The sequence below is a fragment of the Halorarum salinum genome (assembly GCF_013402875.1).
Taxonomy (GTDB): Archaea; Halobacteriota; Halobacteria; order Halobacteriales; family Haloferacaceae; genus Halorarum; species Halorarum salinum.
In genome coordinates, this window is sequence record NZ_CP058579.1 from 2685860 (window position 1) to 2793423 (window position 107564).

117 protein-coding genes, 1 tRNA gene, 1 other RNA gene and 1 pseudogene (2 of these 120 running past the window's edge) are annotated in these 107564 nt (G+C 70.9%); 62 read left to right on the plus strand and 58 right to left on the minus strand.

Annotated elements, in window-relative coordinates; translation table 11 throughout:
* Positions 1-46 carry the beginning of a hypothetical protein gene (locus HUG12_RS13290; protein ID WP_179269230.1) on the minus strand. Its footprint begins 1415 nt before the window's first position, so only the first 46 of its 1461 coding nucleotides appear in the window; its start codon is at positions 44-46; its stop codon lies off the left edge, out of view.
* A gap of 223 nt (positions 47-269) precedes the next feature.
* Here HUG12_RS13290 and HUG12_RS21735 point away from each other — a divergent pair, with 223 nt between their 5' ends.
* From HUG12_RS21735 to HUG12_RS13310, 4 genes are all read left to right on the plus strand, one after another.
* Positions 270-593 carry a tripartite tricarboxylate transporter permease gene (locus HUG12_RS21735; protein WP_246308052.1) on the plus strand — a complete coding sequence of 108 codons (324 nt, stop codon included), beginning with the start codon at positions 270-272 and terminating at the stop codon, positions 591-593.
* A 55-nt stretch (positions 594-648) separates the two neighbouring features.
* The gene (locus HUG12_RS13300) at positions 649-834 is read left to right on the plus strand and encodes an HVO_2753 family zinc finger protein (RefSeq protein WP_179269232.1); all 186 of its coding nucleotides are present in this window, start codon (positions 649-651) and stop codon (positions 832-834) included.
* A 1-nt stretch (position 835) separates the two neighbouring features.
* Positions 836-1102 carry an elongation factor 1-beta gene (locus HUG12_RS13305; protein ID WP_179269233.1) on the plus strand — a complete coding sequence of 89 codons (267 nt, stop codon included), beginning with the start codon at positions 836-838 and terminating at the stop codon, positions 1100-1102.
* A gap of 173 nt (positions 1103-1275) precedes the next feature.
* Positions 1276-1716, plus strand: coding sequence for a universal stress protein (locus HUG12_RS13310; protein WP_179269234.1), 441 nt, complete (start codon positions 1276-1278; stop codon positions 1714-1716).
* On the opposite strand, the gene HUG12_RS13315 is transcribed toward HUG12_RS13310, so the two are convergent.
* The 3 genes from HUG12_RS13315 to HUG12_RS13325 are packed head-to-tail and all read right to left on the minus strand — an operon-like array spanning position 1713 to position 4625.
* Positions 1713-2696, minus strand: coding sequence for a biotin--[acetyl-CoA-carboxylase] ligase (locus tag HUG12_RS13315; protein ID WP_179269235.1), 984 nt, complete (start codon positions 2694-2696; stop codon positions 1713-1715). The genes HUG12_RS13310 and HUG12_RS13315 overlap by 4 nt on opposite strands.
* A complete protein-coding gene (locus HUG12_RS13320) occupies positions 2693-3118 on the minus strand; it encodes a universal stress protein (protein ID WP_179269236.1) in 426 nt (141 codons plus the stop codon). Before HUG12_RS13320 ends, HUG12_RS13315 begins: the two co-directional genes overlap by 4 nt.
* A gap of 31 nt (positions 3119-3149) precedes the next feature.
* The gene (locus HUG12_RS13325) at positions 3150-4625 is read right to left on the minus strand and encodes a bifunctional metallophosphatase/5'-nucleotidase (protein ID WP_179269237.1); all 1476 of its coding nucleotides are present in this window, start codon (positions 4623-4625) and stop codon (positions 3150-3152) included.
* Between the two features lie 153 nt (positions 4626-4778).
* On the opposite strand from HUG12_RS13325, the gene HUG12_RS13330 reads away from it, so the two are divergent.
* The gene (locus tag HUG12_RS13330; protein WP_179269238.1) at positions 4779-5012 is read left to right on the plus strand and encodes a hypothetical protein; all 234 of its coding nucleotides are present in this window, start codon (positions 4779-4781) and stop codon (positions 5010-5012) included.
* Positions 5013-5101: 89 nt separating this feature from the next.
* On the opposite strand, the gene HUG12_RS13335 is transcribed toward HUG12_RS13330, so the two are convergent.
* The gene (locus HUG12_RS13335; RefSeq protein ID WP_179269239.1) at positions 5102-6793 is read right to left on the minus strand and encodes a YcaO-like family protein; all 1692 of its coding nucleotides are present in this window, start codon (positions 6791-6793) and stop codon (positions 5102-5104) included.
* Between the two features lie 144 nt (positions 6794-6937).
* Positions 6938-7756 carry a transcriptional regulator TbsP gene (gene tbsP, locus HUG12_RS13340; RefSeq protein ID WP_179269240.1) on the minus strand — a complete coding sequence of 273 codons (819 nt, stop codon included), beginning with the start codon at positions 7754-7756 and terminating at the stop codon, positions 6938-6940.
* A gap of 153 nt (positions 7757-7909) precedes the next feature.
* On the opposite strand from tbsP, the gene HUG12_RS13345 reads away from it, so the two are divergent.
* Positions 7910-8092, plus strand: coding sequence for a hypothetical protein (locus HUG12_RS13345; RefSeq protein WP_179269241.1), 183 nt, complete (start codon positions 7910-7912; stop codon positions 8090-8092).
* Here HUG12_RS13345 and HUG12_RS13350 read toward each other — a convergent pair.
* Positions 8089-10164, minus strand: a complete 2076-nt coding sequence (locus HUG12_RS13350) for a hypothetical protein (protein ID WP_179269242.1) — start codon at positions 10162-10164, stop codon at positions 8089-8091. The two genes, HUG12_RS13345 and HUG12_RS13350, sit on opposite strands and share 4 nt — an antisense overlap.
* A gap of 100 nt (positions 10165-10264) precedes the next feature.
* Between HUG12_RS13350 and glyA the strand changes: the two genes are divergently transcribed.
* Entirely contained in the window at positions 10265-11512 is a 1248-nt protein-coding gene (glyA, locus tag HUG12_RS13355; RefSeq protein WP_179269243.1) for a serine hydroxymethyltransferase, read from the plus strand.
* A gap of 115 nt (positions 11513-11627) precedes the next feature.
* Positions 11628-12515: a tetrahydrofolate dehydrogenase/cyclohydrolase catalytic domain-containing protein gene (locus HUG12_RS13360; protein WP_179269244.1), complete on the plus strand. Its 888-nt coding sequence runs from the start codon at positions 11628-11630 to the stop codon at positions 12513-12515.
* Positions 12516-12578: 63 nt separating this feature from the next.
* On the opposite strand, the gene HUG12_RS13365 is transcribed toward HUG12_RS13360, so the two are convergent.
* Positions 12579-13289, minus strand: a complete 711-nt coding sequence (locus tag HUG12_RS13365; protein WP_179269245.1) for a DUF7117 family protein — start codon at positions 13287-13289, stop codon at positions 12579-12581.
* An 85-nt stretch (positions 13290-13374) separates the two neighbouring features.
* Between HUG12_RS13365 and HUG12_RS13370 the strand changes: the two genes are divergently transcribed.
* Positions 13375-13818, plus strand: coding sequence for a VOC family protein (locus tag HUG12_RS13370; protein WP_179269246.1), 444 nt, complete (start codon positions 13375-13377; stop codon positions 13816-13818).
* 207 nt (positions 13819-14025) lie between these two features.
* Positions 14026-14403 carry a DUF7528 family protein gene (locus tag HUG12_RS13375; protein ID WP_179269247.1) on the plus strand — a complete coding sequence of 126 codons (378 nt, stop codon included), beginning with the start codon at positions 14026-14028 and terminating at the stop codon, positions 14401-14403.
* Between the two features lie 35 nt (positions 14404-14438).
* On the opposite strand, the gene HUG12_RS13380 is transcribed toward HUG12_RS13375, so the two are convergent.
* Positions 14439-14879: an adenylyltransferase/cytidyltransferase family protein gene (locus tag HUG12_RS13380; RefSeq protein ID WP_179269248.1), complete on the minus strand. Its 441-nt coding sequence runs from the start codon at positions 14877-14879 to the stop codon at positions 14439-14441.
* A complete protein-coding gene (locus tag HUG12_RS13385) occupies positions 14876-15361 on the minus strand; it encodes a Mov34/MPN/PAD-1 family protein (RefSeq protein WP_179269249.1) in 486 nt (161 codons plus the stop codon). The genes HUG12_RS13380 and HUG12_RS13385 overlap by 4 nt, the downstream gene beginning before the upstream one ends.
* A 123-nt stretch (positions 15362-15484) precedes the next feature.
* On the opposite strand from HUG12_RS13385, the gene HUG12_RS13390 reads away from it, so the two are divergent.
* Complete coding sequence (locus tag HUG12_RS13390; RefSeq protein WP_179269250.1) at positions 15485-17392, plus strand: DHH family phosphoesterase; 1908 nt, start codon at positions 15485-15487, stop codon at positions 17390-17392.
* Positions 17393-17422: 30 nt separating this feature from the next.
* Here HUG12_RS13390 and HUG12_RS13395 read toward each other — a convergent pair whose 3' ends face one another.
* Positions 17423-19030, minus strand: a complete 1608-nt coding sequence (locus HUG12_RS13395) for a phospholipase D-like domain-containing protein (protein ID WP_179269251.1) — start codon at positions 19028-19030, stop codon at positions 17423-17425.
* A gap of 70 nt (positions 19031-19100) precedes the next feature.
* Between HUG12_RS13395 and HUG12_RS13400 the strand changes: the two genes are divergently transcribed.
* Positions 19101-19340: a hypothetical protein gene (locus HUG12_RS13400; protein WP_179269252.1), complete on the plus strand. Its 240-nt coding sequence runs from the start codon at positions 19101-19103 to the stop codon at positions 19338-19340.
* A 62-nt stretch (positions 19341-19402) separates the two neighbouring features.
* Here the strand turns inward: HUG12_RS13400 and HUG12_RS13405 are convergent, their stop codons facing one another.
* Both HUG12_RS13405 and HUG12_RS13410 read right to left on the minus strand, forming a co-directional pair.
* Positions 19403-20719 carry a HEAT repeat domain-containing protein gene (locus HUG12_RS13405; RefSeq protein ID WP_179269253.1) on the minus strand — a complete coding sequence of 439 codons (1317 nt, stop codon included), beginning with the start codon at positions 20717-20719 and terminating at the stop codon, positions 19403-19405.
* 101 nt (positions 20720-20820) lie between these two features.
* Positions 20821-22539 (minus strand): histidine kinase N-terminal 7TM domain-containing protein, encoded by a 1719-nt coding sequence (locus tag HUG12_RS13410; RefSeq protein ID WP_179269254.1) that lies wholly within the window; start codon positions 22537-22539, stop codon positions 20821-20823.
* Between the two features lie 243 nt (positions 22540-22782).
* Between HUG12_RS13410 and dpsA the strand changes: the two genes are divergently transcribed.
* The gene (gene dpsA, locus HUG12_RS13415; RefSeq protein WP_179269255.1) at positions 22783-23331 is read left to right on the plus strand and encodes a DNA starvation/stationary phase protection protein DpsA; all 549 of its coding nucleotides are present in this window, start codon (positions 22783-22785) and stop codon (positions 23329-23331) included.
* Between the two features lie 323 nt (positions 23332-23654).
* Here the strand turns inward: dpsA and HUG12_RS13420 are convergent, their stop codons facing one another.
* Entirely contained in the window at positions 23655-23807 is a 153-nt protein-coding gene (locus tag HUG12_RS13420) for a hypothetical protein (RefSeq protein WP_179269256.1), read from the minus strand.
* A gap of 164 nt (positions 23808-23971) precedes the next feature.
* On the opposite strand from HUG12_RS13420, the gene HUG12_RS13425 reads away from it, so the two are divergent.
* Entirely contained in the window at positions 23972-25078 is a 1107-nt protein-coding gene (locus tag HUG12_RS13425) for an NADH:flavin oxidoreductase/NADH oxidase (protein ID WP_179269257.1), read from the plus strand.
* A gap of 78 nt (positions 25079-25156) precedes the next feature.
* A complete protein-coding gene (locus HUG12_RS13430) occupies positions 25157-25990 on the plus strand; it encodes a DUF7547 family protein (protein ID WP_179269258.1) in 834 nt (277 codons plus the stop codon).
* A 105-nt stretch (positions 25991-26095) separates the two neighbouring features.
* Here the strand turns inward: HUG12_RS13430 and HUG12_RS13435 are convergent, their stop codons facing one another.
* Both HUG12_RS13435 and HUG12_RS13440 read right to left on the minus strand, forming a co-directional pair.
* Positions 26096-26500, minus strand: coding sequence for a nucleic acid-binding protein (locus HUG12_RS13435; protein ID WP_179269259.1), 405 nt, complete (start codon positions 26498-26500; stop codon positions 26096-26098).
* Positions 26497-27651 carry a thiolase family protein gene (locus HUG12_RS13440; protein WP_179269260.1) on the minus strand — a complete coding sequence of 385 codons (1155 nt, stop codon included), beginning with the start codon at positions 27649-27651 and terminating at the stop codon, positions 26497-26499. The genes HUG12_RS13435 and HUG12_RS13440 overlap by 4 nt, the downstream gene beginning before the upstream one ends.
* Before the next feature lie 106 nt (positions 27652-27757).
* Between HUG12_RS13440 and HUG12_RS13445 the strand changes: the two genes are divergently transcribed.
* On the plus strand, positions 27758-28177 hold the full coding sequence (locus HUG12_RS13445; protein WP_179269261.1) for a DUF7548 family protein: 420 nt from the start codon (positions 27758-27760) through the stop codon (positions 28175-28177).
* A gap of 44 nt (positions 28178-28221) precedes the next feature.
* Here the strand turns inward: HUG12_RS13445 and HUG12_RS13450 are convergent, their stop codons facing one another.
* Complete coding sequence (locus tag HUG12_RS13450) at positions 28222-28830, minus strand: hypothetical protein (RefSeq protein WP_179269262.1); 609 nt, start codon at positions 28828-28830, stop codon at positions 28222-28224.
* Between the two features lie 156 nt (positions 28831-28986).
* On the opposite strand from HUG12_RS13450, the gene ffs reads away from it, so the two are divergent.
* Positions 28987-29301, plus strand: an RNA gene (gene ffs, locus HUG12_RS13455) — signal recognition particle sRNA.
* 87 nt (positions 29302-29388) lie between these two features.
* Positions 29389-29658, plus strand: coding sequence for a DUF7111 family protein (locus HUG12_RS13460; RefSeq protein WP_179269263.1), 270 nt, complete (start codon positions 29389-29391; stop codon positions 29656-29658).
* Positions 29659-29723: 65 nt separating this feature from the next.
* Here the strand turns inward: HUG12_RS13460 and HUG12_RS13465 are convergent, their stop codons facing one another.
* The 3 genes from HUG12_RS13465 to HUG12_RS13475 form a co-directional block, all read right to left on the minus strand.
* Positions 29724-31394 carry a right-handed parallel beta-helix repeat-containing protein gene (locus tag HUG12_RS13465; protein WP_179269264.1) on the minus strand — a complete coding sequence of 557 codons (1671 nt, stop codon included), beginning with the start codon at positions 31392-31394 and terminating at the stop codon, positions 29724-29726.
* 207 nt (positions 31395-31601) lie between these two features.
* Positions 31602-31886, minus strand: a complete 285-nt coding sequence (locus tag HUG12_RS13470; protein ID WP_179269265.1) for a hypothetical protein — start codon at positions 31884-31886, stop codon at positions 31602-31604.
* Positions 31883-32734, minus strand: coding sequence for a succinylglutamate desuccinylase/aspartoacylase family protein (locus HUG12_RS13475; protein WP_179269266.1), 852 nt, complete (start codon positions 32732-32734; stop codon positions 31883-31885). The genes HUG12_RS13470 and HUG12_RS13475 overlap by 4 nt, the downstream gene beginning before the upstream one ends.
* Before the next feature lie 459 nt (positions 32735-33193).
* Here HUG12_RS13475 and HUG12_RS13480 point away from each other — a divergent pair, with 459 nt between their 5' ends.
* The gene (locus HUG12_RS13480) at positions 33194-34141 is read left to right on the plus strand and encodes a succinylglutamate desuccinylase/aspartoacylase family protein (protein WP_179269267.1); all 948 of its coding nucleotides are present in this window, start codon (positions 33194-33196) and stop codon (positions 34139-34141) included.
* 392 nt (positions 34142-34533) lie between these two features.
* Here the strand turns inward: HUG12_RS13480 and HUG12_RS13485 are convergent, their stop codons facing one another.
* Positions 34534-35028, minus strand: a complete 495-nt coding sequence (locus HUG12_RS13485) for a GNAT family N-acetyltransferase (protein WP_179269268.1) — start codon at positions 35026-35028, stop codon at positions 34534-34536.
* Positions 35029-35141: 113 nt separating this feature from the next.
* Here HUG12_RS13485 and HUG12_RS13490 point away from each other — a divergent pair, with 113 nt between their 5' ends.
* From HUG12_RS13490 to HUG12_RS13515, 6 genes are all read left to right on the plus strand, one after another.
* On the plus strand, positions 35142-36395 hold the full coding sequence (locus HUG12_RS13490) for a DUF502 domain-containing protein (protein ID WP_179269269.1): 1254 nt from the start codon (positions 35142-35144) through the stop codon (positions 36393-36395).
* Positions 36392-36823 carry an archease gene (locus HUG12_RS13495; RefSeq protein ID WP_179269270.1) on the plus strand — a complete coding sequence of 144 codons (432 nt, stop codon included), beginning with the start codon at positions 36392-36394 and terminating at the stop codon, positions 36821-36823. Before HUG12_RS13490 ends, HUG12_RS13495 begins: the two co-directional genes overlap by 4 nt.
* A 94-nt stretch (positions 36824-36917) precedes the next feature.
* Complete coding sequence (locus HUG12_RS13500) at positions 36918-37997, plus strand: DoxX family protein (protein ID WP_179269271.1); 1080 nt, start codon at positions 36918-36920, stop codon at positions 37995-37997.
* Positions 37998-38042: 45 nt separating this feature from the next.
* A complete protein-coding gene (locus HUG12_RS13505) occupies positions 38043-39551 on the plus strand; it encodes an RtcB family protein (protein ID WP_179269272.1) in 1509 nt (502 codons plus the stop codon).
* A gap of 289 nt (positions 39552-39840) precedes the next feature.
* A complete protein-coding gene (locus HUG12_RS13510) occupies positions 39841-40218 on the plus strand; it encodes a YybH family protein (RefSeq protein ID WP_179269273.1) in 378 nt (125 codons plus the stop codon).
* On the plus strand, positions 40218-40460 hold the full coding sequence (locus HUG12_RS13515) for a hypothetical protein (RefSeq protein ID WP_179269274.1): 243 nt from the start codon (positions 40218-40220) through the stop codon (positions 40458-40460). The genes HUG12_RS13510 and HUG12_RS13515 overlap by 1 nt, the downstream gene beginning before the upstream one ends.
* On the opposite strand, the gene HUG12_RS13520 is transcribed toward HUG12_RS13515, so the two are convergent.
* The gene (locus HUG12_RS13520; RefSeq protein WP_179269275.1) at positions 40457-41470 is read right to left on the minus strand and encodes a zinc-dependent metalloprotease; all 1014 of its coding nucleotides are present in this window, start codon (positions 41468-41470) and stop codon (positions 40457-40459) included. The two genes, HUG12_RS13515 and HUG12_RS13520, sit on opposite strands and share 4 nt — an antisense overlap.
* Positions 41471-41634: 164 nt before the next feature.
* Here HUG12_RS13520 and HUG12_RS13525 point away from each other — a divergent pair, with 164 nt between their 5' ends.
* Positions 41635-43014, plus strand: a complete 1380-nt coding sequence (locus HUG12_RS13525) for an NAD(P)/FAD-dependent oxidoreductase (protein ID WP_179269276.1) — start codon at positions 41635-41637, stop codon at positions 43012-43014.
* A gap of 86 nt (positions 43015-43100) precedes the next feature.
* Here the strand turns inward: HUG12_RS13525 and HUG12_RS13530 are convergent, their stop codons facing one another.
* The 4 genes from HUG12_RS13530 to HUG12_RS13545 all read right to left on the minus strand — a co-directional run bounded on the left by HUG12_RS13530 (position 43101) and on the right by HUG12_RS13545 (position 46851).
* Positions 43101-44045: a D-2-hydroxyacid dehydrogenase gene (locus HUG12_RS13530; RefSeq protein ID WP_179269277.1), complete on the minus strand. Its 945-nt coding sequence runs from the start codon at positions 44043-44045 to the stop codon at positions 43101-43103.
* A gap of 75 nt (positions 44046-44120) precedes the next feature.
* Positions 44121-44846, minus strand: coding sequence for a fumarylacetoacetate hydrolase family protein (locus tag HUG12_RS13535; RefSeq protein ID WP_179269278.1), 726 nt, complete (start codon positions 44844-44846; stop codon positions 44121-44123).
* A gap of 145 nt (positions 44847-44991) precedes the next feature.
* On the minus strand, positions 44992-46299 hold the full coding sequence (aceB, locus tag HUG12_RS13540) for a malate synthase AceB (RefSeq protein WP_179269279.1): 1308 nt from the start codon (positions 46297-46299) through the stop codon (positions 44992-44994).
* Positions 46300-46485: 186 nt separating this feature from the next.
* Positions 46486-46851: a VOC family protein gene (locus HUG12_RS13545; protein WP_179270647.1), complete on the minus strand. Its 366-nt coding sequence runs from the start codon at positions 46849-46851 to the stop codon at positions 46486-46488.
* A 136-nt stretch (positions 46852-46987) separates the two neighbouring features.
* Between HUG12_RS13545 and HUG12_RS13550 the strand changes: the two genes are divergently transcribed.
* A complete protein-coding gene (locus HUG12_RS13550; protein WP_179269280.1) occupies positions 46988-50080 on the plus strand; it encodes an FAD-binding and (Fe-S)-binding domain-containing protein in 3093 nt (1030 codons plus the stop codon).
* Here the strand turns inward: HUG12_RS13550 and asd are convergent.
* Together asd and HUG12_RS13560 are read right to left on the minus strand one after the other, a co-directional pair.
* Positions 50077-51117 (minus strand): aspartate-semialdehyde dehydrogenase, encoded by a 1041-nt coding sequence (asd, locus tag HUG12_RS13555; protein WP_179269281.1) that lies wholly within the window; start codon positions 51115-51117, stop codon positions 50077-50079. The two genes, HUG12_RS13550 and asd, sit on opposite strands and share 4 nt — an antisense overlap.
* 198 nt (positions 51118-51315) lie before the next feature.
* Positions 51316-52482, minus strand: coding sequence for a cystathionine gamma-synthase (locus tag HUG12_RS13560; protein WP_179269282.1), 1167 nt, complete (start codon positions 52480-52482; stop codon positions 51316-51318).
* 113 nt (positions 52483-52595) lie between these two features.
* On the opposite strand from HUG12_RS13560, the gene HUG12_RS13565 reads away from it, so the two are divergent.
* Positions 52596-53120, plus strand: coding sequence for a helix-turn-helix domain-containing protein (locus tag HUG12_RS13565; RefSeq protein ID WP_179269283.1), 525 nt, complete (start codon positions 52596-52598; stop codon positions 53118-53120).
* An 87-nt stretch (positions 53121-53207) separates the two neighbouring features.
* Positions 53208-54407, plus strand: coding sequence for an alanine--tRNA ligase-related protein (locus tag HUG12_RS13570; protein ID WP_179269284.1), 1200 nt, complete (start codon positions 53208-53210; stop codon positions 54405-54407).
* Here HUG12_RS13570 and HUG12_RS13575 read toward each other — a convergent pair.
* Complete coding sequence (locus HUG12_RS13575) at positions 54395-54640, minus strand: hypothetical protein (protein WP_179269285.1); 246 nt, start codon at positions 54638-54640, stop codon at positions 54395-54397. The genes HUG12_RS13570 and HUG12_RS13575 overlap by 13 nt on opposite strands.
* 120 nt (positions 54641-54760) lie before the next feature.
* On the opposite strand from HUG12_RS13575, the gene HUG12_RS13580 reads away from it, so the two are divergent.
* Positions 54761-55915, plus strand: a complete 1155-nt coding sequence (locus tag HUG12_RS13580) for an acyl-CoA dehydrogenase family protein (protein WP_179269286.1) — start codon at positions 54761-54763, stop codon at positions 55913-55915.
* A 112-nt stretch (positions 55916-56027) separates the two neighbouring features.
* Positions 56028-56558, plus strand: a complete 531-nt coding sequence (locus HUG12_RS13585) for an HAD family hydrolase (RefSeq protein ID WP_179269287.1) — start codon at positions 56028-56030, stop codon at positions 56556-56558.
* 39 nt (positions 56559-56597) lie between these two features.
* Here the strand turns inward: HUG12_RS13585 and HUG12_RS13590 are convergent, their stop codons facing one another.
* Positions 56598-56828, minus strand: coding sequence for a DUF5822 domain-containing protein (locus HUG12_RS13590; protein WP_179269288.1), 231 nt, complete (start codon positions 56826-56828; stop codon positions 56598-56600).
* Positions 56829-56970: 142 nt separating this feature from the next.
* Here HUG12_RS13590 and panB point away from each other — a divergent pair, with 142 nt between their 5' ends.
* Positions 56971-57783 carry a 3-methyl-2-oxobutanoate hydroxymethyltransferase gene (panB, locus tag HUG12_RS13595; protein ID WP_179269289.1) on the plus strand — a complete coding sequence of 271 codons (813 nt, stop codon included), beginning with the start codon at positions 56971-56973 and terminating at the stop codon, positions 57781-57783.
* Between the two features lie 169 nt (positions 57784-57952).
* Here panB and HUG12_RS13600 read toward each other — a convergent pair whose 3' ends face one another.
* Positions 57953-58723 (minus strand): alpha/beta fold hydrolase, encoded by a 771-nt coding sequence (locus HUG12_RS13600; RefSeq protein WP_179269290.1) that lies wholly within the window; start codon positions 58721-58723, stop codon positions 57953-57955.
* A 153-nt stretch (positions 58724-58876) separates the two neighbouring features.
* Between HUG12_RS13600 and HUG12_RS13605 the strand changes: the two genes are divergently transcribed.
* Together HUG12_RS13605 and HUG12_RS13610 are read left to right on the plus strand one after the other, a co-directional pair.
* Positions 58877-59125, plus strand: coding sequence for a DUF7127 family protein (locus HUG12_RS13605; protein WP_179269291.1), 249 nt, complete (start codon positions 58877-58879; stop codon positions 59123-59125).
* Positions 59122-61383: a CDC48 family AAA ATPase gene (locus HUG12_RS13610; RefSeq protein ID WP_179269292.1), complete on the plus strand. Its 2262-nt coding sequence runs from the start codon at positions 59122-59124 to the stop codon at positions 61381-61383. The genes HUG12_RS13605 and HUG12_RS13610 overlap by 4 nt, the downstream gene beginning before the upstream one ends.
* A gap of 366 nt (positions 61384-61749) precedes the next feature.
* Here the strand turns inward: HUG12_RS13610 and tuf are convergent, their stop codons facing one another.
* The 3 genes from tuf to HUG12_RS13625 form a co-directional block, all read right to left on the minus strand.
* Positions 61750-63021 (minus strand): translation elongation factor EF-1 subunit alpha, encoded by a 1272-nt coding sequence (gene tuf / locus HUG12_RS13615; protein ID WP_179269293.1) that lies wholly within the window; start codon positions 63019-63021, stop codon positions 61750-61752.
* Positions 63022-63163: 142 nt separating this feature from the next.
* On the minus strand, positions 63164-63478 hold the full coding sequence (locus HUG12_RS13620) for a hypothetical protein (protein ID WP_179269294.1): 315 nt from the start codon (positions 63476-63478) through the stop codon (positions 63164-63166).
* Between the two features lie 73 nt (positions 63479-63551).
* Positions 63552-64622, minus strand: a complete 1071-nt coding sequence (locus HUG12_RS13625; RefSeq protein WP_179269295.1) for an Mrp/NBP35 family ATP-binding protein — start codon at positions 64620-64622, stop codon at positions 63552-63554.
* Between the two features lie 148 nt (positions 64623-64770).
* Here HUG12_RS13625 and moaA point away from each other — a divergent pair, with 148 nt between their 5' ends.
* On the plus strand, positions 64771-65739 hold the full coding sequence (moaA, locus tag HUG12_RS13630; RefSeq protein ID WP_179269296.1) for a GTP 3',8-cyclase MoaA: 969 nt from the start codon (positions 64771-64773) through the stop codon (positions 65737-65739).
* 72 nt (positions 65740-65811) lie between these two features.
* On the plus strand, positions 65812-66201 hold the full coding sequence (locus HUG12_RS13635) for a hotdog domain-containing protein (protein WP_179269297.1): 390 nt from the start codon (positions 65812-65814) through the stop codon (positions 66199-66201).
* A gap of 185 nt (positions 66202-66386) precedes the next feature.
* On the opposite strand, the gene HUG12_RS13640 is transcribed toward HUG12_RS13635, so the two are convergent.
* Both HUG12_RS13640 and tmcA read right to left on the minus strand, forming a co-directional pair.
* Positions 66387-66884 carry a DUF456 family protein gene (locus HUG12_RS13640; protein ID WP_179269298.1) on the minus strand — a complete coding sequence of 166 codons (498 nt, stop codon included), beginning with the start codon at positions 66882-66884 and terminating at the stop codon, positions 66387-66389.
* A gap of 71 nt (positions 66885-66955) precedes the next feature.
* The gene (gene tmcA / locus HUG12_RS13645) at positions 66956-69199 is read right to left on the minus strand and encodes a tRNA(Met) cytidine acetyltransferase TmcA (protein ID WP_179269299.1); all 2244 of its coding nucleotides are present in this window, start codon (positions 69197-69199) and stop codon (positions 66956-66958) included.
* A gap of 142 nt (positions 69200-69341) precedes the next feature.
* Here tmcA and HUG12_RS13650 point away from each other — a divergent pair, with 142 nt between their 5' ends.
* The 6 genes from HUG12_RS13650 to HUG12_RS13675 all read left to right on the plus strand — a co-directional run bounded on the left by HUG12_RS13650 (position 69342) and on the right by HUG12_RS13675 (position 75354).
* Positions 69342-69671 carry a 4Fe-4S dicluster domain-containing protein gene (locus tag HUG12_RS13650; RefSeq protein ID WP_179269300.1) on the plus strand — a complete coding sequence of 110 codons (330 nt, stop codon included), beginning with the start codon at positions 69342-69344 and terminating at the stop codon, positions 69669-69671.
* A gap of 190 nt (positions 69672-69861) precedes the next feature.
* Positions 69862-70713: an electron transfer flavoprotein subunit beta/FixA family protein gene (locus HUG12_RS13655; protein ID WP_179269301.1), complete on the plus strand. Its 852-nt coding sequence runs from the start codon at positions 69862-69864 to the stop codon at positions 70711-70713.
* 2 nt (positions 70714-70715) lie between these two features.
* Positions 70716-72443, plus strand: coding sequence for an electron transfer flavoprotein subunit alpha/FixB family protein (locus tag HUG12_RS13660; RefSeq protein WP_179269302.1), 1728 nt, complete (start codon positions 70716-70718; stop codon positions 72441-72443).
* Positions 72436-74151, plus strand: coding sequence for an FAD-dependent monooxygenase (locus tag HUG12_RS13665; RefSeq protein WP_179269303.1), 1716 nt, complete (start codon positions 72436-72438; stop codon positions 74149-74151). The genes HUG12_RS13660 and HUG12_RS13665 overlap by 8 nt, the downstream gene beginning before the upstream one ends.
* The gene (locus HUG12_RS13670) at positions 74148-74570 is read left to right on the plus strand and encodes a hypothetical protein (RefSeq protein ID WP_218836320.1); all 423 of its coding nucleotides are present in this window, start codon (positions 74148-74150) and stop codon (positions 74568-74570) included. The genes HUG12_RS13665 and HUG12_RS13670 overlap by 4 nt, the downstream gene beginning before the upstream one ends.
* Positions 74571-74619: 49 nt before the next feature.
* Positions 74620-75354 carry a bifunctional helix-turn-helix transcriptional regulator/GNAT family N-acetyltransferase gene (locus HUG12_RS13675; RefSeq protein WP_179269304.1) on the plus strand — a complete coding sequence of 245 codons (735 nt, stop codon included), beginning with the start codon at positions 74620-74622 and terminating at the stop codon, positions 75352-75354.
* 28 nt (positions 75355-75382) lie between these two features.
* Here the strand turns inward: HUG12_RS13675 and HUG12_RS13680 are convergent, their stop codons facing one another.
* Positions 75383-75547, minus strand: coding sequence for a hypothetical protein (locus tag HUG12_RS13680; protein WP_179269305.1), 165 nt, complete (start codon positions 75545-75547; stop codon positions 75383-75385).
* An 83-nt stretch (positions 75548-75630) separates the two neighbouring features.
* On the opposite strand from HUG12_RS13680, the gene HUG12_RS13685 reads away from it, so the two are divergent.
* The 11 genes and pseudogenes from HUG12_RS13685 to HUG12_RS13735 all read left to right on the plus strand — a co-directional run bounded on the left by HUG12_RS13685 (position 75631) and on the right by HUG12_RS13735 (position 83180).
* Positions 75631-76275, plus strand: coding sequence for a cyclase family protein (locus HUG12_RS13685; protein WP_179269306.1), 645 nt, complete (start codon positions 75631-75633; stop codon positions 76273-76275).
* A gap of 274 nt (positions 76276-76549) precedes the next feature.
* Entirely contained in the window at positions 76550-76912 is a 363-nt protein-coding gene (rpl7ae, locus tag HUG12_RS13690; protein WP_179269307.1) for a 50S ribosomal protein L7Ae, read from the plus strand.
* 6 nt (positions 76913-76918) lie between these two features.
* Complete coding sequence (locus HUG12_RS13695) at positions 76919-77143, plus strand: 30S ribosomal protein S28e (protein WP_179269308.1); 225 nt, start codon at positions 76919-76921, stop codon at positions 77141-77143.
* Between the two features lie 4 nt (positions 77144-77147).
* Positions 77148-77318: pseudogene (locus HUG12_RS13700) on the plus strand (50S ribosomal protein L24e); the annotation flags it as partial.
* A gap of 2 nt (positions 77319-77320) precedes the next feature.
* Positions 77321-77803 carry a nucleoside-diphosphate kinase gene (gene ndk / locus HUG12_RS13705; protein ID WP_179269310.1) on the plus strand — a complete coding sequence of 161 codons (483 nt, stop codon included), beginning with the start codon at positions 77321-77323 and terminating at the stop codon, positions 77801-77803.
* A 623-nt stretch (positions 77804-78426) separates the two neighbouring features.
* On the plus strand, positions 78427-79419 hold the full coding sequence (gene cofD, locus HUG12_RS13710; protein ID WP_179269311.1) for a 2-phospho-L-lactate transferase: 993 nt from the start codon (positions 78427-78429) through the stop codon (positions 79417-79419).
* A complete protein-coding gene (locus HUG12_RS13715) occupies positions 79416-80264 on the plus strand; it encodes a tRNA-dihydrouridine synthase (RefSeq protein ID WP_179269312.1) in 849 nt (282 codons plus the stop codon). The genes cofD and HUG12_RS13715 overlap by 4 nt, the downstream gene beginning before the upstream one ends.
* Positions 80261-81088 (plus strand): triphosphoribosyl-dephospho-CoA synthase, encoded by an 828-nt coding sequence (locus tag HUG12_RS13720; RefSeq protein WP_179269313.1) that lies wholly within the window; start codon positions 80261-80263, stop codon positions 81086-81088. Before HUG12_RS13715 ends, HUG12_RS13720 begins: the two co-directional genes overlap by 4 nt.
* The gene (locus tag HUG12_RS13725) at positions 81085-81726 is read left to right on the plus strand and encodes a DUF447 domain-containing protein (protein WP_179269314.1); all 642 of its coding nucleotides are present in this window, start codon (positions 81085-81087) and stop codon (positions 81724-81726) included. The genes HUG12_RS13720 and HUG12_RS13725 overlap by 4 nt, the downstream gene beginning before the upstream one ends.
* A 43-nt stretch (positions 81727-81769) precedes the next feature.
* A complete protein-coding gene (locus tag HUG12_RS13730) occupies positions 81770-81967 on the plus strand; it encodes a 30S ribosomal protein S17e (protein WP_179269315.1) in 198 nt (65 codons plus the stop codon).
* Positions 81968-82082: 115 nt separating this feature from the next.
* Positions 82083-83180 (plus strand): DUF63 family protein, encoded by a 1098-nt coding sequence (locus tag HUG12_RS13735; protein WP_179269316.1) that lies wholly within the window; start codon positions 82083-82085, stop codon positions 83178-83180.
* A gap of 55 nt (positions 83181-83235) precedes the next feature.
* Here the strand turns inward: HUG12_RS13735 and HUG12_RS13740 are convergent, their stop codons facing one another.
* Both HUG12_RS13740 and HUG12_RS13745 read right to left on the minus strand, forming a co-directional pair.
* Positions 83236-85074, minus strand: coding sequence for an acetyl-CoA carboxylase biotin carboxylase subunit (locus tag HUG12_RS13740; RefSeq protein WP_179269317.1), 1839 nt, complete (start codon positions 85072-85074; stop codon positions 83236-83238).
* A 74-nt stretch (positions 85075-85148) separates the two neighbouring features.
* Positions 85149-85811, minus strand: coding sequence for a helix-turn-helix domain-containing protein (locus HUG12_RS13745; protein WP_218836321.1), 663 nt, complete (start codon positions 85809-85811; stop codon positions 85149-85151).
* A gap of 81 nt (positions 85812-85892) precedes the next feature.
* Between HUG12_RS13745 and HUG12_RS13750 the strand changes: the two genes are divergently transcribed.
* Positions 85893-87278 carry a cytochrome P450 gene (locus HUG12_RS13750; protein WP_179269318.1) on the plus strand — a complete coding sequence of 462 codons (1386 nt, stop codon included), beginning with the start codon at positions 85893-85895 and terminating at the stop codon, positions 87276-87278.
* Between the two features lie 34 nt (positions 87279-87312).
* On the opposite strand, the gene HUG12_RS13755 is transcribed toward HUG12_RS13750, so the two are convergent.
* The 4 genes from HUG12_RS13755 to HUG12_RS13770 all read right to left on the minus strand — a co-directional run bounded on the left by HUG12_RS13755 (position 87313) and on the right by HUG12_RS13770 (position 91135).
* Positions 87313-87576 (minus strand): acc operon protein, encoded by a 264-nt coding sequence (locus tag HUG12_RS13755; protein ID WP_179269319.1) that lies wholly within the window; start codon positions 87574-87576, stop codon positions 87313-87315.
* On the minus strand, positions 87576-89120 hold the full coding sequence (locus HUG12_RS13760) for an acyl-CoA carboxylase subunit beta (RefSeq protein ID WP_179269320.1): 1545 nt from the start codon (positions 89118-89120) through the stop codon (positions 87576-87578). The genes HUG12_RS13755 and HUG12_RS13760 overlap by 1 nt, the downstream gene beginning before the upstream one ends.
* A 110-nt stretch (positions 89121-89230) precedes the next feature.
* Complete coding sequence (locus HUG12_RS13765; protein ID WP_179269321.1) at positions 89231-90103, minus strand: carbohydrate kinase family protein; 873 nt, start codon at positions 90101-90103, stop codon at positions 89231-89233.
* Positions 90104-91135, minus strand: coding sequence for a ribose 1,5-bisphosphate isomerase (locus HUG12_RS13770; RefSeq protein WP_179269322.1), 1032 nt, complete (start codon positions 91133-91135; stop codon positions 90104-90106). It abuts the gene before it with no gap.
* A gap of 152 nt (positions 91136-91287) precedes the next feature.
* On the opposite strand from HUG12_RS13770, the gene HUG12_RS13775 reads away from it, so the two are divergent.
* Together HUG12_RS13775 and HUG12_RS13780 are read left to right on the plus strand one after the other, a co-directional pair.
* Positions 91288-91764: an Lrp/AsnC family transcriptional regulator gene (locus HUG12_RS13775; protein WP_179269323.1), complete on the plus strand. Its 477-nt coding sequence runs from the start codon at positions 91288-91290 to the stop codon at positions 91762-91764.
* Between the two features lie 132 nt (positions 91765-91896).
* A complete protein-coding gene (locus HUG12_RS13780; protein WP_246308054.1) occupies positions 91897-92214 on the plus strand; it encodes a HalOD1 output domain-containing protein in 318 nt (105 codons plus the stop codon).
* Between the two features lie 138 nt (positions 92215-92352).
* On the opposite strand, the gene HUG12_RS13785 is transcribed toward HUG12_RS13780, so the two are convergent.
* The 10 genes from HUG12_RS13785 to HUG12_RS13830 form a co-directional block, all read right to left on the minus strand.
* A complete protein-coding gene (locus HUG12_RS13785; protein WP_179269325.1) occupies positions 92353-93435 on the minus strand; it encodes a methionine synthase in 1083 nt (360 codons plus the stop codon).
* Complete coding sequence (locus HUG12_RS13790; RefSeq protein WP_179269326.1) at positions 93432-94454, minus strand: 5-methyltetrahydropteroyltriglutamate--homocysteine methyltransferase; 1023 nt, start codon at positions 94452-94454, stop codon at positions 93432-93434. The genes HUG12_RS13785 and HUG12_RS13790 overlap by 4 nt, the downstream gene beginning before the upstream one ends.
* 55 nt (positions 94455-94509) lie before the next feature.
* The gene (locus HUG12_RS13795; RefSeq protein ID WP_394354266.1) at positions 94510-95151 is read right to left on the minus strand and encodes a HemK2/MTQ2 family protein methyltransferase; all 642 of its coding nucleotides are present in this window, start codon (positions 95149-95151) and stop codon (positions 94510-94512) included.
* Positions 95141-96382, minus strand: coding sequence for a mechanosensitive ion channel family protein (locus tag HUG12_RS13800; RefSeq protein WP_218836322.1), 1242 nt, complete (start codon positions 96380-96382; stop codon positions 95141-95143). The genes HUG12_RS13795 and HUG12_RS13800 overlap by 11 nt, the downstream gene beginning before the upstream one ends.
* Complete coding sequence (locus tag HUG12_RS13805) at positions 96382-97248, minus strand: 16S ribosomal RNA methyltransferase A (protein ID WP_179269327.1); 867 nt, start codon at positions 97246-97248, stop codon at positions 96382-96384. Before HUG12_RS13805 ends, HUG12_RS13800 begins: the two co-directional genes overlap by 1 nt.
* Before the next feature lie 49 nt (positions 97249-97297).
* The gene (locus tag HUG12_RS13810) at positions 97298-97945 is read right to left on the minus strand and encodes a DUF655 domain-containing protein (protein WP_179269328.1); all 648 of its coding nucleotides are present in this window, start codon (positions 97943-97945) and stop codon (positions 97298-97300) included.
* A 55-nt stretch (positions 97946-98000) separates the two neighbouring features.
* Positions 98001-98357, minus strand: coding sequence for an RNA polymerase Rpb4 family protein (locus HUG12_RS13815; RefSeq protein ID WP_179269329.1), 357 nt, complete (start codon positions 98355-98357; stop codon positions 98001-98003).
* Entirely contained in the window at positions 98354-98653 is a 300-nt protein-coding gene (locus HUG12_RS13820) for a 50S ribosomal protein L21e (RefSeq protein ID WP_179269330.1), read from the minus strand. The genes HUG12_RS13815 and HUG12_RS13820 overlap by 4 nt, the downstream gene beginning before the upstream one ends.
* A gap of 114 nt (positions 98654-98767) precedes the next feature.
* Positions 98768-99799: an amidohydrolase family protein gene (locus HUG12_RS13825; RefSeq protein WP_179269331.1), complete on the minus strand. Its 1032-nt coding sequence runs from the start codon at positions 99797-99799 to the stop codon at positions 98768-98770.
* On the minus strand, positions 99796-101031 hold the full coding sequence (locus HUG12_RS13830; RefSeq protein ID WP_179269332.1) for an HD domain-containing protein: 1236 nt from the start codon (positions 101029-101031) through the stop codon (positions 99796-99798). Before HUG12_RS13830 ends, HUG12_RS13825 begins: the two co-directional genes overlap by 4 nt.
* A 244-nt stretch (positions 101032-101275) precedes the next feature.
* Between HUG12_RS13830 and HUG12_RS13835 the strand changes: the two genes are divergently transcribed.
* Positions 101276-101767, plus strand: a complete 492-nt coding sequence (locus HUG12_RS13835; protein ID WP_179269333.1) for a GNAT family N-acetyltransferase — start codon at positions 101276-101278, stop codon at positions 101765-101767.
* A gap of 72 nt (positions 101768-101839) precedes the next feature.
* Here the strand turns inward: HUG12_RS13835 and HUG12_RS13840 are convergent, their stop codons facing one another.
* The 3 genes from HUG12_RS13840 to HUG12_RS13850 all read right to left on the minus strand — a co-directional run bounded on the left by HUG12_RS13840 (position 101840) and on the right by HUG12_RS13850 (position 104496).
* Complete coding sequence (locus HUG12_RS13840; RefSeq protein WP_179269334.1) at positions 101840-103003, minus strand: HD domain-containing protein; 1164 nt, start codon at positions 103001-103003, stop codon at positions 101840-101842.
* Between the two features lie 82 nt (positions 103004-103085).
* Positions 103086-103535, minus strand: coding sequence for an Lrp/AsnC family transcriptional regulator (locus tag HUG12_RS13845; RefSeq protein WP_179269335.1), 450 nt, complete (start codon positions 103533-103535; stop codon positions 103086-103088).
* Positions 103536-103656: 121 nt separating this feature from the next.
* Complete coding sequence (locus HUG12_RS13850) at positions 103657-104496, minus strand: inositol monophosphatase family protein (protein ID WP_179269336.1); 840 nt, start codon at positions 104494-104496, stop codon at positions 103657-103659.
* Between the two features lie 91 nt (positions 104497-104587).
* On the opposite strand from HUG12_RS13850, the gene HUG12_RS13855 reads away from it, so the two are divergent.
* The 3 genes from HUG12_RS13855 to HUG12_RS13865 all read left to right on the plus strand — a co-directional run bounded on the left by HUG12_RS13855 (position 104588) and on the right by HUG12_RS13865 (position 105612).
* Positions 104588-104863: a hypothetical protein gene (locus HUG12_RS13855; protein WP_179269337.1), complete on the plus strand. Its 276-nt coding sequence runs from the start codon at positions 104588-104590 to the stop codon at positions 104861-104863.
* Positions 104864-104915: 52 nt separating this feature from the next.
* On the plus strand, positions 104916-105167 hold the full coding sequence (locus HUG12_RS13860) for a hypothetical protein (RefSeq protein WP_179269338.1): 252 nt from the start codon (positions 104916-104918) through the stop codon (positions 105165-105167).
* 130 nt (positions 105168-105297) lie between these two features.
* A complete protein-coding gene (locus HUG12_RS13865; RefSeq protein WP_179269339.1) occupies positions 105298-105612 on the plus strand; it encodes a hypothetical protein in 315 nt (104 codons plus the stop codon).
* Positions 105613-105855: 243 nt separating this feature from the next.
* On the opposite strand, the gene HUG12_RS13870 is transcribed toward HUG12_RS13865, so the two are convergent.
* Together HUG12_RS13870 and HUG12_RS13875 are read right to left on the minus strand one after the other, a co-directional pair.
* Positions 105856-105939, minus strand: a tRNA-Leu gene (locus HUG12_RS13870).
* Positions 105940-106002: 63 nt separating this feature from the next.
* Positions 106003-106287, minus strand: a complete 285-nt coding sequence (locus tag HUG12_RS13875) for a hypothetical protein (protein WP_179269340.1) — start codon at positions 106285-106287, stop codon at positions 106003-106005.
* 134 nt (positions 106288-106421) lie between these two features.
* Between HUG12_RS13875 and HUG12_RS13880 the strand changes: the two genes are divergently transcribed.
* Together HUG12_RS13880 and HUG12_RS13885 are read left to right on the plus strand one after the other, a co-directional pair.
* Positions 106422-106907 (plus strand): DUF309 domain-containing protein, encoded by a 486-nt coding sequence (locus HUG12_RS13880; protein WP_179269341.1) that lies wholly within the window; start codon positions 106422-106424, stop codon positions 106905-106907.
* Between the two features lie 120 nt (positions 106908-107027).
* A protein-coding gene (locus HUG12_RS13885; RefSeq protein ID WP_179269342.1) for a M14 family metallopeptidase crosses the window boundary here: on the plus strand, positions 107028-107564 show its 5' portion. Its footprint extends 273 nt past the window's final position; 537 of the gene's 810 nt are visible here — the first part of the coding sequence; its start codon is at positions 107028-107030; its stop codon lies off the right edge, out of view.

Genomic DNA, 107564 nt, shown 5'->3' on the forward strand with positions numbered 1-107564 from the left:
CGCCCGCCCAGCGGTCGTCCCGGACGGGCGTGTCTCGCGACGACACGGGAGTCCCCTGAGCGGGGGGACTTCCAGACGCGCTCATGCGCCCACCTCCGGGGCGGGATGGGCGGCATGGCTTTGGGGGTGCGGTTCGTGGTGCCGGGTACCCGGTAGGGGGGGACGCGGTTGATCAGCACGTTGTCCGCTCAGTTCGCAGTGGCCCCGCGAGTCAGAAGGCCGTCTTCGCCCTGTTCGCGTTCACGGCGCTCGGCACGCCGCGGTCGGGCGTGCTCGTTGCGATGGCGGACGTCGGCGTCCCGGCGGCGCTCCCGACGCTGCTCGTCGTCGTCCTCCTCGCGAGCGCGGCCGGCGTGCTCGGGGTGCTGGTGCTCGGCGACGCCGCGTTGCGGGCGGTCGGCCGGACGAATCAGGACGCGCTCGTCGTCGGCGTCCTCCTGGGACTGGTACTGCTCTCCTGGGGCTTCGCGGGGGTCGTCGGCCTGCTCTCGTTCGCCGCCGCGACGGCCGTCGGGTTCGTCCCGACCCGGCTCGGCTGCAAGCGGGTCCACCTGATGGGGGTGCTCGTGGGGCCGCTCGCGCTGGGGCTGTGACCGCCGGAGGGGACGAAAGACAACCGTTAAAAGCCGCGCCCCGGTCCGTGTACGTATGAGCGAGGCAGAGCAAGAGCAGGCGTCCGACCGGCGCTGCGTCTCCTGTGGCATCAACGTCGCGGGCATGAGCGCCGCGGCGTTCAAGTGCCCCGACTGCGGCACCCGTATCTTCCGGTGCGCGAAGTGCCGAAAGCAGAGCAACCTGTACGAGTGTCCCGACTGCGGCTTCCGGGGGCCCTGAGATGGGGAAGGTCGCGGCGAAGATGAAGGTGATGCCCGAGAGCCCCGAGATCGACCTCGACGACCTCCGGGACAAACTGGAGTCGTCGCTCCCCGAGGGCGCGGAGATCCGGAACGTCGAGCGCGAGGACGTCGCGTTCGGCCTCGTCGCGCTGCTCCCGCTGGTCGTCGTCCCCGACGACTCCGGCGGGACCGAGGCGGTCGAGGAGGCGTTCTCGAACGTTGAGGGCATCGAGAGCGTGAAGGTCGAGGAAGTCGGCCGGCTGTAAGCGGAAACGCACCTTTTCGGATTCGTCGCCGCGGCGAGCGACGGCGACGGGTCCGGGCTCCCGGCGGCCGAACGCGGGTTCGTTACGATTCGAAACGGAAAACCGAACGACTGCGGTCCGGTTCCGGGCGAACGCTTAAGAGGTGGGGGCGTCAGGCTACGACAGACGTTATCATGGGGCTGTACGAGCGCATCCTCGTCCCGACGGACGGGTCCGACGGCGTGGAACGGGCGGTGCGACACGCCGTCGACCTCGCGGTGGAACACGGCGCGACCGTTCACGCGCTGTACGTCGTCAACTCGGCATCGTACGCGGGGATGCCGATGGAGTCCTCCTGGGAGGGGATCGACGAGATGCTCCGCGCGGACGCGGAAGACGCGGTCGCGCTGGTGGAGGCGCTCGGCGACGACTACGAGGTGCCGGTCGAGACCGCCATCCTCGACGGGAGTCCGAGCAAGGAGATCGTCCGGTACGCGGAGACGGAGGGCTGTGATCTGATCGTCATGGGCACGCACGGGCGCGGCGGAATCGACAGGCTCCTGCTGGGAAGCGTCGCGGAGAAGGTCGTCAGGGGATCGTCGGTTCCCGTGCTGACCGTCCGGGTGACCGGCTAGTTCCCGGCCCTCCCCTCGCCCGCCGGCCGCAGGTGCTCGCAGTCGCCGGTCGTGACGCGGACCTCCCCGTCGTCCGTGTCGACCAGCAACGCCCCCGGAAACGCGACGTCCTCCGCGATCCCCTCCACGACGTCGCCCGGCGTCTCGACCCGAACGCGGCGGCCGAGCGTGTCCGCGTGCTCGCGCCACGCCGGGAGGACGGAGTCCGGGTCGGCCGTCAGGTCGTCGAACTCCTCCAGGACGCGCTGGGTGAGGACCCGACGGTCCACGTCCCGCCCCAGTTCGCGGGCGAGGCTCGTCGCGTCGGTCCCCCCGGGGAGGTCGTCGGGATCGACGTTCGCGTTCAGCCCGATCCCGACCACGAGCCACGAGACGCGGTCGGCCTCCCCCTCCATCTCGGTGAGGATCCCGCAGAGCTTCCGCCCGCCGCGCGCGCCCCTCCCGCCGACCACAACGTCGTTCGGCCACTTGATCCGCGCGTCGACGCCGGCCTCGCGGCAGGCGCGCGCGACGGCGACCGCCGCCGCGAGCGTGAACGCGGGCGCGTGGGCGGGCGGCACGTCGGGCCGGACGAGGATGGAGAGCCAGACGCCGCCCCGGGGGGAGCGCCACTCGCGGTCGAGCCGGCCCCGGGAGTCGGTCTGTTCGTCGGCGACGACGGCGACGTCGGTCGCCCCCTCGGCGGCGAGCTCCCGGGCGCGATCGTTCGTCGACCCGACGCTGTCGTGGAACTCGACCGCGACGGGGGCCTCGAGGCCGTACGCGATCGCGGGGCCGTCGTAGCCCGGAACCCCCGCGACCTCGTAGCCGCGGTCCGTGCTCTCGATGTCGAACCCCGACCCGCGGAGCGCCTCGACGTGTTTCCAGACCGCCGCGCGAGTGAGCCCGGCCCGCTCGGCGAACGCCGGTCCCTCGACGGGTCCCTCGGCGAGCGCCTCGAGGAGGGCGCGCCGCGTCGGCGGAAGGCCGTCGGCCGTCACGCGTCGCCCCGGGCGGTCCGCTCGGCGTCCACCGTGATGATCGTGGCGTCGAGCTTCTCGCGGAGGTACGACTCCACGTCCGGGTCCGAGAACAGGCGCTGGAGCGTCCGGCGCCACCGGCTGGCCTGCTTCGCGCCGATGACCACCACGTCGGCCTCCTCGGCGGCGACCTCGTCGAGGATGGTCTCCTCGACGAGGAACCCCCGTCGGACCACGTACCTGGCCGTCGGCAGGACGCCAAACTCCCGCTGTACGGCGCGTTTGAGGTCGGTTCGCGTCACCTCGTGGCTGTCGTGGTACAGGTCCACGTGGAGGACGGTGAGCTCCGCGTCGCGCTCGTCGGCGATCCGAATCGCCTCCGAGAGCGTGGCCATCGAGTGTCTCGAGAGGGGGTAGCGCACCGGAACGACCACCAGCGTCATTGTCCCTACTGCGCGACGGACCGACTAAACCCTACTCCTCCGTCGGCTCGACTGGGGGGTCCGACCGGGAGTCGCCGCCGGCGTCGGCGGTCCCCCGCGCCGCCTTTTCCTCCCCGAGTCCGGCGGTTGGCTCGTCCGCCCCCTCAACCCGTCGGATGCGCCCCTCCACCCGGGTGGCGAGCCCCGCGCTCTCGACGTACTCGGCGAGCACGTCGTGCTGGATGCCGTGCTCGCCCGCGCGGTGTCGCTCCTCGATGACCGGGAACTCGTGGTCGGAGTGGAGGATGTACTCGGCGGTGGCCACTCGGTAGATCCGGTCGGCGTCGACCGGTTCGCCGCCGACGCGGGCCTCCAGGAGCCGCCGCTCCGCGTCGTCCCAGACGATTTCGGCGCCGCTGACGTGGCCGTGCCACCAGCCGGGTTCGCCGAAGTCGACGACCGCGGCAGACATCTGCCGGAACGCGTCGAGCAACTCCCCGCCCGTCAGCTCCGCGGTCACGACCGGCTCCTCGAACGGGAGCGTGCTGACGAGGTCGGCCAGCGTCACCTCGCCCTCGAGGGGGTCGCCGAGGCGGATGCCGCCCGCGTTCTGGAGGCCGACGTCGGCGTCGGCGGCGTGGCGGTAGGCGTCCGCGACGAGGTTCCCGACGCGGGACTCGCCCCCGTGGATCGTCGCCTCGGTGCGCTCGATGGGCTCGTCGGCGTGGCCGACCACCTCGTCGAGGCCCGACGCGTGCATCCGTTCGCGGAGCGCGTCGGCGAGGCGGTCGTTCACCGGCCACTCGCCCGGGTCGTGACGGCTCACCGACGCCCCGTCGTCTGTCAGTTCGACCTCCAGCACGGATTCGCCGTTGACGCCCGGACGGGTACAGAGGACGCCGTCCACGCGTTCGGCGCGCTCGGTGTGGACGTGCCCGCCGAGCACGAGGTCGACGTCGACTCGGCCGGCCAGTTCGTCGTCGCCGCCGCCCAGGTGCGAGACGGCGACGACGCGGTCGGCGCCCGCCTCGCGGAGTTCGGCGGACGCCCGCTCGGCCGCCTCGTACGGGTCGGTGAACGCGAGGTCCGCCGCGGAGGGGTTCAGCGAGTCGGTCGCGGGGTCGGTGACGCCGAACAGGCCCACCGTCTCGTCGCCGACGCGTTCGAGGGTCCACGGGACGACGCCCTCGGCGGCGCCGAACGGCCCCTCGTCGTCGGCGGAGTCGAGGACGTTCGCGCTGACCCACGTCTGGGGCGAATCGGCGACGAGTTCCCGGGTCGCGTCCGGGCCGAAGTCGAAGTCGTGGTTGCCGAACGTCTCGACGGCCGTGCCGACCGCGGCGAAGAAGTCGAGCGCCTGTCTGCCGCGTGCGACGAGCGCGAGCACGCCGGGCGCGGTGTCGTCGCCGGCCCCGACGACGAGGGCGTCCGGGCCGTCGAGGTCGCCGATGCAGGCGGCCAGGCGGCCGGCCCTCTCGGGGTCGTCGTAGACGTTCTCGACGTCCGAGTAGTGGAGAAAGCGAACCATTTGGCGTCGTCTTGGGCTCCCGCTCCCGCGACAAAACGCCATCGGGATCGGAAAGGGGGCCGCATCCGCACGTTTATCGGTAACCGTACCCGAATATGCCGTACGAAGCGAAGACGCTTCCTCGCCGCGTCTTCGGTCGTCGCGACGGTCGCCGTGGCCGGATGCGGCAATCCGGACGACGAGGACGGTGACGGTGGAGACGACGGCGGAGGTGACGACGCGTACGACCGCGACGAACCGAAGCAGTTGGGGCCCCGGGAGGGATTCGGCTCTCGGGACGGCGTCCGCGACGGAGTTCACGTACCCGACCTCGTCGACGGGTGGGCCCACGACAGCCACTTCTTCGTCCGGTCGCTCCGCTCGTCCAGTCAGTTCCGCTTCGCGTAATCCGGTAGACGAACGGTCGCACTTCGCGAAACGACCCGGCTGTACCGCAGCGGTACGACCGGATCGAGGGGTCGAACTCCCGACCGCCGCTAGGGGAACGGGTGGTACGCGCGGTCGGGTCGCGGTTCGAACCCCATCGACTCCGCCACCCGGCCGAGCCGCTCGCCGAAGAACGGCTCGCCGGTGAACAGGGGCTGGGCCGCCGGGACGAGCACCCGGACCGCCTCGAAGCCGAGCGCGGCGACGTCCCTGGTCGTGAGCTGCGCGGCGTGGGCGTCGAGCCCCGTCGCGTCGAGTCGGCCGAGCAGGGCGTCCAGTTCCGCCTCGCCCGAGACCCGTTCGCCGACGTCCGCCGCCGGGATGGTGGCGTCGGGTTCGACGAACGGGCGGACGTCGTCGGGGAAGCCGGCGTACGTTCCGATGGCGCCCTCCTCCTCGTCGGCCCGTTCGGGACCCATCGCGCGCAGTTCCATCCAGTTCTGGAGCGCCTCGGCGGCGGCGTCCGCGGCCGCCGCGCCCGCGTCGAGGTCCGCGGCCGACCCCATCGCGAACCGGGGCCAGTCGCCCTCGCGGTGGACCGCGGCGGCGACGACCGGCACGTCGACGTCCTGGGTGCAGAGGAGGGGCGTGACGGACAGGTCCTCCGCCCGTGCGCGGGCGACCAGTTCCCGGAACCCCTCGTCGTCGACGTCCAGGCCCAGCGGCTCGAACGTCGAGTACCAGGCGAGCATCGTCGCGTCCCGCTCGACGGCCTCGTACAGCCCCGAGAGGGTCGCCTCGACGGTCGAGTTCCCGAGGCCCAGCCCGGTCGTGATGGGCGGCTTGTGGCGCCGTTCGGGCGGGGGGAAGTGGACGAACTCCGCCGGGAGCGAGACGCGCTCGCCCGTCCCCAGCGTGACGCCGGGGACCCAGGCGAGGTGGTCGTCCGGGTCCGGCGTAGATGCGTCCTCAGGCCGGACGAACCGGTCGACCGGCACCGCGTCCACGACGCCCTCGGTCGGCCCAGTCCGGAGGTCAGACGCGCGATACACCCCCGCGCAGTAGCGCTCGAGCGCCTCGCCGATCGCCTTCGCGTACGCCGCGTCCCAGTCGGGGGAGACGCCCGCGGCGAACTCCGCGCACCTGGCGTCCGCGAACGCCGTCGTGTCCGTGGTCCGCGCGATGTAGTACGGGAGCGGGAACGACTCCCGCTCGCCGACCTCCGTGACGAGCCCGAGACGGCCGTCGACCGCCCGGTCCATCCGGTCGACCGCGTCGTCCAGGTCGACCTCCCGGTGGGCGAGCTCGAACCCCTCGGGGGCGTCGCCGCAGTCACAGCCGGGGACGGGGAGGAACGACCGCTCGACGCCGGGAACCTCGACGAGCGTCCCGCCGAGGTCCGCGCCGCCGAACTGCTGGATCGCCCGCCGTCCCGCGAGCGCGCCGGCGAAGCGCACGGCGCTTCTCGTCCCCTGCGGGGTCGCCCCCTCGTCGGGCACGTTCGCGCGCACGCGGTCGACGAGACAGTCGTAACAGCCGGAGTCCTCGGAGAACAGCGTGACCGTGGCGTCGACCTCCTCGATCGGGCGACCGCCCGCGCCGCCGATCTCGATTGCGATCCACTCCGCGATCAGTTCGTTCGCGGTCCGGAAACGTTCCTCGCCCGCGGTCCCCACGACGACGGCGAAGTCGAACCCGTCCAGCAGCCCCACCTCCACCTCCATCACGTTCGCGTCGATGTCGGTGAACGCCTCCCGCAGCGCTGTCGCGGCTGGGTCCGGCCCGACGATGGCGACGTCCATGCGCGTCCCGTCGGGGGAGGCGTTCAAAAAGGTGGGCGTCCGCGGACGGGCGGAACGTTCGGCGACCGTTCGGCCGCCGGCGGTCGGTCGTCCGGGCGTGCGCGGTCGGTCGACGCGCGGTCGGTCGACGTGTCGAAGCCGGGGTTAGTTCAGCATGCTGCGCGCGACGCCCGCCAGCCCCTCGCTGTCGGCCTGGCGGAGTTTGTCGTCCCCGAGCTTCAGGCGCAGGCGCGGCCGGCCGACGTCGATGGGAACCTTCTCGGTGTCGATGAGCCCCATGTCCTCGAGCCGGGTCTTGGTGCGCGAGAACGTCGCCTTCGAGGCGATGCCGACGTCCTCGCCCCACTTGCTGATGTCGTACAGCAGCACGTCGTTCTTGGCGGCCACGAGCAGGCTGATGGTCACCTCGTCGAGGCCGTCGCCGTCGCCCCGCGCCGTCTCGAGGGACGCGAGCACGCCGTCGAAGTCGGCCTGGACGTTCTCGCCGATCTCCTCGCCGAGCGTCGAGCGGACCCGGCCGAGCGCCGGGGTCCGGAGGTTGAACGGCGTCGCCTCCTCCCACAGCCCGTGGTACGTCTCGTAGGCGTCCGCGATGAACGACTCGTCGTCGGCCGCGAGCGCCGCGACGTGCTCGCCGGCCGAGACGAGCGCGTACAGCGACTCCTCGCCGACGAGGAGCGTGTTGTCCGCCCCGTCCGGGAGGTTGCGGAGGGTCATCTCCCCGGCGTCGACGAGGTCGGCGGCCGCGGACGCGACGATGAAGTCGTCCATCACGTCCTTCAGGAGCCGCTCGTCGGCGACGACGTTCAGCGTCGGCAGGTCGCCCTCGTACTCGAGGCCGATGTCGACGAGCGACTCGACGACGTCGGCCGACGGATCGACCACGACGAGCTCGCCGTCGACGTCCTCGATGACCGCCCGGAGGATATCATCGGTCGTCTCTTCCAGTAAATTCGAGGTCATGCGTATGCCTACAGAAGGACACGAGGGATATTTAATACTAACGGGAATCTCGAGGAATCAAGCGTTCTCCCCGCCGTTCTATCGTGCCCGAGGACGCCGTTATATTGCAACTCGGTCACAAGTTATTTAACCAGGTGTGTGGTTGTTACTGGCATGGATCCGACCACGTTCGGACGGAGACTACTACAGACGCGAACGGCCCGCGCCGTGGCGAACCACCCCCGAGCGGCGACAGCGCTGGTGCTGTCCGTCCTGCTGCTGGCGACGAGCGGGTCCGCGGCGGCCGACTCGCTCGTCTCGACGACCGGCGAGGGTTGGACGAAGACGGGCCCCTAGTCGAACAGCAGGTCGGCGACCTCACCGCGCCACCTGAGGTCGCCGTCGTACACGATCGGGTTCTCGGAGTACGCCAGGAACTCGCGCAGCTCCGCCTCGGAGAGCGTGTACCGTTCCGTCGTCCGGAGCAGGCTGTACCCCTGGTCGTCCCTGAGGTGACAGTGGTGGGTGGCGCCGGGCAGTCTGGGCCCGTCGACCGTGTACGTGACGAGGAACTCCTCGTCGCCCCGGTCGCCGCGTAGCTCGGCGGTGGGGGGAACGAGCGTGTCCGACTGGGTGAGCACGTGGGTGCCGTCGCCGACGACGGCGTAGTCCTTCCCGGTCATGATGCGCCGGCGTGCGACGTCGAGCGCGCGTTCGATGCAGTAGCCGAGCGTCATCAGCCGCGCGAACGTCGTTCCGACGGTCGCCGCCTGGCTGTCCAGCACCTCGTTGAACGTGACGCCGCCGGCGACGCTCCCCTTCCGGACGAGCTCCTCCCCCTCGTAGTAGGACCCGCACGCGTTGAGGAAGAACGTCTGGGCGTTCGACTCCCGGATCGAGGAGACCGAGAGGTTGCCGTCCGCACACCGGAGGCCGTCCGTCTCGCAGTGGCCGATGTAGTGGAGGAGGTCGGTGCGCTCCTCGAAGGCGGCCGCGAGTTCGTCGACGGTCAGCCGTTCGCGGATCTCGATGTCGATGTTCAGGTCGGCGGCGCGCTCGCGGTAGCGCTCGGCGGCGTCGTCGTACTCATCGCGCATCGCGCCGTCGTTCAGGATGGCGACGACCGAGATGGGTTCGCCGGCCGCGTCGAGGTACTTCGTGCGGTTCTCGTACGCCTCCGGCAGCGTCTTGAACACGTCGATGGGGACGCCGTCCGCGAGCCAGCCGTGGGTGTCGCCCGGCCCGAGGTTCGGCTGGACGAGGTCGATGGAGGCCACCTCGCGGGAACCGCTCCGGTAGAAGTCGCGCAACGACCGGTCGAGCCACTCCGTGTCGGCCAGTTCCTCGGCGTCGGGGAGGAAGACGAACGGGAGCCCCTCGAGCACCCGCGGGAGCGTCCGGACGTGCTCGTAGGTCGGCTCGACGTACATCGACAGGTGCCACTCGGGGAGCGCCGACGAGACGGCCTCGAAGGGGGCGTTCACGTACCGCTCGACGCGGTCCGGGAGCGGCAACTCGTAGACCGTCCCGGCGTCGATGCCGAGCGCGTCGAGGCGTTCGGCCCCGTCGATCCGCTCGCCGTGGGGTCCCGCACCCCGGACGAGACAGTCACAGAGGAACACCCTGCGGAGCAGCGCGGCCGCGTCCCGCTGGAACAGCGGGAGTTCGGGGAACTCGTGGCGGAGGCCAGGCGTCCTGAGCGCCGGCATGGCTCCGGGTTCGACGACGACCTCCGCGCCGAGATACGAGACGAGCGGCGCCGCCGTGACGAGGTACGGGAGCTCCCTCGGGAGCAGCACCTCGATCTCGGTCGGCTGGCGGCGGTCGCGGATCGACGCGGGCACCGACACCGACTCGTCGAAGCTCACGCCCGGTCCCGGGCCCCGCATCGTGGGAAACGACCTGTCCGGCGTGGTCGTCCGGTAGCCGGCGGAGAGGAACGAGAGCGCGGTGGCGACGCCCTCGGGCGTCTCGGGGACGGTGATCGTTCCGGGACCGCCGCCGACGCGGGCGTCGAAGCCGACGGTGACGGCAGTGGGCACCGGGAACTCGACGGTCAGCCGCTCGTAGTCGGCCTGCGAGACCACCGCCGATCCGTCGAAGCGGACCAGCGCGCGGATGCCGCCGTCGACGCTGAGCACGTGCCGCCCGTCCGCGACGTCGAGCGCGTCGGGCTGGCTTCCGATCGTCGCGGACTCGTCGCCGTCCAGCGTGCGGACCGTCGCGTGGTACGGCGGGAACGTCAGCGAGCGCGTCCGGCCCGAGACGACCGCGTCCGGGATGCGGGAGTCGTCGACCCCCAGCGCCGTCAGCCCGGACTGGAGCGACGGCCCGTCGGAGTCCGGAATCCAGCCGTCCGTTCGGACCGTCAGCGAGGTCTTCGCCGCGTCCACGGCGCGGATGCCGTCGTCGGTCGTCTCGACCTGCATGGACTACCAGCCATCGGAACCGACTTCATAAAGTCGTGTCGTCGTCGCCGCATCGTCCGGGAGGGGCGGGCTTTTTGTGTTCACCGACCGGAGCGCGGACATGGAGTATCCGGAGGTACGCGAGGTCGATCCCGCCGTCGCAGACGCGCTCGTCGGCGAGGTCGACCGCCAGCGGGAGACGCTGTCGATGATCGCATCCGAGAACCACGTCTCGAAGGCGGTGCTCGAGGCGCAGGGGAGCGCCCTGACGAACAAGTACGCGGAGGGGTACCCCGGCGCCCGGTACTACGCAGGCTGTGAGTTCGCCGACGACGTGGAGGAACTCGCCGTGGAGCGCGCGAAGGAGCTCTGGGGCGCCGAGCACGTCAACGTCCAGCCCCACTCCGGGACGCAGGCCAACATGGCGGTGTACCTCGCCATGCTGGACCCCGGCGACCGGATCCTCTCGCTGGAACTGAACCACGGGGGCCACCTCAGCCACGGCCACCCCGCGAACTTCACCGGACAGCTCTACGACGTCGAGCAGTACCGCGTCGACGAGGAGACCGGCTACATCGACTACGACGCGCTCGCCGAGCAGGCGGAGGCGTTCGAACCCGACGTGATCGTCTCGGGCTACTCCGCGTACCCGCGCGAGGTCGAGTGGGAGCGGATCCAGGACGTCGCCGACTCGGTCGGCGCCTACCACCTCGCGGACATCGCCCACATCACGGGCCTCGTCGCCGCGGGCGTCCACGACTCGCCGGTCGGCGTCGCGGACTTCGTCACCGGGTCGACCCACAAGACCATCCGCGCGGGACGGGGCGGCATCGTGATGACGGGCGAGGAGCACGCCGACGACGTCGACGCGGCCGTGTTCCCCGGCGGGCAGGGCGGCCCGCTGATGCACAACATCGCCGGGAAGGCGGTCGGGTTCGGCGAGGCGCTCGAACCGGAGTTCGAGGCGTACGCCGAGCAGGTCGTCGCCAACGCGGAGGCGCTCGCCGAGTCATTCGCGGACGACGGCCTCGAGGTCGTCTCGGGCGGCACCGACACACACCTCGTGCTCGTGGACCTCCGGGAGTCGCACCCCGACGTCTCGGGCGGCGACGCCGAGGACGCGCTCGCGGACGCGAACGTCGTCCTCAACGCGAACACGGTGCCCGGCGAGACGCGCTCGCCGTTCGACCCCTCGGGAATCCGCGCCGGCACGCCCGGACTCACGACCCGCGGCTTCGAGGAGGACGACCTGCGCGAGGTCGGGGACCTCATCCACCGCGTCGTGGACGCGGACGGCGACGAGGCGGTCGTGGCCGACGTGCGCGACCGCGTCGCCGAACTGACCGACGCCCACCCGCTGTACGAGTAGTCCCGGCCGCCGCTCGCGGCTATTATGTGCATATCCTTGCATATATACGGAGAATAGGTCCGGACAGTATGCACGTTCCAGAGGATACTTACGGCTCGCGCCCGGTGGATGGGACATGACGGAGGTCATCGACGGGAACGCGGTCGCGGCCGGGATCCGGGAGGGCGTGGCCGACTGCGTCGACGCGTTGACGGGCGCGGACGTGAAGCCGGGGCTCGCGACGGTGCTGATGAGCGCGGACCCCGCCTCGGAGACGTACGTCTCGATGAAACAGCGGGACTGCGAGGAGGTGGGGATCGAGGGCATCCACGTCGAGGTCGACCCCGACGCCCCCGCCGAGGAGCTGTACGCGACCGTCGACGAACTCAACGACGACCCGTCCGTCCACGGCGTCCTCGTCCAGTTGCCCCTCCCGGAACACGTCGACAAGCGGGAGGTCGTCCGCCGGATCGACCCCGCGAAGGACGTGGACGCGTTCCACCCCGAGAACGTCGGCCGCCTCGTCGCCGGGGACCCCCGATTCAAGCCCTGCACCCCCCACGGCGTACAGCGACTCCTCGAGGCGACGGGCGTCGACCCCGAGGGGAAGGAGGCGGTCGTCGTCGGCCGCTCCGACATCGTCGGCAAGCCGATGGCGAACCTGCTGTTCGGACGGGACGAGGGCGGCAACGCGACGACGACGGTCTGTCACTCCCGGACCGACGACCTCGCCGAGCACACCCGTCGGGCCGACGTCGTCGTCGCCGCGGCCGGCGTGCCGGAGTTCATCACGGGCGACATGCTCTCGGAGGGCGCGGTCGTCGTTGACGTGGGGGTCAACCGCGTCGAGCGCGACGGCGACTCGACGCTCGTCGGCGACGTGGAGTTCGAGTCGGCCGAGCGGAAGGCGAGCGCCATCACGCCCGTCCCCGGCGGCGTCGGACCGATGACCCGCGCGATGCTGCTGTACAACACCGTGAAGGCGGCCGCCCTCGACGCCGACGTCGACGTGCCGCTCCCGTAGGGCCGACGGGTCCGACCGGCGTGGCTCCCCTCGTCGGGCCGTCCGACCCGTCGGTCCCGACCGCTACTCGAACCGTTCCAGCCGGTCGCGTGCGTCCGCCAGCGCGTCGGCCTCTCCCGTGATGAGGTACCGGCCGACATCGCGGGCGGCGGCCACGAGAGCGTCCGACTCGTCCGGGCTCACGTCGCCGCCCAGCGCCTCGACCCGCTTCGCGCGCTCGCGGAGCGACCCGAGCGTCGTCCGCGCGTCGGGGTCGGGGTGGTCCTCGAGGTGCGCGGAGACGTCCCGCCTGTACTCCAGCACCGCCGAGGCGGCCGCGAGTCCGCGCGCCTCGCGCATTCCCGCCGGCACGTCGACGGCGGCCGGGCGCTCGCCGGTGTCGGCCGCGCGCAGCAGCGCCGTCACGTACCACTCCTCGTCGTCGGTCGGGTCCCGAAGCCGCCCGTACACGTCGGCGGCCTGCAGCAGCTCCCGCGCCGCGAGGTAGGCGTCGTCGAGGGGTTTCAGCTCCCCGCCGCGGATGAACCCGCGCTTGCGGAGGTACGACCGACAGGTCCGTTTCACCTCGTCGGTCAGCCCCTCCAGCGGCTCCTCGTCCAGTCGCGCGAGCACGGGGTCGAGGTCGAGTTCCGCGGGCGCGTCGGTGTGCCGCCGGCGCTCGCCCGTGCCGACGCTCCGCATGCTGCCGCACTCGGGGCAGGTGACGCTCCCGGTCTCGAAGTAGGACCACCTGGTCCCGCAGTCCCTGCACTCGCGCTCGCCGCGGACCTCCATGGGCGAGGGTAGTCCCGCCCGCGTGAAAAGTCACGCGTCCCGCCGGGCGCGAAGGTTCATTGCCCCTTCGATTCGAGGTGTGGCCATGACGCCGACGGAGTTCTACCACGTGGCGATGAAGGTCGAGGACGTCGACGAGACGGTCGAGTTCTACCGGCAGCAGTTCGACGCCGAGGTGATCGACCGGAACCGTCCCGAGGAGGGGGCGGACGGTTCCGGCGGGGGCACGGGCGCCCCCGGCGGGAGCGACGACGCGACCGCGGTCGAGTACGCCGCGATGGAGGTCGCCGACAAGCGACTGTACGCGTTCGACAGGGCGCCCTACGAGGCGACGGGGCTGGTCGAGGACCTCCCGACCGGCCTCCTCCACTTCGGGTTCGTCGTCGACGACGCTGACGCCGCCCACAGGGCGATGGCGGCGACGGGGGTCGAGTTCGTGATGGAGCCGACCGACTTCGGCGACCTCCGCATCGCGTTCCTCGCGGACCCGTCGGGGGCGTGGGTCGAACTCGTCGAGCACCGGTCGTGACCGTCGAACGTCGGCGAATATGCCGTGCGACCGGTCGTTTTATGCTCGGGGCGCGACCTCCTCCGAGTACAATGCAGACGGACCCCACACCGTCGGCGGAGGATAGAGGAAGCCGTTCCCACGCGGCTGGTCGAGAAATCGGCCCCGACTGGTTCTGAGACGCACGACGCTCCCGATGCCGACGTCTCCGCCGCCGCGGACGGCGAGGTGACGCTCACGCTCGACGGCGCGGAGCGACGGCTCTCGCGCGAGGCGGCCCGCACGCTCCGCGACGAACTCGCCGAGGCGCTCACGCGGCGCAGGGAGTTCCTGTACACGGCGGGCGAACACCGGGAGGACGGGAGCTACGTCGTCGAACGGCGGGGAGCGGACTCCGCCGGCCACAGCAAGGTGTTCGAGCGGTTCACCGCGCTCGAACGGCTGTACAGCCGATTGCCGCGCGAGTTCACGGCCGAGGACGTCGGGCGGAGCGGGCTGACCGGCGGTCGGCGACACATACTCGTCAGGCACCTCGCCGAACACCCGGCGTTCGACTGCGAACTGGTCTCCCGACAGCCGCTCACGGCCCGCAAGAGGGGGGCCTGACGGGCTCGCGGGCGGCGGATCGGACGCAGCGGACCCTACCCGCGCTCCTCGAGGAGTTTACGGATGATCTCGTTGGTCGAGAGCATCTCGCCGTCGTAGCGCGGCTCCCGGCCGGTGGCGCGGACGACGTCCGCGACGAGTCCCCGTTCGCCGAGGGCGGCGCGGATCCCCTCCTCGTCGTGGTGCTGGTCGAAGCCGAGCACGATCACGTCGGGGTCGATCTCGCGGACGGGGACGAAGTAGTCCTCAGGGTCGCCGAGGTGTGCCTCGTCGACGACCGAGAGCGCCGCGACGACGTCCCGCCGCTGGCGGTCCGGACAGACGGGCGCCGGCTTGTGCGTGACGTTCGCGCTCCGGGAGACGATGACGTGGAGTTCGTCGCCGTGCCCGGCGGCTTCCTCGAGGTAGTGGAGGTGTCCGGGGTGGAGCAGGTCGAACGTCCCCTGGGCGAGCGCGCGGGTCGGCTCCCCGGTCATTCGTACAGCTCCGCGTCGATGTCGGACTGATCGAAGTCGAAGAACTCCTCGTCCGAGGGCAACGCGACGTCGAGCACGTCGAGTTCGCGTGGCTCCCCCTCGGAGTCGAACGCCCGCCAGCAGTCGCGGTCGTACGGCGCGCCCATGATGACGTGGACGTCGCCGGAGTGGAACGTCGAGAGGTCCTGGTTCGATGGCCGCAACACGCCGTTCGGGTGCGAGTGGATGGAGCCGACGGCGTTCGAACCGTTCGGGACGAGGTTCTCGCGGACCGTCGCGCTCTCCGGCGAGGAGGTCGTGCCGGGGATGACGAGCACGTCCGTGATGACCGTTCCCTCCCGCGCGAGGTTCAGTTCGGCGGCGTCGGTTCCCCGGAGGAACCCCATGTACTCGTTCGGATGGGTCTCGCCGGCCGCCTCCAGCGCGAACTCGAGCGTCTCGGCGGCGATGCCGAGCACCTCGCCCGACCGGAACAGTCGCATGTCGAAGCGTCGGAGCGGTCGCCTTCTAAGGGTGTCGATGGGGGTGGGGACGTCGCGGGCGGTCGGATCCGTCCCCGGACTCCATATTACAAGCCTTATACACGGCCTCGCCGTACGCCCCCCATGAACGATTCACCCGCCGGGGGTTCCGGCGATGACCGGGACGATTCGAGTCCCGTCGTCCACGACCTCTCGTCCGGCTGTACGCTCTCGGACGTCGAGGTCGGCGAACGCTACCACGCGACCGTGAACGGGGTCGTCGACTACGGCGTCTTCGTCGACGTCTCCGAGGCGCTCTCGGGGCTGGTCCACGAGTCGAACATGAACGGCGAATCCTTCTCGGTCGGCGACGAACTGATCGTCGTCCTCGAGGAGGTGAAGGAGAACGGCGACGTCTCCTTCGCGCTGGCCGACCCCGACGACTACGAGACGGTGGCCGTCGACCACGAGCCCGAGATCACCGCGGTCGCCGCCCTGCAGGTGGGTCGCGACGTGACCGTCGAGGGCGAGGTCGTCCAGATCAAACAGACCGGCGGCCCGACGATCTTCCACGTCGGCGACCGGACCGGCATCGTCGCCGCCGCCGCGTTCGAGGAGGCCGGCGTCCGCGCGCACCCCGGGATCGGGATCGGCGACCTCGTCCGCGTCTCGGGCGGCGTCGAGGAGCACGAGGGGTCGCTCCAGCTCGAGGCCGAGCGTCTCGCACCCCTCGAGGGCGAGGCGGCCGACGCGGCCCGCGAGCGGCTGGACGAGGCGTTCGCGGAGCGGGCCGAGCCGGCGTCGGTCGAACCGCTCGTCGAGTGGGACGCCTTCGAGAAGCTCCGCGGCGACCTCGAGGAGGTCGCGCGACTCCTCCGGCGGACCGTCCTCGAGGGGCGGCCGATCCGGATCCGCCACCACGCCGACGGCGACGGGATGTGTGCCGCGATCCCCGTCCAGGTCGCGCTCGAGAACTTCATCCGCTCGGTGCACGCGGACTCGGACGCGGCGCTCCACCACCTGAAGCGCCTGCCGAGCAAGGCGCCGTTCTACGAGATGGAGGACGTCACGCGCGACCTGAACTTCGCGCTCGAGGGTCGCTCGCGCCACGGGCAGAAGCTCCCGTTCCTGCTCATGCTCGACAACGGGTCGACCGAGGAGGACGTCCCCGCCTACAAGAACCTGGCCCACTACGACATGCCCATCGCGGTCGTCGACCACCACCACCCGGACCCGGAGGCGGTCGAGGACCTGCTCGACGCCCACGTGAACCCGTACCTCCACGACGAGGACTACCGCATCACGACCGGGATGATGTGCGTCGAACTCGCCCGGATGATCGACCCGGACGTGACGGACGACCTCCGTCACGTGCCCGCCGTCGCCGGGCTCTCGGACCGCTCCAAGGCCGAGGTCATGACGGATTACGTCGATCTCGCCGAGTCCGTCGGCTACGACCGCGAGGAGCTGGAGGACGTGGGCGAGGCGCTCGACTACGCCGCCCACTGGCTCCGCTACAGCGAGGGGAAGACCCTGGTGAACGACGTGCTGAACGTCGGCTGCGAGGACGAGCGGCGACACGAGGAGCTGGTCGCGTTCCTCGCCGACCGGGCCGCCCGCGACGTGGACCGACAGCTCGAGGCCGTCGAACCCCACGTCGAACACGAGACGCTCGACTCCGGCGCCCACCTCTACCGGGTCGACCTCGAACGGTTCGCCCACCGCTTCACCTACCCCGCGCCGGGCAAGACGACGGGTGAACTCCACGACCGGAAGGTCCGCGAACACGGCGAGCCGGTCATCACCATCGGCTACGGCCCCGACTTCGCGGTCCTTCGCTCGGACGGCGTCCGACTCGACATCCCGCAGATGGTCACGGAACTGAACGAGGAGGTCGTCGGCGGGGGCGTCTCCGGCGGCGGTCACCTCGTCGTCGGCTCCATCAAGTTCGTGAAGGGGCGCCGCGGGGACGTCCTCGACTCGCTCGTCGGGAAGATGGGCGAGGCCGACATCGACGAGGAGCTCTCGACGACGGTCACCATCGGCGAGTAGCGCCCGTTCCGGGCGCTCGCCGGCCGCCCCTCACGCGAACTCGATCCGCCGGCGGGCGTACAGCACCGTTCCGGCGGCCGCTCCGACGCCCGCGAGCAACAACCCCCGCGGCGGTCCGCCCGTCCCCGCCCGCCAGTCCGCTTCGAACACCCGCCGATAGTACGCTGCGGGTTCCGGGCCGTGCAACACGACCGCCACCTCCCTGTTCTCCCGCGCGCTCGTCGGGTTCCAGTTCAGCGAGCCGACGACGACCGCGTCGTCGGCGACGACGCCCTTCGCGTGGACCTTCCCGTAGCGGCCGGCGGGGTCGGCGAGTCGGACCTCGAGGGGAACCGCCGTCCGGTCCGCCCAGTCGTTGAGCCGCTCCGCCAGCGCGGCGTTCCCCTCGTTGACGTACCACGCCCCCGAGAGGAGCAGTCGGACCTCGACGCCGCGCTCCGCGGCCCGGCGCGTCGCCGCGAGCATCGGTCCGTCCTCGACGGTCGGCTGGACGACGTCGACCCGGTCGTCGGCGGCGTCGATCACCTCGACGACTCCCCCCTCGGCGTTCCCGGGCGCGGTCAGCACCGTCACGTTCCGAGCGTCGACCCGCTCCGGGTCGAACTCCGCCGGATACGACCCGTCCTCCGCCTCGGCGGGCGTGAAGCTCTCGCCGTCGCTGTACTCCCGCCAGGGGCGTGCGTCGCGCCAGCCGGCGTCGTGGTCGAACACGGACGCGAGCTCGTCGGCTGCCGGCCGCGAGTCGAGTCGCACGCCCCACCCGCGGCTGTCGGCGCCGCCGGTCCCGGCCGGCTTCCAGTTCTCGGTCGTCACGAGAGCCGCGTCGTCCACGACCGCGTACTTGGGGTGGTGATAGCGAAACCGCGCGTGCTCGCCGCCGAGGACGCGGACGTCGACGCCCGAGCGGACGAGCCGGTCGAACAGCTCCGCCTGTCGTGTCGTGATGCCGCCGACCGGGGCGTCGTCGACGAGCACCCGGACGCGAACGCCCCGTTCCGCGGCCGCGACCAGCGCCGACGTGGCTCGCTCGGAGCCGAACGTGTACCCCGCGAGCAGGAGCCGTCGCTCGGCGCCCCGGATCGTCTCGACGGGCAGTTCCGGCGCGTCAGGGAGGACGAACGCCGTCGCTTCCGCCGCCCCGACGGCCTTTGCCTCCCGCGGTTCGTAGCCGAGCGGTCGCCAGTTCGGGTCCGCGCTTCGGAGCCAACGCTCCCCCTCGGGGGCGGTTTCGTACTCCACCGAGTCCACCGCGGGCCCGCTCACGTTCCCCCGGACGAGCACGAGCCGTTCCCCGGCGTTCGACAGTTCGAGCCTCGACTCCCGAACCCTGCCGTCCGTCCCGTTCGGGAGCGCGTCCGGTTCGCCGGTGACGACGACGCGCCCGCCGTCGCCCCCGAACGTGACCGACGACTCCCCGTCGGAGAGCGTCCAGTTCCCCGGCGGGACGTGGACCTGGACGTACTCGCCGCGGTCGCCGGGAGTCGGGGGGTTCGGGTACACGGAGACGATACGCGGCCCCGTTGCCGGGTCGCCGTCGTGGGGGGTTTCCCCGGAGACGACGGCGGTAGCGGCGGCCCCCGGCGGCGCCGTCGCTGCGAGCAGCAGGGCGAGTAGCACCGCGAGGCTCCGGCGACGCACGCGGGGTCTGGTCCCGTCCCCCTACAAGAAGCTTCGGAGCGCTTTTGGGCCGAGACGCCCCGGGCGGCGTATGGTCACGTTCGCCGAAGGACTACGACTCGCCGGCGCGGCGCTCGGCGCCGTCGGGGGCGTGCTCGTGTTCGTCGAGTTCATGCAGCACCCCTCGTACGTGGAGTATCGCGCGGAGTTCGACAGCTACGACATCGACATCACGCCGGACGAACTGCGCGAACACACGAGGATCGGGCGCGTCGGGGGCCTGCTCGTCGGTGCGGGGTTCACGCTCCTGTTCCTCGGGGAACTGCTGTAGAACGGTCGGGCCGCCTTCGGGGTGAAGGATCGCTTTCGAAGCCAACGGACCGGATGGTCGACTTACGCCGTCGTTCGTGCCGCCTCTCCCCCCTCGCTCCCCGTGGAGTCGAGGGCGTCGCGGGCCTTCTCGGCCTCGGTCTGGACGATGAACGAGCGGTCGCCGCCGTGTTCGGCGGCGGCCTCCAGTGCGGCCTCGGTGCCGATCTGGCGGAGCGCCCACAGCGCGGCGGCGCGGACGGCGTCGCTGTCGTCGTCGGCCGCGACGTCGGCGAGCGGTTCGATCGCGCGCGTGTCGCCGAGGAGACCGAGCGCACGGGCCGCGTATGGGCGCACCTCGTCGTTCTCCGCGACCAGTTTGTTCGCCAGCGGCTGGACGGCGTCCTCGTGGCCGATCTCGCCGAGCGCCTTGAACGTCACCTTCTGGAGGGCCGGATTCGAGTCGGAGTCGACGTACTCGACGAGCGTCTCGACGGCGTCCTCGGCCGCCATCTTCCCGAGCGCGCGGATCGCCGGCTGGTCGCGCTTGCCGGCGCGCTGGTGCATCGCCTCGAACGCGTCCCCGTCGTTCATGCGGGTGATCGCCTCCAGCGCGTGTCGCTCCATGAAGTCGGACTGGAGCGAGTCGAGCGCGAGCAGCACCATCTCCACGTTCCCGCGCTTCTCCCACTCCTTCAGGGCCGCCCACTCGGGCGGGAAGTCCTTGTAGTGGCCCAGCACGTCGTAGAACCCCTGCGCTCGGAGCTGCTCGTGGGTCTCCAGGTCGCCCCACTCCTCCACGTCCTCGAGGTCGCTCTCGAGCGCGTCGGTCGCCTCCAGCAGCGCCGCGATGGTCCCGGCGTCGTCGTCGGCGTCGAGGTCCGCCCCCTCCACGGTCTCTGCTGCCCCTTCGAGGTCGTCGGCGAGCGCGTCCGGTTCGGCCGCGTCGGTCGAGAGGTCGCTCCCCAGCGTCTCGTTCACGTCCGCCAGGAACGAGGACACGACGCCGGGGAGGTCGGACTCGCCCCCCTCGGTCCAGCGGGTGTCCCGGACCGTCGTCGCGGCCTCCTCCACGTCGGCGACCACGTCAGACGCGTACGGGCCGCGCTGGTCCTCGAGGTCGCTCCGCACGTCCGAGAGGCGGGACTCGAGTTCCTCCCGGGGGTCCTCCGCGTCCTCGTCGTCCTCGTCCGGTTCGGGGAGGTCGGCGGCCTCGAGGTCGGCCTCGATCCCGTCGAGGGTCGCCTCCACCCCGTCGAGGTCCGCTTCGGTATCCGCGGCGTCGAGCGATTCGGCGGCCTCCTCGAGGCGCGCGTCGAGGTCCTCGGCCGAGACGTCGGGGACCGGCGCGTCCTCGCCCGCCTCGTCCGACTGTTCCTCGGCGGGTTCGTCGTCACTCATACTCGTGCGTCCGCGTGACGGCTACAAGGGCGTTTCCCTTCCGAACAGCGACGGGGGCGTCCGGGACTCCGCAGTCGGTCCGTGAGCGCGGTGCCCGACGCTCACGCCGATCCGAAGGTCCGTCGACTGCCCGCGAGGGGGACGCCCTCGACGACGACCCGCGCACCCCCGGCGTCGGACGACTCGAACCGCACGCCCCACCCGTGCGCCTCGGCGACGTCACGGACGATCGCCAGTCCGAGGCCGGTCCCGCCGGTTTCGCCGGACGTCCCGTACTCGAAGGCGTCCTCGCGGATCCCCTCGGGGATTCCGGGCCCGTCGTCCTCGACGTAGAAGCCGGCCGAATCGTCGCCGGCTTCGAACCCGCCGACGCGAACGGAGACGCCCTCTCCGCCGTGTTCGACCGCGTTCCGCAGGAGGTTCTCGAGCGCCCGGAGCGTCAGGGCCCGGTCCACGAGGACGACGACGTCGACGTCGGCCTCGAACGGCGCGTCCGACTCGACGTTCGCCCACGCCTCGCGTGCGAGCGACCGGAGTTCGACGGGTACGGGGTCCGGGTCGTCCCCGGAACGCGCGAGCGCGAGCGTGTCGTCCACGATCGTCTCGATGCGATCGTGTGCGCGTTCGACCCGTGACAGTGCCTCGTCGTCGACGTCCCCGTCGGCGATGACGTCCGTCCACCCGCGTGCGACCGCGAGCGGGTTCCGGATGTCGTGGCCGAGGACCGACGCGAAGCGGTCGAGGCGCTCATTCTGTCGCTCGAGTTCCCGGGTCCGTTCGGCCAGCCGTTTCCGGCTGCGCTCCTCGTCGGTCACGTCGTGGAAGATGACGACCCGGTCGCCCCCGCCGGTCGAGAGCGGCGAGATGTGGACGTCGAAGTGGCGTCTCCTCCCGTCACGTTCGACGCCGATCCTGCCGCCCCCGTCAACGACGTCCCCGAACCGCTCGACGCTCTCCTCGGCGAACACCTCCCCGATCGGCCGTCCCACGATCGAGTCCGGTTCGATGAGCCGCCGACCGGACGGGTTCACGTCCACCACCCGGTCGCGCTCGTTCAGGACCACGACCCCCTCGCGCATCTCCTCGACGACGCGGTTGCGCGCGACCGGAACCACGTCGAGGAAGCCGTACCTGAACAGGCCGACCCACAGGAGCACACAGGCGGCCGTGAACGACGCCGGCGTGGCGTCGACCGGAAGCGCGACGACGCCGGTCACGTACAGGACGTTCGTCGCCCACGGGAGCGCTACGGCGCCGAGCACCGCGGCCGACTGGGGTCGGCGGACGTCCTCCCCCCGGAGGCTCCAGCGGACGAAGACGCCGGCTCCGACGACGAGGAGCGCGTACGAGTACAGCGTGTGGACCCAGAACCACGGTCCCGACGACGCCGAGAGCGTCGTCATCCCCGACAGTTCCGAGAGTCCGTGGACCTCCCAGAGCATGCCGTGGTGGCCGTTTGTGAGGCTGACGAGCAGGGTCAGTGCTGGGACGACACAGAGCAGGCCCACCCGCCGTCGGGTGACCAGGTCGGAGCGGCCGACGTACCTGAGCGCGAGGACCACCCAGGCGACGGGGACGACGCTGATGGCGAGGTACGTGAGTCGGTGGGCCAGCATCGCCCGGGGGAGGGTGGAACTGAGGTAGCCGAGGAGGTCCGCGAGCACCCACACCGAGACGGCAGTCGTGAGCACCACGTACGCGCCGCCGCCCGTCCGGTTCCGATATCGCCACGAACCGACGGCGGTCGCGACGCTCGTCGTCGCCGCGAGGCCGAGCAGCGGGAGGTACGACCCGCTCGCGAACGGTTCGGGGAAACTCATCCCGGTTCCCCTCCTACGGATCGGACGTGTCCGTTCGATCCTCCAACACGTGGTACGGTAATCGATCGAAGTTCAGGCGACCGCCACTTAACGGTGCGCCCCGGATTCGCAGTTCCGAGAACGCCCGCACGTTCCGGAACGATCCGGAAATTTGGGTGATTTAGGAATTATACTTTCCGAAATGGAAAGAGGAGTTCGCGGCAGCATAGATTTAAGGGGATTCGGACCGAAGGTGGAACCGCTATGAGCACCCAGAAGAACGTCCGCGCAAGCGCCGGCTCCGTCGAGGGAAGCGAGGCGCTCCGGATGGACGCGGACAGGGCCGAACAGATCGTCGACGCGCTCAACACGGACGTCGCGGCGACGTACGTCCTCTACCACCAGCTGAAGAAGCACCACTGGAACGTCGAAGGCGCGGAGTTCCGCGACCTCCACCTGTTCCTCGACGAGGCGGCCGAACACGCCGAACTGTTCGCCGACGAGCTCGCCGAGCGGGTGCAGGCGCTCGGCGGCGTCCCCCACGCGAACATGGCGACCCTGTCGGAGGAGTCCCCCGTCGAGGCCGAGGACGAGGACGTCTACGACATCCGCACGTCGCTCTCGAACGACATGGAGATGTACGGCGACATCATCGAGACGCTCCGCGAACACGTCGAACTCGCCGAGAACCTCGGCGACCACGCCACCTCGGAACTGCTCCGCGAGAACCTAGTGCAGGTCGAGGAGGACGCCCACCACGTCGAGCACTACCTCGAGGACGACACGCTCGTCTTCCCGGACGCGATGGAGTGAGATCGGGCCGGCGGGTCCCGGCCGGGGCACGCCGTCCGACAATCCGATCTCTCCCACGACCAAACTTTCCCGATTTTCCGTCCAGACCGCTCCGGACGACGCCGTCCTCGCCATAGTCCCCGAGCGGACGGGCTCTCGTTCGCGAGAGGCTCGGGGTCGACCGGTGATCGATTCGGGGCGAAGCCCCCACGGTGAACGCGTGGAGAACCGTGGGGGCCCGTCGGGTCTGTATCGTCGGTGCTAACAGGAACGACGGAACGCCCGTAGAAACGGGTGGCCGTTCGCGGCGGGGCGGGAGCGAGATTCGACGCCGCCTCGCCCGGTTATCGCTCGAGGTCGACGGTTACGTCGGTGGAGATCCAGCCGTCGACGTTGCCGGCCTCCGTGAACACGGTCCTGTCCGGGGAACTCCCGAGCGCCGCGACGGAGACTCGCGAGGCGGTTTCCTCGACGTCCTGCGCGTCGGTGACTGCCATCACGTGGATTAGGTCGACCTAATCGTATATAGGTTTTGGTCCGCCGAAACGGCGGCCGCCGTCCCCGGACGAGCGAACCGCGCGCCGATGCGGACGTCGTCCGGGGTTCGGGCAAACGCGTCGCCGGACAACGGCCCTAAACGACGCCCCCACCTACGCCGGGCATGGTCGAGACGCTGTTCTCCCCGCTCCCGCTCCGCGGGACGGAGCTCCCCAACCGCGTGATGGTGTCGCCCATGTGTCAGTACTCCTCGCCCGACGGGCTGGCGACCGACTGGCACCTCGTCCACCTCGGCTCCCGTGCGGTGGGCGGCGCGGGGCTGGTGATGGCCGAGGCGACCGCCGTAACCCCCGGGGGACGCATCACGCCCCACGATCTGGGCATCTGGTCCGACGAGCACGCGGACGCGCTCGCCCCCGTCGCGGACTTCGTGCGCTCGCAGGGCTCGGTTCCCGCGATCCAACTCGCCCACGCCGGCCGGAAGGCCTCCACCCGGCGGCCGTGGGACGGCGGCGACCCGATCCCGCCAGGGGAGGGCGGCTGGGAGGTGCTCGCCCCGAGCGCGAAGCCGTACCCGCGCGACGGGGACGAGCAGCCGACCCGGAAGCTCGACCGGGGAGCGATCGAGGATCTGGTCGCGGAGTTCGCCGACGCGGCCGAGCGCGCCCGCGACGCGGGCTTCGAGGTGGCGGAGGTCCACGCCGCCCACGGCTACCTCCTCCACGAGTTCCTCTCGCCGGTCGCGAACGACCGGACCGACGAGTACGGCGGCTCCTTCGGGAACCGGACGCGGCTCCTGCGGGAGGTCACGGGCGCCGTTCGGTCGGTCTGGCCCGACGACAAGCCCGTATTCGTGCGGATCTCCGCCACGGACTGGATCGACGAGGAGCCGTCGTGGGACGTCGAGCAGTCCGCCCGGCTCGCCCCGCTCCTCGCCGAGGCCGGGGCGGACCTGATCGACGTGAGCTCCGGCGGCGTCTCGCCGGCACAGCGGGTCCCCTACGCCGGGCCGAACTACCAGCTCCCGTACGCCGAGACGATCCGCGAGCACGCCCGCGAGATGGGGTCCGACGTCGCCGTCGGCACCGTCGGAGGCGTCACCGACCCGCAGCAGGCCCAGGCCGTCGTGGCGAACGACCGGGCCGACGCCGTCCTGATGGCTCGGGAGTTCCTCCGCTCGCCGTACTGGCCGCTCCACGCGGCGGAGGAACTGGGCGAGACCGACCGCGTCGAGTGGCCGGTGCAGTACCGCCGCGCCGTCTCGAACTGAGAACCGGGCCCCGAGTTCCCGCGCCGGCCGCCGCGTTCGCGGGGTAGGTTTTTCGCGCGAGGGCCACAACGCCCGGGTATGAGCGACAGGGACGCCCGCGACGACGAGGACCTCGCCGCGCTCCTCGCGGAGCTCGAATCGACCCTCTCGGAGCTCCGGGCCGAACTCGACGACGGCCGCGGCCGCGAGCCCCGCCGGGGCGGCGACCGCGGGCGATGGACGCCGCCGCGACCGCCGACGCCCGGCGAACTCCTGCGGTTCACGACCGACTACACCATCCCGACGGTCGTGGCCACCCTCCGGGCGACCATCGAGGCGCTGGAACTGCTCCGCCGACTGCTCGAACTCGGCGGCGGGGTCGACCGCGGCCGCGCGGGCGACCCCGGCCGCTCGCGGCTCTCCCCGGTCCTGTCCGGAGCGCGCGACCGCGCGGCCTCGGACGTCACCGACGCGCTCTCCCGGCTCCGGACGGAACTCGCCGAGGCCGATCTCCCGGAGGACGAGGCGTCCCGGAGCGTCCTCGAGGACGCGCGCGACCTGACGGCCGAGATCGAGGAGCGCATCGCGGCGTCCCGCGACGCCGTCGACCGGGAACGCGACCGGGAGCGGCGAGCCGACGCGGGGGACGCCGACGACGCGGTCGTCATCGACGTCTCGGACGGCGGGGACGACGAGGACGGGGCGGACGTGGACTCCTCGCCGAGCGACGGGGTCGAGGACGGCGGCGAACCGAGGGGGAACCAACAGGTGGACGTTGACGCCGAACTCCGCTCCATCAAGGAGCGGATGGGGAAAGCCGGGCCTCCGGACGCCCCCGTCGAGGGTGACGATCCCGACGGATCGGTCGCGGAGGACGGTGAGGGCACCGACGAAGACCACCGGGGTCACGACGACGAGCAGTCGGACGAATAGTTCGTATCGACCGGGACCGCGTCCGCAGGCACTGCATTCGCACACGAACGCGACCGGGTCGTGCGACTCGACGGGTCGGCCGTGCTACTCGACGGGTCGGCCGTGCTACTCGACGGGCCTGAACCGGTAGCCGTCCCACTCCTGGCTGTCGGGTTCCCGGATGCCCGCGTCGGGGTCCCGCAGTTCCTCGCAGTACACGGGCTCCACCTCGTCGCCGATCCCGATCTCCCCCGTCGTGGCCTGTCCGACGGCGCGGACCGGTTCGCCGTCCACGTCGAACTCGACGATCGCGAGGTGGTTCGGCTCGCGGACGCCCGGCGGCGTCGCCGTCGACGTGGTCCAGGTGACGACCGTCGCAACGTACTCGCTCAGGTCGACCGTCTCGACCGGCGCCTCCCCGCCCGGACCGACCGGGTGCGACGGGTAGGTGAGGCTGCCGTCGGGGTAGCGGGCCGCCTCCAGCGCCGGAGCGTCGTTCCGTTCGTGCCCTCCGTCCGTTCGGTCGCTCATGCGCCCGCCTCCAGGATGGTGGTGGTCACGCAGTTGCCGAACCCGCCGACGTTGCAGGCGAGGCCGACGTCGGCGTCGACCTGCCGTTCCCCGGCGTCGCCCAGCACCTGCCGGTATATCTCGTACACCTGTGCGACGCCCGATGCGCCGAGCGGGTGGCCCTTCGACTTCAGGCCGCCGGAGGTGTTCACCGGGAGGTCGCCGTCCCGCTCCGTGCGACCCTCGTCGACCGCCTTCCACCCCTCGCCCTTGGGGGCGAACCCGAGGTCCTCGAACTGGAGGAACTCGAGGATGGTGAACATGTCGTGGAGTTCCGCGACGTCCACGTCCGACGGTTCCAGGTCGGCCATCTCGTAGGCGAGTTCGCCGGACTCGACGACGCCGCGCATCGTCGTCGGGTCCGCGCGCTCGTGGACGACGTGGGTGTCGGTCGCGCCCGCGACGCCCGAGACGACGGCGTACTCGTCCGCGTACTCGCGCGCCACCGACTCCGGACAGAACAGCAATGCGGCGGAGCCGTCCGTGATGGGACAGAAGTCGTAGAGGCGGAGCGGGTCGGCGACGACCGGCGAGTCGAGCACCGTCTCCAGGTCGACCTCCTTCCGGAACTGCGCGTGGGGGTTGTCGACCCCGTTCCGGTGGTTCTTCACCGCGACCTTCCCGAGGCTCTCCCGGGGCGCGTCGTACGTGTCGAGGTACAGGCGGGCGGTCAGCCCCGCGAACGAGGGGAGCGTCACGCCGTGTTTGTACTCGCAGGGGTGGGTGAGCGATGCGATGACGTCGGTCGCCTCCGCGGTCGACCGGTGGGTCATCCGCTCGCCGCCCACGAGCAGCGTCATCTCGGAGGCGCCGGAGGCGACCGACTGCCAGGCGGCGTACGTGCCGGCGCCGCCCGACGAGGAGGTCTGGTCGATCCGCGCGGTGTACGCCGGCATCGCCGCGAGGTCGTGTGCCAGCGCGTTCGGGACGCCCGTCTGACCCTCGAACTCGCCGCTCGCCATGTTCGAGACGTAGAGGTGTTCGACCGCGTCCGGCGGCACTCCCGCGTCGTCCAGGCAGGCCTCCCCCGCCTCCGCGAGCAGTTCCCGTATCCACGCGTCGCGTCGCCCGAACTGGGTCATCGACGCGCCGATGACTGCGACTCGGTCCATACTGGCCGGGCGAACCGGGGCCACTTCGCAGTTTCCCTCCGTCGGCCGGGCGCCGACGGGCGGGCGAACGGACACCGATTAAGTGGCCGCCCCCCGGACGGCCGGTATGGACCTCGCCGACGCCGCCCCGACCGCCGGAATCGCCGGCTGTCTCGCCACGCTGCTCGCGCTCGCCGCGCCGTACGCGCTCATCAGCGACCCCGGAACCGGGCTCTCCGTCTACTACGCCAGCGGCCCCGTGGGGGCGGGGGGCGTCGGCTTCCTCGCGGTCCTTTTGGTCGTCGTGTTCCTCTCCGGGAAGCGGGGCAGGACGGCGCCCGACACGGTCGCCGGCGTCGCGCTCGTCGCCTCGCTCGGGCTCGTCGCGCTCGCGCTGCTGTGGGCGCTCGCGGTCGACCCCGAGAACGTGTTCTCGTTTCCCGCCGACGCGGAGTGGATGACCTCCCACCGGTGGGTCGTCCTCGCGTGCGCGGCGGTCGTGCCGCTGAGTGCCGCCGCCTACGCGAGGGCGGTGTTGCGGTCCTAGCCCGCTCCCGACCCGGTCGGCCGCGTCCTCGGCCGGCTTCGGACTCAATCCGCGGCGGATCCGGCACGGCCGGGCCAGGTTCGGTCCGAGGCCCCGAGCGCGGAGGCGAGCCGGGAGTCCGGCGGGACCAACCCGGCGAACTCCTCGCTCCCGACGTCGACCTCGCCGTTCACGCTGAGGAACCCCAGCCCGCCCTCGGCCGCGGCGTCGAGGTTCGTCAGGAACGCGACCTTGCGGGCGGCGGAGGCGCCCCCGACCGTCCCTCGCTGGTCGACCGAACCGTACAGGCGTCGGTGCTCCCAGACGTGTTCGACGCAACGACTCGTCGGCGCGAACAGGAGCATGACGTGGACGCCGGGGCCGTCCCGGGCGATCGACGTGCGGAGCGAGTGTTCCTCGTCCTTGTAGAAGTAGCGCTCCATGCGCCGGTACTGGCGGAGCACCTCGTTGGCGCCGGTGACGTGTCCGAGCGCGGCGTCGGACTTGAGTTCGACGAGGTAGTCGACGGGTGCGGCCCCGCGGACGCGGACGTGGGCGTCCACGACGCCGCGGTTGCCGTAGTGGTCGTACGGCTCCTCGAGCCGGACCGTCGCGTCGTCGAAGGCGACCCCGAAGTGCTCGACGACCGCCGTCGCCAGTTCGTCCTCCCGCATCGCTCGTCGGCGTCCACGTCGGGGGCGGGGAAAGCTCCCCCGGTTTCCCCGGTCGCGTCCCCGTCTTTCGCGGCCGCGGCGGGCGAGGACCGGCCGGCGGTCGATCGCCGACCCGGGCGCGACCGCAAGGCCCATAAGTCGGACCGGCCAACCTCGAAGTGGACTAGGTCGGGCAGTTAGGCCCTGCCCGTCACCCGCGAGAGAGTCTTCAGCGGGGACCGAACGCCGGCGGCGTCCGGGGCGCCCGTCGCGGGCCCCGGAAGCCGACGTCGAAGCCTCGTCCGCCGGGGACAGCGGTCCGTCGGGCCGCACCCGCAGGGGTGCTCGCCCGCGGCTCGTCGGCGGCACCGGGTCAGGCGCGGAAGCGAGCAGCCCACCGCCGAACGCCCGTCGCTCGTCGGGTCGCGGGGCCGAGGAGGCACCCGGGATTCCCCGCGGCGGAACCCCCGGGCAACGCCGGCCCGTCCACCACTCATATCCCGTTTTCAACCGTCCCGCACCGACGGGCACGTCGGTCGGCATCCGAAGGTTCGTTACCCGCCGCCCCGACGTCCGACCATGAGCGAAGCCGACGCGGACGGCGTGACTGCGGACTACCGCGAGACCGACACGGAACGCGTGCTGACGTTCGAGCGGGACGGTCGGACCGCGACCGTCGCACAGAACCTGGAGGGGTACGCGATGTTGAAGGTCCGGACGGGTCCCGGGGGCGACGAGCTCGAGCGGTACTACGGGTTCGACGTGGCGCTCGACCACGCCGCCGAACTGCTCGGCGTCGACGTCCGTGATCTCCCCGTCCCCGACGACGCCGCGGACATGGGGATGTGACCTCGGCCGTGTGGACGTGACGCCCGGTCGTACGGACGCGACGCGCTCCCGGTGGGCGCGACGCCTCAGGCCGGGTCGACGAAGACGTCCATCGGCGCGTCCGCGTTCCGGGCCGTGAGTCGGACGCCGACGTAGTTGCCGTCGTCGTCGGTCTCGAACGCCCGCTCCCGCACGCCGCCGGCGACTCGCCCGAACGAGAGGCGTGGGGGACGGGCGTACGGCTGGTCGAACTCGAGACGGACGACGGGCCGGTCGGCGTCGGTCGTCACGTTCCGGTGGACGTCGACCGGGGGTGCGTGGTTGCGGATCCGGGAGGTGGGGTTCGCGATCCGCCACGGGCGCCGCCCGTCGGCCCAGTTCCCCTCGTAGAAGTTGTCGCCCGCGTCGTCGCCCTCGACGATGGCGGCACCACCCCCCTGTCTGACGGCGTTGCCCCGCACCCTGGCGCCGTAGTCGCGGACGACGATGGCGGGGGCGTCTCCGCTCGAACTACCGCCGCTCGAGTCGGCCCCGCCCGCGACGACGTGGTTCGCGGTGACGACGTCGCCCACGCCCGACCGCGACCCGACCGTGAGGATCCCGGGCCCGCCCGGCTTCCGCACGTCGTTCCCCCTGACGGTGACGCCGGAGGTCCCCTCGAGCCGGATTCCGGTTTCGGACGGCTTCGCGACGTGGTTGCCGTCGACCACGCCCTCGACGTCCCCGACGAGCCTGATCCCCGCGAGCCCGGGCGAGGAGATCGTGTTGTTCCGGACGCCGATCCCCTCGACCGTGCTGACGACGTTGACGCCGTGTCCGCTGTAGTCGTACAGTTCGTTGTTCTCGACGAGCAGGTTCTCGCCCGCGGCGCCGTCGATGGTGACCCCGGCGAACTTCGTCGTCTCCTCCGTGTCGAGCCCGTCGGTCGACTGGCGGCTGACGTTGTTCCTGACGGTGACGTTCCGGACGGTGTTTGGACCTCTGACGTGGCAGAACGACTTGTGGTGGCCGAAGCCGACGTTCCCGAAGACGCTGACGTAGCCGTGGTCCGGGCCGGTCGGGTCGTTCCGCGCGACGCCGATGAGGCTCCCCTCGACCGAGTTCCCGAGCATGTTGCCGAACACGGAGACGCTCTCGGCGGTGTAGCTGCGCCGGTCGGGGTACCAGAGGTCGCACGCGATCGGCCTGTCGAGCCCGCCCGAGACCTCGTTCCCGGAGACGACGATGCGCTCGCCGGCGAGCTGGACGCCGCGGTCGCCGAACGTGTGGATCCGGTTGTCGAGGATCCGGACGTCAGAGCACCGCCGGGTGACGCTGATCCCGCTCCCGCCGTCCCCGTGTGCGCGCGGGTAGGTCTCCCGGATCTCGTTCCGTTCGAGGGTGACGTCGGTCGCGTTCCTGACGGCGATGCCGTGGAGACGCTCGGCCGACCCGCGGGGAACCGTCGGCGTCCCACGGAAGCCGACCCCGCGGATCAGCGTCCCCCGGCAGCGCTCGTTGTGTCCGATCCGGAACCCCCCGACGTTCGCGCCCGACATCGGTCTGATGAGCGTCCGCACGCCCGGTCCGACGACCGTCACGTCGTCGACGTCGACGTCGAGCCACTCCGTCGTTCGGTACGGGGCGTTCTCGTCGCTGATGCGGACGGTGTCGCCGGGCGAGAGGTCGGCGAAGGCGTCCTCGAGTTCCTCCCGCGTGGTGACGATCGTTCCCCCCTCGCTCGACTCTGGCGCGTCGGCGGTCGTTTCCCGTGTCATGGAGTTACACCCGGCGATGGCTCCGGTCGAGGCGGCCATCAGTGCACAGAACGCGCGGCGGCGAACCTCGCGCATGTACGGGCCGATACGTTCCTCACGGTGGTAGTCGTAACGGCTCGGTGTCGGCTGGTGACCGAACGCGTGGCGAGCGCTCCGTCCCACTCCGCCTCCACGACCGCGTCGCCGGCGACGCTCGGCCCGGCGTCCTCAGGCGAGCGAGCGGAGCCGGCGGTACGCGGCGGCCACGACGACCGAGACGCCGTAGGACCCCCCGACGAACGGGACCCAGAACACCCAGAGCGCGTAGTTGGGGAAGAGGTGGCTCCCGATGGCGCTGCCGAGCGTGAGGAGCAGGTACCCGGGAAGCGCAAGCGGCGTCATGAGCCTCGTGTCGGCGGCGCCGACGGCCACGGGGACGACGAGCAGCGCGAAGACGACCACGACGTCCCTGCCGAGAACCGTCCGCCGGAGGGTCCGCCGGTCCGGCGTCACGCCGGTCCCCCCGTCGTCGACGCGCCGTCGTCGGGTGCGAGTTCCACGCCGTGCCGTTCCAGTAGCGCGGTCGCCGCGAGCGCCAGCCACTCCGCCTGCGTCGACGTGTCCACGAGGAACTGCGTCGTCTCCACGAGGTATCCCGGCCGCTCCAGATCGCCGGCGACCTTGTGGACGAGCATCGGCCGGTCGCCCGAGAGGCTCCGCCCTCGCTCGAACTCGTGGAGCGGCATGTACCACGGAACCGCGTCATCGTTGAGCACGTCCACGACGTCCGCCGCGACGGTCGGCGCCTCGCCCACGTCGGCGGGAAAGACCGCCTGGCCGACGCTGGCGTGGTGCCGTCCGTATATCCCCAGCGACCGATGCAGGTCGACGACGACGTCCGGATCGCGCCGTTCGACGAGGTCCCAGATCTCGTCGGCCAGCCCCGTCTCGGGGGAGCTACCCGCCGGGAACTGGCGGTTGAGGTCGCCCCCCTCGCCGGCACGGGTCCCCCGCTCGATGGCGACCCGGTTCGCGCGGGGGAGGACGACGAGCGTTCCGGCCGCGGGCACCCGCGACCGTAGCCGTTCGGCGGCGAGGTAGCCCGGTCGTTCGTCGCCGTGCATCCCCCCGACGACCAGCGCCGTCGGGCCGTCGGCCTCCGCGTCGTTCACGTACACCGGCGTGGCGTGTTCCGTCCCGGACGCGAGCGTGGTCGTCGACGAGGGATCGCCGCTTCGCGGGTCGCCGCCCGCGAGGGGTGATCCCTGACCGGACCCCCGGACCAGCCGCGTGACGGTCGATGCGAGCGACGGGAGCACCGCCGCGGTACCCGCGCGCTGGAGGAGCGTTCGCCGGTTCATCGACGGTGGCGGTCACCTCCGTTCGGGAACGCTCCGGACGCGCGGCCGGCCCGACCCCGCGAACGCCGCATCTAGCGACCTCCCGAGGCGGCGACCGCCCCCCGTGGACCAACCGACGCCCCGGGATCGGGTGGGTCGCTCACTCCGCACCGGCCACCCGTCGACGGGGCGCGAGCTACCGGTGCGGCACGAGCGCGTCCCGACCGGTTCGTGTAGTCGTCGAACGGCGTCGCCCCCGATCCGCTGTCCCGGAACGGTGGCCGTCCTGACGTCCGAACGGACTCCGTCATCGGTACCGTCTCGGCGGAGCGGGACTTTCCTTATATTGGTGTTAAGCCGTCGGACGGCGTCCCGGACCGTGCGCGGGGCGACGGGAGGGACGAATCCGTCCCGGCCCGTCTCCGATTTAGCCTGCGAGTAGTTAGGTCGGTCACTCCCCTGGGTGGAACCGGAAGCCGGATGACCGAGGAGTTGCCCCCCCGCCGTACGCTGGCCGGACTCGTCGCTGCCTGTCTCGTCTGCGTCGGCGCGGCGGCGTTCCTCGCTCCCGGCGCAGTCGGTGCCCTCCTGACCGACGCGGCGCCGCCGGACGACGCCTCGAACTCCCCCGGACTCGCGACCGGGACCGAACCGGCGGTCGGCACCGAAGGCGCGGCCGGGACGGCCAGCCCCGCGACCCGGCGAACCAGCGGCGAGGCGGTGACGTCCGGCGCGAACGCGTCGACGAGGTACACCTACACGGTCGGCGAGGGCGTGAACGAGACCGCAGTCACCGTCGTGGAGAGCGGGCACCCCGGTCCGACGGTCGTCGTGGTGGGCGGACAGCACGGCAACGAACCGGCCGGATACCGGGCCGCGGGCCGCGTCGAGAACTGGGAGATCGAACGGGGGACCCTGGTGGTCGTCCCCGAGGCGAACCCCGCGGCGGTCGAGAACGGGATGCGGGAGGTCCGGGGGCGCGATCTCAACGGCCAGTTCCCGGTCGGCGAACGTCCGCGGACCGCGCAGGCGCGGACCGTCTGGGGCGTCCTCGAACGACACGACGCCAACGTGGTCGTCGACCTTCACAGTTCGCGGGGCATCTACGGCGTCGACGGCGGCGTCGGCCAGGCCGTCTTCCCGACGGTCACCGGTCCCGCGGTCGAACACGCCGACGCGGCGGTCGGCCGGACCAACCGCGAGTTCGAACTGCGGGGGAACCGTTCGTTCCGGCGCGGGAACGTGATGGGCCGCTCCGGCGTGTCGCTCACCCGGAAGGTCGCCGGCGACATGGGGAAGCCGGCCTATCTCGTGGAGACGACCAAACGGGACACCGACCTCGAAACCCGCGTCGAGTGGACGACGGCGATCACGTGGGAACTACTCAGACTGCACGGACTGGTGGAGGGGGAGCGGCCGGGGCGCTGACCGGACGGAACGGACACGCTCGCTCGTATCGGGTCTCAGCGGGACGACTCTCCGCGTACGGGTTCGGTCGGTCGCCGATTTCACGTGCGACGTGCGGCCATGGCCGTCGCTACGGGTGAGAGAATGTCGCCCGGAACACTAACGTCCGACCTCATCCCTGGCGGCGTGCCGCGTCGGTCGGGAAACCCTCGTGCCGGGCGGGCGGTCCCGCCGGGACCGCCGGACGGCGTCACCTCGGACGGCCGGTGACGTGGCCGGGTCGCGTTCGCGACCGGTGTCGCGCGCCCGGGTTCTCCGCGCTGTCATCGCACCCGTTCGGGTCCACTCGGGCGGGGACTAGAGGCACGCACCCGGACGTAGAGGGTCCGCGCACAAGGGGTTACCGGCTCGGGCTACCGGAGGAAGTCGGAGAGGCGCTCGGTCAGCCCGCCGTCGCCGCCGAGCCTGAGGTAGTAGGCCGCACCCCCGTCCTCGTAGTAGGAGTCGATCCGGCGGACGACCTCGAACCCGACGTGCCGGTAGAAGCCCAGCGCGTCGTCGTTCGTCGTCCGGGCGTGACAGGTGACGCTCCCGTGCTCCTCCGCGACCTCCGCGATCAGTCGCTTGGCGTAGCCGCGCCCCCGGGCCTCGGGCGCGACCGCGAGAAAGAGCACGTAGCCGTCGCGTCGAACGGAGGCGAAGGCGACGAGCGTGTCGTCCTCCGACTCGAGGGTCCCGTTCTCGAAGAGGAGATACGTCGTCGAGCGGCGGTAGGCGTCGACGAAGAAGCCGCGCCGCTGTTTCAGGACGCCTTCGGCTCCCCGGATCCGCTCCTTGAGCGTCCAGGCGTCCTCGACGCTGGTGGCGTCTCCGGGCCCGTCCACCCGTCTCTCGACGTTGACGCTCACTACGGATCGGTTGTCGTGAGGGGGATATAACTCCACCGTCGATGGCCGGTCGGGCCCGACCGTTTCGCGCTCGGGCAGAACGATTTTGCGTCCCCTCCCCTTCGATTGGCGTGATGCAAGGGGACTGGTCGGCCCGGACCGTCGGGCGTTCCGTGAGGACGACGTTCCGCGGGGCCTTCGTCACCGGGGTCGCGGTGATCGTACCGCTCGTCATCACGGCCGTCGTTCTGGCGGTGGCCGGGCGGTACGTCTACACGTACCTCGATCTCTTCTCGACGGTCGTCCTCCGACTCCACCGGGAAGCCGGGGTGGGGCTCCCGGTCGGGAACCTCGGGTTCGTCACGGTGAGTCGAGAGCGCGTCGTCGAACTCCTGACGCCCGTCGTCCTCCTGTCGCTCATCTTCGTCGTCGGCCTCTTCGTCAACTCCACGCGGTTCGGCGGAATCGCGATCGACTACTTCGACGCCGGGATCGCCGCCATCCCCGCCGTCGGTTCGGTGTACGAGTCGTTCCGACGGATGTCCGACGTGATGCTCGAGGACGACACCCAGAACTTCCGGGACGTGAAGCTGGTGGAGTTCCCCCACGAGGGGGCGTACACGCTGGGGTTCGTCACGACGGAGACGCCCGAGGCGCTCCGCGTGCCCGCCGGCCACGAACGGATGTTGACCCTGTTCCTCCCGCTCGCGCCGAACCCGGTGATGGGGGGACACCTCGTCCACATGCCGGCCGGGAAGGTGAAGGACGTCGACATGACCGTCGAGGAGGGCATCCGGGCCATCGTCACGAGCGGGGTCGCCGTCTCCGGCGGCCGCCCCGGCTCCGGCGGGCTCTCCGAGTCCGAACTCCGGGAGCTCTCGGCCGTCGAACACGCCGACCAGCAGCTCGATCCCGATCTCGACTCGCCCGACCTCAGGCGGGGCGACGATCTGGACGCGGACCGGGACGAGGAGTGGGACCGCCACGTGTCGCCCGAGCGGTCGACGACGCCCGCCGACGTCGCCCGCCGGACCCGTACACAGCGTGGCGATCCCGACGACGACGTCGACGAACTGGCCGACGCGGAACAGCCGTACTCGCTGTACGGGCGCGAGGAGTCGTCCGTGACCCCCGCCCGCGAGGCGGGCCGCTACGACGCCGAGACGGACGCGGCCGAGGAGCAACCGGCGGCCGCCGCCGACCGGGACCCTGAACTCCGCGACCGGCCGGACCGCCCCCCGGCCGAGGCCGCCGGCCGATCGGATTCCGACGGCGCCGGCGGGGGGACGCCGCCCGAGGAGGTCACGGACGGGAGCGACCTCGACGGGGACGAGGCGACGAAACGCGAGTCGGGCGACCGATCGGACGGGGGGTCAAACGAACGGTGACGGGGGACCGGACGGCGTTCGATCTGCGCGAACACACCGCCGACGTGGCCGTCGAGGCGACCGGCCCGACCGTCGACGCGGCGTTCGCGGCGGTCGCAGACGGTCTCGCGGCCGCGATGTGCGAGGACGTCCCCGAGACCGGCGGGGACAGGTTCCCCCTCACCGTCAGGTCGGAGGGTCCGGAGGCGGCGCTGTTCGACTACCTGGACGAACTCATCTACGAGCGCGACGTCCGGGGCGTGCTCCCCGTCGACAACGAGGCGGCCGTCCGGCGGGACGGCGACGAATGGGTGGTCGAGGCGAGCGCCCGCGGCGTCCCCTTCGCGGACGTCGCCGGAGCGCGGGACGTGAAGGCGGTGACCTACTCGGAGATGGAGCTGACCGAGACGGCCGAGGGGTGGCACGCGTACGTGGTTTTCGACGTGTAGCATCGTCCTGCGCGACGTACGGGGCGTTCCCTTCGAGTCGTCCGTCCGTACCCGAAGAGTCGGATTTACTACAGTGCCGTCGGTACAGTTATCGATGGCACGTCGACTCACGGCCTTGACGGTGCTGGCGGGCACCTGTCTCCTGCTGCCGGGGACGGCTGCTGCACACGTCAGATACGTCACGGACGCCACGGAGCGGGGCGATCCAGTGGCGTTCCTGATCGCGGCACTCGGCGATCCCGTCGTCGCTGGCGCGCTGGTCGGCGGGGCTGCGGGGATCGCCGTCACGATGGTGGGCTACCTCCGGTTCCGGCCGTTCTCGACGGACGTTCGGACCTTCCGTGGGGCGCTCTCCGAGTACGAGGAGTACCTCCCCTGGCTGTTCCGACTCGCTATCGGGCTTCCGATGGTCGGCGCGGGCTACGCTGGATACCTGTTCACGCCGCTCGTAACCGACGCCGGAACCGTCGTCCCGGTCCGGCCGTTCGGCGTCGCAGTCGGCTTTCTCCTCCTGTTCGGGCTGGCGACCCGTGCGGTCGCCGCCACGGCGCTCGTCACCTACCTCGCGTTGCTGCCCGCTCACCCCGAACTCCTGTTCGCGCTCGAGTACCCAGCCGGGCTGATCGCCGTGTTCGTGACGGGGAGCGGTCGCCCGAGCGCCGACCACGTCATCTCGCGGCTCGCAGCCGACGACGATACCGTCTACTCGAGGCTCGATCCGGTCTATCGCCGCGTAGCGATCCCGTTCGACCGCTGGACTGCGCCGTACCGCCCGTTCGTTCCGACGGTCGTCCGCGTCGGGATGGGCGCCGCGTTCGTCTACCTGGGCCTGGCGGAGAAGCTACTGACGCCCGAGGTCGCGCTCGCCGTCGTCGACAAGTACGGGTTAACGGCTGTACCGGTGGTTCCCCCGGAGCTATGGGTGCTCGGCGCGGCGTTCACCGAACTGTTCCTCGGCGTGGTGCTCCTCGTGGGGCTGTTCACGAGGGCGGCGTCGGCGGCCGCGTTCGTCGTCTTCACGACGACGCTGTTCGCGCTCCCCGACGATCCGGTGCTCGCCCACGTTTCCCTGTTCGGCCTGGTTTCGGCGCTGCTGGTCACGGGCGCCGGGCCGTTCTCGGTCGACACGGCAGTGTTCTCCGCCTCGGACGAGCCTGGCGTCCCGGCCGACTAGCGCGAGCGGAAACGCTCTTCCGCGGTCGGCGTGTCTATCCAGACAATGACCGAGTCACGCGAATACGACGGCATTCGACTGGAAAAGGTGCGCGAGTACGTCTGGCAGATCCCGCAGGAGGCCGGGATGAACGCGCCCGCCCGGGTGCTGGCGAGCGAACCGCTGCTCGAACAGATCGCGGACGACGACACGCTCCAGCAACTGAAGAACGCCACCCACCTCCCCGGCATCACGAAGTACGCCGTCTGCATGCCCGACGGCCACCAGGGGTACGGGTTCCCGGTCGGCGGCGTGGGCGCGACCGACGCGACCGACGGCTGCATCTCGCCCGGAGCCGTCGGCTACGACATCAACTGCGGCGTCCGCATGGTTCGGACCGACCTGACCTACGACGACGTGCGAGGGCGCGAGGAGGAACTCGTCGACCAGCTCTTCACCAACGTCCCCTCCGGCCTCGGCGGGGGCGGGGTGGTCGAGACGGACGTCGACACCGTCGACGCAGTGCTCGAGCGTGGCATGGACTGGGCTCTCGAACACGACTACGCGACCGCCGACGACCTGGCACACTGCGAGGACGAGGGACGACGGTCGGACGCGCGCCCCGAGTTCGTCTCGGGAAAGGCGAAGGACCGGGGGAAGAACCAGCTCGGGAGCCTCGGCTCGGGGAACCACTTCCTCGAGGTTCAGCGGGTCACGGACGTGTTCGACGGGGACGTCGCGTCGGCGTTCGGCTTGTCCGAGGATCAGATCGTCGTCCTCATTCACTGCGGGTCGCGGGGGCTCGGCCACCAGGTGTGTTCCGATTACCTCCGGAAAATCGAGAAGCAGCACGGCGACCTGCTCGAACTGCTCCCCGACAGGGAACTCGCGGCCGCACCCGCCGACTCGGAGCTCGCGGAGGAGTACTACGGCGCGATGTGTGCGGCCATCAACTTCGCCTGGGTGAACCGACAGCTGATCACCCATCGGACGCGCCGCGTGTTCGAGCGCGTGTTCCGCGAGGACTGGGAGGACCTCGGGATGGAACTGCTATACGACGTCGCCCACAACATCGCGAAGAAGGAGGTTCACGAGGTCGGGGTCGACGCGGAGGGGCGCCCGGTGACCGACGGCGACCCGACGGACGTCGAGGAGCGGGAACTGTACGTCCACCGGAAAGGGGCGACGCGGGCGTTCCCGGCGGGCAGACCGGAGATCCCGTCTGCCTACCGCGAGGTCGGTCAGCCGGTGATCATCCCCGGTAGCATGGGCTCGGGGAGCTACGTGCTCGTCGGCGGGGAGCGGTCGCTCGAGGAGACGTTCGGCTCGACGGCCCACGGGGCCGGCCGGGTGATGTCGAGGACGCGGGCGAAACAGGAGTTCTGGGGGGAGACCGTCCAGAAGGAACTTGAGGAGGGGAGCGCCATCTACGTGAAGGCACAGTCGGGCGCGACCGTCGCCGAGGAGGCGCCGGGTGTGTACAAGGACGTCGACGAGGTGGTCCGCGTGAGCGACGAACTCGGCATCGGCCGCAAAGTCGTCCGCACCTTCCCGGTCTGCAACATCAAGGGCTGACGGGCGACACCGGCGTCCGATGACTCCCCGGTTCCGCGAGCGGGGGACGTCGGATTGGAAACCGCGGGGCGTCGTGTCGCACGACCGCAGTCCGCCCCGGGGTGGCTCTCACGTCACGGGGGTCCTGGTCCCTTTTCCGTATTTGAACCTACGTGCCGGCAGGCGGTGGCGGCATCCGGTGGATCGCCCATCGAGACCTCCCGACGAACGACCGGGTGGGCTGTTCGTTCGAGAGTTCCGGTGGAGGCGAGGCGCGGTTTTGAAGCCCCCCGACGCCCATCACACGACGATGACGCCCGAGGAGACGGTCCGATCCTACTACGACGCCCTTCGCGCAGGCGACCCCCTCGCCGGCTTCTTCGTCGAATCGCCCGAGATCGTGAAGTTCGGCATCGGCGAGCGGCTGAGAGGCTACGGGGAGATCGCGCGGGGCCTGCGCGAGCAGACGCGGACGACCGAGGACTGGACCGTCGAGAGTCGTGCGTTGCGGGTCGTCGTCCGGGAGGACCACGCCGCGTTCTCGGACGACGTGCGGATGGAGTGGTACGACACGGACTCGCTCGGCGAGCGTGCGTTCGACGCGCGGTGGAGCGGGACGCTCACCCGCGTCGACGACGGCGAGTGGAAGTTCCTCGGGATGCACGTCTCCGCGGGGGTCGAGGGCTGATGGTCGGTCCCTCGCTCTCGGACGAGGACCGGCGCGTCGCGAGCAGGCGGCTGAAGGTCGGATTCGTGCTCCTCGTCGCGGGGTCGGCCGCGCTCGTCTCCTACCAGGCGGGCGCCTCGCCGACCCAGACGGCCGTCGCGGTCGGCGTCGCGGCGCTGGCGGGGACGGCGCTGCTCTGGTTCGTCCTCAGGCTCCTTCGGGAACTGCAACCGCCGAGCCCCGACCGTCGGCGACGCTACTAGGCCCGGGCGACCCGGTCGAGCCACAGCCCCGGGTCGTCGAGTTCCGCCTCCGTCGGCAGGTTCTCTGGCGCGTCCCACACGAGCGTCGTGGTCGCGACGCCCGTCTCGTCCGCGACCGCCTCGAAGAACGCCGCGCCGCGCTCGTACTGCTCGCGCTTCATCTCGAAGCCGAGCGCGCGCTTCAGGAGTCGCGTCAGCGGGTCGCCCCCGCCGCGACGCTCGTCGAGTTTCACCCGGAGTTCCTCGTACTCCCCGTCGAACGCGTGGTCCATCAGGAGCTCGGCGTACCCCTCCACGGCGGTCATCGCGGTGTTGAGCTCCGCGAACGACTCCCGGCTCAGGCTCCCCTCCGAGAGCGCCTCGACGCCCTCCTCCATCCGCTCCTCGAGGTACGTCGAGAGCCAGGGGGCAGCGGCGAACTCGGCGGCGTGGGCGACCTCGTGGAAGGCGATCCAGCGGCGGAACCGGGGGTAGTCGACGTCGAGTTCGGCGGCGACCCGTCGGATGTTCGGCCGGACGAAGTAGAGGCCGTGATCGCTGTGGCCGCCGGACCGCGCCGCGTTCGGGCCGCCTGCGGCCCCGGGTCCCGCTCCGTCGGCGAGCAACAGCGGGTCGTACTGTCCGAGCACGTTCCGCGCGAGGAAGGCGACCGCGACCGCCATCGTCCCCGTGTTCACCGACCGGGCGACGCCGGGGAAGACGCCGCCCCCCCGGCGTTCGAGCGGCCGGAGCACGCGCTCGAAGGTGGCGACGTTCGCGTCGATCCAGTGGTGACGGCTCTGCACCTCGACCGAGTCCGGGAGGTCGAACGAGACGCCGCTGGCGGCGCGAAGTCCGTCGCGGGCCGCGCGAACGTCCGCGGCGATGGCCTCCCGTTCGGCCGGCTCCACGCGGACGTCCCCGGGGTCGACGGCGCCCTTCGCCGCCTCGGCGACCGCGTCCCAGTCGACGACCCCGTTCGGGGCGTCGGCCGCGTCGGCGAGCGCCCGCATGCTCCGCGCGATGTCCATGGGGTAGTTCGGCGACGATAGCGGATAGGCCTTGTCCCGTACGCGACGTTTCGACGTCGCTAGCCCTCTCCTTCGTTCGTCCGCACTCCGGGAAGCCGCGCCCCGCGGCCGTCCGCCGGCCACAGTTCGGGGGGTTTAATAGTCGAACGGAGCGCCTACAGGCCATGAAACGAGTCGACGTCGCTGTCGTCGGCGGGGGCCCGGCGGGCTCCTCGGCGGCCCACGCCGCCGCCTCGGGGGGCGCATCCGCGCTCGTCCTCGAGCGGGGCGTCCCGCGTGCTGACCGCGAGGGGCTCGGTCCCGACTCGACCGACGCGGCCGGCATCCTCGACTACTGGGTCGACATCATGGGGATCCACCCCGACGAGTTCCCGGAGGGCGTCCTCGAGGGGACGCTCGACCGCGCGGAGTTCGTCGGGCCGACCGAGTCGTGTACCCTCCGCGCGACCGGCATCGAGTCCTCCTACGACGGGTTCGGGTTCACGATGCACCGGGCGCGGTTCGACGACTTCATGCGGGAGCGCGCGGAGGAGGCGGGCGCCGAGTACCGCGTGAAGGCGTCCGTGAAGGACGTGGAGACGGACCCCGGCGGCGACCCCCGGCACGTGCTCCTCCTGGGGTCGGGCGAGGAGGTGGGCGCGGAGTTCCTCGTGCTCGCGGACGGCCCCCAGCGCACCGTGACGAACCGCGTGCTCGACGGCTTCCTGCCCGAGGGAGCGAAGGCCTCCGAGCGACTGGCGTCGACGCGGAACAACCACATCGCCTACCAGGAGTACCGGCGGTTCCCGGAGGAGGCGTACGAGGAGGTGTCGGGCGCCATCAAGTTCTGGTGGGGCGCCATGCCCGGGCACACCGCCTACCCGTGGATCTTTCCGAACTCGAACCGGGTCTGCCGGGTCGGCCTCACGATGCCCATCGGGCTGGACCTGGACGCCGTCCCGGACCGCGACGAGTACGCCCTGATCGAACCGGAGGACGACGGCGTTCCCTCGGGGAAGGAGTACGTGAATCGGCTGCTCGAACGGGAGTACGGCGACGAGTACGACGTGGGGACGGAGTTCCCGCTCGTCGAGGACGCGGGGAAGGCGTCCGGGACGGAGACGTATCCCATCTCGTCGACGCGCCCGATCGAGTCGCCGGTCGAGGCCGGCGTCGCGGTCACGGGCGGGGCGATGGGTGCCACCTCGGCGTTCCACGAGGGCGGTGACCACGTCGCTGTCCGAACCGGCGCCATCGCGGGCGAACTCGCCGCGGAGGGGGACCTGTCGGCGTACAACGACCGGTGGCACGCGGCGATCGGCGAGGAGGTGCTCAGGAACGTGACGATGGCGGAGGTGTGCCGGGACTACGGACCCGACGACTGGGACCGCGTGTTCCGGACCGCCCGGGGGATGCTCGCCGACTCGAGCGGGCTGGACATGTTCGAACGGCGGTTCGCCGCCGGCTTCGGCGCCACGAGGCTTCTCCTGGCCTACAAGTGGAACAAGCGGAAGTTCCGCGACGGGCGGTACGTCCAGCTGGCGGCGGACGAGTACGTGTACTGACGGATCCTCGCGAATGTGGGGCGATCCCGAACTCGGTCATCGCCCCGTCGACTTCTCCCCGGCCGGGCGGCTCGCCTGCCCCCGCTTCAGGCGGCCCTGTTCTCGAGGTCCTCCTCCCCGGCCTCGAGCCGTTCGACGTTCCGTGCGAGGATGTCCGCGACGCGCGCGAAGTACTCGGGGGTGTGGCCGGCGTTGTGCGGGGTGACGTGGACGTTCTCGAACCCCCAGAGCGGGTGGTCCTCCGGCAGCGGTTCGGGGTCGGTCACGTCGAGGAAGGCGCCGCCGATCAGGTTCCGCCGGAGCGCCGAGACCAGGTCGTCCGTGTCGACGACGGGGCCGCGCGCGACGTTCACGAGCGTCGCGTGGGGTGGCAGCGTCCCGAACGCCTCGGCGTCGACGAGCCCCCCCGTCTCGTCGGTCAGCGGACAGGCGAGCACGAGGTGGTCGGTCCGGGCGAGCGCGTCGTGGAGCTCCTCGTAGCCGAACACCTCGTCGGTCGGCCCGCCCTTCTCGGGCGAGTAGCGGACGCCGAGCGTCTCCGCGCCGAACGGCTCGAGGTGGTCGACGAGGGCCTGCCCGATGGCGCCGAGCCCCACGACGGTGATCGTCGATCCGTGTAGCTCCCTCGTGGGGTAGGCTCGCCACTCGCGGCGGTCCTGCTGTCGCGTCGCGCGCCGGAAGTCGCGGGCCATCGTGACGAGCGCGCCGATCGCGTACTCGGAGATGTTCGGGCCGTGGACGCCGGAGGCGTTCGTCACGGCCACGCCCGCCTCCCGGAACGCGTCGAGGTCGAGGTGGCCCGTCCCCGCGTAGACGCCGGCGAACAGGCGGAGCGACTCGGCCGACGGGAGCAGCGACTCGACGGTGAACCCCGGTCCCGTCGCGACGGCCGCGTCGACGATCGCCTCCCGCTCCTCCTCGGGCGTTCGTGCGAGGACGACCTCGTGGTTCGGGAGTCGCTCCCGGATGATCTCGGCGTACTCGGCCGCCGAATGGCCGTGGATCTTCTGTCGCGTGACCAGGATACGCATGCGCGTGGCCACGACGTGGGGCCACTTAGTCGCGCCGAGGTCGGCTCGAATCGCCGTCGCCGGCCCGCGATCGGACTACACGCCGCAGTCGACGGGGCCGATTCCGTTGACCAGCGTCCCGACGCCCTCGTAGGTGATCTCGACGACGTCGCCGGGTTCGACGAGCCCGGGGTTCGCTGGACTGCCGAACGCGACCCCGTCGCCCGGGCGGAGCGTGAACCGCTCGGAGAGGAACGAGACGATCTCGTGGGGGCCGAACAGCATCAGCTCGGTGTTCGCCTCCTGTCGTCGCTCGCCGGAGACGTCCGTGTGCATGTCGACGCCGGTCGGATCGACGTCCGTCTCCAGCCAGGGCCCGAGCGGCCCCGACCCCGCGAACGCCTTCCGGGCGGTGCGACCCCCCTGGTCCAGCGCGTCCACGTCGTTCATGACCGTGTACCCGCGGACGTAGTCGGCGACCTCGCCCGGCGACACGTCGCGACACGGCTCGTCGATCACCGCTACGAGTTCGCCCGCATAGGTGAGTTCCTCGGTCCAGCGGGGGTACGGAATCGTCTCCCGGTGTCCGAGCAGCGAGTGCGGCGGTTTGATGAAGAAGTCGGGCTCCTCGGGCCGTTCGTAGTCCATCTGGTCGAGCGTCGCCGCGAAGTTCCGCCCGACGCAGAACAGCGCGTCCGGTTCGCAGGGCGGAAGGAGCGACTCCTCGTCGACGTCGTACTCCGCGTCGTCCGTGAGGAGGGTGCCGTCGCGGTACTCCCCCTCCCGGACGCCGTCGGTCGTGCGGGCGCGTGCGACTCGCATGTCCGTGCCACGCGCTCGGGCCGGCAAGTAGTTCCCGGTTCCCGGGTTTGGCCCGACCGATCCGGCCTGACGGACCCAGGCGAATCGGTCGGCCCGAGGGCAGGACGCCGGCGGGTCGACCGGGACGTCGGCGCCGGTCGCCGGGTCAGTTGCCGACGGCCGTCGCGCGCTCGACGACGTCGGCGCCGTACCGCTCCTCCAGTTCCTCGTGCTGGTCGGGCCGGTGCTCGTGGACGTCCTGGAACAGCGTGATCGGCGTTTGGGCGGCCTGATAGGTCGCCTCGTCCCACATCCGGTCCTTGTCGAGGTCGACCTCGACGCCGTCGATCACTAACGTCGCCGACTGCGTCATGGCGATGGCGCCCCTGCCCGCCTCCTTGGCCGCCTCGAACTCCTCCATCGAGTCGACGATGTCGTCCATGCTCGGCACGTACGCGGTCATGTCGAGCAGTTCCTCGCGCAACCCGTCCGCGTCGAGTTCGAGTTCCTCGTCGCCGACCTCGAGGACGTACGTCCCCTCGCCCTCCTCCTCCAGTTCGACGGCGTCGCCGTCGTACACCTGGCGGCCGTCCTCCTCGCGGAGGTCGACCTCGCGGTCGTCGAACCGGAGCAGCCAGCGTCCCTCCTTCGGCGGAAGCGGCGCCGTGTTCGCCACCTCGACCTGCGTCGGCGTCAGCGACCAGATGCCGGTCATCCCCTTCGCCCGGTTCTCCTCCATGCGCTCGCGGTACCCCTCGACGTCGCGGATGTCGTCGTACGGGCCGTCGACGGCGATCAGCCCGGCCGCGCTGGCCCCGCGGGAGGTGTTGTGCCGGAGTTCGGGCCACGGCGGGAGTTCGCCGGTCGGCGTCATCGCGCGCATGTCCTTCGTGTAGTCGACCTCGCCGTCGACGAGCATGAACAGCCGTTCGAGGTTGTTGGAGGGCTTGCCCATCTCCGCGCGGAGCTCGCCCATGGCGAGTTCGGCCTCGCCGCTCTCGACGATCACCGACATCGAGAGGCTGCCCTCCTCCAGCCCGTGTTCGTTCTCGACGATGGTGAGGGCCTCGTCGGCCTTCTTCCAGTCGTCGACGTCCCCGACCTCGGGGATGACGAAGCCGTCGACGTGCTCGACCGCGCCGTTGTCCGGGTCCGCGATCTCCATGATCTGCTGGAAGCCCTGGTGGCGGGTGGTGGGGTCGTCCCGGTGCCAGACGACGCGGGGGTGGATCTCGCCGGGGAAGTCGGCGCCGTTCTCGGAGACGACCTCGACGATGTTCTCGACGCCCTCGGCGCGCATCGAGGGCGCCGTCGCGTCCTCGTTGTCCGGGACCCAGACGTCGGGCGCCTGCAGACCCCGGAGGCCGGCGGCGCTCCGGATCATCTTCGCCGAATCCTCCTCGCCCTTCACGGCCGTCGGCGAGGTGAAGAAGGTCCGAACGAACTCGCGTTCGTAGTGCCGTTGTGTACTCATACGTGCCGGTTTCCAGTGGTTCGGGAACCGTGATAAACGTTGGTCATGGACATAGTTTTGTCCGTAACCGCCCCGATCCGTTCCCGTCCGCCGTCGGGGGCTCGCCGGCGATCGTCCGCTTCGGCGCGTAGCGGTCCACGTCGAGGAGTGACGGTCTCCGGGCGTCGCTCGACCGACGGTCGCCGGCTACTCCAGCGGTTCGACGAGTTCGACCGTGTGGCCGTCCGGGTCCTTCAGGAACGCGGTCCGCGCGCCAGCCTCCGGCTGGTCGCCGGGCTCCTTCACGACGCCGTGGTGGTCGATCCCCGCGAACGCGGCGTCCACGTCGTCGACGCCGACCGCGAAGTGGTCGACGCCCGTCCCAGGGTCGAACTCGTCCTCGCCCTCCGTGTCGGAGAGCTGGAGTTCGACGTCGTTCCCGTCCGCCACGTAGACGTTCCGGGTGTCGCCGCTCTCGAACTCCCAGCTGTACTCGAACCCCAGGTTCTCGGCGTACCAGTCGGCGGCCGCGTCCGCGTCGGCGACGTTCAGGCAGACGTGCAGGAACTCCATCGTCCCGGAACGTGTCACGCGTTGCCAAACTCGTTCCGGCAACGGCAACGATTTCCGGACCTGGACGCCTCCGGAAGGCGCTCGGCCGTCAGTATCTACCAAAGCGTTTTGCGGCCGCACCTCCTCCCCCCGAAACATGGCAACGGAGAGGCAGGGAGACGCGTGGGAGACGTCGGCCGCGTCGCTCGGACACGAGCGACCCGACGACCCCGCGTACGCCGCGCTCGCCGCGGACCTCCGCGAGCGAGTGGACGGCGAGGTCCAGTTCGACGAGTACGCGCAGGTGCTGTACGCGACCGACGGGAGCATCTACGGGGCCAGGCCCGCGGGCGTGGTCAGCCCGCGGGACGCGGCGGACGTGCGGGCGGCGGTCAGGGTCGCGGCCGAACACGACGTCCCCGTGCTCCCGCGGGGGGCCGGCTCGTCGCTCGCCGGGCAGGCGGTCGGTCCCGGCTGCGTCGTGCTCGACCTCTCGCGGCACATGGACTCGATCCTCGAGGTCGACCCCGACGCCCGGCGCGCGACGGTCCAGCCGGGCGTCGTCCAGGACCACCTCGACGACAGGCTCGCCGAGGACGGGCTTAAGTTCGCGCCCGACCCCGCGTCGTCGGCGCGGGCGACCGTCGGCGGCGGCCTCGGCAACAACTCCACGGGCGCACACTCGGTCCGGTACGGCATCAGCGACGCCTACACCGAGGAGCTAGACGTCGTGCTCTCGGACGGCTCGCTGATCCACACGCGCGAGATCGTGCTCGACTCCCCCGAGTGGGAGGAGGTGGTCGGCAAGGCGGATCGCGAGGCCGAACTGTACCGGACGGTCCGCGGGCTCGTCGAGGAGCACGAGGACGAGATCGAGGAGCGGTACCCGACGCTCAAGCGCTCCGTCTCCGGCTACAACCTCCACAAGGTCATCTACGAGAACGACGACGGCGAGGAGGTCATCAACCTGAGCAAGCTGTTCGTCGGCGCGGAGGGGACCCTCGGCGTGATCGTCGAGGCGACCGTCTCGCTCGTCACCCGGCCGGAGGAGACCGCGCTCGCGCTCTACTGCTTCGAGGACCTCGTCGACGCGATGAGGGCCGTCCCGGAGGCGCTGGAGTACCCCGTCTCGGCGGTGGAACTTATGGACGACGAGGTGTTCAGGCTCGCCAGCGAGTCGACCGAGTACGCCCAGTACGCGGAGCCGATCCCCGACGGGACGGCGGCGGCGCTGATGCTCGAGTGGGACTCGGAGGTCGTCTCCCCCTCGACCGACGGCGCCGGGCCGATGGAGACGTCCCACTCGTCCGGCGACGAACTGCCGGCCGAGGCACTCGACTTCGAGTCGGCGGTCGCGGACACCACCCGCGCGTTCCTCACGGAGGGGGACGCGTTCGACGTGCTCGAGGCGTACACCGACGAGGCGCAGGCCGACCTCTGGAAGCTACGGAAGGCGGCGATCCCGCTCCTGATGAGCCTCGAGGGCGACCCGAAGCCGTACCCGTTCATCGAGGACGCCTCCGTCCCGCCCGAGGAACTCGCGGAGTACGTCCAGGAGTTCGAGGCCGTCCTCGAGGATCACGGCACCTCCGCCGCGTACTTCGCCCACGCCGGCGCCGGCACGCTCCACATCCGCCCCATCCTCTCGCTGAAGGAGGAGGAGGGGATCGGGACGATGCACTCGATCGCCGACGACGTGACCGACCTGGTGCTCGCGCACCACGGCGCCTTCTCCGGCGAGCACGGCGACGGCCTCGCGCGCACGGAGTTCAACCCGAAGATGTACGGCCCGGCGCTGTGGGGCGCGTTCCAGGAGGTCAAGTCGGCGTTCGACCCGGACTGGCGGATGAACCCTGGGAAGGTCGTCTACACGGACGAGGACACCGCGCGGGAGCGGGGCTACCCGGACTCGGCGGCCGACGCTGACATGCGTGAGAACCTCCGGTACGGCGCCGAGTACCGGTCGCTCGAACCGCAGACGGCGCTCGACTTCTCGGACGAGGGCGGCTTCTCGCACCTCGTCGAACTGTGCAACGGCTGCGGGACGTGCCGGCAGACGCGCGGCGACGTGATGTGCCCGACCTACCGCGCGTCCGAGGAGGAGATCCAGACGACGCGCGGCCGGGCGAACATGCTCCGGGCGGCCATCTCGGGCGACCTCGACGAGGACGAGATCCACTCCGACCGGTTCCAGGACGAGGTGCTGGGGCTCTGTGTCGGCTGCAAGGGCTGCAAGTCCGACTGCCCGACGGGGGTCGACCTCGCGAAGCTGAAGGCGGAGGTGAAACACCAGCACCACGAGGAGGAGGGCGCCGGGTTGCGCGAACGCCTGTTCGCGGACATCGACGACGCCAGCCGGCTGGGTGCCGCGCTCGCGCCCCTCTCGAACGTCGCCACGAGCCTCCCCGGGGCGCGGTGGGCGATGGAGAAGACGCTCGGCATCGCAGCGGACCGCGAACTCCCCTCGTTCACCCGGGACACGTTCGTCCGGCAGTTCGAAGCGCGCGGCGGTCCGGCCGTCCCCGAGAGCGAGGCCGACTCGACCGTCGTCCTGTTCCCCGACACGTACACGAACTACAGCGCACCCGAGGTCGGACTCGCGGCCGTCGACGTGCTGGAGGCCGCCGGCTGTCGCGTCGAGGTGCCGGACGAGCTCGCGCCGTCCGGACGGGCGGCGTACTCGAGCGGCTTCCTCGACCGGGCCCGCGACCGGGCGGAGCGTAACGTCGAGGCGCTGCTCCCCCGCGTGGAGGGGGGCGCCTCGGTCGTCTTCGTCGAACCCTCCGACGCCGTGATGTTCCAGGACGAGTATCGGGACCTGCTCGACGGCGAGGGCGCGGAGGCGGTCTCCGCGGCCAGTTACGGCGTGCTGGAGTACCTCGACGTCGCGCGTGCCGACGACCGGATCGAGTTCGCCGAACCGGGCGAGTCGCTCGCGTACCACGGCCACTGCAACCAGAAGGCGACGAACAAGGACCACCACGCGGTCGGCGTGCTCCGCCGTGCGGGCTACGAGGTCGACCCGCTGGACACGACGTGTTGCGGGATGGCCGGAAGCTTCGGCTACGAGGCCGAGCACTACGAGCTCTCGAAGGCGATCGGTTCCCTGCTGTTCGAGGCGGCGGACGGGAGCGACGCGGAGACGGTGACCGCACCGGGGGCGTCCTGCCGGTCACAGCTCGGGGACCGCGACGGGGCCACGGAGCGGCCGCCCCACCCCGTCGAGAAACTGGCCGACGCCCTGGCCTAGAGCCAGCCTTCCGCGGCCAGCAGTTCGCCGTTGAGCACCGACGCGCCCGCCGCGCCGCGGATGGTGTTGTGCGCGAGACAGTTGTACTTCACACCCTCGGGGGTGGACTCGACGCCGCCGGCGACGACTTGCATCCCGTCGCCCTTCATCCGATCCATGCGGGGCTGGGGTCGGTCGGGGTCCTCGGGACCGAAGACGTGAACGAGCGGGTCCGGCGAGGAGGGGAGGTCCGCCCCCGGGAACGATGCCATCGCCTCCCGGACCTCGTCGGGGTCGGGGTCCGCGGCGAGTTCGGCGAACACGTTCTCCAGATGGCCGTCGAGGGTCGGAATCCGGTTGCACGACGCGGCGACCTCCGCGTCGTGGAGCGACAGTTCGGTGCCGTCGAACGAGCCGAGGAGCTTCCGGGACTCGGACTCCATCTTCTCCTCCTCGCCGCCGATGTGGGGGATGGCGTTGTCGAGGATCTCCATCGAGGTGACCCCGGAGTAGCCCGCGCCGGAGACGGCCTGGAGCGTGGAGACGTGGACGCGTTCGAGCCCGAACTCGTCGATGGCGGCGAGCGTCGGCACCATCGTGATCGTCGAGCAGTTCGGGTTCTTGAGGAGCGCGCCGTCCCAGCCCCGCTCGTCCCGCTGGACCTCGATGAGCCCCAGGTGGTCGGGGTTGATCTCGGGGATGGTGAGGGGGACGTCCGGCGCCATCCGGTCGTTCGAGGAGTTCGAGGAGACGACGTAGCCGGCCTCGCACAGCTCCGGTTCGACCGCGGCGGCGGCGCCGGAGGGGAGCGAGGAGAACAGCAGGTCGACGTCGTCGGGGATCGCCTCGGGGCTCGTCTCGCGGACGGTCAGGTCGGCCACGTCGTCGGGGATCGGCGTGTCGACGCGCCACTTGGCGGCCTCGCGGTACGGCTTGCCCGCGCTCGCGTCGCTGGCGGTGACGCAGACGAGTTCGAACTGGGGGTGGTCCTCGAGGAGTTGGACGAATCGCTGGCCCACGGCGCCCGTCGCGCCGAGGATGCCGACTCGGTGGGTCATTGTGTGCTCCTGTGTCACACGCGCATAAGACGGTTCGGATTCGGGTGAGGGCGGCGAGATTTACCGTAACGAGGGGTTCTCGCGGTCGTCGGTCGCTGGGCGAGGGATCGTCGGGATCCCGTCCGGTTCGGCGACGGTTCGACGGCCGGGTCGACGGCGTCGGTCCTATGAGGGCGCGCTCGCGGGACGACGGCGACCCTACCGCGCCGCGTCGAACGCCGCCTCCAGGTCGGCCTTCATGTCCTCGACGTGCTCGACGCCGACCGAGACGCGGATCAGCCCGTCGGTGAGCCCCACCGCGAGCCGTTCCTCGCGGGGGATGGCCGCGTGGGTCATCGACGCCGGCTGTTCGATGAGGCTCTCGACGCCGCCGAGGCTCTCGGCGAGCGTGAACACCTCCGTCTCGGAGACGACGGTGCTCGCCTGCTCCAGCGAGCCGTCGAACTCGAACGAGAGCATCCCGCCGAAGTCGTCCATCTGCTCGGCCGCCAGGTCGTGCTGGGGGTGGGAGTCGAGTCCGGGGTAGAACACCGCCGAGACGGCCTCGTGGTCGTCGAGCCAGCGGGCGAGTTCGCGCGCGTTGTCGCAGTGGCGGTCCATCCGGACGGGGAGCGTCTTCGTTCCCCGCAACACGAGGAAGCAGTCGAACGGGGAGGGCGTCGCGCCCACGGAGTTCTGGTAGAACCCGATCCGCTCGTCCAGATCGGCGTCGTCGGTGACGAGCGCCCCGCCGACGACGTCCGAGTGGCCGCCGAGGTACTTGGTGAGCGAGTGCGAGACGATATCCGCGCCGTGCTCCAGCGGCCGCTGGAGGTACGGCGTCGCGAACGTGTTGTCGACCGCGCAGAGCGCGTCGTACTCGTGGGCGACGTCGGCGAGCGTGCCGATGTCGTTCACGTTCATGAGCGGGTTCGTCGGCGTCTCGACCCACACCAGCTCCGTCGACTCGCCCATCGCGTCGCGGACGGCGTCGCGGTCGGTCGTGTCGACGAAGTCGAACTCCAGGTCGTACCGCTCGTACACCCGGGTGAAGATGCGGTGGGTCCCGCCGTACACGTCGTCGCCGGCGACGACGTGGTCGCCCGCCTCCAGCAGGTTGAGGACGGTGTTTATCGACCCCATCCCCGAGGAGAAGGCGCGGCCGTACTCGCCGCCCTCCAGCGCCGCGAGGTTCGCCTCAAGGTCGGTCCTGGTCGGGTTCCCGGTCCTGCTGTACTCGTAGCCGCGATGGTCGCCCGGGGCGTCCTGTTCGTACGTCGAGTTCGCGTAGATGGGCGTCATCAGCGCGCCAGTCTCCTCGTCGGGGTCCTGTCCCGCGTGGACCGCGTCCGTCTCGATGCGGAACCCGTCGGCGTCGTCGGTCATGGGGGGACATGCGACCGCGCGTGGTGTCACTCTTGTCATCCGGACCGCCTCCGAGCGGGTCCAGGGGGCTCTCCGGAGCACGGATTTAAAAGGCGTCGCCGAATACGGGTGGTATGGCCAAGTACTCCACCGGCAGTGGCGGCGGTGGCGACTCCGCGGACGCCTGCGAACTGTGCGGGCGCGAGGGGTCCTCGCTCACCCGCGCCAACGTCGCGGGCGCGGACCTGCTGGTCTGCTCGAACTGTGCGCCACACGGCGAGAACCGTCACACGGAGCGCAAGAAGTCCGACCGGGAGGGCGGCTCCCGCGACGACACGGAACGCAACCGCAAGAAGCGTGCAGCACGGAACACGGCCCGCGTGTACGACGCCTCCCGCGCGAACACGAAACGCTGGGAGGAGGAGGGGACCGACTACGAGGAGGACCGCCTCCCGTACCTGGCGAGCGGCTACGGCGAGCGGGTCGAGGCCGCCAGACGGGACGCCGGGCTCACGACCGACGAACTCGCGGCCGAACTCGACGTCGACGAGGAGGACCTGCTCGCCGTCGAGGAGGGGCGCGCCTCCCGCGCGGGCGTCGGCGGCTCGGTCGTCCGGAAGCTCGAGGACCGGCTCGACGTCGAACTCGTCGACGAGTGAGCCGCGCCTCGTGACGGAGCCCGACCGCGCGGCGACCGGGCCGCGACCGCCGAGCGATTTTTCCCGCCCGACGGCGACCGACCGGCAATGAGCGGAACGCTCGCGGCCGCACGTCCCGAGGTGCGGGAGTTCACGGCGACCGTCGATCGGGTCGACGGAAGCGAGATCGTGCTCGACGAGACGTACTTCTACCCCGAGGCCGGCGGTCAGCCGGCCGACCGGGGGACGCTGGCGGGGGTAGAGGTTCGCGACGTGCGGACCGGACCCGACGGCGTCGTCCACGTCCTCTCGGCGGCGCCCGACGTCCGGGACGGCGACGAGGTGTCGGGCGTCGTCGACGACGACTTCCGGACCTACTGCATGCGGGCCCACACCGCGAGCCACGTCCTGTACGGCGCGGGACGGCACCTCCTCGAGGACCTGGGGTACGGCGGGTTCGACATCTCCGAGGGGAAGGTGCGAGTCGATTTCACCACGACGACCGACGTCGACGACGGGACGCTCGTCGAACTCGAGCGGCTGGTGAACCGGGCCGTCTGGGACTCCCGCGAGGTCTCCTGGGAGGAGCTCCCCGTCGAAGCCGCCCGCGAACGGGAGGAGGTCGCCTTCAACACGAAGACGGAGGAGGGCGTCATGGCCGACGCCGAGTCCGTTCGCGTCGTCACCGTCGAGGGCTGGGACTGGGCGGCCTGCGGCGGTACCCACGTCTCCGACACCGCGGAGATCGGCCCGGTCACGGTTCTCTCGCGCTCTAACCCGGGGGAGGGGATGACCCGGGTGGAGTTCGCGGTCGGCCCCCCGGCCATCCGCGAGCGGGCCGCGAACCACGGCGCCGCGCTCGCGGCCGCGCGCGCGCTCGACGGCAACGTCGGGGCGCTCCCCGACGCCGTCGCCAGGGTCCGGGACGAACGTGACGACCTCGAGTCGGAGCTCGCGGCGCTCCGGAACGAGGTGCTCGACGCCCGACTCGGCGAGTTCGACGAACTCCGGACGGAGGGAACCGACTGGCTGCTCGGCAGCGTCGCCGGCTTCGACGCCAACGCGGTCGGGGAACGCGCGAAGGCCCTCGCGGGGGAGCGGGCCGACGTCGTCGTCGCGGTCGGGGAGCGGGACTCCCCGTTCGTCGTCGTCGCCTCCGAGGGGGAGCCCCACGCCGGCGCCGTCGTCGACGCGCTCACCGAGGAGTTCGGCGGCGGCGGCGGGGGCGGCCCCCCCTTCGCACAGGGCGGCGGCCTCGACGCCGACGCCGAGGCGCTCCTCGATCGGCTCCGCGACTACGTCGCGTAGGAGTAGTCGATCGCGAGATAGAGGACGTACATCACGGCGAAGAAGCCGACGATGACGGGGCCGAGGTCAGCGGTTCCCAGCGCGATGGCGACGCCCCAGAGGACGACGGCGACGACCGCGAACACGAGCCCCGCGCCGAGTTCGTTCAGTTCGTCCTCGCCGCCGGGCGGCAGCCGTCGCCGAATCCTGAGGTAGAAGCGCTCGGCCTCGTCGTGCTCCTCGTCGGCGGACATACCACGTTGTTCGCCGGACATGCGGAAGGCTCTTCCCCCGGCGTCGAACCACCCCCGACGTCGAACCTCCCCGCAGTGGGAGTGAGAACCGTTTAACTTCGACCGCCCGAACGGGGGGGTATGACCGACGTCTACGGCCACTCGCCCTCGCTGCTCACGGACGAACAGCGGGCGATCCGGGAGGTCGTTCGCGAGTTCGCGATCGACGAGGTCCGCCCCGGCGCACGCGAGGCGGACGAGGAGGAACGGTTCCCCGAGGACGTGTGGGACGCGCTGGCCGACCTCGACCTGACGGGGCTGACCGTCCCGTCCGAGTACGGCGGCTTCGACGCCGACCGGGCGACGTACGCGCTCGTGAACGAGGAACTCGCGTACGGCCAGCTCGCGGTCGCCACTGCGCTGTCCGTCCACTGTCTGGCGACCTCGTGCATCGCGAAGTTCGGCTCCGAGGGCGTCCGGGAGGAGTGGCTCCCGGAGATGGTCGACGGTCGCCCGGTCGGCGCGTTCTGCCTCTCGGAACCGCACGCCGGGTCGAACCCCGCCGAGCTGTCCACCACCGCCACCCGCGAGGGCGACGAGTACGTCCTGGACGGCGAGAAGCAGTGGATCACCAACGGCGAACGGGCCGGCGTGTACGTCGTCTTCGCGAAGACCGACCCCGAGGACGACGGCTCCATCACGCAGTTCCTCGTCCCCGCGGATCTCGACGGCGTCACCGTCGGCCCGAAGGAGGACAAACTCGGCCTCCGCGCGTCGGACACGACGTCGATGCAGTTCGACGACGTGCGTCTCCCGGAGCGGTACCGCCTCACCGAGGAGGGCGAGGGGCTGAACGCCGCGTTTCGAATCCTCACGGGCGGTCGCATCGCCATCGCGGCGCAGGCGGTGGGACTCGCACAGGCCGCGATCGACGAGGCGCGGGCCTACGCCTGGGAGCGGGAGCAGTTCGGCGGCCCCATCGCGGAGATCCAGACCGTCCGCCACAAGTTCGCCGACATGGCGACGAACACCCAGGCCGCGAGGCTCCTCGTCAGGGAGGCGGCCCGGCAGTCGGACGCTGGCGAGGACCCCCGATTGCTCGCCTCGATGGCGAAGTACTTCGCCAGCGAGACGGCCGTCGACGTGACGAACGAGGCCGTCCAGATCCACGGCGGCTACGGCTACACGACGGAGTTCGACGTCGAACGGTTCTACCGCGACTCGAAGATCACGACCATCTACGAGGGGACCTCCGAGATACAGAAGAAGATCGTCGCGCGGGAGGTCCTGTCGTAACCGCCCTCCGTCGCAACCGCGTTCGCGGCGGCGTCCCCGAACCGACCCCTCCGACGCGGAGCGCTCGTCAGCCCACCGCACCCTTTTCTTGCCCCGGCGCCACCCTCCATCCGTGAGTCCCATCGAATTCGACGACTACGACGCGGTCGTGTACGACCTCGACGGTACGCTCGTCCGCCTCGCGGTCGACTGGGACGCCGCGACCAGGGACGCCGCCGCCCTCTTCGAGCGAAACGGCCACGAGGTCCCGGAGTCCGGGCTCTGGGAACTCCTCGAACGGGCGGACGACGCGGGTCTCAGGGGGGAACTCGAGGTCCAGCTCTCGGAACGCGAGTGCGAGGGCGCCCGCCGGTCGGAGCGGTTACCGCGGGCCGACGACCTCCCCCTCCCGGTACCGACCGGGGTCTGTTCGCTGAACTGCGAGGCGGCGTGTCGGCTCGCCCTCGACCGGCACGCGCTCTCCGGGCACGTCCGGTCGGTCGTCGGACGCGACTCGAACGCGACGTACAAACCGGATCCCGAGCCGTTGCTCGCGACGATCGAGGAACTCGGCGTCCCGCCGGCGCGGGCGGTGTTCGTGGGCGACTCCGCGCGTGACGAACTGACGGCCGAGCGGGCCGACGTCGACTTTCTGTGGGTGTAGCGTACGACGCCGACGGGGCTCACGGTCCGTTCGCGCTCCTCAGCGGTAGGCGCGTGCGTAGAGGAACACCGAGGTCGCGGTGAGGAACCAGACGACGGCCCCGACCCGGATCGCGAACTCGGCGCGGCTCGCCCAGGTCGGGAGCGTCGCGAACGTCGAGAGCCCGGTCACCACGGGGGCTCCGAGGACGATGGTGAGGACGAACGTCGTCTGCATCACCCAGCCGTAGTCGACTCCCTCCGGGGCCGTGGTCTCGACGCGCGTCGGCACGGTGAACCGTTCGACCACTCGGGCTAAGTGGTGTCGGTTCGGGCCGGCGGTCGGTCGTCCGGACGGCGACGTTCGACGGCCCGACGGACGGCTCTCGTCCGAACCGGACCAATTTATCACGACACCGGAACACGAGTTCCCCATGACCACGACACGGAGTCTCGGTGAGAAGGCGGGCGAGGAGCCGATCACGATGCTCACCGCGTACGACGCGCCGACGGCCGCCATCGTCGACGAGGCCGGCATCGACGTGATACTCGTGGGCGACAGCATGGGGAACGCCGTTCTCGGCTACGACTCGACCCTGCCGGTCACGATGGAGGAGGTGATGAGCCGAACCGGCGCCGTCGCTCGCGCGACCGAGGACGCGCTCGTCGTCGCGGACATGCCGTTCCTCTCGTTCGGCGTCGACGGGGCCGAGAGCGTCGAGAACGCCGGCCGGATGCTGAAGGAGGCGGACGCGGACGCCGTGAAGATCGAGAGCGGCCCGCACACGGTCGAGCTGACCCGGCGGCTCACCGACGTCGGCATCCCGGTCATGGCTCACCTGGGGCTCACCCCACAGCACGTGAACCAGCTCGGCGGCTACCAGCGGCAGGGGACCGAACGGGACGCCGCGGAGACCATCGTCGACCTCGCGCGGGAGCACCAGGAGGCGGGTGCGTTCTCGCTCGTGCTCGAACACGTGCCGTCGAACCTGGCCAGGCAGGTGACGGAAGCGCTCTCCGTCCCGACGATCGGCATCGGCGCGGGCCCGGAGACGGACGGGCAGGTGCTCGTCATCACCGACGTGCTCGGGATGGACGACTGGTCGCCGCCGTTCTCGAAGCAGTTCGGCGACGTGCACGGCGAGATGGAGCGGGCGATCTCGGCGTTCAGGGAGGGGGTCGAGGCGGGGGAGTTCCCGGCCGAGGAGCACAGCCACGTCGAGGACGACGTGGAGGACGTCTACTAGCGGACGGGCGGTTCGAGGGCCGGCAGTTCGAGGGATCTCGATTCGAGGACCGGCGATCCCGGAGCGGTGAACCGCGCGACCGCGTGCCGCTCCGGGCCGGAGGTCAGGTCACGACGGGTGTGGCCGCGTTGCCCTATTTGAACCCTCGTCGTGGACGCGTTCTCCCGCTTCAGAGACGGTCGAGGAACGACTCCAGTTCGTCGTTGAACGCGTCGGGCGCCTCGAGCATCGTGAGGTGGGCGGCGTCCTGGACGACCGCCAGTTCGCAGTCGGGCACGTGTTCGGCGAGGTACTCGTGATACCGGACCGGCGTCAGCTGGTCGTGTTCGCCAACGATCGCGAGGGCGGGTGAGTCGAGTTCGCCGAGCCTGTTCCGCACGTCGAACGCGTGGCACGTGCGGAAGTCGCGCTCGGTGACGGCCCTGCCGGCGTCGTACATCGCCTCCTTCGAGAGTTCGACGTAGCGGCCGTCCGGGTCGTGGAACAGCCTGTCGTCGGCGTGGAGGAACTCCACCGCCCTGTCGAAGTCGTCCGCGAGCCAGGCCAGCAGGTCATCGAGCACGGTCAGTTTGGCGCCGGTGCCCGCGAGCACCAGCCCGTCCAGGTCGAGGTCCCGCTCCAGCGCGGTCCACGTCGCGACCGCCCCGCCCAGCGAGTTGCCGACGAGCACGCTCGCCCCGGTCTCCTCGGCGACCGCGACGACGTCGTCGGTGTACGCCTCGAGGGCGTCGGGGCCGCCCGTGGCGTTCACGTCGTCGCTCTCGCCGTGGCCGCTGAGTTCGAGAGCGACGACGGGCGCCCGCCCGGCCAGCCTGGACTGGGACTTCCAGACGCCCGCGGCGCCACCGCTCCCGTGAATGCAGAGGAGCCCCGGCCCGTCACCCCCGCGGTCGGAGACGCGGTAGGCCGTCCGCCGTCCGTGGTGTGTCACTCCGTCCATACGGGGTGTCTCGACGGCGACGGCATAAATGGGAGGGGACGCTGGACTGTGAACCGCAACACGACCGCAAGATCGGTAAAACGGCTACCGTACCGCGATTAACACACGGAAGTTTTATATACTGTAGCGCATTACTTGGGGTTAGGACCACTAATGAACCAGCCCCAACACACCGGCCGAACGGAGCGGTTCGTCCGTCGATACGACTACGACGACGAGACCGTCGTCGCAGCCGACGTCGACGCGGACGAGGACGCGGTGACCGTCGACACGGTCGACGGGACGGCCATCGTCGTCGTGGAGCGGGACGGCGGGGAGGAGGAGTTCGAACTCGAACTTCCCGGACCGGCCGCAAACGTTGACACGCAGAACGGCGTACTCACCATCAGGATCAGCCAATGAAGCTCACAGTCAAACCGCTGAAACAGAAGGACGCCGGACGGCGCCTCGCCGCCATAGACCGCGTCGCGGCCGATGAACTCGACCTCGCGGGCGGGGACTACATCCGCATCCAGGGCGACTCGACCGCCATCGCGCGGGTGTGGCCCGGCTACCCCGAGGACGACGACACCGGCGTCGTGCGCATCGACGGCCAGCTCCGGCAGGAGGCCGGAGTCGGCATCGACGACCGGGTGGAGGTCGAGGCGGCCGACGTCGAACCGGCCGAGCGCATCACCATCGCGCTCCCCCAGCAGTTCGGCATCCGCGGCAACGTCGGCTCCATCATCCGAGACAAGCTCTCGGGCCAGCCCGTGACGCAGGGCCAGACCATCCGGTTCCCGCTCGGGCTGGGGCTCATGGGCGGCGGCTCGCAGGCGGTCCCCCTGAAGATCGCCTCGACCCAGCCCTCGGGGACGGTCGTCATCACCGACTCGACCGAGGTCGACATCTCCGAGAAGCCGGCCGAGGAGATCACCGAGACGGCGGCGGCGGGCGGCGCGGAGTCGCCCGACGTCACCTACGAGGACATCGGCGGACTCGACGACGAACTCGAGCAGGTCCGGGAGATGATCGAGCTCCCGATGCGCCACCCGGAGCTGTTCAAGCGGCTCGGCATCGAGCCCCCGAAGGGGGTGCTCCTGCACGGCCCGCCCGGCACCGGGAAGACGCTCATCGCGAAGGCCGTCGCCAACGAGATCGACGCGCACTTCACGACCCTGTCGGGCCCCGAGATCATGTCGAAGTACTACGGGGAGTCCGAGGAGCAGCTCCGGGAGGTGTTCGAGGAGGCCTCCGAGAACGCCCCCGCGATCATCTTCATGGACGAACTCGACTCGATCGCGCCCAAGCGCGAGGAGGCCGGCGGCGACGTGGAGCGCCGCGTCGTGGCCCAGTTGCTCTCGCTGATGGACGGGCTCGAGGAGCGCGGCGAGGTCGTCGTCATCGGCGCCACGAACCGCGTGGACGCCATCGACCCCGCGCTCCGGCGGGGCGGCCGCTTCGACCGCGAGATCGAGATCGGCGTCCCGGACCGGGACGGCCGCAAGGAGATCCTCCAGGTCCACACCCGGAACATGCCGCTCGTGGAGGACATCGACCTCGACGAGTACGCCGAGTCCACCCACGGGTTCGTCGGCGCGGACCTCGAGTCGCTGGCCAAGGAGGCCGGCATGAACGCCCTCCGGCGCATCCGCCCGCAACTCGACCTCGACGCCGAGGAGATCGACGCCGAGGTGCTCGACTCCATCGAGGTGCGCGAGTCGGACGTGAAGGAGGCGATGAAGGGAATCGAGCCCTCCGCGCTCCGGGAGGTGTTCGTCGAGATCCCCGACGTCACGTGGGGGGACGTCGGCGGGCTCGAGGACACGAAGGAACGGCTCCGCGAGACGATCCAGTGGCCCCTCGAGTATCCCGAAGTGTTCGAGGCGATGGACATGCAGTCGGCCAAGGGCGTCATGATGTACGGCCCGCCGGGGACCGGCAAGACCATGCTCGCGAAGGCCATCGCGAACGAGTCCGACTCGAACTTCATCTCGATCAAGGGGCCCGAACTGCTCAACAAGTTCGTGGGCGAGTCCGAGAAGGGCGTCCGCGAGGTGTTCAGCAAGGCGCGCGAGAACGCCCCGACGATCGTGTTCTTCGACGAGATCGACTCCATCGCGACCGAGCGCGGCCGCAACACGGGCGACTCGGGCGTCTCCGAGCGCGTCGTCTCACAGCTCCTGACCGAACTCGACGGGCTGGAGACGCTTGAGGACGTGGTCGTCATCGCGACGACGAACCGGCCCGACCTCATCGACCCGGCGCTGCTGCGTCCCGGCCGGCTGGACCGCCACGTCCACGTGCCGGTGCCGGACGAGGATGCGCGTCGGGCCATCTTCGAGGTCCACACCGAGCACAAACCGCTCGCCGACGACGTCGACCTCGACTCGCTGGCCCGCCGGACGGACGGCTACGTCGGCGCCGACATCGAGGCGGTCTGCCGCGAGGCGTCGATGAACGCCTCCCGCGAGTTCATCGAGTCGGTGACCCGCGAGGAGGTCACGGAGTCCGTCGGCAACGTCCGCGTGACGATGGACCACTTCGAGGACGCGCTCGAGGAGGTGAGCCCCTCGGTCACCGCCGAGGTGCGCGAGCGCTACCAGGACATCGAGAAGCGGTTCCAGCAGGCCGACACCGGGGAGCGCGAGGGGGACGAACTCGGGCGGACCTTCCAGTAACCCCCGTCGTCGGAGCCCCGGCCCGGGCCTCCGACGGGGAACCTCCCTGAATTGGGCCGACGAAACGCTCGTTCGGGCCTTCCGGTCGTCGCTCTCGACCGGTTGCCCGGCTCTCCCGTTTTTCGGTTCCGTAGCGCTTCTCCCGTTCGACGGCGTGTCCGTACGTCGGTCGATCGGGTCGTCCTCGGTACGAATCCACCGGGGGCTACAGCCGTTCTGCCGTTCGAGAACGCCATATCCGGTCGCTCGCCGACGACTTCGGGAGCAGTTACGGCGGCGTGTAGCGGATCGCGCCGATACGACGTGGTCGGCGGTCGCCCGTTCGACCCCAGTTCCCGACCGCCGTCGCGTACCGACGCCACCCCCTCAGGTTCGCTCGTTCACGCTGAGCACCTTGCCGGCCGCGATGGTCTGACCCATGTCGCGGATGGCGAAGCTGCCGAGTTCCGGGATCTCGCTCGACGGTTCGATGCTGAGCGGCTTCTGCGGGCGGATGGTGACGACCGCGGCGTCGCCGGACTTGATGAAGTCCGGGTTCTCCTCGGCGACCTCGCCCGAGGCGGGGTCGAGCTTCTGGTCGAGCGACTCGATCGTACACGCGACCTGCGCGGTGTGGGCGTGGAACACCGGCGTGTAACCCGCCGTGATCACGGACGGATGTTGCATCACGACGATCTGGGCCTGGAACGTCTCGGCGACCGTCGGCGGGTCGTCGGCGGGGCCGCAGACGTCGCCGCGGCGGATGTCGTCCTTGCCGATGCCGCGGACGTTGAACCCGACGTTGTCGCCCGGGCCCGCGTAGTCGACCTCCTCGTGGTGCATCTCGATGGTCTTCACTTCCCCGCCCACGTCGCTGGGCTGGAAATTGACGTTGTCGCCCGTGTTGAGCGTCCCCGTCTCGACGCGGCCGACCGGCACCGTCCCGATGCCCGAGATGGTGTAGACGTCCTGGATCGGCAGGCGGAGCGGCGCGTCCGTCGGCGGCGACGGTTCCGGTAGGTCGTTCAGCGCCTCGAGGAGGACGTTGCCGTCGTACCAGGGGGTGTTCTCGGACCGCTCGGCGACGTTGTCGCCCTTGAACGCGGACACCGGAATGAACTCGGCGTCCTCCGTGTCGAAGCGGACCTGATCGAGGAGCTCCCTGACTTCGCCGACGACCTCGTCGTAGGTGTCCTGCGAGTAGTCGACGAGGTCCATCTTGTTGACGGCGACGATGAGTTCGTTGATGCCGAGCGTGCGGGCGAGGAAGACGTGCTCGCGGGTCTGGGGGGCGACGCCGTCGTCGGCCGCGACGACGAGCACCGCGTGATCTGCCTGGGAGGCGCCCGTGATCATGTTCTTCACGAAGTCGCGGTGCCCGGGCGTGTCGACGATGGTGAAGTAGTACGTGTCCGTGTCGAACTCCTGGTGGGCGATGTCGATGGTGACGCCGCGCTCGCGCTCCTCGGCCAGGTTGTCCATGACGTAGGCGAACTCGAAGCCGCCCTTGCCCTTCTCCTCGGCCTCCTCTCGGTGCTGCTCGATGACGTGCTCGGGGACGCTCCCGGTCTCGAAGAGGAGGCGACCCACGAGCGTGGACTTCCCGTGGTCGACGTGGCCGATGATGGCCAGGTTCTGGTGGGGTTTGTCTTGGCTCATACGCTAGTGATAGGGCCGGAACGTACTATAGTGGTGGGGATGCACACACGTCCCCGTCGACGCGGACGGTGGCCGACCGAGTCAGTCCGACCCTGAACGACCTGTCGTCCCGTCGACCCGTAGTCGGCTCGCGTCGCCGACGCTACTCCCGCTTCAACCCGCCGCGCTCCTTGATCTGCATGATCCGCCGCACGTTCAGGTAGATCTCCTCGGGCGAGGTGTCCTCGTCGGGGTCGTACAGGTCCGAGACGCGGTAGAGGATCGCCGAGAGCTGTTTCGACTCGCTGGACTCGCCCCGAACGTCCTCCGCGAGTTGGCGGACGAACTCCCGGCGGCGCTCGTCGGGGGTGAACTCGGCGTCCGAGTCGGGTGCGAGCGCCCAGTCCTCCTCCTCGTCCCGTGACTCGGGGGGGAGGTCGTCGTCCTCGGCGTCCGAACCGGAACCCGCGTCGGTCATGAGTCGTCCGTCTCCGCCCGGCGCCTAAGCGCTTGCTGAATCGGGGCGGAAGGCGGCCGGAACGGAAGGGAGCTTACTGGCTGGGCGGACCCGAGGCGGCGCGCTGGCTCGCCTTCCGGCGCTGCACGATGCCGACGTTGTTCGCGACGTTCTCGGTGACCAGCCTGAACGCGTCGGCGGTGTCGGAGTCCTCGCGGAGCACGATCGGCTTTCCGCCATCGCCGCCCTTCCTGACGTCCGGGTCGAGCGGGACGCCGCCGAGGAACGGGAGGTCGTTGTCCGCGGCGAACGCCTTGCCGCCGCCCTTGCCGAACACGTCGTGTTCGCTGCCGCAGTCCGGGCAGACGAAGCCGCTCATGTTCTCGACGATGCCGAGCACGTTCGTGTCGTGCTTGCCGAACATCCGCAGCCCCTTGTTCGCGTCGTCGAGCGCCACGTCCTCCGGGGTGGTGACGATGACGGCGCCGGTGAGCGGGAGCGTCTGGAGGATGGTGAGCTGGGTGTCCCCGGTGCCCGGGGGGAGATCGAGCACCATGTAGTCGAGTTCGCCCCACTCGACGTCCTCGACGAGCTGGGTGAGCACCTTGTGGACCATCGGTCCCCGCCAGATGACCGGGTCGTCCTCGCCCACGAGGAACGCCATGCTCATCAGCCGCATGCCGTACTTCTCCGGCGGAACGATCGTCTCCTCGCCGGTCGCGCGCGGCGCCTCGTCGGCGTCGACCATCCGGGGCACGTTCGGCCCGTACACGTCGGCGTCGAACAGGCCGACGCGTGCGCCCAGTTCCGAGAGCCCGGCCGCGAGGTTCACCGCCACGGTCGACTTGCCGACGCCGCCCTTCCCCGAGGCGACGGCGATCACGTTCTTCACGCCGGGGAGCACCTGCTCGTCCCCCGAGAGGTCCGAGGGGACGGACGCCGAGAGGTCGACGTCGTACTCGAGGTCCGAGAGTTCCTCGCGCACCCGCTCGGCGATTCGCGTCTCGTGGGGGGAGTACGGCGCGCCCAGCGCGAGCGACACGCGAACGACCCCCGCGTCGTCGTCGACGTCGATCGCGTTCACCAGCCCCAGCGAGACGACGTCGTCGCCGAGGTCCGGGTCCTCGACGGCCGCGAGGCGCTCGCGGACCGTGGATTCGTCCATGCCCGTGGGTCCGCGAGGACGCCGAATAAGGGTTTTGACCGGTCACCCCGATGAGTTCCCCTCCACCGCCGTGAAGCAACCACATCCGGTTACATCAACCCCCGTATCGGCCACAGATTCAAGTACGCACGCACGAACCCTCGACCATATGCCGACGCCGCTCGCGGACGAGTTCGGGAGGGAGGTGACGGGGGTACGGGTCTCGCTGACGGACCGGTGTAACTTCGACTGCGTCTACTGTCACAACGAGGGGCTCGGCGACACGCGCGGTCCGATGGACCCCCAGGACGACGAGATGTCCGCCGACGACGTCGTGCGCTTCCTGGAGGTCGCCGCCGAGTTCGGCGTCGACTCGGTGAAGTTCACGGGCGGCGAGCCGATGCTGCGCGACGACCTGGAGGAGATCGTCCGCCGGACGCCCGACTCGATGGAGACGTCGATGACGACGAACGGCACGTTCCTGCCCGGGCGAGCGGAGGGGCTCGTGGACGCCGGCCTCGACCGCGTGAACGTCTCACAGGACGCGCTCGACCCCGACGCGTTCGCGGAGATCACCAAGTCCGGCGCCTACGAGCGGGTGATGGAGGGCGTCGAGGCGGCCCTCGACGCGGGACTCGCGCCGGTGAAGCTGAACATGGTCGTGTTCGAGCACACCGCCGGCTACGTCGAGGGGATGGTCGAGCACGTCGCGGAAAACGACGGGCTCCAGCTCCAGCTCATCGAGTACATGCCGGAGCTGACCGGCAGGCCCGAGTGGAACATCGACATCGGGAGGGTTCACGACTGGCTCGCCGACATCGCGGACCGCGTCGAGCACCGCGAGATGCACGACCGGAAGCGCTACTTCGTCGACGGCGGGATGGTCGAGATCGTCGATCCGGTCGAGAACGAGACGTTCTGCGCGAACTGCGGGCGCGTCCGCGTCACCCACGAGGGCTACCTGAAGGGCTGTCTGAACCGCAACGACGACCTCCGTTCGATGGGCGAGATGACGAAACCGGAGATCCGCGAGGCGTTCCGCGAGGTCGTCGCGAACCGCGTCCCCTACTACGGGGAGTACCTCGTCGAGAACGACCGCGGCGAGTACGAGGTCGACGAGAAGTACATCGGCGCGTAGCCGGCCGCGACCCGTCCCTCACCGTCGGTCCCCGACCCGTACCCTCTTTTGCCGCCCGACCGATGCGACCCCATGGATCCGGCCGACCTCCCGGAGCCCGGCACCGTCGTCCGCCACGAGCGCACGTTCACCCGCGGTGAGGTGGAACGGTTCGCGGACCTCTCCGGGGACCGCGGCGACCACCACGAGGAACCCGACGAGGACGGCCGAGTCGTCGTCCACGGCCTGCTCACCGCCACGCTCCCGACGAAGATCGGCGGCGACCTCGACGTGCTCGCCCGGACCATGACCTTCGAGTTCCACCGGCCGGTGTACACCGGCGAGCGGGTCGCCTGTGAGGTGACCGTAGAGAGCGTCGAGCGCGGCGACGGGCGCGCGGATCTCGATGCGAGCATCGAGTGCCACGACGGAGCGGGCGAGGTCGTCCTCACGGGCGAGTTCGACGGCGTCGTGTTCGCCTGAGCGCCCCGCCGACGCGGTACACGCGCCGGAGGCAGTCGTGTGACCAGCTCGCCCGGCAGGCCCGCGCGGATCTCTCCGACGTGCGGTACGGTCCCGGCTCGGAGGCCGACTCCGCGGAATGCGACGGGCGGTTCCGGTTCCCTGCAGCGATTCCGTCGAGTACGGGGCGCGGTCGGGAACCGGACTCAGCCGGGCACCAGGACGAACGCGACGAACCCGACGAGCATCGAGAGCGTGAGGAGGAACTGCGCGACCGCGGAGGCGAGCAGCCCCGCGACCGTCCACGCCGACGCGACGGCGGCCTCGCGTGGCTCCTTTCCGGCCCGGAGCTCCGCCGCCGCGACGACGCCGACCAGCCCGAGAATCGCGCCGAGCGGCCCCAGGAAGAGGAACAGCAGGAGCGACGCGACCCCCGCGAGGAGGACCGTCCCCGTCTCCGCGCCGCCGGCCTTCGCGGCGATTGCGCCGCCGAAGTGCTCGACGAGGGCCGTCGTGACGCCGACGAGGGTGAAGCCTGCGAGGAGCAGGGGGTCGATCGCGCCGCCCGCCTCCGAGGGGCCGAGGAAGTGGTGGAGGTAGACGCCGGCGAGCGCCGTCACCCCCGCGGGGACGAGGGGGAGGACGCTCCCCGCGACGGCCGCGACGAGGAGCAGGGTCGAAAGCGCCGTGACTGGGTCGACCATGGACGTTCGAGGCGCCGGGGGTCGAAGAAGTTCCCGGGTCCGGAAGGTCGACCGCAGCCGTCGCGTCCCCGTCAGTCGTGCTGCTCGAAGCGGGCCCGCTCCTCGCGGGCGACGGCGGTGCCGTACTCCCCGACGAGCGACCGGTAGGCGCCCCCGAGCGCGCGCATGCACTGTCGGGTGGAGACGAACCCCAGTTCGTCGGCCACCGACTCCCAGGGGCGGGCCTGCAACACCTTCCCGACGAGCAGCCGTTCCTCCCTGGCGGAGAGGCCGGCGGACCCCTCGAGGAGATGTGCGAGCGCGAGCCGTCGGAACGGTCGCGGGGCCGCGCCGTACGCGCCGGGGCCGAACGAGGCGCCGACCACGACGCGCCACTCGTACTCCGAGAGGTCGAGCAGGGGCTCGGGGTCCGCCTCGCAGGCCCGGAGCGCCCCCCGGATCACGTCCGGGTCAACGTCGCGCAGCGCGTCCGAGAGCGCGTCGCCCACGCGGTCACGGAACCGCGCGGCGTTCCGGTCGTGGAGTTCGCGGCCGGCCCGGCTCGTCGGCCCGAGCATCACCGCCGAGTGCTCGCCGCTGGCGTCGTTGCGCGTCGTCGCGAGGTGGACGGTCCGGTAGCCGTTCCGCCGCCAGAACCGGAGGAGCTCCGGCGTCGCGCCGAACCCCGTGCCGAAGTAGTCCGCCCGATCGCAGAGTTCCCTGTGGACCTCCTCGAGCAGTCGCGACCCGAGCCCCTCGTCGCGGACCGCGTGGTGGGTGGCGATGCGCATCACCCGGTAGCCGACCGGCTCCGCCGCGTCCTCGTCCCGAAGTTGGCTGGTCAACACGTCGGGGATCATGTTCCCCCGGACGCGTGCTCCCTCGTACATCGACGCCCGGGTGTCCGCGTCGAGCCCGCCCTCGCGCGCGAGCAGCGCGACCGAGACGACGTGCCCCTCGTGGGCGAGCGCTCGGAGCGAGAGGTTCGGGGCGTCGAGCAGCCTTGCGAGGTCGTCGGGTTCGGTCCGGTAGTGCGCGAGCACGAGCAGGCCGAACGCCTCGCCAAGCTGGCGCTCGTCGTCGGCCAGTTCCCCCGCGTCGACGACGCGATAGCGCGTCGACTCGGGCGTCGCGTCTGCGACCGCGTCAGCGACCGCCGGGCGCGCGTCGAGCATGAGCGCGTGGAACGCCCACGCCTCGACCGGGTCGCCGGCCGCGTAGCGGATGGGGTCCTCGAGCCGGACCTCCCGCACGTCGCGGTCGGCCTCCCGTAACCGGTCCCGAAACCGGACCGAGAACCCGCGTCCGGCCCCCTCGTAGCCGTGGACCGTCGTGACGAACGCGACCGCGGACGCCGCGAGGAACCGTTCGAGCAGTCGGACCGGCAGCGCGGCCGCCTCGTCCACCACGACGACGTCGGCCTCGGCCGCGACCGCCGCGGCGTCCGCCGGGGATTCGTACCCGACGCGACCGCCGGCGGTCGATTCGAGCGAGCCGTCGTCCGCGCCGTCGAGCGCGTCCTCCCCCTCCAGCAGTTCCCGTGCCCGGTCGAACAGGGCGTCCGTGCCCCGGGCGTCCGCCGCGGTGACGAGCACGTCGCGCCCCTCCAGGGCGAGCGCCCCGGCGGCGAGGCCGGCGGCGCTCGATTTCCCCCGGCCCCTGTCGGCCTCCAGTACGACGGCGTTCCCGGGGTGACGGAGCCGCTCGAGCGCCCGCACGGCGCGCGACTGGTCCCGGGTGAGACACGACGCGTAGGCCGATTCGGCGAAGGCGTGCTTCGCGGGCACGGTCGGTTCCGGCGACTGTCGAGGCGCGCTCCCGTCCGTCAACCCGTCGCGTTCCAGTACGCCGGCGTCCGCGTCGTAGACGGCGACGCCGGGGTGTCGCCGGAGCGTCCGAACGAGTCGGGTCCGGAACCGTCCCGTCACGTCCGCCACGGTGAACGGCGGGACGGCGAGCGACTCGTCGAAGTCGTCGCGGCGGTCCGACCACTCCCCGAGCGGCGGCGCGAGCAGGACGTAGAGCCCGCCGCCGTCGACCGCGCCGACCGACTGGCCGACGGCGTTCGCGGAGAACTCCTCGAAGGCGTCGAGGACGACGGCGTCCCTGGTGGTTCCCAGGAGGCGATCGGCGTGCTTCGGCCGCAGGCGGTCGTACCTTAACCCCTCGCGGGTGGTGAGCAGCGTGGCGTCCTCGGCGTCGACCGCGGCCGCGTCGAGGGCGTCGTAGGCGGCGTCGAGACACGAGTCCCGGTCGCCGTGGACGACGAGGAGCCGTCGCTGGTCGGTCTCCCGAGCCTCCTCCAGGAGGGCGACCACGGCGTCCCGGAACGGCATGCTCGCCCGTAGTCGGTTCGAGCGGATGGTTCTTTCCGTCCGCGGCGACGGCGAGGGTCGATTCCCGCCGACGACCGGACGCCGCGGGCGGGGTGGCGTCGCCGGGTGGTTTAATTAGATGGACTTTCATGAGGTAGGTAGGATGGCCATCGATCCGAGCTTCGAGGAGAACCGCGAGGTCGCGGAGGAACACGAGGGGCACGAGGTGTGGGGGCCCGTCGAGGAGCCCGAGACGCTCGGCATCCACGGCACCCACGTCGCCGTCGACTTCGACATCTGCCTCGGCGACGGCGCGTGCATCGACGACTGCCCGGTCGACGTGTTCGAGTGGGTGGACACGCCGGGCCACCCCGAGAGCGAACTGAAGGCGGACCCCGCCAACGAGGACCAGTGTATCGACTGCATGATCTGCGTCGACGTCTGCCCCGTGGACGCCATCGACGTGGACGCGGGCCGGGCCGGACGGCACTGAGGTCCAGGTCGACCCGCTCCGGCGCGCGGTCACGCTCGCGCCGCGGGCCCGAGTCGCACGGGGGCCCGTCGGTCCCGGTCAGCCGCGGTCCCCCAGCGGCGCCTCCGCGTCGCTCCGGGGAAGGCTCGGCTCTCAGCGGAGCAACAGTTATTAATTTTCGTTAGGAAACACCGGACGACGAGTGTTTCCAATGCACACGGTAGTTCTGACGAAGGGCGTTCCCGACTTCCGCGAGGGGAAGGTGTCGTTCGACGAGGACGGCCACCTCGAGCGGGGGAACACCCCGACGACGATGAATCCGAACGACGAACACGCCCTGCGGGCGGCGTTACAGACGCGCGTCCGGCACGGCGGCCGGGTGGACGTGATGAGCATGGGGCCGCCGGGCTACACGAGCGTGCTCCGGGAGGCGATGGAGTCCGTCTACGCGGACGACCTGTTCCTGATCTCGGACAAGCAGTTCGCCGCGGCCGACACCTGGGCGACGGCCATCACGCTGGCCACGGCGATCCAGCACCTCGGGGAGCCGAGCCTGATCTTCGCGGGGTTCAAGACCGCCGACGGGGAGACGGGCCACACCGGGCCCCAGACGTGCTGGTGTCTGGACATGCCCCTCATCACCCACGTCGTCGCGCTCGACGTGGACGAGGAGGCCGAACGGGTCCGCGCGAAGCGGCTCGTGGAGGGCGACGTCTCCGAGATCGAGACCGTCGAGGCGCCGCTGCCGGCGTTCGTCGTCGCCGACCCCGAGTTCGAGCCGTCCTACCGCACGGCCCGACACCGGCTGGAACGAAAGCGGCTGCGAGCCGAGGCCCGGGAGCGAGCCGAGACCGCCGAGGAGGAGGTGACGTTCTGGGACCACGCCGAGCTGAACCTCGACCCCGACTACGTCGGGCTGGACGGCTCTCCGACCATCGTCGAGTCGGTCGACCCCATCCCGAAGGCGCCGTCCGAACGCGAGGCGACGGTGGTGGACCCCGGCGACCCGGAGGCGATGGGGGAGGTCGTGGACGAACTCGCACCGTTCGCGGGGGGTGACTGACCGTGCCCCCGTTCGACCCCGCCGACTACGACGTGTCGGAGCTCGGTCCGAAGGTCCAGGGCATCGAGGGCGCGGCGGAGCTCGAGGAACTGCTGGCGGCCGAGGAGGACGGCGAGAACCGCGCCCCCGTCCTCACCGTCATCCGGAGCCGCATCGACAAGCTCTCCGAGGACGAGGACGCGGGCGACGCCGAACTCGACCTCGCGGGGATGAGCGCCGCGGACGTGGGCAACGCCCTGCAGGACGTCGACGACGTGGACCGCCTGCGGGACGTCCTCGACCGCGAGCGGTCGGGCGAGGACCGCGACTCGGTCGTCCGCCTGATCGAGCGGCGCATCGACTCGCTGGAGGGCGGCGGCGAGGACGGTGAGGCCGAGGAGACCGAGCCGGAGACCCCGGAGGAACGCCACCCGGACCTCGACCACCCGACCGCGGACAAGCGCTACGTGAAGGCGCTCGCGGACGGCACCTACGGCGACATGTGGGTGTACTGCGAGACGCAGGCGGGCGACCTGCTGGACGTGTCCCGCGAGATGCTCGGCCACGCCCGGACGATGATGGACGGCTACAACGACCGGTACCTGGACGACGATGCGGACCCCGAACGGGTGGTCGCGGTGCTCATCGGCTCCGACGTGCGGGGCCACGCCGACGAGTGCATCGAACTCGGCGCCGACGTGGTCGTTTACCACGAGGACGAGCGACTGGAACGCTTCAGACACAAGCCCTACACCGAGGTGTTCGCGGACATGGCCCGCTGGGGCGCCGACCCGCCCTCGCGCGACGAGGGTGAAGGCCGCGAGGGCGAGTCCGCCGACTGGCGTGAGTACGACGAACCCCGCTACACCCTGTATCCGGCGACGAACAACGGCCGCGACCTCTCGGCGCTGGTCCAGGGCGAACTCGACTCGGGGCTCGCCTCGGACTGTTCCGGGCTGTTCATCGAGAACACCGTCATCTCGAACCCGGTGAAGACCGGCAGCGCCGGGTCGAACCGGACGTTCGAGCGCGTGCTCCACATGAAGCGCCCGGACTTCTCGGGGTTCGAGTACTCGACCATCCTCTGTCTCGACAACCCGAACCGGGAGTTCCACCCGCAAGGCGCCTCGGTCATCCCGGGGAGCTTCGACCTCCCCGAACCCGACCCGGATCGCGAGGGGCTGGTCGTCGAGCACGACGCCGACCTCGAGGACGACTGGTTCCGCGTCGACGTGACGGAGTTCGACCGGCTCTCGGCCGGCGTCGACCTCACGGGCCACGACGTCGTCGTCGCCGTCGGGCGGGGCATCGGCGCGGATCCGACGCGCGGCATCGAACTGGCGGTCGAACTCGCCGACGCCTTCGAGGACGCCGACGTGGGCGTCTCGCGGGGCATCGTCACCGGTTCGTACAACTTCGACGGACACGTCGAGCAGTACACCCGGGAGGAGCGCCAGATCGGGGAGACTGGGCAGGTCGTCGAACCGAAGATCTACGTCGCGGCGGGCATCTCCGGGGCGGTCCAGCACAAGGTCGGCTGCGACGAGTCGGACACCATCGTCGCGGTCAACACGGACCCGGAGGCACGCATCCGCGACTGGTCGGACTACTTCATCGAGGGGGACCTGTTCGAGGTGCTCCCGGAACTGACGGCCGCGGTGAAGGCCGGCGAACTGGGCGTGGCCGCCGACGGCGGGGCCACGCCGGCGGGCGACGCCGACGGCGAACGGGAGAGTGATGACGATGAGTGACACACGGAACGCCGACACGGACGGGGGAACCGACGCGACGACCGGAACCGACGCCGAGCGCTTCGAGGCCGTCGTCGTCGGGGCCGGCCCCGGCGGCGCGGCCGCGGCGGCCGTCCTCGCGGACAACGGCGTCGAGACGCTCGTGCTCGAGCGGGGCGTCGAGGCGGGGTCGAAGAACGTCTCAGGCGGGCTCATCTACGCCGGGAAGTCGGCCGCCTACACCGCCGACGACCTGTTCCCAGGCTTCCGCGAGGAGGCGACCGAGCGCCCCGTCACCCGGAACTACATGGACAACGTCGCCGGCGACGAAGTCCACACGATCGACCTGAAGCGGGTTCACGAACACGACACGGCGTGGGTCGACTCGGTGCTCCGGCGTCGGATGGACTCCTGGCTCGCCGAGCGCGTCCACGAGCGGACCGCCGAGGCCGGCGGTGGCCTCCTCACCGACGTCCGCGTGAACGGACTCCTCTGGGAGGACGGCGAGGCGGTGGGCGTCACCTGCGACAAACTCGACCCCATCCGCGCGGACGTGGTCATCGCGGCCGACGGCGTCAACAGCGAACTCGCGCGGGCGGCCGGGCTGATGGACTGGGAGGAGCCCGACGAGTGGTTCCAGGGGGTGAAAGCCGTCGTCGACGTCGAACCCGACGTCATCGCCGATCGGTTCGACGTCGCCGAGGACGAGGGCGTCGCGAGGCTGTTCGGCGGCGACCTGTTCGACGGCGTCCGGGGCGGCGGGTTCCTCTACACGAACCGCGACTCGCTGTCGATCGGGACCGTCTTCCACCTCGACAGCCTCGCGGAGGAGCGCGCCGAACCGCACGAACTCCTCGACGGCCTCCTCACCCACCCGCACCTGGGCCAGTGGCTGCCCGACGAGTACAGCGAGCGGGAGTACTCGGCGAAACTGGTCCCCGACTCGAAGAAGGTCGCGCACGGCTCGCCCCACCGCGACAGGATGCTGCTGGTCGGCGACGCCGCCGGCCAGATGCAGGCGCAGGGCCCCATCATCAAGGGGATGAACCACGCGGTCAACGCGGGCGGGCTGGCGGCCGAGGCGTACGTCGAGGCGAAGTCGCGCAACGCTCCCCACAGCGCGGGGGAGCTGTACGCGAGCAAGCTCCGCGAGGAGGGCGTGATGGACGAGCTCCGGCCGACGCGCTACGAGGTGACCCGGCGGCTGAGCGAGTCCGACGCCGTCACGAACGTGCTGGACTCGGTCGCGCGTTCGTCGGTCGGTCGGTTCGGCCTCCGGGCGACCGGCGGGCTGGCCGCTCGCCTGTTCAACTCGCCGTTCGTCCTCGGCATGATCCCCGACACTCGCACCTCCTACGTGACCGTCCCGACGGTGCTCGCGGAGGAACTGGGCGAGCGGGCGACGGGCGCGAACGACGCCGACCCGCCGACCCTCGAGGAGCGCATCGGCGAACTCACCTACGACACCGACGTCGGCAACCCGCACATCGAACTGGTGGACGAGTCGTTCGAGGCGAGCGGGGTCGCCGTCACGGCCTGCCCGGTGAGCGCCGAGGGGTTCGGCGGGGGCTGCTACCGCGAGGAGACCGTCCGCGTGAACGGGGGCGAGGAGCGCGTCGTGAGCCTCGACACCCAGCCCTGCGTGGAGTGCGGGACGTGCGCGGTCGTCGCCGACACCGAGTGGACCCACCCGCGTGGCGGCAAGGGCGTCGCCTTCGACGAGGGATGAGCGATCCGGGGGAGCCTCCGGCGCCGGGTACCCGACGGCCCTCGGGGGAGCGCCCGGGCGGGACGGATGGTCCGGCCTCGATCGAACGGCTCTCGACCGAGGCTCGGCGGGCGCGGGAGTCCGCGAATCCTCCGTCGGACCCGCCGGACGCCGACGTGGCCCTGGAGGCGGCCAGGGACGGTCTCGGCCCGGTCGTCGCCCGCTACGTCCGGGCCAGGACCGGGGACCAGGAACGGCTGTCGTCCGGACAGATGGACGGGCTCCACCGGGCCACGAACGACTGGCTCGCGGTGTACGCCCTCGGGTACGGGGTGGAGACGGACCCGGACGTGACCGTCCGCGAGGCCGCGGAACTGCTGGTGGAGACGCACGACATCGTCGCCACGGCGGGGCTTCTGACGGGCGTCCCGGACGGCTGAGGCGCCTGCAGCACGTAGAATTAAGTGGTGCTAATTGTTATCAACGTTCATGGAACTCACCGACCGACTCTCCTTCAGCCACGACGACAGGAAGGACCTGTACCAGTACGTCGAGCAGCACGGGACGGTCCGGGAGGACGCCGCGCGACGGGCGCTCAACATGGACCCGACGGCGTTCGGCCACCACGTGACCGTGCTCCAGCGGGACGGCTACGTCCGGCGCGTGGACGGAAAGCTCACCGTCGCGTACGGCGAGGAGGAGAGTCGCGAGTACGAGTCGGACGGCGTGACCTACCTCATCAGGCAGGCCGGACAGGGCGACCTCTCCGGGCTCGTCGACGTCATCCGGCGCGTCGCCGGCGACGGGAGCTACATCGAGGCCGAGACGGTCGCGGACGTCGTCGAGACGGAGGAGGTCGTGCTCCGACACAACCAGCTCGGCTCCCGGCTGTTCTTCGTGGCCGTCGTCGACGACGAGGTGGTCGGGTGGGTCCACCTCGACCTCCCCGAGGCGGCGAAACTGAGCCACACCGCGGTGCTGACGGTGGGGCTCCTTTCCGAGTACCGCGGCAAGGGGATCGGCGAACGGCTCCTCGCCCGCGGTCAGGAGTGGGCGCGCGAACAGGGGTTCGAGAAGCTGTACAACAGCGTCCCGGCGACGAACGAGAACGCCATCGCGTTCCTCGAGGACCACGGCTGGGAGACGGAAGCGGTGCGTTCCGACCACTACCGGATCGACGAGGAGTACGTCGACGAGGTGATGATGGCGAAGCGGCTCGACTAAAGCCGCCCGCCGTCGGGGACGCTCGGCGTCAGTTCCACTCGCCGTCGGCGTCGACCAGCGGCTCCGCGACCACGCCCTCCCGCTGGACCAGCGCCCGACCGTGAGCCGTGCAGACGTTCCGATCGTCCGCCCATGGGACGTGGAGTCGAACCGACGCGGGCGCGCCGCAGTCCGGCTCGGAACACTCGACCATCGTTCCGCCCTTCTCGCGCGCGGCTAATCGGTGTGTCGGCGACGATGACCGGCTTTACACGTCGCCCCGACGACGGACGCCCGATGACGCTCCGGGACCTGACGCGGCCGGTCGAGGACGGGATGGCGACGTATCCGGGCGACCCGGCCGTCTCGGTGGCCGAACACGCGAGCATGGCGTCGGACGGCTACCGCGTGACGGCGCTCGAACTGGGGACTCACACCGGAACGCACGTGGACGCGCCGAGCCACGTCGAACCCGACGGCGCGACGCTGGGGGAGTTCGGGCCAGGCGCGTTCGAGTTCGACGCGCACGTCGTCGACGCGACGGGGCTCGACCCGCGCGAGGCCATCGGACCGGAGGCGGTTCCGGGAACGGACGCGGACCTCGTGCTGTTCCACACCGGATGGGAGGACCGCTGGGGGACCGACCGATACCGGGCGCACCCGTATCTCTCTCGGGCCGCCGCGGAGCGCTGTGCCGGCCGGGGGTTCGCGGTCGGACTGGACTGTTTCAGCCCCGACCCGACGCCGGGTTCGGACGGCGGGAACGGGTTCGAGGGGTACGGGGTGCCGGCCCACCGCGCGCTGCTCGGCGCGGGCCTGCTCGTCGTCGAGAACCTGATCGGACTCGGCGACCTTCCCGAGCGCTGCTCCGTGTCCGCGTACCCCCTGCGCGTCGACGCCGACGGGGCTCCGGCTCGGGTGGTCGCCGAGTTCGAGGGGTGAGGCGGGCCGGCGGACCCCGCGTCCGCCGGACGTCGACACGTTCGAGACCGAGCATCCGCCGTCGAGCGTCGGCCGCCCCGGATCGGCGATCGGCCGCAGAAAACGTGGCGCCGAAACCGTGTACTGCACTCACACGGACGGGATACATTGAAAGCGTTTATACGGCAACCCGGCCAACCGTGGAAGTACACCCTTCCCGGGGTCGTGAGCCTCTCCGTCGTCAGGGATCTACATCGGCGGGGAAGTCGAGCCGCCGGGAGGAGGAGACCAACCAATGTCAGTATACGTCGACTACGATGTACCCGCGGACCTCGCGGAGCGAAGCCTCGAAGCGCTCGAGGTCGCCCGCGACACAGGCACCGTCAAGAAGGGAACCAACGAGACGACCAAGGCCGTCGAGCGCGGCAACGCGCAGCTCGTCTACGTCGCCGAGGACGTCGAACCGGAGGAGATCGTGATGCACCTCCCCGAACTGTGCGAGGAGAAGGGGATCGCCTACGTCTTCATCGAGACCCAGGACGACGTCGGCCACGCGGCCGGCCTCGAGGTCGGCTCCGCGGCCGCCGCCATCACCGACGCCGGCGACGCCGAGGACGACGTCGGGGACATCACGGCCAAGGTCGAGGAACTCCGGTAACCGACCATGTCGGCTGAAGAACAAGAGAGCGGCTCGACGCCCGCCGAGGTCATCGAGGTCGTCGGCAAGACCGGGATGCACGGCGAGGCCATGCAGGTCAAGTGCCGCATCCGGGAGGGCGACAACCAGGGCCGCATCATCACGCGGAACGTTCTCGGTCCCGTGCAGGAGGGCGACGTCCTCCAGCTGCGCGAGACCCAGCGGGACGCGGACTCCATCGGAGGTCAGTAAACCAATGCCACAGCACCGAACCTGCGACTACTGCGGCGCGGACATCGAGCCCGGGACGGGCACGATGTTCGTCCACACGGACGGGAGCATCACGCACTTCTGCTCGGCGAAGTGCGAGAAGAACGCCGATCTCGGGCGCGAGGCCCGGGATCTGGAGTGGACCGAGGCGGGGAGGGAATGAGCCACCACGACGAGCGAACCTTCGTGATGGTCAAGCCCGACGGCGTCCAGCGCGGCCTCATCGGCGAGATCGTCTCCCGGTTCGAGGACCGCGGCCTGAAGCTCGTCGGCGGCAAGTTCATGCGCATCGACGAGGAGCTCGCCCACGAGCACTACGGCGAGCACGAGGGCAAGCCGTTCTTCGAGGGGCTCGTCGAGTTCATCACCTCCGGGCCGGTCTTCGCGATGGTCTGGGAGGGCGCGGACGCGACGCGGCAGGTCCGCTCCATGATGGGCGAGACCGACCCCGCCGAGTCGGCGCCGGGCACCATCCGGGGCGACCTCGGGCTCGACCTGGGCCAGAACGTCATCCACGGCTCGGACCACGAGGACGAGGGCGCCAACGAGCGCGAGATCGCGCTGTTCTTCGACGAGGACGAACTGGTCGACTGGGACCTCGGCACCGCGGAGTGGGTGTACGAGGACGCTGGCGATCACTAGTTAGCGAACGTTCTTCCGTCGTTTGCCGTTCTCGGATTCGTTGTGCTATCGCCGACAGCACCGCAGCTACTCCGGCGACGACCGCGGAAGCCCCCGCGGCTCTCGGCTCGGGGGCCTCGCTGCGCGCTTCGCGCTCGCTCCGTTCGCGCTCCAGCGCTTGCGTCGTCCACCGTCGCCGAGAGCCGCGGCCCCTTCCATTCCCACCCTGCCGGCTTCCCGACCGGGCGAAGCAGGCCCGACTACCGAACGCGCACGCCGTCGGTAGTCTACGGTGACGCTAGCCGGTTGACGGTCGACGGGATGCGGCGGGCGCACCGCGAGCGACCAGCGGGAGCGGGCCGCGCCCGCCGGGGAGGCGTGGGGAGCCCACGCGACGACCCGACCGTCCCACGGGGTGGGACTGAAAGGGGCCGGCTTCTCGGGGAAGGCGCGGACCGTCAAGCACCGCGGGAACGAGGCCGAAGGCCGAGTGACGAGGAGCGCGGCGGCCGCACCGAGCCGAGAAGCCGGGGCTTTCAAGTCATTGTCGACGCCCCCAGTCATCTCGCCTTGCATCGATCGTACTGACACACGTGGCTCCGGTATCGCAAGGGTCCAAGTCCCCCCGGACCCACCCACCACGCATGGTCACGTTCCTGGCCGGCGGCACCGGCACGCCGAAGCTACTGGAGGGTGCCGCCCCCGTCTTCGCCCCCGGGGACGCCACGGTCGTCGGCAACACCGGCGACGACGTAGAACTCGGCGGGCACCTCGTCTGCCCGGACCTCGACACGGTGCTTTTCGCGGGCGGCGACGTCCTCGACCGCGAGCGCTGGTGGGGGATCGCCGGCGACACGACCGAGACGCACGAGGAACTCTCGAGGCTTGCCGAGGCCGCCGGCCTCGATCCCGGCCCCCGCTACCTCGACGACGAGGCCCAGACCGCCGGGCGCGACGTCGCGCGCTGGCGACGGTTCTCGGCGGTCGCGGAGTTCATGGAGATCGGCGACCGCGACCGCGCGGTCCACCTCACGCGCACGTCGCTGCTCGACGAGGGGTACACGCTCACGGAGGTCACCCGGACCCTCGCGGACGCGTTCGGCCTCGAAGTGGACCTCGTCCCGATGAGCGACGACCCCGTGGCGAGCATCGTCCACACCGCCGAGGGCGAGATGCACTTCCAGGAGTTCTGGGTGGCGAACCGGGGGGAGCCGACCGTCGAGGGCGTGGAGTTCCGCGGCGCCGAGGCGGCCGACCCGTCCGAGCCCGCCCTGGATGCCCTCGCGGACGACGTGATCGTCGGCCCCTCGAACCCCGTCACCAGCATCGGGCCGATGCTCGCCGTCCCCGGCATCGAGGCGGCGCTGCGCGACACCCGGGTCGTCGCCGTCTCGCCGTTCGTGGGGGACCGGGCGTTCTCGGGGCCGGTCGCCGACCTCATGGAGGGGGTCGGCTACGACCCGAGCACCGCCGGCGTCGCCGAGGCGTACCCCTTCGCGGACGCCTTCGTCCTCGACGACGGGGACGGCACCGACCTCGATCGCCCGGTCGTCCGGACCGACACGCGGATCGACGACGAGGCCGACGCCGAGCGCGTCGCACGCGCCTGCCGGACGGCGCTGGAGGCGGTCCGATGAGCGATCCACCGACGTCCGGTCCGGCGGCGTCGGACCCGTCCGATCCGCCGTTCGAACCGCGCCTCGCGCTGGCGTCGCTCTCCGGCGAATCGGACCACGAGTGGGCCCGTGCCGGCGCCGAGCACGCGGGCGCGGCGTTCCTCGGCGGCGTCGCGCTGGACGGGGCGAGCAGGGACGCGGCGCGAGCGATGGTCGCCGACCGCGACCGGTCCGAGTTCCTCCCGCCGGACCCCCTGGCGTGGATGGACGACCAGCTACGTGCGCTCGGGGACGCGACGGTCGACGTCCGACCGGGCGTGAACGTCCGGAGCGCGACGGTCGAACCGGTCCGGGAGGCCGCCCGGATCTGTGCCGATCACGGCGCGGTGCTCGAGGTGAACGCCCACTGCCGACAGGAGGAACTGTGTGCCGCAGGCTGCGGAGAGACGCTCCTCCGCGACACCGAGCGGCTCGCCGAGTACGTCGCTGCCGCGGCCGATGCGGACGCGGCGGTGTCCGTCAAGGTGCGCGCCGAGGTGCCGGGCGTCGACCTGGCCGAGACCGCGGGGGCGATCGGGGCCGCCGGCGGGGACGCCGTCCACGTGGACGCGATGGACTCGGAGGGCGTCGTGGCGACGGTCGCCGACGCCGCACCCGACCTGTTCGTCGTCGCCAACAACGGGGTCAGGGACGAGCGGACCGTCAGGGAGTACCTGGCGTACGGGGCCGACGCGGTGAGCGTCGGCCGGCCGAGCGACGACCCGCGCGTGCTCCGACGGGTGCGGCGGGCGGTCGACGGGTGGTTCGTCGCCGACGGGGAGGGACGGGGGAAGCGACCGGAGTCGGAACGGGAGGGCCGGCCGTGACCGATCCAGCCGCGAACGCCGAACTGGCGCTCCTCCTCGAGGTCGCCGGGACGCCCAAGCCCGGCAACGTCGACCGACACCGCGACCTCGCGAACCTTCGTTTCGAGCACTTCCTCGCGGGCGCGGTCGGCGCACGCCCCGGACTCGACCTGGCGGCCGGCGGCGCGCCGGTGGGCGAGGCGTTCGAGACCGCCGTGGAGGGGATGAGCCGGCAGTCCGGCGGCAACACGCAGTTCGGCTGCCTGCTGCTGCTCGTCCCGCTCGTGAAGGCCGCTGCGGCGGGCGACCTCTCTCCGGACGGGGTCGCGGCCGTTCGAGACGCGACGACCGTCGAGGACGCGGCGGGCTTCTACCGCGCGTTCGAGCACGCCGACGTGGCGGTCGCCGACCCCCCGCAGGGGATGGACGCGCTCGACGTCCGGTGCGGCGTCGACGCGGTGCCCGTGCTCCGCGACCGCGACCTGACGCTGGCGGACGTGCTGGCCCGCTCGGAGGGCGACGCGAACGCCCGCGAGTGGCGGGAGGGCTTCCCGCGGACGTTCCGCGCGGCCGAGTCGATGCTGGCCGACGACGGACCGATGGCCGACCGCGCGGCGCGGGCGTTTCTCGACCTGCTGGCCGGATCGGAGGACACGCTCGTCCGGGTCCAGCACGGGCCCGAGGTGGCCCGGGAGGTCCGCGAGCGCGCCGCCGGGATCGAATCCACGGCCGAGGCGGAGGCGTGGGCCGACGAACTCGTCGAGCGCGGCGTCAACCCCGGAACGACGGCGGACCTCACCGCGGCCGCGCTGTTCGTCGCGCTCGAACGGGGGGCCGAGGTGTGACCGCCGACGGCGCCGCCGACTGGCCGGTCGACCTCCGCGGCGTCACCGAGTCGGTCGTCGCGACGCTCGGGCCGAACGATCTGTGGAACCTTGCGGCGCTGGGGCTTCACGCACCGACGGCCGATGGCGCCGACGCCGGTCGCTCCGACGGCGCGGAGGGGCTACCCGGGGCGGTCCGTGCGAGGACGTGGGGACGCACCCGCACCCGCCGCAACTTCGAGGCGCGGGGCGAGGGGGTCGTCCAGTTCGTGACCGACCCGCGCGACTTCGTCGACGCCGCGGCGACGGTCCGCGAGGAGCCGGACCCCGTGCTCGACTCGGCGGACGCGTGGGCCCGAGTCGCCGTCGAGCGGGTACGGAGCGGCTCCGAGGGCGACACCGAGTGGGTCGACTGGCACCTCCGGCCGACGGAGGCGGCCGTCGAGCACACGGGCGTTCGAACCATCAACCGCGGCTTCGGCGCCGTGGTGGAGGCGACCGTCGCCGCCTCCCGGCTGGACGTGCCGGGGTACGAGTCGTCCGCGTTGGTGGATCGACTCGCGTGCCTCGAGTCCGTCGTGGACCGGTGCGGCGGCGCCCCCGAGCGCGAGGCGTTCGAGCGCCTCTCGAAGGTCACCGGCTGGCGTGACCGTCGGTGAGCGTTTCGAACGCTTTTAGTCGTCGTTGCCCGAACGTCCCGGCATGCCGATCAAACCCAAGTACGTCAAACAGCTCGCGACCATGCTGCTCGAGGAGTATCCCCAGTCGTTCAACCGGGACTTCGAGACGAACAAGGAGAGCGTGACCGCGCTCACCAACGTGGAGTCGAAGGCGGTGCGGAACCGCATCGCGGGCTACATCACGCGCAAGAAGTCGAGCGCGGCCGCACAGGCGGCGTAGTTCGGCACGCGGTTCTCCGTTCGATCTCGAACCGGTAGCGACGGCTCCGCGGGCTGGTTCCAGGGGGGCAACGGAGGACCGACACCTTCAACGAGGAGGCGCCCTCCGAACCGGTATGTCAGGACTCGCGGACCGGGTCGGGGTCTCCCCGATCCGCGCGTATCTCGGCGCGGTCGGCGCGGGGGTGCTCGCGCTCGTGCTCGGTTCGACACTGTTCCCCCGTACGGTCTACGACGGCTTCGTCTGGCAGTACTTCTGGGGGCCCGTGCAGGCGGACGCGAACGACGCCTCCTGTGCGGTCCGCGCCGGCGGCGAGACGACGTACCTGCACAACGCCGCGGAGTGCCAGTCGGCGGCCGGCATCACCGCCTACCCCGGTTACACCCTCGTCTCGGAGGCCGGATACGTCGTCGTTCTGCTGGTGGCGCTCTCGGGGCTGGTGCTCATGCTCCGCGAGTTCGACCTCGGCGGCGACGTCGAGTTCTTCTACGCACTCGTCCCGTTCTTCCTCTTCGGCGGGGCGCTCCGCGTCCTCGAGGACGCCGACAACGCGCTGGGCGACACGCTGTTCCCGTACCCCTGGGACACCCTGCTCATCTCCCCCATCATCTACTTCACCGTCTTCCTGCTCACGCTCGCCGCCCTCGCTGCCGCCGTCCTGCTCGTCCGCGAGGGCGTCGTCTCCGACCAGTACCGGGTCATCCTGTGGACCGGTGTCGGCCTGAACGTCCTCACGATCGGCCCCCTCCTCGCGCTCGGACTGGGCGGCGTCGGCCCGGTGACGTTCCACCCGCAGGTGTTGCTCGCCGTCTCGCTGGTGACGGTCGTCGCGACGGCCCTGACGTGGTATCTCACGATGGCGGTCGTCCCCTGGATCCACCACGGGACGGGTGCCGCCGGCGTGGTCGTCATCGGCGCCCACGCGCTCGACGGGGCGGCGAACGTCGTCGGCCTCGACTACATGACGGCGCTCGGCGCCGGCCCGAACCTCGTCCCCAAGCACCCGGTCAACCAGTTCATCGTCGACACGGCCGGCGCCGCGTGGCCGTTCCTCCCCGTGAAACTGGTCGCCGCCGTCGCGGTGCTCGCCATCTTCGACGAAAAGCTGTTCGAGGACTCGCCGCGGTACGCCGTCCTCCTGCTCGTCGCGGTCACGGCCGTCGGGATGGGGCCCGGGACGCGCGACGTGCTTCGGGCGACGTTCGGCGTCTAGAACGGAAGATCGGAGCGGCGTGTTCCCGGCCGGACGAGTGCTGGTTTCCGGTCGGCTACTCCAGGACGATGAGCGCGTCGCCCATGTCCACGCTGTCTCCCTCTTCGACGAGCACCTGCGAGACGACCCCGCCGCGGTCGGCGACGACGTCGTTCTCCATCTTCATCGCCTCCAGCACGCAGACGACGTCGCCGGCCGCCACCTCGTCGCCCTCGGACACGTCGACCGAGAGGATGGTCCCCTGCATATCGGCTGCCACCGTCTCGCCGTCGCCCTCGACGACGACCTCCTCGTCGTCCCCCTGGGCGACGTCGGGCCGTTCCATCCGGCCGGACCCCCGTCCGCCCGACGGGTTCGGGATGGCCGGGGCGCCCCGCTCCTCGAGGCTGACCTCGAACCGCTTGCCGTTGACCTCGACGGTGAAGTCCCGTTCGGTGGTCTCCCCGCCCTCGGCGGCCGACCCGCCCTCGGTCCCCCACTTCTCCTGTGCCTCCGCGATCCGGCCCTCGTCGAGTTCCTCGTCGAGGTACTTCGTGGTGTGGGTCCCCGCCAGGAAGCGTTCGTCCTCCAACATCAGGCGGTGGAACGGAATCACGGTCACGACGCCCTCGAGGTCGTACTCGGCGAGCGCCCGCTTTGAGCGGGCGACGCACTCCTCGCGGTCGGCGCCCCAGACGATCAGCTTCGCGATCATCGAGTCGTAGTCGGTGACGAGGTCGTCGCCCTGCCGTAGCGCGTCGTCCAGCCGGACGCCGATGCCGCCGGGGGGGTCGTACGTCTCGAGCGACCCGCCCGTGGCCGGCGCGAAGCCGTCCGCGGCGTTCTCCGCGTTGATGCGGAACTCCATCGCGTGCCCGTCCAGTTCGACCTCCTCCTGGGAGAACGCGAGCTCCTCGCCCGCGGCCACCCGTAGCTGTTCCTTCACGACGTCGATGCCCGTCAGCTCCTCCGTGACGGTGTGTTCGACCTGGATGCGGGTGTTCACCTCGAGGAAGTAGAAGTTCGTGTCGGCGTCCAGGGGGTCCCCGGCGTCGCGGTCGGGGTTCTCCTCGACGAGGAACTCAACGGTGCCCGCGTTCGTGTACTCGGCCGCGCGGACGCCCTCGCGGGCGGCCTCGCCGATGTTCTCCCGGAGTTCCTCCGAGAGCGCGGGCGAGGGACCCTCCTCGATTACCTTCTGGTGGCGGCGCTGGAGCGAGCAGTCGCGCTCGCCGAGGTGTCGCACGTTGCCGTGGTGGTCCGCGAGGATCTGAACCTCGACGTGACGGGGGGTCTCCAGATAGCGCTCCAGGTACACCGAGTCGTTCGAGAAGTACGCCTCCCCCTCCCGCTTGGCGGACTCGAACTGCTCGTCGGCCTCCTCGGCCGACTCGACGACCTTCATGCCGCGGCCGCCGCCCCCGCCCTCGGCCTTGATGGCGACCGGATAGCCGTGTTCGTCGCCGAACGCCCGGACCTCCTCGGCCGACTCCGCCGGGTCGGTCGTCCCGGGGACGATGGGGACGCCGGCCTCCCGCATCACCTTCCGGGCCTCCGTCTTCTCGCCGAGCGTCTCCATCGCGTCGCTGGACGGGCCGACCCAGGTGATGCCCTCGGTCGCCTCCACCTTCGCAGCGAAGTCGGCGTTCTCGGCCAGGAAGCCGTAGCCCGGGTGGATTGCGTCCGCGCCCGCGCGTTGGGCCGCGTCGACGACCGCCTCCTGGTCGAGGTACGAGTCCGCGGCGCGCGCGGGACCGACGTTGTACGCCTCGTCGGCGTAGCGGACGTGGCCCGAGTGCTTGTCCGCCTCGGAGTAGACGGCGACGGTGTCGATGCCGAGTTCCTCGCAGGCTCGCATCACGCGGACGGCGATCTCGCCCCGGTTGGCGACGAGCACCTTGTCGAATTCGGTCATTCTTGCGATGGCCTTCCCCCGGCCGTCTACTCAAACCGTCGGTTCGTCGCGGGTCCACACGGGGGGTCCCCCTGTCACGCCCCCTCCAGGGCCCGGGTGACCAGCGATCGCTCGGCCTTCCGGAGGTGTGCACTCACGGTCGCCTCGCTGAGGCCGAGCGCGTCCGCGACGTCCGCCAGCGCCCCCTGGCGAGGAACCTCGTAGTAGCCCATTTCGTCCGCGGCCGCCAGGACCTCGCGCTGGCGGGCCGTGAGGTCGGCCCCGCCCGTCCCGAGCCGTCGGTCCAGGTCGCCGACGCGGTGGACGGTCGTCCGTACCGACCCCGGAAGTTCCGCGAGCATCGCGCGGAGGTCCCCGGCCCGGCCGACGACGGTCAGCCGCATCCGGGCGTCGGCGTCGTACACGACCGGGTAGGTGACGACGAGGTTCCGCTCGGCGAAGGCGGTCCGCCAGGCGCGGTCCGCCTCCCGCGTCCGCTGCTCGACGTACACGTAGAAGCGCTCCCCGTCGACGGCGGCCGTCTCCCAGTCGCGCACCGACCCGACGTCGTCGATGGCGACCCGGTAGGCGTCGAGGTCACCGTGGACGAGAAACAACGCGTACTCGACGTCCGCCGACCCGTGCAGGTGCCACGCGAGCAGTTCCTCCCGCAGTATCTCGTCCGTCGACGCGAGGAACTCCTGCATCGGGTGGCGCATCCGTCCGGGCAGGTCGAACGTGACCTCGAGCGAGCGCACCGGCGGTGGTTCGGGGCAATACTTAAAGAAACTAACTCCTTCGTGCCAACGACGAGGGGGCCGCACCGTCGAATTCCGACCATGGAACAGCAGGACGCGACCCTCGACGGGACGGACGCCGGGCGTGCCGGCGCGGCCCCCGACGACCTTCCGCTGCCGCCGGGCCCGGACGGACTTCCCCTGGTCGACAACACGTTCCAGTTCCTCGACGACGTCTGGGCGTTCTACGACGCGCTCGCCGAGCACGGCGACGTCGTCTCCTATGGCGTCGGCGGCTACGACTTCGTGACGCTGCTCCACCCGGAACACGTCGAGCGCGTCCTCGTGGGCGAGCCCGACCGGTTCCGGAAGGGCGACATCCAGCGCCAGTCGGGCATCGAGTTCCTCGAACGGGGGCTGCTGCTCTCGGAAGGGGAGGCGTGGCGGCGGCAGCGCGGGACGCTCCAGCCGATGTTCTACAGGGAGCGCGTGGAGTCGTTCGGCGAACCGATGGTCGAGGAGGCGGTCGCGGCGGTCGGGTCGTGGGACGACGGGGCGGTGCTGGAGCCGCAGTCGGCGTTCTCGGAGCTCACCCTCCGAATCCTCGCCCGGACGCTCGTCGGGGCTGACTTCGGCGAGGAGTACGGGGTCGTCCGGGAGGCGGCCGAGGCCATCCAGGCGAAGTCGGACGCGGGCGCGCTGTCGTCGTTCCTCCCCCACTGGCTCCCGGCGCCGCGGAACCGCCGCTTTCGCGGCGCGACCGCCGCGTTCGACGACCTCGTCGGGGGGCTCATCCAGGAGCGGCGCGATACGGGGGGAGACGAGCATGCTGACCTCCTCTCGACGCTGGTGGCCGCCGGCGAGGCGCCCGACGGCCCCTCGGAGAAGGAGATGCGGGACCAGCTGATGACGTTCCTGTTCGCCGGCCACGAGACGTCCTCGCTCGCGCTCACGTACGTCGTGTACGCGCTCACTCAGCATCCGGAGGTCGCCGAGGGGCTCCGCGAGGAAGTCGACGGCGCGCTCGACGGCTCGACCCCGACCGTCGGGGTCCTCCCTGACCTGACCTACACGGAGCGGGTGATTCGGGAGACGCTCCGGCTGTACCCGCCGGCGTACGTCATGTTCCGGCGCACGACCGAGGACGTCGCCTTCGGCGGCTACCGCGTCCCGGCCGGCACGGAGCTCACGCTCCCGGCGTTCCGGCTCCACACGGACCCGCGATTCTGGGACGACCCCGAAGCCTTCGACCCGTCCCGCTGGGAGGGGTCCCGAGAGGACGTCCCCGAGTACGCCTACTTCCCGTTCGGGGGTGGCCCGCGTCACTGCATCGGGATGCGGTTCGCGATGCTCGAACTGAAGCTGCTGCTGGCGACGGTAGTCCAGCGCGCGCGGTTCGACCTCGTCTCGGACCCCGACCTCGCGTTCGAGCCGGCGGCGACGCTCCAGCCGCGGGACCCGATCCGCGTCCGCGTCAGGCACCGCTAGAACTGGCCGGCACCGCTGGAAGCGTCGCCCGCCGCTAGAACCGGTCCGTGCGCCCCGCCGCCGTCCAGGCGTCCGTTGGCGCGCCGTCCGGGACGCGCTCGACCCGGCCCTGGAGCGACCGCGTTCGGCCGGCGAACGCCCATCGCTTGCCGTCCCACGTCTCCTCGCCGGCCGCGGCCGCCTCGGCCGCCGCCGCTTCCCGGTCGCGGAGGTGGGCGCCGACCGCGGCCGCGATGGCGGCGGCCTCGTCGTCGTCGGCCGAGTCGGGGACGGAGAGTCGTTCGGGGTCCATCGCCATCAGATGGGGATGTTGCCGTGTTTCTTCTCGGGCAGCGAGTCGCGCTTGGACCGGAGCATCTCCAGGTCCGCGATCAGCCGCGGGCGCGTCTTCGGCGGCTCGAGCACGTCGTCGAGGAACCCTTCGTCGGCGGCCGTGTACGGGTTCGCGAACTCCTCGCGGTACTCATCGATGAGCGCCTCCCGGCGCTCGTCGGGGTCGTCCGCCTCCGCGAGCTCGTCCGAGTAGAGGATGTTGACCGCGCCCTGGGGCCCCATCACCGCGATCTCGGCGGACGGCCACGCGTAGTTCACGTCGCCGCCGATGTGCTTGGAGGCCATCACGTCGTAGGCGCCCCCGTACGCCTTGCGGGTGATCACCGTCAGGAGGGGCACGGTGGCCTCAGAGTAGGCGTACAGCAGTTTCGCGCCGTGCCGGATGATGCCGCCGTGCTCCTGGTCTGTGCCGGGCATGAAGCCGGGCACGTCGACGAACGTCACGATGGGGACGTTGAACGCGTCACAGAACCGGACGAACCGGGCCGCCTTCTCGCTCGCCTCGATGTCGAGGGTGCCGGCGTTCACCCTCGGCTGGTTCGCCACGACGCCGACGCTGTGGCCGTCGAGTCGGGCGAAGCCGGTGACGATGTTCTTCGCGAACGTCTCGTGGGTCTCGAAGAAGGAGCCCTCGTCGAGGACGCTGTCGATCACGTTCGTCATGTCGTACGGTTTCCGGGGCTCGTCGGGCACGATGGAGTTCAGCTCCTCGTCCTCGCGCTCGGGGTCGTCCCACGGGTCGACGCGCGGCGGGTCCTCGACGTTGTTCTGCGGGAGGTACGACAGCAGCCGGCGCATGTCGTCCAACGCGTCCTCCTCGGAGTCCTCCGCGAAGTGTGCGACCCCCGAGGTCGACGCGTGGGTCGTCGCGCCGCCCAGTTCCTCGAAGCTCACCTCCTCGCCCGTGACGGTCTTGATGACCTCCGGGCCGGTGATGAACATGTGGCTGGTGTCTTTCACCATGAAGACGAAGTCCGTGATGGCCGGGGAGTACACCGCGCCGCCCGCGCACGGACCCATGATCGCCGACAGCTGCGGGATGACGCCGGACGCCTCCGTGTTCCTGCGGAAGATCTCGGCGTAGCCGGCGAGCGAGCCGACGCCCTCCTGGATGCGGGCGCCCGCCGAGTCGTTGAGCCCGACGAACGGCGCACCGACGTCCATCGCCTTGTCCATCACCTTGCAGACCTTCTCGGCGAACACCTCGCCGAGCGACCCCCCGAAGACGGTGAAGTCGTGCGCGAAGACGAACGTCTTCCGCCCGTTCACCTCGCCGTACCCCGTGACGACGCCGTCCCCGTAGATCCGTTGTTCCTCCATCCCGAACGCGTGGGTGTCGTGGGTCCGGAACTGGTCGAACTCGTGGAAGGTGCCGTCGTCGAGGAAGTAGTCGATGCGCTCGCGCGCCGTCATCTTCCCCTTCTCGTGTTGGCGCTCGATCCGGTCCTCGCCGCCGCCGAGCAGCGCCTCCTCGCGCTTCTCCCGGAGCTCCTCGATGCGCTCGTCCATCGTCACGGCGGACCACCCTTCGTGGACATTCGTTGGCGGGATTCTCGGTCAGCCGCTCCAAAAGGGTTCCGTAACGGAAATTCGGGTGCGAGCGTGGGTCCGGCGGGGGATCAGTCGGTCGCCCCGGCCGCGAACGACTCGATCGCACCCCACGACAGGTCCGCCCGCGCGCCGACACAGCGCGACGCGATGGCGCCGCAGGCGTTCGCGACCGAGAGCGCCGCCTCGTACCCCTCGCCGTCGGCCCGCGCGGCGAGGAAGCCGGCGGCGAAGGCGTCGCCCGCACCGGTCGTGTCCAGCGGGTCGATGTCGAACCCCTCGTGAACGTACGTGCGTCCGTCCGCCCTGAGTTCGGCGCCCGCGGCGCCGCGGGTGATGACCAGTTCCGCCCCGTCGGCGAGAGCGTCCAGGCCGGCGCCGTTCGTCAGCGCGGTCGCCTCGCGCCTGTTGAGGAACACCAGGTCGGCGAGCGGGAGCGTCCTCGAGAAGTCCCGGTCCGCGAACCGGCGGCCGGGCGAGAAGCTGACCCGCACCCCCTCCTCGCCGGCCCTGCGCGCCAGCGCGGCGGCCACGTCCGGGGGCTGGTTCGTCAGGTGCAGGAGGTCGACGTCGAGCACGCCCGCCGGGAGGTCGGACGCCTCGAACGCCTCGTTCTTCCCCCGGTTCGAGAGCATCATCACCTCCCCGTCGCCGTCGACGACGAGGTACTTCACCGCCGTCGCGCCGTCGGCCTCGACGAGGTGCGTCTCGACGCCGGCCTCGGTCAGTTCCCGCCGGGCGAGCCGGCCGGACTCGTCGCCCCCGACCGAACCGAACAGCGCGGCGTCGTGGTCGAGGCTCTCCACGTTGACGGCGACGTTCGCGGCGCTCCCGCCCCCGGCCTGGTGCTGCTCCTCGATGGTCACCTCGCCGTCGCGGGCGGGGAGCCGGTCGACGCGGAGGGTCACGTCCCAGTTGACGTGGCCCGCACAGAGCACCTGCATCTACGACGACTTCGCTCCGCCCTCGCTCCCGTCCCCGGCCAGCCCGTGCCGCGAACCCCCGGAACCCCCGGACTCCTCCCACGGACGCGCCGCCGACTCGCCGAACAGTTCCCGCATCAGCGTGACGACGCTCTCGGGCGGGAACTGGCCGCTCTCGGTGACGATGGCGTCGAGGTACCGCGGCGGGGTGACGTCGAACGCGGGGTTCTCGACGGTGAGATCGCCCAGTTCCGCGCGCTCGTCCGCGGAGATGACCTCCGCCTCCTCGCGCATCTCGATCTCGACGGTGTGGCCGGTGAGCGTGTCCGGGTGGAACTTGATGGTCTGGGCGGCGACCATGATGGGGACCCCCCGCTCGCGGGCGTTGACCGCGAGCCCGGACGTGCCGATCTTGTTGATGACGCTCCCGTCGGCGGCGATGGCGTCCGCGCCGACCACGACGTGGTCGACCTCGTCGAGGTACCGACGCGCCGCGGAGTCGACGATGAGCACCACCGGGACGCCCATCTCGCGGAGTTCGCGCGCCGTGATGTGGCCCTGTCGTCGCGGGCGCGTCTCCTTCACGATGGCCGAGATCTCCTTGCCCTGCTCCACGGCGGCGCGAACGCACGACAGCGCGTCCGTAGAGTGGCAGTGGGTCATGATGGTGTCGCCGTCCCGGAGCCTGTTGGCGCCGATCTCCCCCAGTTGCTCCTGTGCGGTGTCGAGCCGTTCCGCGAAGTCGGCGGCCGCGGTCGTCACGGTCGACTCGAGTTCCGGCACCGTCTCCCCCTCCATCCGCCCGAGGACGTACCGGAGGGAGTTCGGCAGCGAGACGGCCGTCGGGCGGGTTCCGTACAGTCGCCTGCCGGCCGCGCGCATCGTCCGCCCGAACGACTCGGGGTCGTCGGCGTCGACGGCGCGCGCCTGTGCGGCGAGCGCGTCCGCCGCAGCCGCGGCGATGGTCGCCGCGCCGCGCGTCTCCATCGTCGCGATGGCGTCCGCCGTCTCCTCGACGGATTCGTGGAGGTCGGGTTCGGCGGTCGTCGTCATTGGCGGGTGTAGGCCACCGGCGCTCTTGAGTGGTGGGGTCGATCGGCCCCGTAGCCGTCCCGTACGCCGGGGTCGGTCGACGAACCCGGGCCGACCGACGCCGAACGCACAACATACTGAAGGGCGTCTCCGTCCAGTATCGGTGTACGAACATGGAATTCGACCTCGACAGAGCCGACATGGGGATCCTCCACGTCCTCCAGACGGACGCGCGCAACGCCACGACCGAGTCCATCGGCGAGCGTGTCGGCCTCGCGTCGAGTACGGTCGCGACGCGCATCCGGAACCTGGAGGACAGCGGGGTGATCAAGGGGTACTCCCCGATCATCGACTACGAGAAGGCCGGATTCGACCAGCGCATCCTCCTGACGGGGACGATCCGGCCCGACGACTCCGGGCGGGTGCTGGAGGAGGCGAGCAACGTCGCGAACGTCATCTCGGTCAGGGAACTGATGACCGACGAGGAGAACGTCCACGTCGAGCTCGTCAGTCCCACCCAGGAGCGCGCGGAGTCGGTCGTCGACGAACTCAACGAGATCGGAGTCGACGTCGTCGAGACGAGGATCGTCAAGGGCGAACTCGAGCGGTCGTTCAACCACTTCGGGAACGAGTACGTCAGGGAGAAGTGATCCATCCGCAGCGACTACGGCGGAATAAATGGCTTTTCGGATGAGTTTCGACGGGGTACTAAAGTACCGTAGAGAGATATACAGTTCGCGTCACGTTTTAGGGCGTCCTAGCGCAATCTACGGGCGATGCCCATGTCTTGGAGATCCGACGACGACCGTGAGGCGATCATCCAGCGAATCGTCGACGAGGTCGCGAGAGCGACCGACACGCCGCCGATCGAACTCTCGCCGCCGCTGTACGACGTCGTCGACCCCGAAGCGTTGAGCGCGCTCACGGGAACCCACGCCGGCTCCGACCTCGAGGTCACCTTCCGATACAACGGGTGTCGGGTGGCGGTCGACGGCGCGGGACGCGTCGAGGCGTCCGTACGCGACGGGATCACGGCGTCCGACGTGCGCGCACCGGGGGAGGAGCGGTCCGCCGACGGTGCGGTCGCTCGGAACGACTGAGAGACGGAGTGAGCCGTCCACGCGCGACGGACGCCGAGACCCGTACCCCGTTGGAGTCGAGCGGCGTGGAGATCCGTTCCGGGCCGGCGTCCGGGCCCCGGTGTGGACGAGCCCGCGGAACTCGCGCCGATCGGGTCGCTAGTCGTCCGCGGTCGGCGCCGTGCCGGCGACGGGGACCTCCACCTCGCCCGCGTCGAGTTCGGCCTCGAGTTCCCGGGCGGCCTGCACGAGGTTCTCCATCTTACCGTAGGCGACCTCGCGCGGGAGGAGCTTCAGCCCGCAGTCGGGCGAGACGGTGAGCTTCTCGGGCGGCACCACCTTCAGCCCCTGCCGGACGTTCTCCTTGATCTCGGCGACCGGCTCCACCTCGGCGACGTGGGCGTCGACCACGCCGAGCGCGAGGTCCGGCGCGAACTCGCCGTCCGCGAAGGTGTCGATCTGTTCGTAGTCCCCGTTGCACAGTTCCACGTCGAACTCGTCGATGGGGTAGTCGTTGATCTCGGGGTAGACCCGCGAGTAGTCGCCGTAGCAGACGTGCAGGCCGACGCGCACGTCCTCCGGGACGCCCGCGACGATGCGGTCGAGACATTCGCCGACGATGGCGTGGTCGTCGGGTATCGTCGCGAGCGCCGGCTCGTCGATCTGGACGTACCGCGCGCCCGCTTCGACGAGCTTCTCGACCTCCTCGTTCACCAGATCCGCGAGGTCGTACGCGAGCACCTCGCTGTCGTCGTACGCCTCGTTGAACGACCAGTTCGCCAGCGTGTACGGGCCGGTGATGGGTACCTTCACCGGGCGCGAGGCGACCGCGTCGGTGAACTCGAACTCGTCGACGAGCCAGGGGTCGGCGTACGCCACCTCGTCGACGACCGAGGGCTTGTCGAAGTAGTTGTGGCCCCACACCTTCACCGGACCGTTGAACTCGTAGCCGTCGATGCGCTCGGCGAAGAACTCCACCATCTCCTCGCGGCGCATCTCCCCGTCGACGACCGTGTCGAGGCCGGCGCGCTCGTGTTCGTGGGTGATGACCCGACAGGCGTCGTCGTGGGCCTCGGCGAGGTCGCCCCCGTCGAACTTGGCGTCCCCGTCCTCGGCGAGGTCGGTCGCCCGGTTGAGCCACTTCGGCTTGGGGTACGAGCCGACGACCGTGGTGAGCAGGAAGTGGTCGGTCGGGTGGCCCTCGGGGCGGAACTGCTCGCGGTTCCCGGGGTTCCGGCTCACGCCTCCACCTCCCCGGCCTCGACCAGCCGAGCGCCCTCCACGAGCGTCGAGAGCTTCTCGAGGTGCTTGTTCGTCGGCAGGTAGAACAGCTCCGCGTTGGTCGCCACGTACGTCGTTCCGAACGACTGGGACGGGATCCGCTCGTCGGCCCAGGCGACCCGCTCCGCGACGGTCCGTGGCTCCTCGACGAGCGTGTTCTGCCCGTCGACCAGTCCGAGCGCGACGTCGTCCTTCGTGCCGTACTCGTTGATGCACTCCAGGTTCGCCCCGCGGTCGGCGGCGACGAGGTCGAAGCCGATGGCGTCCACGTCCGCGTCCATGAGGTGGGCGTACGGCTTCTCGTCGAACGCCTCCCAGTACGTGTGGACGACGACCTCGGCGTCGGTCGCGCCCGCGACGGCGTCGATGGCCTCGCTCGCCCGCTCGTCGAGTCCGTCGCCCGGGGCGTTCGTCACGTAGGACGGTTCGAGCAGGAACAGCGTCGCGTGGTCGGGGAACGCCTCGACCTCCCCGGCGAGGAACTCCGAGACGGCGGCGAGGAACTCCGCCTCGTCGCCGTAGTGCTCGTCGGTCGCCAGGTCCGCGAGCGTGTACGGGCCGGGGAGGACGGCCTGGAGTCGGTCGCCAGCGTCGCTTCCGAGCAGTTCCGCCGCAGCCTCGAGTTCGGCGGCGACGTCGCCCGAGAACCCGAGTTCGCCGGTCACGCGGGGGTCGCGGTAGAAGTTGTTGTTGTCGTAGTATCGGACGATTCCGCCCGTCTCGACGTTCCCGTGGACGGTCAGCGGGTGCGCGAGCATGTCGTCCCAGCGGGCCTGCCCCTCGACGACCCTGTCGAGGTCGGCTTCGATCTGGTCGTCGACGAACTCGCCCCGGACGCGCTCGTACGCGGCGGCGACGCGTCCGCCCTCCCCGCCCGAGACGAGGTCGCCCTTCTGGTGGCCTTTCAGGTCGGAGAGCTCCCGCTTCGCCTCGTCCGGGAGCGGGAACAGCCCCGGTGTGGTCGCGACTACGTCAGTCATCACTCACGAGTTCGGAATGCCGAGGCATAATACTTGCTAAAGCGAATAATGCCCTCTAGTTATCCATCGTGAGCGCGAGCACCGACAGCGTCTCGTAGGGGAACGACTCCTCGCGAACCGTCTCCGCCCGGAACCCGCCGTCGAGGGCGTACTCGATCACCTCGCCGAACCCGGCCAGCGAGGAGACGAGCAGGAGGGCCACGCCCGAGGGCGCGAGCACGCGCCCCGCGTCGTCGAGGAACGGTTCGATCAGGTCGCGTCCCGACGCGCCGCCCGAGAGGGCGGCCTCCTGCCAGTCGTCCCACTCCGCGTCGGGGTCGGTCGGGAGGTAGGGGGGGTTGAACAGGACCGCGTCGAAGGCGGCCCCGCGGAAGGGGTCGAGCAGGTTCGCGCACACGGCCTCGACCCCCCGATCGCGGGCGCGACGGCAGGCGTGGGGGTTCACGTCGCTCCCGACGACGCGCTCGACGCCGTCCACGTCGGCCACCCGTTCGGCGACCCACCCCGACCCCGTTCCGACCTCGAGGACGGTCCCGCGGGCGCGTGCGGCCGCGGCCTCGGCGAGCAGCCCCGAGTCCTCCGCCGGCGCGTAGACCGGGTCGGCGAGCCCCCGACGCTCGGCCAGGCGGTCCCGGGAGCCGGGACGTCCGCCCGGCGGCTCCGCGTCCTCCCCGCCGCCGGGCCGGTCACTCGGCACCGTCGGCCTCCGCGGGGTAGCCGTCCTCGGCGGCCGCGCCGGCGACGTCGACGCGTGAGGCCTCGTCCCGGGCCGACAGCTCCCGCTGCGGGTACGGGATGGACACGTCCGCCTCGTCGAACGCGGACTTGACGGCCGCGATCACGTCCGTCCGCGCCTTCCACATCTTCCGGGCGCTCGGGTTGTCGATGTGGAACCGCAGCCGCAGGACCACGGCCGAGTCGCCGAACTCCGACAGGACGACCTGCGGGTTCGGCTGCTCGAGCAGGACGTCGAGGTCGGCCATCGCCTCCTCGGCCAGCGCGGTCGCCGCCTCGAGGTCGGCCTCGTAGTCGACGCCCACGTCCACGTTGCCCCGGAGCCGCCCCTTCCGGGAGCGGTTCACGATCTCCTCGCTCGTCACCATGTCGTTTGGCACCATCACGAGTTCGTCGTCGAACGTCCGGAGCTGGGTGTTGACGATGTTGATGTCGGTGACGATCCCCTCCTGCTCGTCGATGCGGACCCAGTCGCCCAGTTCGAACGGCCGGGAGAACAGCACGACGAACCCCGCGAGCACCGCGCCGAGCGTCTGTCGCGCCGCGAACCCGAGGATGATGCCGGCAAAGCCCGCGCCGACCAGCAGCCCGCCGACGTTTTGCCCCCAGAGGGCGAGCACGACGAGCGACGCCACGCCGAAGATGCTCACCTGGAGGACGTGATGGACGATCTGCCGCTGGTGCCGGGTGATCCGGCCACGACCGCGTGCGACCCGCCTGACGGCCTGCTTCGTCACGCGGGTGGCCGAGTACGCGCCGACGAGGATGACGAGCGTGAACACGGTGCTGACGACTTCCGCCCGCCCGAAGTCGAGCACGTCGAAGACGTAGCCCAGCACCGCGGTTCCCCGCCAGAGGACGACGAAGAAGACGCCGGCCAGAACGGTCAACACCGCCATCGTGCCCGCCTGGACCGACTCGACGAACGCGTCGCCGAATCGCTCCTTCGCCGGATCGCCGGCCCGTCGGACGAGCTCCGCCGAGATCAGGAGCACCGCGAGCGCGACGGCGGTCCCCGCGAGCTGGGCGCCGACCGTCGGGAACATCCCCTGGACGGGTTCCGTCACCTCGGGCGGCAGCAGCGGGGTTCCACCGGCCGTCTCGTTTCCGACCGGGAAGGGGGTCTCCGTCCCGTTGCCGGCCTGAAACGGGGCCTCCGTCTCGTTGCCGGACTCGGTACCAGTCTGGGTCACTACTGCCCACCACCTACGTCGCTCACTCGGCGGGCCGTGCGCGCCAGCGCCGCGAAGGCCGAGGGGTCGAGTTCGCCGGGTCGCCTCGAGAGCGTCGCCTCGTCGACGGCCTCGACGACCGCGTCCGGGTCGGCGAGCCCCGAGATGTGGGCCGTGTTCCGGATCGCGTTCCGGACGGTCTTGCGCCGCTGGGTGAAGAGCGCCTTCACGAACCGGAGGAAGAACGCCTCGTCCTCGACCTCGTAGGTCGGCTCCCGCGGGGTGCACCTGACGACCGCGCTCTCGACGCGCGGCTGGGGGTCGAACGCCTCCCGCGGAACCGTCTCGACGAGTTCCACGTCCGCGTAGTGGCCCGCGCTCACCGAGAGCCGACCGTACTCGGGCGTGTCGGGCTCGGCCACCATCCGCTCCCCGAACTCGAACTGGACCATCAGGACGAGCGGACGCCCCTCGGGCAGCAGCCGGAAGGCGATCTCCGAGGAGACGCCGTACGGCAGGTTCGACACGCAGGCGGTGAACGGCGGAAGCTCCACGGCGAGCGCGTCCCCCTCGATCACCGCCAGCCGACCGGCCTCGACCGCGTCGGCGAACTCCTCCCGCAGGAACGCCGCGAGTTCGGGGTCGCGCTCGACGACGGTCACGCGCTCGCTCACGTCGAGCAGGCGGTCGGTCAGCGCGCCGGTCCCCCCGCCGATCTCCAGGACGTGCGAGCGGTCGGCGTCGGCGGGGAGGTAGCCGGGGAGCCTGTCCAGGACTCGGTCGTCGACGAGGAAGTGCTGGTCCCTGTCCGGGTCGCCCCTGACCCCCGCGCGCCGGCGGAGACGGTCCGGGTCCCGGGAGGCGGACTCGGACTCGAACTCGGTCATCGTCCCCGCTTCGAAGTCGTCGGCCGTAAATCCGTCTATCGGGGGCGCGTCATCCCCCGTCGCCGCCGTTCCGGCCGACGAACGTCCGGTACTTGAGGTCCTCGTCGCGCAGTTCCTCCATGATCCGTTCGACGAGCACGTCCTGCGGGTGGTGGAGCCCCGAGACGCGATCGGTCACATCGTCGAACGACTCGAACGGCCCCCGTTTCCGCTCGTCGAGGATGTTGTTCCTGAGCTTCTTCCCGATGCCCGGGAGGAGGTTCAGCTGGTGGAGCCGGAGCGAGATGGGTCCGGCGTCGTTGAAGAAGTCCACGAACCGCCGCTCCTCGCGCTCGACCAGCTCCTCGACGGCGTACTCCAGTTCGCCCTGCGCGTTCCGCGTCAGGTCGTCGTAGCCGATCTCGGTCATCCGGTCCACGACGGCCGGGTCGGGTTCGGGGTCGACGACGAGCCCGTCGCCGATGGAGACGTCGGCGCCGTCGACGATCTGCAGCCGGAAGAGCCGGAAGTCGTCCGTGTCGAGCGCGTACGCCAGTGCCGGCTTCTGGTGGGGCGCCCTGTTGTCCGCCGGATCGCCGTTCGGCAGGAAGTCGAGTATCACCGCCTCGCGTGTCTCGCCCCTCGATCCGGCCGTCTCGTCGGCCGTGGCGGCGTCCGCGTCTGTCGGGGGGTTCTCCGTCGACGGCTCGTCGGTCATACACCTGAATAGAGCCGGCAGGTGCATAAAAGGTGGTCGCCGCGGCGGCCCGCGTTCAGGCGTACTTCGCGACGACGTTGAGGATCTCGTCGAGTTCGTCGCCCGAGAGCGCGTACCGCTCCTGGGCGTACACGGCCCGCAGCTCCGTCCGGTCGCGCGGCAGCAGATCGGCGATCTTGTAGGCGGTCGCCTCGTCCACCTTCTCCAGTTCCCGGAGCTCCTCGACGAGTTCGAGCGACTCCTCGGCGTCGAGGACGGCGAACCGGTTCACGTGCTCGATGGCCCGCGCCAGCTCGTAGCGGAGCTCGCGGTCCTCGTCGGCCGCGCGCTCGGTCTCGACGTCGGCGAGCAGTTCCTTCGCCTGGGAGACGGTGAGGTACTCCTCGTCGAGCTTCTCCTTGAAGATCGTCATTCCTCGGACTGCTGGGCGCGGAGGTGGGCCGGCTTGGCGATGAGCGTCTTGGTCACGCTTCCGTCGGTTATCTCCACCTTGTAGGCGGTCCCCTGTTCGCCGACGACGGTCCCCGTCCGGCCGTTGAACCGGGGGTGGAACCGGCCGTCGGGGACGGAGGGGTCGAGCGTCAGGTGGACCGTCTGGCCCTCCTCGAACTCCGCGATGGCGCGCTGGGGCGGGGAGGTGCCCCGCTCCCGGGGGTCGTTCGACAGCTTACCTCGTGTTCCGTGGAGCGGTCCGTTCGAACTCGGCATAATCGTACGAGGTCTTTCTTCGGGTTCACTTATAAATGGTGCGTTCTCGGTTCCCGCGTGCGGCGGCCGAACACGGCCGGCCGGCTTCGACGGCGGGTCACGGCCCGCCCGGCCTCACCGGACGACCCGTTTCACGTCGGCTCCGTCCGCCCGCCGAACGACCGCACGCACGGGGTCGCGAGCGCCAGCGAGGTTGTCGCTGTCCCCGTCGAGCACCAGGAGTTCGGCGGGTCGTCCCTCCTCCACGAGTCCGCAGTCGAGGCCCGCCAGTTCCGCCCCGTCGACCGTGGCCATCCGGAGCACCTCGGTGGCGGTCGCGTCGGTGAGTTTCGCGGCGAACTCCATCTCGCGGAACATGGACGGGGAGTTCAACATCACGTTGTCCGTGCCGAGCGCGACCGTCGTCCGGTCGAGCAGTTCCCGCAACGGCGGGACGCCGACGCCGGTGACGAGGTTCGAGCGCGGGCAGACGACGACCGGCGTCCCCGCGTCCGCCAGCCTGTCGAGGTGGACTGGTTCGGGGTGGACCATGTGGACGAGGTGGTCGGGGTCGAGGTCCATCGCGGCGTTCACGTCGTCGGCGTCGCGCTCGCCCGCGTGGATGCCGAACAGCTTCCCCTCACGCCGGGTCGCGTTCCGCTCGGCGTCGAAGTCGCCGTCGCGCGCGCCGCTGGCGCCGAACCCGTCCGCGTCCGGGTGCTCCATCGCGGCCACGGACCCCCGCCCGAGGACGACGCTCTCGACGGGGATGTCGGCGCCCGCCTCCCGGATGGCCTCCACCCCCTCGACGCCGCCCTCACGGAACTCGACGTGCGCGACGGTCCCCGTCTCGGCCATGAACCGCAGCGAGCGCCGCATGGCCCCGACGGTCTCCTCGCGGGTCGCGTCCCGGAGCAACCGGTGTTTGAGCCCGTCGGGCGGCGCGACGAGTTCGTCGAGCGACAGGCCGCCGCCGGCCTCCTTCGCGATGGAGTCGCCGATGTGGGTATGGGCGTTGACGAACCCGGGGAGGATGAGGTCCGTCGACCCCGTCGGCGCCTCCTCGACGGCGGTCACGACGCCGTCCTCGACGACGACGCGGCCCTCGATCGGCTCGAACCCCCGGCCGACGAGCACCGTCCCCTCGAACGTCCGGGGTCCGGTCATCGCGACGCGCCCTCGAACTCGTCCAGCGTCGCGGTCACGCCGGGCGTGACGTCCGCGACGAGCGCTCCCTCGATGTCCAGGCCGAGCCGTTCGGCCGCCGCCCGGCCGACGCGGTCGGTCGCGTCCGCCACGGTGTACACGCCGAGGCGCCACTGCTCCCGCTGGGCCGTCCTGAGCGCCGTCACGAGCGGCGACTGGTCCTCCAGCCGTCGGACGTCGCCGTTCACGAGCACCTTCGAGGTTGACTCCTTCATCGACGGCTCGGGCGGGACGTCGACGATGACCTCGCTCGTGTCGAGTTCGCACCGCTCCGCGACGTCGGCCTCCACCGCCCGAAGCTCCTTCGGGTCGGCAGTCCGCAACGAGTCCGGAACGTCGTGGTACTCGGCCCAGACGGCGCGCTTGTAGAGGTCGCGCGAGTCGTACCGCCGCGCGAACCCGGCCGTCCCGTCGTTCATCCGCATCGCACTGACCAGGTCGTAGTCGTCCATCCGGCGGACGGCCCCCGCCTCGATGTCGGGCGAGTCCAGCAGGCGCTCGGTCGCGCGCCGGAGCATCGCCTTGCTGATGCGGGCGACCGGGTGGGTGTACACCGTCGGGTTCATCAGCGCCCGCGCGAGCAGGAGCGACTCGGCGGTCTGGACGTTCCCCTCGTCGAGCACGAGTTCGCCGTCCACGAACGTCAGCTCCCGGACGAGCCGCTCGTGGTCGATGGTGCCGTAGGGGACGCCCGTGTGGTGGGCGTCCCGCACCAGGTAGTCCATCCGGTCGACGTCCAGTTCCCCCGAGACGAGCTGGCCGTACTGGCCCTCCCCGGCGATGAGGTTCGCGACGCGGTCGGGGTCGAGCCCGTGGTCCGCGAGGACGTCCCCCACTTCCGTGTTCGCGATGAGGCCGTTCACGTCGTCGTGATACAGCCCCGTGTACTGGTGGAGCAGCTCCTCCACGTTGTGGCTGAACGGCGCGTGCCCGACGTCGTGGAGGAGCGCGGCGGCCCGGACCCGCTCGGCCTGGACGCCCTCGACGGAGAGCTGTTCCAGCGCGTGGGAGGCGAGGTGGTAGACGCCGAGGCTGTGCTCGAACCGGGTGTGGTTGGCCGACGGGTAGACGAGCTTCACCGTGCCGAGCTGTGCGATCCGGCGGAGTCGCTGCACCTGCGGGGTGTCGACCAGGTCGGTCGCCACGCCCTCCAGTTCGATGTGGTCGTGGACGGAGTCCTTGATCGTCGTCACGCGTGGTCCCCCCGTGGGTACCGGCCGTGCGACCGGGGCGCCCCGCGTCGGGACGGCGCGGCGAGTCGGGTCATACCCCGCGTTTGGCCGCCACCGGATAAAAACGGTTGGCGATTCGACCGGGACGGGTGGACCGGCGTCTCCCCCGTCCGCGTTCGCCGGGGGCTCCGAGACGCCGCTCGACCGTCGAAACCCCGCAGTTCCGGGCAAAACAGCTAATCAGGACGGCGTGCAACGGTAACGCATGACGATACGTGAGGCGTCCGACGACGACGTCGACGCGATCCGTGACGTCGCGCGCGCCTCGTGGGAGGCCGACTACCCGGAGATTCTGAGCCGCGAGACCATCGAGGAGGGCGTCGAGGAGTGGTACGGCACGGACGCCCTCCACGAGGCGGTCTCGGACGCGCGGACCCGGCTGCTCGTCGCCGACGAGGGGGACGCGGTCGTCGGATTCGCCCACGCGGTCCTGAACGGCGAGGACGAGGGGGACATCCTGCGACTGTACGTCCACCCCGAGCACAGACGGCAGGGGATCGGCCGTCGGCTGTTCGAGCGGGTGCGGGACGACCTGTACGAGCGCGACGTCGACCGGATCTACGCGATGGTCCTCGCGGACAACGACCTCGGAAACGCGTTCTACCGGGACCTCGGCCTCGAGCGGGTCACCGAGGAGGAGACGACGATCGGCGGGGACGCCGTCCGGGAGCACACGTTCGCGCTGGAACGCGGGTAGGTCCGGGGACGACCGGGCCGTTCGCGGTACGCCGCTCGACGGTTCGTCCCCGGACGGAGGACGGGCGCGTCGTTACGGCACCATCGCACGGACGCCGAGGACGTCCTCGGCCGCCGCGGCCACCTCGTCGACGTGCTCCTCGGGCGCGTACACCCCCATCCGCCAGCCCGCGCGCTGGGCGGCGCGAAGCCCGGACACGAGTTCGGAGGCGTCCTCCAGCCGCTGGGGGACCCCGTTGACGACGACCCTGCTGCCGGCCTCCGTGAACGTCGGCCGGTCCGGCACGTCGACGACGACGTCCCGGGCGTCGACGTCCGCGAGGTCGGCGATCTCCCGCTCCGTGGCCCGCTCCTCGCCGTGGTCGAACTCGACGACGTCCGTCGGGACGGCGGCCAGGTCGGCCCACACGGCGCGCTTGTACAGGTCGCGGTACTCGATGCGGCGGCCGAGTTCGGGCACGTCCCCGCGCAGCGCGACCAGCAGGTCGTGGTCCGCCATCCGGCGGAACGTCTCGACGTCCGTCCCGCACTCGATGAGCCGCTCGGAGGCGCGCTCCAGCATCGCGCCGGCGATGCGGGAGACGTGGTGGCGGTACACCGTCGCGTCCATGAGCGCCCGCGCGAGCAGGAGCGATTCGGCGGTCTGGACGTTCCCCTCGCCGAGGACGAGCTGCCCGTCGCTGTACCGAAGTTCCCGGACGAGCCGCTCGTGGTCGATGGTGCCGTAGGGGACGCCCGTGTGGTGGGCGTCCCGCACCAGGTAGTCCATCCGGTCGACGTCCAGTTCCCCCGAGACGAGCTGGCCGAGTTCCCCCTCGCCGCGGACCAGCGCGGCGACCCGGTCCGGGTCCAGCCCGTGGTCCGCGAGGACGCCGGCCGCGTCCGTCCGTTCGAGCAGGTCGCCCACCTCGTCGTGATGGCGGCCGGTGTGGCGCTCGATGACCTCCTCGGTCTGGTGGCCGTACGGACCGTGGCCGACGTCGTGCAGGAGCGCCGCGGCACGGACGTGCCTGGCGCGGTCGCCCTCCACGCCGAGGTACTCCAGCGAGCGCGACGCGAGGTGGTAGACGCCGAGGCTGTGCTCGAACCGGGTGTGCGAGGCGGAGGGGTAGACGAGTCGAACGGTGGAGAGCTGTTTGATGTGTCTGAGCCGCTGGAAGGCGTCGGTGTCCAGCAGGTCCGCCGCGACGGGATCGAGGGTGATGTAGTCGTGAACGCTGTCCTTGATTGCCTTCATCGGTCGCTACGCGGTGGTCGGCTCCTCGTCGTGAAACACTGTCGATGGGTGTCCGCCCGTCCATGTGCGGCCCCGAGCGACGCTAGATCGGAACGCCCGTCTCCTCGTAGGCGGTCCCCAGGATGACCATCGTCTGGGACCGGTCGAACCCCTCCATGCCGGCGATCTGTCCGAACATGAGCTCCCGGAGGTCGTCGGTGCTCCCGGCGTACACCCGCATCATCACGTCCCACTCGCCCGTCGTCAGGTGGACCTCCCGGACGCCCTCCACGTCGCGAAGCCGCGCGAGCGCCTCGTCCTCGTGCCCCTGCTGGACGCGGAGGCCGACGAGCGCCGAGACGCCGTAGCCCACCGCACCCGGGTCGATCTCGGCGTGGTACCCCCGGATGACGCCCGCCTCCTCCATGCGCGAGACCCGGTCGTGGACGGTCGCGCTCGACATGTCGATCCGGCGCGCCACCTCGCTGAACGGCGTCCGCGCGTCCTCCTGGAGGATGCGGAGGATGGCCCGGTCCGTCTCGTCGAGTTCCATACCGCCCCTCCGGATGGACGGTACTTCGACGTTGCGTTCGACCCGATCGGGGACCGCGTCGATCGGGGACGATGCGGGTCGGAAACGACGCGGATCGGGATCCCGCGTCGCTCCCGAACGATCAGTCCCGAACGGCGTCGACGCCGCGGGCGGCCGCCAGCACCTCGTCGTGTAGTTCGCCGTTGGAGGCGACCAGCCCGCGCGAGTCGTGGGTCCAGCGATCGCCGTTCAGATCCGTGACCGTCCCGCCGGCGTTCCGGATCATGTGGACCCCCGCGACGGTGTCCCAGGGGTTGCAGGCGACGTTGGTGACGGTTCCCTCCAGCGAACCGTCGGCGACCATGGGGAGCGTCGCCTGGGCGGAGCCGAACCGGCGGAGGTCGGCGAACCGCCGGACGATCTCCGAGCAGGCGGCCGCGTACTCGTCGCGCCGGTCGCGCCCCCACCAGATGGTGGGCGCGACGGCGCCCCGCTCCGGGTCGTCGACGTCGCTGACGGTCACCCGCTCGCCGTTCCGGTAGGTCGCGTCCCCGTCGGCGACGTACGCGTCGTCCATCGCCGGCAGGACGTTCGCGGCGGCGACCGGTTCGCCGTCGACGACGGCCGCGACGGCGGTCGCGAACACCCGGATGTCCCGCACGTAGTTGTTCGTCCCGTCGATGGGGTCGATCACCCAGACCGGCCCCTCCGGCGGAACCTCCTTCAGTACGTCCACCTCGGCGGTCTCACCGTCGCTCCCGCGGGCACTCTCCTCCTCGCCCACGAACGCGTCGTCGGGGAACGACTCGCGGACCGTCTCGATGACCCGCCGCTGGGCGGCGCGGTCGGCCGCCGTGACCACGTCGGTCTTCTCGGCCTTCGTCTCCACGTCGATTCCGATGCGAAAGTGCTTCGCGGCGACGGCCGCGCCGGCGCGGGCCGCCTGCTCGGCCACGGCGGCCCGGCCCGGTTGCTCGCTCATGGCCCGCACGAACGGGGAGGCAACCCGAATATCCGTCGGTCCGCCGGCGCCGGCGGATGGGTTTAGGTGCGTCCGCGCGGTAGCTTCGACCGTGACCGACGAGCGAACGGACCGCCCCGGTGACGTCGACGCGACGCTCTCGGGCCTGCTCTCGACCGCACGCGGGCACGCCAGCGAGGGCGAGACGGACGAACTGCTCGACGCGCTGGAGGCGGTCGCGACGGTCGCCCGGGCCGAACTCCCCGAGACGGGTCGGCGGGAGCGGGTACTGTTCGGTTGCTCGCGGGTCGAGTACCACGCCGAGGCCGACCACGAGGTGGCGGCCGAGTACCTCCGGGTGATGGAGCGCCTGTTCGATTCCGATTAACTCGATTCCGACTCAGAGTGAGTTTAACTGGCGCGGGACCGAACGGCCGTCCATGCGACCGACGGAAGCGGTCAGACAGCTCGAACACGTCATCGACGCGACCACGACCGACGGCGGCAGGCGCTGTGCGGTCACCTACCGGCGGACGTTCGAGCGGGTCGCCGCCGACGGGACCGGCGACGACGTGACCGACCTCGCCACGGCGCTCGGGACGGAGGTCCGACGCGGGAACCGGCCGTCGCCCGCGCAGGCCCGGCGGGAGGCGGACCGCGTCCTCGGCGTCGCGACCGACGGCGGCGAGTAGGTCGCCGGTGGGCCCGGCCGGAACCGCGGCCGGGACCGGGACGTGGGAGCGACCGTCAGCCACGCCCGCCGCCCGACCGCCGTTCCGCTTTCGTGCTAGACGGTTTTACCGTGGGTCGTGAAGGGCCGGCATGGTACGGTCCGACCTGGCCGATCGACTCGTCGTACTGGCGATCGGACTGTTGATCGTACTCGGTCCGGTCGTGCTCCTCGTGCTCACCCTCGGCTTCCTCATGGTCACCGGGGACCTCCTGGTCAACCAGGTGACGCCCGTCGAGTTCCTCGAACTGTACGTCATCGACCTGCTCCTGTTCTCCGCCTTCGGCTACGGGGTCTATCGGCTGACGCTGACGCTGGTCGAGAGCCACCTCCCCGCTTCGCTGGACGCCCTCGAAGGGGAGGACGCCGAGCGGGAAGCCACCGACACGTCCGACGACGCGGAGTGAAGCGCCGCCCTCGCGCGAGCGGCTGAGGGCCTCCAGCCAGTCGGACCGTGCCCGGTACGACCCTTCCCGTCGGTCGAAGCGAGCGTCGTGCTCGGGAGCGTATCGAGAGCGTGCCCCGAGCCCGTGAACCGAGACCCGATCCGATACCCGCGGGTCGGCGTCGGACGCCTCGGCAGTAATCGCGAGGGAAGATCGTCCCGAGAGACGACCTCCGCACTCGTACGGCGGGTCTCCGCCAGCGAGTGCGAGGGATGCGATTTGAACGCATGGACCTCTACAGGAGCGGATCTTGAGTCCGCCGCCGTTTCCAGGCTTGGCTACCCTCGCACGCGTTCGAATCTCCGGCGTGGGTGGGGTAAAACGTTGCGACTCCGTCCGTTCGCCGCCGACTCACCGTCGTGCGGTTCCGGCCCCGACCAGCGACGTGTAGAACACGGTGCCGAACGAGCCGAGCTGGAGCCCGATCTCGACCCGCGTCACGTCGCCGCCGCCCCGGAGCAGGTACGTCACGAAGCTGGCGAAGCCGAGCGACAGGGCCAACAGGTACAGGAGTGCGGGTCGGAGCGCCTCGTCGGTCAGGACGCCCCGGACGCGGACGGCGACGCGACGGGGGACGGCGGCGATCCGGGCGGCGATCCGCGCCAGGGCGGCCACGACCGGGCTGACTGGGTACACGTTCGTACGTCGTCGACCGTGATCAAAAATCCGGGCCGCGACCCGCGGTCGCCACTCGGGGAACCTCGGGGGTCCCACGGCCGTCCGATCCGGACCACCGCGTAACTGAAGGCCGTTCGGGTGGGACGGGGGGTATGGACGATCACACCCGCGACCCCGGCGTGGCACCGCCGCTGGGGAACCCCGCAGGGTGGCGCGCGGACGAGCGGGTATGGGAGCACGCGACCCTCCGGCGGGCGACCGAACACGGCGTCAGACTGTTCAACGCGGGCGAGTACCACGAGGCGCACGACTGCTTCGAGGACGAGTGGTACAACTACGGCTCGGGGACGACCGAGAGCGCGTTCCTCCACGGGATGGTGCAGGTCGCCGCGGGGGCCTACAAGCACGTCGACTTCGAGGACGACGACGGCATGCGCTCGTTGTTCGAGACGGCGCTCCAGTACCTCCAGGGAGTCCCCGGTGACTTCTACGGCGTCGACGTGGCGGACGTGCGGTCGACCCTCTCGGCGGCGCTCGCGAACCCGGGCGCGTTCGACGGCCGGCGGATCCGGCTCGACGGCCATACCCCGGACGCCTACGAGTCCGACTACGAGTACGCCGAGTCGCTGGACGGCTGACCCCTGGCGGGGGACCGCCCGCGCGAGGCCGAACCGGTCGTCGCGGACGGCGAGTCGACCCCCCGGGTCGGGACGACCCGGAACCGCGGTTCACAAATAGTGCGCCCCCGGACGACTCGTATGCGAATCCACCAGCTGGGGGAGGGCGTCCCGGAGGTGGCCGTCGTCGGGGGGATCCACGGGGACGAACCGTGCGGGCCGGCCGCGGTCGATCGGCTCGTCTCCGAGTCGCCGGCGCTCGAGCGCCCCGTGAAGCTGATCGTCGCCAACGAGGCGGCGCTCGAGCGAGACGAACGCTACCTGGACGAGGACCTCAACCGGGCGTTCCCCGGCGACCCCGACGCCGACACCCACGAAGGGCGGCTGGCACACGACCTCGCGCGCGAACTCGAGGGCAGTACCACGCTCGCGCTCCACTCGACGCAGTCGTACGCGGAGCCGTTCGCGCTGTGTGACACGGTCGACGAGATCGCCCGCGCCGTCGTCCCGCATCTCCCCGTGGACACCCTCATCGAGACCGACCTGTTCACCGAGGGGCGGCTCATCGAGCATCCCCACACGGTCGAGGTCGAGTGTGGCCTCCAGGGGACCGAGGGAGCCGCCGAGAACGCCTACTGGCTCGCGCGGGCCTTCCTCGTCGCCACGGGCGCCCTGTCG

Coding starts and splice junctions, on each gene's coding strand:
- HUG12_RS13300 (WP_179269232.1), top strand. CDS start 649: ATGAGCGAGGCAGAGCAAGAGCAGGCGTCCGACCGGCGCTGCGTCTCC.
- HUG12_RS13305 (WP_179269233.1), top strand. CDS start 836: ATGGGGAAGGTCGCGGCGAAGATGAAGGTGATGCCCGAGAGCCCCGAG.
- HUG12_RS13310 (WP_179269234.1), top strand. CDS start 1,276: ATGGGGCTGTACGAGCGCATCCTCGTCCCGACGGACGGGTCCGACGGC.
- HUG12_RS13320 (WP_179269236.1), bottom strand. CDS start 3,118: ATGACGCTGGTGGTCGTTCCGGTGCGCTACCCCCTCTCGAGACACTCG.
- HUG12_RS13325 (WP_179269237.1), bottom strand. CDS start 4,625: ATGGTTCGCTTTCTCCACTACTCGGACGTCGAGAACGTCTACGACGAC.
- HUG12_RS13335 (WP_179269239.1), bottom strand. CDS start 6,793: ATGGACGTCGCCATCGTCGGGCCGGACCCAGCCGCGACAGCGCTGCGG.
- tbsP (WP_179269240.1), bottom strand. CDS start 7,756: ATGACCTCGAATTTACTGGAAGAGACGACCGATGATATCCTCCGGGCG.
- HUG12_RS13345 (WP_179269241.1), top strand. CDS start 7,910: ATGGATCCGACCACGTTCGGACGGAGACTACTACAGACGCGAACGGCC.
- HUG12_RS13350 (WP_179269242.1), bottom strand. CDS start 10,164: ATGCAGGTCGAGACGACCGACGACGGCATCCGCGCCGTGGACGCGGCG.
- glyA (WP_179269243.1), top strand. CDS start 10,265: ATGGAGTATCCGGAGGTACGCGAGGTCGATCCCGCCGTCGCAGACGCG.
- HUG12_RS13360 (WP_179269244.1), top strand. CDS start 11,628: ATGACGGAGGTCATCGACGGGAACGCGGTCGCGGCCGGGATCCGGGAG.
- HUG12_RS13365 (WP_179269245.1), bottom strand. CDS start 13,289: ATGGAGGTCCGCGGCGAGCGCGAGTGCAGGGACTGCGGGACCAGGTGG.
- HUG12_RS13370 (WP_179269246.1), top strand. CDS start 13,375: ATGACGCCGACGGAGTTCTACCACGTGGCGATGAAGGTCGAGGACGTC.
- HUG12_RS13380 (WP_179269248.1), bottom strand. CDS start 14,879: ATGACCGGGGAGCCGACCCGCGCGCTCGCCCAGGGGACGTTCGACCTG.
- HUG12_RS13385 (WP_179269249.1), bottom strand. CDS start 15,361: ATGCGACTGTTCCGGTCGGGCGAGGTGCTCGGCATCGCCGCCGAGACG.
- HUG12_RS13390 (WP_179269250.1), top strand. CDS start 15,485: ATGAACGATTCACCCGCCGGGGGTTCCGGCGATGACCGGGACGATTCG.
- HUG12_RS13400 (WP_179269252.1), top strand. CDS start 19,101: ATGGTCACGTTCGCCGAAGGACTACGACTCGCCGGCGCGGCGCTCGGC.
- HUG12_RS13405 (WP_179269253.1), bottom strand. CDS start 20,719: ATGAGTGACGACGAACCCGCCGAGGAACAGTCGGACGAGGCGGGCGAG.
- HUG12_RS13410 (WP_179269254.1), bottom strand. CDS start 22,539: ATGAGTTTCCCCGAACCGTTCGCGAGCGGGTCGTACCTCCCGCTGCTC.
- dpsA (WP_179269255.1), top strand. CDS start 22,783: ATGAGCACCCAGAAGAACGTCCGCGCAAGCGCCGGCTCCGTCGAGGGA.
- HUG12_RS13420 (WP_179269256.1), bottom strand. CDS start 23,807: ATGGCAGTCACCGACGCGCAGGACGTCGAGGAAACCGCCTCGCGAGTC.
- HUG12_RS13425 (WP_179269257.1), top strand. CDS start 23,972: ATGGTCGAGACGCTGTTCTCCCCGCTCCCGCTCCGCGGGACGGAGCTC.
- HUG12_RS13430 (WP_179269258.1), top strand. CDS start 25,157: ATGAGCGACAGGGACGCCCGCGACGACGAGGACCTCGCCGCGCTCCTC.
- HUG12_RS13435 (WP_179269259.1), bottom strand. CDS start 26,500: ATGAGCGACCGAACGGACGGAGGGCACGAACGGAACGACGCTCCGGCG.
- HUG12_RS13440 (WP_179269260.1), bottom strand. CDS start 27,651: ATGGACCGAGTCGCAGTCATCGGCGCGTCGATGACCCAGTTCGGGCGA.
- HUG12_RS13445 (WP_179269261.1), top strand. CDS start 27,758: ATGGACCTCGCCGACGCCGCCCCGACCGCCGGAATCGCCGGCTGTCTC.
- HUG12_RS13450 (WP_179269262.1), bottom strand. CDS start 28,830: ATGCGGGAGGACGAACTGGCGACGGCGGTCGTCGAGCACTTCGGGGTC.
- HUG12_RS13460 (WP_179269263.1), top strand. CDS start 29,389: ATGAGCGAAGCCGACGCGGACGGCGTGACTGCGGACTACCGCGAGACC.
- HUG12_RS13465 (WP_179269264.1), bottom strand. CDS start 31,394: ATGACACGGGAAACGACCGCCGACGCGCCAGAGTCGAGCGAGGGGGGA.
- HUG12_RS13475 (WP_179269266.1), bottom strand. CDS start 32,734: ATGAACCGGCGAACGCTCCTCCAGCGCGCGGGTACCGCGGCGGTGCTC.
- HUG12_RS13480 (WP_179269267.1), top strand. CDS start 33,194: ATGACCGAGGAGTTGCCCCCCCGCCGTACGCTGGCCGGACTCGTCGCT.
- HUG12_RS13490 (WP_179269269.1), top strand. CDS start 35,142: ATGCAAGGGGACTGGTCGGCCCGGACCGTCGGGCGTTCCGTGAGGACG.
- HUG12_RS13500 (WP_179269271.1), top strand. CDS start 36,918: ATGGCACGTCGACTCACGGCCTTGACGGTGCTGGCGGGCACCTGTCTC.
- HUG12_RS13505 (WP_179269272.1), top strand. CDS start 38,043: ATGACCGAGTCACGCGAATACGACGGCATTCGACTGGAAAAGGTGCGC.
- HUG12_RS13510 (WP_179269273.1), top strand. CDS start 39,841: ATGACGCCCGAGGAGACGGTCCGATCCTACTACGACGCCCTTCGCGCA.
- HUG12_RS13515 (WP_179269274.1), top strand. CDS start 40,218: ATGGTCGGTCCCTCGCTCTCGGACGAGGACCGGCGCGTCGCGAGCAGG.
- HUG12_RS13520 (WP_179269275.1), bottom strand. CDS start 41,470: ATGGACATCGCGCGGAGCATGCGGGCGCTCGCCGACGCGGCCGACGCC.
- HUG12_RS13525 (WP_179269276.1), top strand. CDS start 41,635: ATGAAACGAGTCGACGTCGCTGTCGTCGGCGGGGGCCCGGCGGGCTCC.
- HUG12_RS13530 (WP_179269277.1), bottom strand. CDS start 44,045: ATGCGTATCCTGGTCACGCGACAGAAGATCCACGGCCATTCGGCGGCC.
- HUG12_RS13535 (WP_179269278.1), bottom strand. CDS start 44,846: ATGCGAGTCGCACGCGCCCGCACGACCGACGGCGTCCGGGAGGGGGAG.
- aceB (WP_179269279.1), bottom strand. CDS start 46,299: ATGAGTACACAACGGCACTACGAACGCGAGTTCGTTCGGACCTTCTTC.
- HUG12_RS13545 (WP_179270647.1), bottom strand. CDS start 46,851: ATGGAGTTCCTGCACGTCTGCCTGAACGTCGCCGACGCGGACGCGGCC.
- HUG12_RS13550 (WP_179269280.1), top strand. CDS start 46,988: ATGGCAACGGAGAGGCAGGGAGACGCGTGGGAGACGTCGGCCGCGTCG.
- asd (WP_179269281.1), bottom strand. CDS start 51,117: ATGACCCACCGAGTCGGCATCCTCGGCGCGACGGGCGCCGTGGGCCAG.
- HUG12_RS13560 (WP_179269282.1), bottom strand. CDS start 52,482: ATGACCGACGACGCCGACGGGTTCCGCATCGAGACGGACGCGGTCCAC.
- HUG12_RS13565 (WP_179269283.1), top strand. CDS start 52,596: ATGGCCAAGTACTCCACCGGCAGTGGCGGCGGTGGCGACTCCGCGGAC.
- HUG12_RS13570 (WP_179269284.1), top strand. CDS start 53,208: ATGAGCGGAACGCTCGCGGCCGCACGTCCCGAGGTGCGGGAGTTCACG.
- HUG12_RS13575 (WP_179269285.1), bottom strand. CDS start 54,640: ATGTCCGCCGACGAGGAGCACGACGAGGCCGAGCGCTTCTACCTCAGG.
- HUG12_RS13580 (WP_179269286.1), top strand. CDS start 54,761: ATGACCGACGTCTACGGCCACTCGCCCTCGCTGCTCACGGACGAACAG.
- panB (WP_179269289.1), top strand. CDS start 56,971: ATGACCACGACACGGAGTCTCGGTGAGAAGGCGGGCGAGGAGCCGATC.
- HUG12_RS13600 (WP_179269290.1), bottom strand. CDS start 58,723: ATGGACGGAGTGACACACCACGGACGGCGGACGGCCTACCGCGTCTCC.
- HUG12_RS13605 (WP_179269291.1), top strand. CDS start 58,877: ATGAACCAGCCCCAACACACCGGCCGAACGGAGCGGTTCGTCCGTCGA.
- HUG12_RS13610 (WP_179269292.1), top strand. CDS start 59,122: ATGAAGCTCACAGTCAAACCGCTGAAACAGAAGGACGCCGGACGGCGC.
- tuf (WP_179269293.1), bottom strand. CDS start 63,021: ATGAGCCAAGACAAACCCCACCAGAACCTGGCCATCATCGGCCACGTC.
- HUG12_RS13620 (WP_179269294.1), bottom strand. CDS start 63,478: ATGACCGACGCGGGTTCCGGTTCGGACGCCGAGGACGACGACCTCCCC.
- HUG12_RS13625 (WP_179269295.1), bottom strand. CDS start 64,622: ATGGACGAATCCACGGTCCGCGAGCGCCTCGCGGCCGTCGAGGACCCG.
- moaA (WP_179269296.1), top strand. CDS start 64,771: ATGCCGACGCCGCTCGCGGACGAGTTCGGGAGGGAGGTGACGGGGGTA.
- HUG12_RS13635 (WP_179269297.1), top strand. CDS start 65,812: ATGGATCCGGCCGACCTCCCGGAGCCCGGCACCGTCGTCCGCCACGAG.
- HUG12_RS13640 (WP_179269298.1), bottom strand. CDS start 66,884: ATGGTCGACCCAGTCACGGCGCTTTCGACCCTGCTCCTCGTCGCGGCC.
- tmcA (WP_179269299.1), bottom strand. CDS start 69,199: ATGCCGTTCCGGGACGCCGTGGTCGCCCTCCTGGAGGAGGCTCGGGAG.
- HUG12_RS13650 (WP_179269300.1), top strand. CDS start 69,342: ATGGCCATCGATCCGAGCTTCGAGGAGAACCGCGAGGTCGCGGAGGAA.
- HUG12_RS13655 (WP_179269301.1), top strand. CDS start 69,862: ATGCACACGGTAGTTCTGACGAAGGGCGTTCCCGACTTCCGCGAGGGG.
- HUG12_RS13665 (WP_179269303.1), top strand. CDS start 72,436: ATGAGTGACACACGGAACGCCGACACGGACGGGGGAACCGACGCGACG.
- HUG12_RS13670 (WP_218836320.1), top strand. CDS start 74,148: ATGAGCGATCCGGGGGAGCCTCCGGCGCCGGGTACCCGACGGCCCTCG.
- HUG12_RS13675 (WP_179269304.1), top strand. CDS start 74,620: ATGGAACTCACCGACCGACTCTCCTTCAGCCACGACGACAGGAAGGAC.
- HUG12_RS13680 (WP_179269305.1), bottom strand. CDS start 75,547: ATGGTCGAGTGTTCCGAGCCGGACTGCGGCGCGCCCGCGTCGGTTCGA.
- HUG12_RS13685 (WP_179269306.1), top strand. CDS start 75,631: ATGACGCTCCGGGACCTGACGCGGCCGGTCGAGGACGGGATGGCGACG.
- rpl7ae (WP_179269307.1), top strand. CDS start 76,550: ATGTCAGTATACGTCGACTACGATGTACCCGCGGACCTCGCGGAGCGA.
- HUG12_RS13695 (WP_179269308.1), top strand. CDS start 76,919: ATGTCGGCTGAAGAACAAGAGAGCGGCTCGACGCCCGCCGAGGTCATC.
- ndk (WP_179269310.1), top strand. CDS start 77,321: ATGAGCCACCACGACGAGCGAACCTTCGTGATGGTCAAGCCCGACGGC.
- cofD (WP_179269311.1), top strand. CDS start 78,427: ATGGTCACGTTCCTGGCCGGCGGCACCGGCACGCCGAAGCTACTGGAG.
- HUG12_RS13715 (WP_179269312.1), top strand. CDS start 79,416: ATGAGCGATCCACCGACGTCCGGTCCGGCGGCGTCGGACCCGTCCGAT.
- HUG12_RS13730 (WP_179269315.1), top strand. CDS start 81,770: ATGCCGATCAAACCCAAGTACGTCAAACAGCTCGCGACCATGCTGCTC.
- HUG12_RS13735 (WP_179269316.1), top strand. CDS start 82,083: ATGTCAGGACTCGCGGACCGGGTCGGGGTCTCCCCGATCCGCGCGTAT.
- HUG12_RS13740 (WP_179269317.1), bottom strand. CDS start 85,074: ATGACCGAATTCGACAAGGTGCTCGTCGCCAACCGGGGCGAGATCGCC.
- HUG12_RS13750 (WP_179269318.1), top strand. CDS start 85,893: ATGGAACAGCAGGACGCGACCCTCGACGGGACGGACGCCGGGCGTGCC.
- HUG12_RS13755 (WP_179269319.1), bottom strand. CDS start 87,576: ATGGCGATGGACCCCGAACGACTCTCCGTCCCCGACTCGGCCGACGAC.
- HUG12_RS13760 (WP_179269320.1), bottom strand. CDS start 89,120: ATGGACGAGCGCATCGAGGAGCTCCGGGAGAAGCGCGAGGAGGCGCTG.
- HUG12_RS13765 (WP_179269321.1), bottom strand. CDS start 90,103: ATGCAGGTGCTCTGTGCGGGCCACGTCAACTGGGACGTGACCCTCCGC.
- HUG12_RS13770 (WP_179269322.1), bottom strand. CDS start 91,135: ATGACGACGACCGCCGAACCCGACCTCCACGAATCCGTCGAGGAGACG.
- HUG12_RS13775 (WP_179269323.1), top strand. CDS start 91,288: ATGGAATTCGACCTCGACAGAGCCGACATGGGGATCCTCCACGTCCTC.
- HUG12_RS13780 (WP_246308054.1), top strand. CDS start 91,897: ATGTCTTGGAGATCCGACGACGACCGTGAGGCGATCATCCAGCGAATC.
- HUG12_RS13790 (WP_179269326.1), bottom strand. CDS start 94,454: ATGACTGACGTAGTCGCGACCACACCGGGGCTGTTCCCGCTCCCGGAC.
- HUG12_RS13805 (WP_179269327.1), bottom strand. CDS start 97,248: ATGACCGAGTTCGAGTCCGAGTCCGCCTCCCGGGACCCGGACCGTCTC.
- HUG12_RS13810 (WP_179269328.1), bottom strand. CDS start 97,945: ATGACCGACGAGCCGTCGACGGAGAACCCCCCGACAGACGCGGACGCC.
- HUG12_RS13815 (WP_179269329.1), bottom strand. CDS start 98,357: ATGACGATCTTCAAGGAGAAGCTCGACGAGGAGTACCTCACCGTCTCC.
- HUG12_RS13820 (WP_179269330.1), bottom strand. CDS start 98,653: ATGCCGAGTTCGAACGGACCGCTCCACGGAACACGAGGTAAGCTGTCG.
- HUG12_RS13825 (WP_179269331.1), bottom strand. CDS start 99,799: ATGACCGGACCCCGGACGTTCGAGGGGACGGTGCTCGTCGGCCGGGGG.
- HUG12_RS13835 (WP_179269333.1), top strand. CDS start 101,276: ATGACGATACGTGAGGCGTCCGACGACGACGTCGACGCGATCCGTGAC.
- HUG12_RS13840 (WP_179269334.1), bottom strand. CDS start 103,003: ATGAAGGCAATCAAGGACAGCGTTCACGACTACATCACCCTCGATCCC.
- HUG12_RS13845 (WP_179269335.1), bottom strand. CDS start 103,535: ATGGAACTCGACGAGACGGACCGGGCCATCCTCCGCATCCTCCAGGAG.
- HUG12_RS13850 (WP_179269336.1), bottom strand. CDS start 104,496: ATGAGCGAGCAACCGGGCCGGGCCGCCGTGGCCGAGCAGGCGGCCCGC.
- HUG12_RS13860 (WP_179269338.1), top strand. CDS start 104,916: ATGCGACCGACGGAAGCGGTCAGACAGCTCGAACACGTCATCGACGCG.
- HUG12_RS13865 (WP_179269339.1), top strand. CDS start 105,298: ATGGTACGGTCCGACCTGGCCGATCGACTCGTCGTACTGGCGATCGGA.
- HUG12_RS13880 (WP_179269341.1), top strand. CDS start 106,422: ATGGACGATCACACCCGCGACCCCGGCGTGGCACCGCCGCTGGGGAAC.